Source organism: Bartonella sp. F02 (genome assembly GCF_026929975.1).
Taxonomy (GTDB): domain Bacteria; phylum Pseudomonadota; class Alphaproteobacteria; order Rhizobiales; family Rhizobiaceae; genus Bartonella.
Window position 1 is genome coordinate 1 of sequence record NZ_JANHOK010000002.1, and the last position, 115343, is coordinate 115343.

General features: G+C 36.0%; 103 protein-coding genes, 5 tRNA genes and 1 pseudogene (1 of these 109 running past the window's edge). 73 read left to right on the forward strand and 36 right to left on the reverse strand.

The window, feature by feature from the left end:
- The first annotated feature begins 15 nt into the window (after nt 1-15).
- From rpsJ to alaS, 31 genes are all read left to right on the forward strand, one after another.
- Nucleotides 16-324, forward strand: coding sequence for a 30S ribosomal protein S10 (gene rpsJ / locus NPY00_RS01415; RefSeq protein WP_269020256.1), 309 nt, complete (start codon nt 16-18; stop codon nt 322-324).
- 27 nt (nt 325-351) lie between these two features.
- Nucleotides 352-1092: a 50S ribosomal protein L3 gene (rplC, locus tag NPY00_RS01420; protein ID WP_269020257.1), complete on the forward strand. Its 741-nt coding sequence runs from the start codon at nt 352-354 to the stop codon at nt 1090-1092.
- Complete coding sequence (rplD, locus tag NPY00_RS01425) at nt 1092-1712, forward strand: 50S ribosomal protein L4 (protein ID WP_269020258.1); 621 nt, start codon at nt 1092-1094, stop codon at nt 1710-1712. Before rplC ends, rplD begins: the two co-directional genes overlap by 1 nt.
- Nucleotides 1709-2002, forward strand: a complete 294-nt coding sequence (locus tag NPY00_RS01430; RefSeq protein WP_269020259.1) for a 50S ribosomal protein L23 — start codon at nt 1709-1711, stop codon at nt 2000-2002. Before rplD ends, NPY00_RS01430 begins: the two co-directional genes overlap by 4 nt.
- Before the next feature lie 20 nt (nt 2003-2022).
- The gene (gene rplB / locus NPY00_RS01435; protein ID WP_269020260.1) at nt 2023-2856 is read left to right on the forward strand and encodes a 50S ribosomal protein L2; all 834 of its coding nucleotides are present in this window, start codon (nt 2023-2025) and stop codon (nt 2854-2856) included.
- Nucleotides 2857-2871: 15 nt separating this feature from the next.
- Complete coding sequence (gene rpsS / locus NPY00_RS01440) at nt 2872-3150, forward strand: 30S ribosomal protein S19 (RefSeq protein WP_269020261.1); 279 nt, start codon at nt 2872-2874, stop codon at nt 3148-3150.
- A 5-nt stretch (nt 3151-3155) separates the two neighbouring features.
- On the forward strand, nt 3156-3545 hold the full coding sequence (rplV, locus tag NPY00_RS01445; protein WP_269020262.1) for a 50S ribosomal protein L22: 390 nt from the start codon (nt 3156-3158) through the stop codon (nt 3543-3545).
- Nucleotides 3545-4255: a 30S ribosomal protein S3 gene (rpsC, locus tag NPY00_RS01450; RefSeq protein ID WP_269020263.1), complete on the forward strand. Its 711-nt coding sequence runs from the start codon at nt 3545-3547 to the stop codon at nt 4253-4255. Before rplV ends, rpsC begins: the two co-directional genes overlap by 1 nt.
- Before the next feature lie 35 nt (nt 4256-4290).
- A complete protein-coding gene (gene rplP / locus NPY00_RS01455) occupies nt 4291-4704 on the forward strand; it encodes a 50S ribosomal protein L16 (protein ID WP_269020264.1) in 414 nt (137 codons plus the stop codon).
- Nucleotides 4705-4717: 13 nt separating this feature from the next.
- On the forward strand, nt 4718-4918 hold the full coding sequence (gene rpmC, locus NPY00_RS01460) for a 50S ribosomal protein L29 (RefSeq protein ID WP_269020265.1): 201 nt from the start codon (nt 4718-4720) through the stop codon (nt 4916-4918).
- A gap of 11 nt (nt 4919-4929) precedes the next feature.
- Nucleotides 4930-5169, forward strand: coding sequence for a 30S ribosomal protein S17 (gene rpsQ, locus NPY00_RS01465; RefSeq protein WP_269020266.1), 240 nt, complete (start codon nt 4930-4932; stop codon nt 5167-5169).
- A gap of 140 nt (nt 5170-5309) precedes the next feature.
- Nucleotides 5310-5678 carry a 50S ribosomal protein L14 gene (rplN, locus tag NPY00_RS01470; RefSeq protein WP_269020267.1) on the forward strand — a complete coding sequence of 123 codons (369 nt, stop codon included), beginning with the start codon at nt 5310-5312 and terminating at the stop codon, nt 5676-5678.
- A 12-nt stretch (nt 5679-5690) separates the two neighbouring features.
- A complete protein-coding gene (rplX, locus tag NPY00_RS01475) occupies nt 5691-6005 on the forward strand; it encodes a 50S ribosomal protein L24 (protein ID WP_269020268.1) in 315 nt (104 codons plus the stop codon).
- Complete coding sequence (gene rplE / locus NPY00_RS01480) at nt 5998-6555, forward strand: 50S ribosomal protein L5 (protein ID WP_269020269.1); 558 nt, start codon at nt 5998-6000, stop codon at nt 6553-6555. Before rplX ends, rplE begins: the two co-directional genes overlap by 8 nt.
- Nucleotides 6556-6578: 23 nt before the next feature.
- Nucleotides 6579-6884 (forward strand): 30S ribosomal protein S14, encoded by a 306-nt coding sequence (rpsN, locus tag NPY00_RS01485; protein ID WP_269020270.1) that lies wholly within the window; start codon nt 6579-6581, stop codon nt 6882-6884.
- Nucleotides 6885-6898: 14 nt separating this feature from the next.
- Nucleotides 6899-7297: a 30S ribosomal protein S8 gene (gene rpsH, locus NPY00_RS01490; RefSeq protein ID WP_269020271.1), complete on the forward strand. Its 399-nt coding sequence runs from the start codon at nt 6899-6901 to the stop codon at nt 7295-7297.
- 42 nt (nt 7298-7339) lie between these two features.
- Nucleotides 7340-7873 carry a 50S ribosomal protein L6 gene (gene rplF / locus NPY00_RS01495; RefSeq protein ID WP_269020272.1) on the forward strand — a complete coding sequence of 178 codons (534 nt, stop codon included), beginning with the start codon at nt 7340-7342 and terminating at the stop codon, nt 7871-7873.
- A 12-nt stretch (nt 7874-7885) separates the two neighbouring features.
- Nucleotides 7886-8248: a 50S ribosomal protein L18 gene (gene rplR / locus NPY00_RS01500; protein ID WP_269020273.1), complete on the forward strand. Its 363-nt coding sequence runs from the start codon at nt 7886-7888 to the stop codon at nt 8246-8248.
- A gap of 103 nt (nt 8249-8351) precedes the next feature.
- Entirely contained in the window at nt 8352-8900 is a 549-nt protein-coding gene (gene rpsE, locus NPY00_RS01505; RefSeq protein ID WP_269020274.1) for a 30S ribosomal protein S5, read from the forward strand.
- A gap of 31 nt (nt 8901-8931) precedes the next feature.
- A complete protein-coding gene (gene rpmD, locus NPY00_RS01510) occupies nt 8932-9141 on the forward strand; it encodes a 50S ribosomal protein L30 (protein ID WP_269020275.1) in 210 nt (69 codons plus the stop codon).
- A 19-nt stretch (nt 9142-9160) separates the two neighbouring features.
- Nucleotides 9161-9625, forward strand: a complete 465-nt coding sequence (gene rplO / locus NPY00_RS01515) for a 50S ribosomal protein L15 (RefSeq protein ID WP_269020276.1) — start codon at nt 9161-9163, stop codon at nt 9623-9625.
- Nucleotides 9626-9794: 169 nt separating this feature from the next.
- Nucleotides 9795-11141: a preprotein translocase subunit SecY gene (gene secY, locus NPY00_RS01520; protein ID WP_269020277.1), complete on the forward strand. Its 1347-nt coding sequence runs from the start codon at nt 9795-9797 to the stop codon at nt 11139-11141.
- The gene (locus NPY00_RS01525; protein WP_269020278.1) at nt 11138-11716 is read left to right on the forward strand and encodes an adenylate kinase; all 579 of its coding nucleotides are present in this window, start codon (nt 11138-11140) and stop codon (nt 11714-11716) included. Before secY ends, NPY00_RS01525 begins: the two co-directional genes overlap by 4 nt.
- 179 nt (nt 11717-11895) lie before the next feature.
- Nucleotides 11896-12264 (forward strand): 30S ribosomal protein S13, encoded by a 369-nt coding sequence (gene rpsM / locus NPY00_RS01530; protein ID WP_269020279.1) that lies wholly within the window; start codon nt 11896-11898, stop codon nt 12262-12264.
- 135 nt (nt 12265-12399) lie between these two features.
- Nucleotides 12400-12789 (forward strand): 30S ribosomal protein S11, encoded by a 390-nt coding sequence (gene rpsK, locus NPY00_RS01535; RefSeq protein WP_269020280.1) that lies wholly within the window; start codon nt 12400-12402, stop codon nt 12787-12789.
- A 95-nt stretch (nt 12790-12884) separates the two neighbouring features.
- Nucleotides 12885-13898 carry a DNA-directed RNA polymerase subunit alpha gene (locus NPY00_RS01540; protein ID WP_269020281.1) on the forward strand — a complete coding sequence of 338 codons (1014 nt, stop codon included), beginning with the start codon at nt 12885-12887 and terminating at the stop codon, nt 13896-13898.
- A gap of 23 nt (nt 13899-13921) precedes the next feature.
- Nucleotides 13922-14350 (forward strand): 50S ribosomal protein L17, encoded by a 429-nt coding sequence (rplQ, locus tag NPY00_RS01545; protein ID WP_269020282.1) that lies wholly within the window; start codon nt 13922-13924, stop codon nt 14348-14350.
- 278 nt (nt 14351-14628) lie between these two features.
- Nucleotides 14629-16005 (forward strand): DegQ family serine endoprotease, encoded by a 1377-nt coding sequence (locus NPY00_RS01550; RefSeq protein ID WP_269020533.1) that lies wholly within the window; start codon nt 14629-14631, stop codon nt 16003-16005.
- Nucleotides 16006-16012: 7 nt separating this feature from the next.
- Complete coding sequence (locus NPY00_RS01555) at nt 16013-17326, forward strand: replication-associated recombination protein A (RefSeq protein WP_269020283.1); 1314 nt, start codon at nt 16013-16015, stop codon at nt 17324-17326.
- Nucleotides 17327-17750: 424 nt separating this feature from the next.
- Nucleotides 17751-18794, forward strand: coding sequence for a recombinase RecA (gene recA / locus NPY00_RS01560; protein WP_269020284.1), 1044 nt, complete (start codon nt 17751-17753; stop codon nt 18792-18794).
- Between the two features lie 201 nt (nt 18795-18995).
- A complete protein-coding gene (alaS, locus tag NPY00_RS01565; RefSeq protein WP_269020534.1) occupies nt 18996-21659 on the forward strand; it encodes an alanine--tRNA ligase in 2664 nt (887 codons plus the stop codon).
- Nucleotides 21660-21754: 95 nt separating this feature from the next.
- Here alaS and NPY00_RS01570 read toward each other — a convergent pair whose 3' ends face one another.
- Nucleotides 21755-23545: a glucan ABC transporter ATP-binding protein/ permease gene (locus NPY00_RS01570; protein ID WP_269020285.1), complete on the reverse strand. Its 1791-nt coding sequence runs from the start codon at nt 23543-23545 to the stop codon at nt 21755-21757.
- Between the two features lie 223 nt (nt 23546-23768).
- Between NPY00_RS01570 and NPY00_RS01575 the strand changes: the two genes are divergently transcribed.
- Both NPY00_RS01575 and NPY00_RS01580 read left to right on the forward strand, forming a co-directional pair.
- Entirely contained in the window at nt 23769-24752 is a 984-nt protein-coding gene (locus NPY00_RS01575; RefSeq protein ID WP_269020286.1) for an RluA family pseudouridine synthase, read from the forward strand.
- 185 nt (nt 24753-24937) lie between these two features.
- The gene (locus tag NPY00_RS01580; protein WP_269020287.1) at nt 24938-25723 is read left to right on the forward strand and encodes an ATP12 family chaperone protein; all 786 of its coding nucleotides are present in this window, start codon (nt 24938-24940) and stop codon (nt 25721-25723) included.
- A gap of 13 nt (nt 25724-25736) precedes the next feature.
- Here the strand turns inward: NPY00_RS01580 and NPY00_RS01585 are convergent, their stop codons facing one another.
- The 4 genes from NPY00_RS01585 to uvrA form a co-directional block, all read right to left on the reverse strand.
- Nucleotides 25737-26288 carry a hypothetical protein gene (locus NPY00_RS01585; RefSeq protein ID WP_269020288.1) on the reverse strand — a complete coding sequence of 184 codons (552 nt, stop codon included), beginning with the start codon at nt 26286-26288 and terminating at the stop codon, nt 25737-25739.
- Nucleotides 26289-26421: 133 nt separating this feature from the next.
- A complete protein-coding gene (gene glnA, locus NPY00_RS01590) occupies nt 26422-27831 on the reverse strand; it encodes a type I glutamate--ammonia ligase (protein WP_269020289.1) in 1410 nt (469 codons plus the stop codon).
- A gap of 54 nt (nt 27832-27885) precedes the next feature.
- Nucleotides 27886-28224 carry a P-II family nitrogen regulator gene (locus tag NPY00_RS01595; RefSeq protein ID WP_269020290.1) on the reverse strand — a complete coding sequence of 113 codons (339 nt, stop codon included), beginning with the start codon at nt 28222-28224 and terminating at the stop codon, nt 27886-27888.
- Between the two features lie 288 nt (nt 28225-28512).
- Complete coding sequence (gene uvrA / locus NPY00_RS01600; protein WP_269020291.1) at nt 28513-31425, reverse strand: excinuclease ABC subunit UvrA; 2913 nt, start codon at nt 31423-31425, stop codon at nt 28513-28515.
- A 186-nt stretch (nt 31426-31611) separates the two neighbouring features.
- Here uvrA and ssb point away from each other — a divergent pair, with 186 nt between their 5' ends.
- From ssb to NPY00_RS01635, 7 genes are all read left to right on the forward strand, one after another.
- Nucleotides 31612-32130, forward strand: a complete 519-nt coding sequence (gene ssb, locus NPY00_RS01605; RefSeq protein ID WP_269020292.1) for a single-stranded DNA-binding protein — start codon at nt 31612-31614, stop codon at nt 32128-32130.
- Between the two features lie 367 nt (nt 32131-32497).
- Nucleotides 32498-35263 carry a DNA gyrase subunit A gene (gyrA, locus tag NPY00_RS01610; RefSeq protein ID WP_269020293.1) on the forward strand — a complete coding sequence of 922 codons (2766 nt, stop codon included), beginning with the start codon at nt 32498-32500 and terminating at the stop codon, nt 35261-35263.
- Nucleotides 35264-35287: 24 nt separating this feature from the next.
- Complete coding sequence (coaD, locus tag NPY00_RS01615) at nt 35288-35806, forward strand: pantetheine-phosphate adenylyltransferase (RefSeq protein WP_269020294.1); 519 nt, start codon at nt 35288-35290, stop codon at nt 35804-35806.
- Nucleotides 35796-36371, forward strand: a complete 576-nt coding sequence (locus NPY00_RS01620) for a peptidylprolyl isomerase (protein WP_269020295.1) — start codon at nt 35796-35798, stop codon at nt 36369-36371. The genes coaD and NPY00_RS01620 overlap by 11 nt, the downstream gene beginning before the upstream one ends.
- A 20-nt stretch (nt 36372-36391) precedes the next feature.
- Nucleotides 36392-36904: a peptidylprolyl isomerase gene (locus NPY00_RS01625; RefSeq protein ID WP_269020296.1), complete on the forward strand. Its 513-nt coding sequence runs from the start codon at nt 36392-36394 to the stop codon at nt 36902-36904.
- A 780-nt stretch (nt 36905-37684) separates the two neighbouring features.
- Entirely contained in the window at nt 37685-38818 is a 1134-nt protein-coding gene (gene tgt, locus NPY00_RS01630) for a tRNA guanosine(34) transglycosylase Tgt (RefSeq protein WP_269020297.1), read from the forward strand.
- Between the two features lie 830 nt (nt 38819-39648).
- The gene (locus NPY00_RS01635; protein ID WP_269020298.1) at nt 39649-40860 is read left to right on the forward strand and encodes an MFS transporter; all 1212 of its coding nucleotides are present in this window, start codon (nt 39649-39651) and stop codon (nt 40858-40860) included.
- 162 nt (nt 40861-41022) lie between these two features.
- On the opposite strand, the gene NPY00_RS01640 is transcribed toward NPY00_RS01635, so the two are convergent.
- The 3 genes from NPY00_RS01640 to NPY00_RS01650 form a co-directional block, all read right to left on the reverse strand.
- A complete protein-coding gene (locus NPY00_RS01640) occupies nt 41023-42465 on the reverse strand; it encodes an MFS transporter (protein ID WP_269020299.1) in 1443 nt (480 codons plus the stop codon).
- Nucleotides 42466-42576: 111 nt separating this feature from the next.
- Nucleotides 42577-43791, reverse strand: a complete 1215-nt coding sequence (locus tag NPY00_RS01645) for an NADP-dependent isocitrate dehydrogenase (protein ID WP_269020300.1) — start codon at nt 43789-43791, stop codon at nt 42577-42579.
- A 675-nt stretch (nt 43792-44466) separates the two neighbouring features.
- A tRNA-Glu gene (locus tag NPY00_RS01650) sits at nt 44467-44541 on the reverse strand.
- 246 nt (nt 44542-44787) lie between these two features.
- On the opposite strand from NPY00_RS01650, the gene NPY00_RS01655 reads away from it, so the two are divergent.
- From NPY00_RS01655 to glpX, 3 genes are all read left to right on the forward strand, one after another.
- Nucleotides 44788-45132, forward strand: a complete 345-nt coding sequence (locus NPY00_RS01655; RefSeq protein ID WP_269020301.1) for a hypothetical protein — start codon at nt 44788-44790, stop codon at nt 45130-45132.
- Between the two features lie 542 nt (nt 45133-45674).
- Nucleotides 45675-46991, forward strand: a complete 1317-nt coding sequence (locus NPY00_RS01660) for a homoserine dehydrogenase (RefSeq protein WP_269020302.1) — start codon at nt 45675-45677, stop codon at nt 46989-46991.
- Between the two features lie 142 nt (nt 46992-47133).
- Complete coding sequence (gene glpX / locus NPY00_RS01665) at nt 47134-48123, forward strand: class II fructose-bisphosphatase (RefSeq protein ID WP_269020303.1); 990 nt, start codon at nt 47134-47136, stop codon at nt 48121-48123.
- Between the two features lie 93 nt (nt 48124-48216).
- Here the strand turns inward: glpX and NPY00_RS01670 are convergent, their stop codons facing one another.
- Nucleotides 48217-49323: a branched-chain amino acid aminotransferase gene (locus NPY00_RS01670; protein WP_269020304.1), complete on the reverse strand. Its 1107-nt coding sequence runs from the start codon at nt 49321-49323 to the stop codon at nt 48217-48219.
- A gap of 297 nt (nt 49324-49620) precedes the next feature.
- On the opposite strand from NPY00_RS01670, the gene NPY00_RS01675 reads away from it, so the two are divergent.
- Nucleotides 49621-50022, forward strand: coding sequence for a hypothetical protein (locus tag NPY00_RS01675; RefSeq protein ID WP_269020305.1), 402 nt, complete (start codon nt 49621-49623; stop codon nt 50020-50022).
- Nucleotides 50023-50072: 50 nt separating this feature from the next.
- On the opposite strand, the gene NPY00_RS01680 is transcribed toward NPY00_RS01675, so the two are convergent.
- The 3 genes from NPY00_RS01680 to NPY00_RS01690 form a co-directional block, all read right to left on the reverse strand.
- Nucleotides 50073-52568, reverse strand: a complete 2496-nt coding sequence (locus NPY00_RS01680) for an SPOR domain-containing protein (RefSeq protein ID WP_269020306.1) — start codon at nt 52566-52568, stop codon at nt 50073-50075.
- A gap of 87 nt (nt 52569-52655) precedes the next feature.
- The gene (argS, locus tag NPY00_RS01685; protein WP_269020307.1) at nt 52656-54413 is read right to left on the reverse strand and encodes an arginine--tRNA ligase; all 1758 of its coding nucleotides are present in this window, start codon (nt 54411-54413) and stop codon (nt 52656-52658) included.
- Between the two features lie 29 nt (nt 54414-54442).
- Nucleotides 54443-55651 (reverse strand): deoxyguanosinetriphosphate triphosphohydrolase, encoded by a 1209-nt coding sequence (locus tag NPY00_RS01690; protein WP_269020308.1) that lies wholly within the window; start codon nt 55649-55651, stop codon nt 54443-54445.
- Nucleotides 55652-55758: 107 nt separating this feature from the next.
- On the opposite strand from NPY00_RS01690, the gene NPY00_RS01695 reads away from it, so the two are divergent.
- The 6 genes and pseudogenes from NPY00_RS01695 (at nt 55759) to NPY00_RS01720 (ending at nt 62481) form a co-directional block, all read left to right on the forward strand.
- Entirely contained in the window at nt 55759-56082 is a 324-nt protein-coding gene (locus NPY00_RS01695; protein ID WP_269020309.1) for a HesB/IscA family protein, read from the forward strand.
- Between the two features lie 10 nt (nt 56083-56092).
- Nucleotides 56093-57084: pseudogene (locus NPY00_RS01700) on the forward strand (carboxypeptidase regulatory-like domain-containing protein).
- A gap of 56 nt (nt 57085-57140) precedes the next feature.
- Complete coding sequence (locus NPY00_RS01705) at nt 57141-57926, forward strand: cytochrome c biogenesis CcdA family protein (RefSeq protein ID WP_269020310.1); 786 nt, start codon at nt 57141-57143, stop codon at nt 57924-57926.
- A 9-nt stretch (nt 57927-57935) separates the two neighbouring features.
- Nucleotides 57936-59285: a bifunctional UDP-N-acetylglucosamine diphosphorylase/glucosamine-1-phosphate N-acetyltransferase GlmU gene (gene glmU / locus NPY00_RS01710; protein ID WP_269020311.1), complete on the forward strand. Its 1350-nt coding sequence runs from the start codon at nt 57936-57938 to the stop codon at nt 59283-59285.
- A 167-nt stretch (nt 59286-59452) separates the two neighbouring features.
- Nucleotides 59453-61276 carry a glutamine--fructose-6-phosphate transaminase (isomerizing) gene (gene glmS, locus NPY00_RS01715; protein WP_269020312.1) on the forward strand — a complete coding sequence of 608 codons (1824 nt, stop codon included), beginning with the start codon at nt 59453-59455 and terminating at the stop codon, nt 61274-61276.
- 296 nt (nt 61277-61572) lie between these two features.
- On the forward strand, nt 61573-62481 hold the full coding sequence (locus NPY00_RS01720; RefSeq protein WP_269020313.1) for a hypothetical protein: 909 nt from the start codon (nt 61573-61575) through the stop codon (nt 62479-62481).
- A 170-nt stretch (nt 62482-62651) separates the two neighbouring features.
- Here the strand turns inward: NPY00_RS01720 and recG are convergent, their stop codons facing one another.
- The gene (recG, locus tag NPY00_RS01725; RefSeq protein WP_269020314.1) at nt 62652-64760 is read right to left on the reverse strand and encodes an ATP-dependent DNA helicase RecG; all 2109 of its coding nucleotides are present in this window, start codon (nt 64758-64760) and stop codon (nt 62652-62654) included.
- Nucleotides 64761-65097: 337 nt separating this feature from the next.
- On the opposite strand from recG, the gene dnaE reads away from it, so the two are divergent.
- Nucleotides 65098-68586: a DNA polymerase III subunit alpha gene (gene dnaE, locus NPY00_RS01730; RefSeq protein WP_442864020.1), complete on the forward strand. Its 3489-nt coding sequence runs from the start codon at nt 65098-65100 to the stop codon at nt 68584-68586.
- A gap of 96 nt (nt 68587-68682) precedes the next feature.
- Here dnaE and NPY00_RS01735 read toward each other — a convergent pair whose 3' ends face one another.
- Together NPY00_RS01735 and NPY00_RS01740 are read right to left on the reverse strand one after the other, a co-directional pair.
- Nucleotides 68683-69948, reverse strand: a complete 1266-nt coding sequence (locus tag NPY00_RS01735) for an FAD-binding protein (protein ID WP_269020316.1) — start codon at nt 69946-69948, stop codon at nt 68683-68685.
- A gap of 21 nt (nt 69949-69969) precedes the next feature.
- Entirely contained in the window at nt 69970-70218 is a 249-nt protein-coding gene (locus NPY00_RS01740; protein WP_269020317.1) for a zinc-finger domain-containing protein, read from the reverse strand.
- A 185-nt stretch (nt 70219-70403) separates the two neighbouring features.
- Here NPY00_RS01740 and NPY00_RS01745 point away from each other — a divergent pair, with 185 nt between their 5' ends.
- Nucleotides 70404-72593, forward strand: coding sequence for an RNA degradosome polyphosphate kinase (locus NPY00_RS01745; RefSeq protein WP_269020318.1), 2190 nt, complete (start codon nt 70404-70406; stop codon nt 72591-72593).
- Nucleotides 72590-74101: an exopolyphosphatase gene (ppx, locus tag NPY00_RS01750; RefSeq protein ID WP_269020319.1), complete on the forward strand. Its 1512-nt coding sequence runs from the start codon at nt 72590-72592 to the stop codon at nt 74099-74101. Before NPY00_RS01745 ends, ppx begins: the two co-directional genes overlap by 4 nt.
- A 79-nt stretch (nt 74102-74180) precedes the next feature.
- On the opposite strand, the gene rnd is transcribed toward ppx, so the two are convergent.
- Nucleotides 74181-75338 carry a ribonuclease D gene (gene rnd, locus NPY00_RS01755; RefSeq protein ID WP_269020535.1) on the reverse strand — a complete coding sequence of 386 codons (1158 nt, stop codon included), beginning with the start codon at nt 75336-75338 and terminating at the stop codon, nt 74181-74183.
- Nucleotides 75339-75505: 167 nt separating this feature from the next.
- On the opposite strand from rnd, the gene aspS reads away from it, so the two are divergent.
- Together aspS and parC are read left to right on the forward strand one after the other, a co-directional pair.
- Entirely contained in the window at nt 75506-77296 is a 1791-nt protein-coding gene (aspS, locus tag NPY00_RS01760; protein WP_269020320.1) for an aspartate--tRNA ligase, read from the forward strand.
- Nucleotides 77297-77713: 417 nt separating this feature from the next.
- Nucleotides 77714-79963 (forward strand): DNA topoisomerase IV subunit A, encoded by a 2250-nt coding sequence (gene parC, locus NPY00_RS01765; protein WP_269020321.1) that lies wholly within the window; start codon nt 77714-77716, stop codon nt 79961-79963.
- Nucleotides 79964-80065: 102 nt separating this feature from the next.
- On the opposite strand, the gene NPY00_RS01770 is transcribed toward parC, so the two are convergent.
- The 10 genes from NPY00_RS01770 to rpe all read right to left on the reverse strand — a co-directional run bounded on the left by NPY00_RS01770 (nt 80066) and on the right by rpe (nt 89029).
- Nucleotides 80066-81313 carry a multidrug effflux MFS transporter gene (locus NPY00_RS01770; RefSeq protein ID WP_269020322.1) on the reverse strand — a complete coding sequence of 416 codons (1248 nt, stop codon included), beginning with the start codon at nt 81311-81313 and terminating at the stop codon, nt 80066-80068.
- A gap of 69 nt (nt 81314-81382) precedes the next feature.
- Nucleotides 81383-81715 (reverse strand): Grx4 family monothiol glutaredoxin, encoded by a 333-nt coding sequence (gene grxD / locus NPY00_RS01775; protein ID WP_269020323.1) that lies wholly within the window; start codon nt 81713-81715, stop codon nt 81383-81385.
- Between the two features lie 106 nt (nt 81716-81821).
- A complete protein-coding gene (locus NPY00_RS01780) occupies nt 81822-82052 on the reverse strand; it encodes a BolA family transcriptional regulator (protein WP_269020324.1) in 231 nt (76 codons plus the stop codon).
- A 19-nt stretch (nt 82053-82071) separates the two neighbouring features.
- Entirely contained in the window at nt 82072-84282 is a 2211-nt protein-coding gene (gene purL, locus NPY00_RS01785; protein WP_269020325.1) for a phosphoribosylformylglycinamidine synthase subunit PurL, read from the reverse strand.
- Nucleotides 84283-84495: 213 nt separating this feature from the next.
- Entirely contained in the window at nt 84496-85164 is a 669-nt protein-coding gene (purQ, locus tag NPY00_RS01790; RefSeq protein ID WP_269020326.1) for a phosphoribosylformylglycinamidine synthase subunit PurQ, read from the reverse strand.
- Nucleotides 85165-85176: 12 nt separating this feature from the next.
- A complete protein-coding gene (purS, locus tag NPY00_RS01795) occupies nt 85177-85416 on the reverse strand; it encodes a phosphoribosylformylglycinamidine synthase subunit PurS (RefSeq protein WP_269020327.1) in 240 nt (79 codons plus the stop codon).
- A gap of 78 nt (nt 85417-85494) precedes the next feature.
- A complete protein-coding gene (gene purC, locus NPY00_RS01800) occupies nt 85495-86259 on the reverse strand; it encodes a phosphoribosylaminoimidazolesuccinocarboxamide synthase (protein WP_269020328.1) in 765 nt (254 codons plus the stop codon).
- Between the two features lie 169 nt (nt 86260-86428).
- Nucleotides 86429-86977 carry an RBBP9/YdeN family alpha/beta hydrolase gene (locus NPY00_RS01805; protein WP_269020329.1) on the reverse strand — a complete coding sequence of 183 codons (549 nt, stop codon included), beginning with the start codon at nt 86975-86977 and terminating at the stop codon, nt 86429-86431.
- Between the two features lie 66 nt (nt 86978-87043).
- Nucleotides 87044-88345: an adenylosuccinate lyase gene (purB, locus tag NPY00_RS01810; RefSeq protein WP_269020330.1), complete on the reverse strand. Its 1302-nt coding sequence runs from the start codon at nt 88343-88345 to the stop codon at nt 87044-87046.
- A 12-nt stretch (nt 88346-88357) separates the two neighbouring features.
- On the reverse strand, nt 88358-89029 hold the full coding sequence (gene rpe / locus NPY00_RS01815) for a ribulose-phosphate 3-epimerase (protein WP_269020331.1): 672 nt from the start codon (nt 89027-89029) through the stop codon (nt 88358-88360).
- 191 nt (nt 89030-89220) lie between these two features.
- On the opposite strand from rpe, the gene NPY00_RS01820 reads away from it, so the two are divergent.
- Together NPY00_RS01820 and dksA are read left to right on the forward strand one after the other, a co-directional pair.
- On the forward strand, nt 89221-89754 hold the full coding sequence (locus NPY00_RS01820; RefSeq protein WP_269020536.1) for a flavin reductase: 534 nt from the start codon (nt 89221-89223) through the stop codon (nt 89752-89754).
- 627 nt (nt 89755-90381) lie between these two features.
- Nucleotides 90382-90798 carry an RNA polymerase-binding protein DksA gene (dksA, locus tag NPY00_RS01825; protein WP_269020332.1) on the forward strand — a complete coding sequence of 139 codons (417 nt, stop codon included), beginning with the start codon at nt 90382-90384 and terminating at the stop codon, nt 90796-90798.
- Nucleotides 90799-90812: 14 nt separating this feature from the next.
- On the opposite strand, the gene NPY00_RS01830 is transcribed toward dksA, so the two are convergent.
- Nucleotides 90813-91298, reverse strand: a complete 486-nt coding sequence (locus tag NPY00_RS01830; protein WP_329957991.1) for a hypothetical protein — start codon at nt 91296-91298, stop codon at nt 90813-90815.
- 268 nt (nt 91299-91566) lie between these two features.
- Here NPY00_RS01830 and NPY00_RS01835 point away from each other — a divergent pair, with 268 nt between their 5' ends.
- Nucleotides 91567-94110 (forward strand): ATP-binding protein, encoded by a 2544-nt coding sequence (locus NPY00_RS01835; RefSeq protein WP_269020334.1) that lies wholly within the window; start codon nt 91567-91569, stop codon nt 94108-94110.
- Between the two features lie 156 nt (nt 94111-94266).
- Here NPY00_RS01835 and purN read toward each other — a convergent pair whose 3' ends face one another.
- Entirely contained in the window at nt 94267-94878 is a 612-nt protein-coding gene (gene purN / locus NPY00_RS01840; protein ID WP_269020335.1) for a phosphoribosylglycinamide formyltransferase, read from the reverse strand.
- Nucleotides 94875-95960 (reverse strand): phosphoribosylformylglycinamidine cyclo-ligase, encoded by a 1086-nt coding sequence (purM, locus tag NPY00_RS01845; RefSeq protein WP_269020336.1) that lies wholly within the window; start codon nt 95958-95960, stop codon nt 94875-94877. The genes purN and purM overlap by 4 nt, the downstream gene beginning before the upstream one ends.
- 252 nt (nt 95961-96212) lie before the next feature.
- Here purM and NPY00_RS01850 point away from each other — a divergent pair, with 252 nt between their 5' ends.
- The 6 genes from NPY00_RS01850 (at nt 96213) to NPY00_RS01875 (ending at nt 100106) form a co-directional block, all read left to right on the forward strand.
- The gene (locus tag NPY00_RS01850) at nt 96213-97367 is read left to right on the forward strand and encodes an AI-2E family transporter (protein WP_269020337.1); all 1155 of its coding nucleotides are present in this window, start codon (nt 96213-96215) and stop codon (nt 97365-97367) included.
- Nucleotides 97364-98053 carry a DnaA regulatory inactivator HdaA gene (hdaA, locus tag NPY00_RS01855; protein WP_269020338.1) on the forward strand — a complete coding sequence of 230 codons (690 nt, stop codon included), beginning with the start codon at nt 97364-97366 and terminating at the stop codon, nt 98051-98053. Before NPY00_RS01850 ends, hdaA begins: the two co-directional genes overlap by 4 nt.
- A gap of 184 nt (nt 98054-98237) precedes the next feature.
- A tRNA-Pro gene (locus NPY00_RS01860) sits at nt 98238-98314 on the forward strand.
- A 90-nt stretch (nt 98315-98404) separates the two neighbouring features.
- Nucleotides 98405-98710, forward strand: a complete 306-nt coding sequence (locus NPY00_RS01865; protein WP_269020339.1) for an ETC complex I subunit — start codon at nt 98405-98407, stop codon at nt 98708-98710.
- A gap of 10 nt (nt 98711-98720) precedes the next feature.
- Nucleotides 98721-98797, forward strand: a tRNA-Arg gene (locus NPY00_RS01870).
- Nucleotides 98798-99740: 943 nt separating this feature from the next.
- Nucleotides 99741-100106, forward strand: coding sequence for a response regulator (locus tag NPY00_RS01875; protein WP_269020340.1), 366 nt, complete (start codon nt 99741-99743; stop codon nt 100104-100106).
- A gap of 138 nt (nt 100107-100244) precedes the next feature.
- Here NPY00_RS01875 and rpsI read toward each other — a convergent pair whose 3' ends face one another.
- Together rpsI and rplM are read right to left on the reverse strand one after the other, a co-directional pair.
- Complete coding sequence (gene rpsI, locus NPY00_RS01880; RefSeq protein WP_269020341.1) at nt 100245-100730, reverse strand: 30S ribosomal protein S9; 486 nt, start codon at nt 100728-100730, stop codon at nt 100245-100247.
- Nucleotides 100731-100732: 2 nt separating this feature from the next.
- Nucleotides 100733-101197, reverse strand: a complete 465-nt coding sequence (gene rplM, locus NPY00_RS01885; RefSeq protein WP_269020342.1) for a 50S ribosomal protein L13 — start codon at nt 101195-101197, stop codon at nt 100733-100735.
- A 295-nt stretch (nt 101198-101492) separates the two neighbouring features.
- Between rplM and recJ the strand changes: the two genes are divergently transcribed.
- On the forward strand, nt 101493-103277 hold the full coding sequence (gene recJ / locus NPY00_RS01890) for a single-stranded-DNA-specific exonuclease RecJ (protein WP_269020343.1): 1785 nt from the start codon (nt 101493-101495) through the stop codon (nt 103275-103277).
- A gap of 26 nt (nt 103278-103303) precedes the next feature.
- Here the strand turns inward: recJ and parE are convergent, their stop codons facing one another.
- The 5 genes from parE to NPY00_RS01915 form a co-directional block, all read right to left on the reverse strand.
- A complete protein-coding gene (gene parE / locus NPY00_RS01895) occupies nt 103304-105382 on the reverse strand; it encodes a DNA topoisomerase IV subunit B (protein ID WP_269020344.1) in 2079 nt (692 codons plus the stop codon).
- Between the two features lie 91 nt (nt 105383-105473).
- Complete coding sequence (gene lipB / locus NPY00_RS01900; protein WP_269020345.1) at nt 105474-106211, reverse strand: lipoyl(octanoyl) transferase LipB; 738 nt, start codon at nt 106209-106211, stop codon at nt 105474-105476.
- A 420-nt stretch (nt 106212-106631) separates the two neighbouring features.
- Entirely contained in the window at nt 106632-107480 is an 849-nt protein-coding gene (locus NPY00_RS01905) for a TPM domain-containing protein (RefSeq protein ID WP_269020346.1), read from the reverse strand.
- Complete coding sequence (locus NPY00_RS01910) at nt 107481-108125, reverse strand: LemA family protein (RefSeq protein WP_269020347.1); 645 nt, start codon at nt 108123-108125, stop codon at nt 107481-107483. It abuts the gene before it with no gap.
- 368 nt (nt 108126-108493) lie between these two features.
- A tRNA-Val gene (locus NPY00_RS01915) sits at nt 108494-108569 on the reverse strand.
- A 181-nt stretch (nt 108570-108750) separates the two neighbouring features.
- On the opposite strand from NPY00_RS01915, the gene NPY00_RS01920 reads away from it, so the two are divergent.
- From NPY00_RS01920 to nuoG, 8 genes are all read left to right on the forward strand, one after another.
- Nucleotides 108751-108827 (forward strand) — tRNA-Asp (locus tag NPY00_RS01920).
- A 313-nt stretch (nt 108828-109140) separates the two neighbouring features.
- On the forward strand, nt 109141-109506 hold the full coding sequence (locus NPY00_RS01925; RefSeq protein ID WP_269020348.1) for an NADH-quinone oxidoreductase subunit A: 366 nt from the start codon (nt 109141-109143) through the stop codon (nt 109504-109506).
- The gene (locus NPY00_RS01930) at nt 109497-110078 is read left to right on the forward strand and encodes a NuoB/complex I 20 kDa subunit family protein (RefSeq protein ID WP_269020349.1); all 582 of its coding nucleotides are present in this window, start codon (nt 109497-109499) and stop codon (nt 110076-110078) included. The genes NPY00_RS01925 and NPY00_RS01930 overlap by 10 nt, the downstream gene beginning before the upstream one ends.
- Before the next feature lie 10 nt (nt 110079-110088).
- Nucleotides 110089-110700 (forward strand): NADH-quinone oxidoreductase subunit C, encoded by a 612-nt coding sequence (locus NPY00_RS01935; protein WP_269020350.1) that lies wholly within the window; start codon nt 110089-110091, stop codon nt 110698-110700.
- A gap of 185 nt (nt 110701-110885) precedes the next feature.
- The gene (locus NPY00_RS01940) at nt 110886-112076 is read left to right on the forward strand and encodes an NADH-quinone oxidoreductase subunit D (RefSeq protein WP_269020351.1); all 1191 of its coding nucleotides are present in this window, start codon (nt 110886-110888) and stop codon (nt 112074-112076) included.
- Nucleotides 112076-112738 carry an NADH-quinone oxidoreductase subunit NuoE gene (nuoE, locus tag NPY00_RS01945; RefSeq protein ID WP_269020352.1) on the forward strand — a complete coding sequence of 221 codons (663 nt, stop codon included), beginning with the start codon at nt 112076-112078 and terminating at the stop codon, nt 112736-112738. The genes NPY00_RS01940 and nuoE overlap by 1 nt, the downstream gene beginning before the upstream one ends.
- A 159-nt stretch (nt 112739-112897) precedes the next feature.
- Entirely contained in the window at nt 112898-114205 is a 1308-nt protein-coding gene (gene nuoF, locus NPY00_RS01950) for an NADH-quinone oxidoreductase subunit NuoF (RefSeq protein ID WP_269020353.1), read from the forward strand.
- A 61-nt stretch (nt 114206-114266) separates the two neighbouring features.
- On the forward strand, nt 114267-115343 hold the 5' portion of the coding sequence (gene nuoG, locus NPY00_RS01955; RefSeq protein WP_269020538.1) for an NADH-quinone oxidoreductase subunit NuoG. The gene runs 993 nt beyond the window's last position; 1077 of the gene's 2070 nt are visible here — the first part of the coding sequence; its start codon is at nt 114267-114269; the stop codon falls past the right edge of the window.

The window sequence follows — 115343 nt, forward strand, 5'->3', positions numbered from 1 at the left end:
AAGGAAATAAAGAGCATGAACGGTCAGAATATCCGCATTCGTTTAAAGGCGTTTGATCATCGAATTCTTGATGCGTCGACACGTGAAATTGTGTCAACGGCTAAGCGCACCGGTGCTAATGTCTGTGGTCCAATTCCACTCCCAACACGGATTGAAAAATTTACGGTTAATCGTGGGCCGCATATTGATAAAAAGAGTCGTGAGCAGTTTGAAATGCGTACACATAAGCGTCTTCTTGATATTGTTGATCCAACTCCGCAAACGGTGGATGCGCTTATGAAGCTCGATCTTTCTGCTGGTGTGGATGTTGAAATCAAGCTCTGAGGTTTGAAGACGGAAGGAACAGACCCGATGCGTTCAGGTGTAATAGCACAGAAATTGGGCATGACCCGTGTTTATAATGATGCTGGTGAGCATGTGCCGGTAACAGTACTCCGTTTGGAGAACTGTCAAGTCGTAGCTCAACGTACAGTTGAAAAGAATGGTTATACCGCTGTTCAATTAGGTGTTGGTTTTGCGAAAGTTAAGAATATTTCACGAGCTCTTCGTGGACATTTTGCTAAAGCTGAGGTTGAACCAAAGGCTAAAGTAGTGGAATTCCGTGTTAGCTCTGATAATATGCTTGATGTTGGTACTGAAATCACGGTAGAACATTTTGTTCCAGGCCAAAGGGTTGATGTAACGGGCACGAGTATTGGTAAGGGATTTGCTGGTGTTATGAAGCGTCATAATTTTGGTGGACATCGAGCGTCACATGGTAATTCAATTACACATCGTGCTCATGGTTCAACAGGGCAATGCCAAGATCCTGGGAAGGTCTTTAAAGGCAAAAAAATGGCCGGACATATGGGGCAAGTGCGTGTAACAACGCAGAATATTGAAGTCATTTCTACGGATATTGATCGTGGTTTGATTTTAGTGCGGGGCTCTGTTTCAGGCTCTAAAGGTGCTTGGATTCTTGTACGAGATGCAGTAAAAAAACCTCTTCCTGATAATGCGCCAAAACCTGCTGGTGTTCGTCAACCTATAAAAATAAAGACGGAAGAATCTGTATCTATGATGGAGGCCTCTGGGTCTGAAGGAGCCGAATAATGGATCTTGTAGTTAAAACTCTTGATGGTAATGAAACTGGTAAGTTAAAGGTTTCTGAAGAGATTTTTGGGCTTATCCCGCGTGAGGATATTTTGCAGCGTGTTGTCCGTTGGCAGCTTGCTCGTCGTCAACAGGGAACGCATCAGTCACAGGGACGTTCTGATGTGTCTCGGACAGGAGCAAAAATGTTTAAACAAAAGGGGACGGGGCGCGCTCGACATTCATCCGCTCGAGTTTCGCAGTTTCGAGGCGGTGCTAAAGCACATGGTCCAGTGAAGCGTAGTCATATGCATAATCTTCCTAAGAAAATTCGCGGGCTTGGATTGCGTTTTGCTTTGTCTACAAAATTTAAAACAAATAATTTAATAGTGGTTGATGAGCTTAATATTCAAGACGTAAAAACTAAGATGCTTGCTGCAAATTTTTCTAAGCTTGGTGTAGAAAATGCTTTATTTGTTGGTGGGAAAGAAATTAATGTAAACTTTTATCGTGCAGCATCTAATGTTCCTAATGTTGATGTTTTACCTGTTCAGGGTATTAATGTTTATGATATTTTGCGTCGTAATAAACTTGTTTTATCAAAAGCAGCTGTTGAAATTATTGAGGAGCGTTTCAAATGATGGATCTTCGTCACTATGACATAATTGTTGCTCCGGTTGTTACTGAAAAATCAACTATGCTTTCTGAATATAATAAAGTTGTTTTTAATGTTGCACTAAAAGCAACGAAGCTTGAAATTAAATCTGCAGTTGAAGCGCTTTTTAGTGTGAAGGTTAAGGCAATTAATACAGTAGTTCGTAAAGGTAAGGTAAAGCGTTTTAAAGGTATTGTAGGTCGACAGAGTGATATTAAAAAAGCAATAGTAACATTGGATAAAGGTTACTCTATCGATATTTCAACAGGTCTTTAAGAAGCTCGGAGATAAAAATAATGGCACTTAAGCATTTTAATCCGATTACATCTGGGCAGCGTCAACTTGTCATTGTGGATCGTTCTGGTCTTTATAAAGGTAAGTCTGTAAAGACATTGAGTGAAGGTTTGCCATCGAAGGGTGGGCGTAATAATTGTGGTCGAATTACCGCTCGTTTCCAAGGTGGTGGTCATAAGCGAAATTATAGGCTTGTTGACTTTAGACGCTTTAAGCGTGATATGTCTGCAAAAGTTGAACGTCTGGAATATGATCCTAATCGTACTGCTTTTATTGCGTTGATTCGTTATGAAGATGGACAATTAAGTTATATTCTTGCACCGCAGCGTCTTAGTGTTGGAGATTCTGTAATTGCTGGTTCCAATGTTGATGTTAAGCCGGGTAATGCGATGCCTCTTTGCAATATGCCAGTAGGTACGATTATTCATAATGTTGAAATGAAGCCTGGAAAAGGTGGACAAATCGCTCGTTCGGCAGGGACTTATGCGCAGTTAGTTGGAAGAGATCAGGGAATGGCTATTCTTCGTCTTAATTCTGGTGAACAACGTTTGGTTCCTGGAGGATGTTTTGCAACTATTGGTGCTGTCTCAAATCCTGATCATGGAAATATTAGTGATGGTAAAGCTGGACGTTCGCGTTGGCGTGGTAAACGGCCGCATGTTCGCGGTGTTGCTATGAATCCAGTTGATCATCCACATGGTGGTGGTGAAGGGCGGACGTCGGGTGGTCGACATCCAGTTTCTCCGTGGGGTAAACCTACAAAGGGTAAGCGTACTCGCTCTAATAAAGCAACTGATAATTTTATTATGCGTTCGCGTCATCAACGTAAGAAGTAAGAGAGGTAGTCTGAAATGGCTCGTTCGGTTTGGAAAGGTCCGTTTGTTGACGGCTATCTTCTGGGAAAAGCAGAAAAAGTGCGTGCAAGTGGGCGTAATGAGGTTATTAAGATATGGAGTCGCCGTTCTACTATTTTGCCACAATTTGTTGGTTTAACTTTTGGTGTATATAACGGTAACAAACATATCCCTGTTTCTGTTTCTGAGGAAATGGTTGGTCATAAATTTGGTGAATTTGCTCCTACAAGGACTTATTATGGGCATGGTGCTGACAAAAAGGCGAAAAGGAAATAGAAAAAATGGGTAAGGCTAAAGTTCTGCGCCAGTTAAAGGATAATGAGGCGAGAGCTGTTGCTCGGATGATTCGTGTTAGTCCGCAAAAGCTTAATTTGGTTGCTGAAATGATTCGTGGTAAGAAAGTTAATATAGCATTAGCTGATTTGACATTTTCGCGTAAACGTATTGCTGGGGTAGTTAAAAAGACTCTTGAATCAGCAATTGCAAATGCAGAAAATAACCATGATCTTGATATTGATTCGTTAATTGTTTCAGAGGCTTATGTTGGTAAGGCAGCGGTTATGAAACGTTTTCATGTTCGTGGTCGTGGTCGTGCTAGTCGAATTGAGCGACCGTTTTCAAATCTTACTATTATTGTTCGTGAAGATACTGAAAAGAGGGAGGCTGCGTAATGGGCCAGAAGATCAATCCAATAGGCCTTCGTCTTGGCGTAAATCGAACTTGGGATTCACGTTGGTATGCTGACGTTGGTGAGTATGGACGCCTTCTTCATGAAGATTTAAAGATTCGTTTGTACATGCTTGAAGAATTGAAGCAGGCAGCTATTTCTAAAGTTGTTATTGAACGACCTCATAAAAAATGTCGTGTAACGATTTATTCAGCTCGTCCTGGTCTTATTATTGGAAAAAAAGGGACTGATATTGAGAAGCTTCGTAAAAAACTTTCAGAGATGACGAATGCTGAAACATCATTGAATATTGTTGAAATTCGTAAGCCTGAAATTGATGCTACGATTATTGCTCAATCGATTTCTCAACAACTTGAACGCCGTGTTGCTTTTCGTCGTGCAATGAAACGTGCAGTTCAGTCAGCTATGCGTCTTGGAGCCGAAGGTATTCGTATCAATTGTTCTGGTCGTCTTGGTGGAGCTGAGATTGCTCGTATGGAGTGGTATCGAGAAGGTCGTGTTCCACTTCATACTTTGCGTGCTGATGTTGATTATGGTACAGCAGAAGCTAAGACTGCTTATGGCATTTGTGGTGTTAAGGTTTGGGTTTTTAAAGGTGAAATTCTTGAGCATGATCCGATGGCATCAGAACGTCGTGCTATAGAGGGTGACCATTCGGGTTCTTTGTCGAATCGTCGCCGTGAAAATGCTTAATTTTTGTGATTGAGTTAAGTTTGGAGTAAAGAGCAATGTTGCAGCCAAAGCGCACAAAATTCCGTAAGCAGTTTAAAGGTCGTATTCATGGTGCTTCTAAGGGCGGTATAAGTTTGAATTTTGGTGCTTATGGTTTAAAGGCCGTTGAACCAGAACGTGTTACTGCGCGCCAAATTGAAGCAGCACGTCGTGCTATTACACGTTATATGAGACGTTCTGGTCGTGTATGGATTCGTATTTTCCCAGACCTTCCGGTTACATCTAAACCGACTGAGGTTCGTATGGGTAAGGGAAAGGGAAGTGTTGATTATTGGGCTGTGCGTGTTGCTCCGGGGCGTATTATGTTTGAGCTTGATGGAGTTTCTGAGGATGTAGCACGTGAAGCGCTTAGATTGGGTGCTGCAAAATTGCCTATTAAGACGCGTTTTGTGCAACGTATTGCTGAGTAAAAGAGGTTAAGCGATGAAAGCCAAAGAGTTACGGGCGCAGACGCTCGACCAAGTAAAAGATGATTTGATTAAGTTGAAGAAAGAGCAGTTTAATCTGCGATTTCAAAAGGTGACAGGTCAATTGGAGAAAACTGCACATATTAGACGGGTTCGTCGTGATATTGCGCGCGTTAAAACTGTTCTTCATTTAATGACGAATGAAAAAAAGATTTAAGGAAGTGATAGATGCCTAAACGCATTTTGCAAGGTGTTGTCGTTAGCGACAAAAGTAGTAAAACTGTGGTTGTTAAGGTGGAGCGTCGTTATTCTCATCCACTTCTTAAAAAAACAGTTCGACAGTCTAAAAAATACAAGGCGCATGACGAGAACGATCAATTTAAAATAGGAGATCGGGTTTTTATTCAGGAATATAAACCAATTTCAAAAGATAAACGTTGGATTGTTGTTAAAAACAGTATAACGTGATTAATAGGGCTTATTGTTTTAGAATTTAGTAGTGAGCTTCATTAGTGAATTTGGGAACAGTAGATTTGTTGTTATTTGGCAAGAAGTTTCGAGTGTGCATAGGTGCAATCGGGCGTAGGTATTAGAGAAGGTTGCTAATCATGATTCAGATGCAAACGAACCTCGACGTTGCTGATAATTCTGGTGCTCGTCGCGTCATGTGCATCAAGGTTTTAGGCGGTTCGAAGCGGAAATATGCTTCAGTCGGTGATATAATTGTGGTTTCGGTGAAGGATGCTATTCCTCGTGGCCGTGTTAAAAAAGGTGATGTAATGAAAGCTGTGGTGGTTCGTACTGCCAAAGATATTCGCCGTGCAGATGGTAGTATGATTCGTTTTGATCGAAATGCTGCTGTATTGGTGGATAATAAAAAGGAGCCTATTGGTACTCGTATTTTTGGACCAGTCCCTCGAGAGCTTCGTGGTAGGAATCATATGAAAATCATTTCACTTGCACCTGAAGTGTTATAAGGAACAGATATTGTGCAAAAAATTCGAAAAGGCGACAAGGTTGTGGTTTTATCCGGTAAGGATAAAGGATGTAGTGGTGAAGTTATTAAGGTGAATCCAAAAAAGAATAATGCTTTTGTGCGTGGTGCTAATATGATTAAGCGTCATCAGCGTCAGACGCAGAAGCAGGAAGCTGGGATTATTTCTAAAGAAGCACCAATCCATTTATCTAATTTAGCGATTGCTGATCCTAAGGATGGTAAACCTACGCGTGTGGGCTTTCGTGTGAATGCAGATGGTAGCAAGGTTCGTTTTGCTAAGCGTTCGGGAGTATTAATTGATGGCTGAAAAAAATCAAAAGCCTCGCATGAAAGTGCATTATCTTGAGGTGGTTCGTAGAGCGCTTCGAGAAAAGTTTGATTATAAAAACGATATGCAAATTCCGCGTGTAGATAAAGTTGTAATTAATATGGGAGTTGGTGAAGCAACAGCTGATTCTAAAAAAATACTGATTGCCGCTGAAGATTTGGCGTTGATATCAGGACAAAAAGCTGTAGTTACTCGAGCGCGCAATTCTATTGCGACTTTTAAGGTTCGTGAAGGGATGCCTCTTGGAGTCAAAGTTACATTGCGTAGAGATCGTATGTTTGAGTTTTTAGATCGTCTTATTACAATTGCGCTTCCGCGTGTTCGTGATTTTCGAGGTTTAAATCCGAAAAGTTTTGATGGTCGCGGTAATTTTGCCATGGGTATTAAAGAACATATTGTTTTCCCAGAAATAAATTATGATAAAGTTGATCGTGTTTGGGGTATGGATATCATAGTTTGTACTACGGCGAATACAGATGAGGAGGCGCGTGAATTGTTGCGTGCTTTTAATTTTCCATTCCGTTCGTAGCGGCGAGGCAGTGAGGTAAGATTATGGCGAAAGTGAGTGCCGTTGAGAAAAATAGACGTCGTGAGATGCTGGTGAAGCGTTATGCTTCACGTCGAGCGCGTCTAAAGTCTATAGTGATGGATCAGAAAGTTTCTCTTGAGGAACGTTTTAAAGCGAGTATTCAATTAGCAGAATTACCACGTAATTCTGCCAAGGTTCGTGTTCGTAATCGTTGTGAAGTGTCAGGCCGTCCGAGGGCGTATTATCGTAAATTGAGAATGTCACGGATTGCATTGCGTGAGCTTGGTTCTTTAGGGCATATTCCTGGTATTGTTAAATCCAGTTGGTAATAGGAAGTTGTGAGATGTCTATATCAGATCCTCTTGGTGATATGTTAACGCGTATTCGTAATGCACTTCACCGTAAAAAAAATAGTGTGATTACACCTTCTTCTAGGCTTCGTATGCGAGTTCTTGATGTTCTGAAATCAGAAGGTTATATTCGCGGATATAGTGAAATTGATTCTGGCGATGGAAAATCTTCAATTGAGATTCAGTTGAAGTATTTTGATAATTCAGCTGTTATTCGTGGTATTTCACGTATTTCGAAACCTGGTCGTCGTGTGTATGTTTCTGCTAAATCTATTCCTGATGTAGCAAATGGTCTCGGTATCTCAGTTTTGTCTACCTCTAAAGGGGTTATGGCGGATCATGAAGCTCGTGAACAAAATGTTGGTGGAGAGATTCTCTGCCGTATTTTCTAATCAATTGTACGATAAAAACAGAAAGATAACAGGTTTAATATAATGTCTCGTATTGGAAAAAAAAGCATTTCTGTTCCTTCTGGAGTTACTGCTGTTGTTGAAGGTCAACTGGTTAAAGCAAAGGGTCCAAAAGGCGAGTTGAGCTATCTCGTTAATGATGAAATTTTGATCAATCTTGAAGATAATCTTATTTCTGTTACTCCGCGTGATCAGTCAAAAGATGCACGTTCTAAATGGGGAATGTCGCGTTCAATGATTGAAAATATTTTTTGTGGTGTTAAAGACGGTTTTGAAAAAAAACTTGAGATTAGCGGTGTTGGTTATCGTGCTGCAATGCAAGGAAAAAATGTTCAATTATCTCTTGGTTTTTCTCATGATGTTATTTATCAGGTGCCGTCTGGTGTTACTGTAACGGTTCCTAAGCCTACAGAAATTGTTGTTTCTGGCATTGACAAGCAGCAGGTTGGACAAGTTGCTGCAGAAATTCGTAGATATCGTAGTCCTGAACCTTATAAGGGCAAGGGTGTTAAATACGTAGATGAGCTTATTTTCCGTAAAGAAGGTAAGAAAAAGTAAGGGTTTTGCGTTATGGTTTCATCTAAGGATTCTGTACGGCGTCGTGCAAAGCGTGTTCGTCGTAAAATTAAATTACTTTCTAATAATCGTCCGCGACTTAGTGTGTATCGTTCGAATCAAAATATTTATGCTCAAATTATTGATGATTTGCGTGGTTGTACGCTTGTTTCTGCTTGTACACTTGAAAGTGATTTAAAGAAAAAATTAAAAAATGGTTCTGATAAAGTAGCAGCTTCTGCTGTTGGTAAATTAGTTGCTGAACGTGCTAAAGATGTTGGGGTTATCGAGGTTGTCTTTGATCGTGGGGCATATGTTTATCATGGTAGAGTAAAGGCTTTAGCTGAGGCTGCTCGCGAAGCTGGTTTGAATTTTTAATTTGAATTAAAAAAAGAGAAAGATTAAGGTATTTCGTGTTGGCCTTTTTTTGTAAAGGGCCTGCTAGGTTGACGTGCTACCGGAAAATAAGAAGGAATGAGGAATGGCACAAAAAGAACGCAATGATCGTGAAGAGCGCGATAATGAATTTGTAGATAAACTTGTTCATATTAATCGTGTTGCGAAAGTAGTTAAGGGTGGTCGGCGTTTTGGCTTTGCCGCTCTTGTCGTTGTTGGAGATCAAAAGGGGCGTGTTGGTTTTGGTCATGGTAAAGCGCGTGAGGTTCCTGAAGCTATTCGTAAAGCTACGGAATCTGCGAAACGAGAGATGATTTATGTTCCTCTCCGATCTGGGCGTACATTGCATCATGATGTTGAAGGTCGTCATGGTGCTGGCTGTGTTTTGTTGCGTTCTGCTTCAGCTGGAACTGGTATTATTGCAGGTGGTCCAATGCGTGCTATCTTTGAAACTCTTGGTGTGCAAGATGTTGTTGCGAAATCATTAGGATCATCAAATCCTTATAATATGGTGCGTGCGACTTTTGACGCGCTGAGACGTCAAATTCATCCTAAAGATATTGCGGCACAGCGTGGTATTAAATATTCAACTTTACAAACGCGTCGTCAGCATTTGGTTGATTTGGAAAAGTAATTCCATATGCTATCGAGATAGGAATTTAATTATGATTCAAAAAAAATCTCAAATTAGTGGTAAGACTATAACAATAGAGCAGATTGGAAGTCCAATTAAAAGCTCTCAAGTTCAACGTGCGACGTTGAAGGGGCTTGGGTTAAATAAAATACATCGTCGCCGCACTTTGAAGGATACGCTTTGTGTTCGGGGTATGGTTGCTAAAATTCAACATATTGTTCGGATTGTAGATGAAGGTTGATGATTGCAGGAGTATAAAAATGAAACTCAATGAGTTGCACGATAACAGAGGTGCAATGAAATGTCGTAAACGAGTTGGTCGCGGTATTGGTTCTGGTATTGGGAAAACCGGTGGTCGTGGTGTTAAAGGACAGAAGTCTCGTTCTGGTGTTTCGCTTAATGGTTTTGAAGGTGGGCAGATGCCTATTTATCGTCGTTTGCCAAAGCGTGGGTTTAAGAATTCTTTTACTAAAGTTTATAATGAAGTTTCCTTAAATCGTATTCAGTTAGCAATTGATGCTGGTAAGCTGGATGTTAAAAAAACGGTTGATGCTATTTTATTGAAAGACGCGGGTATTATTCGTCGTGTGAAGGATGGTGTTCGTCTTCTGTCTGATGGAGAGTTGAAATGTAAGGTTATGTTCAATGTCTCTGGTGTTTCTAAGAGGGCTCGTGTTAAAATTGAAGAGGCTGGTGGTCGTGTTAATCTCCTAGAGTCTGTTTAATGAGTCTATTCAATTTAAGTTAGATTTCGTTTTGAGAAAGGGTATTTTTCTTCAGAATTGAGATTTGCAGAGGATAGTCTAAATTTATATACATACTTATGTATGAAATATGAGTTATAAGTGTATTGTTTGTAATTAACAGATTAGATTATCAAAATGGAGAGATTTTATGGCATCAGCGGCGGAGCAGCTTGCTTCCAATATAAATTTTGGTACCTTTTCACGAGCTACTGAGTTAAAAAAGCGTATTTGGTTCACTTTATCTGCGCTTCTTGTATATCGTGTTGGTACTTATATCTCCTTGCCTGGTATTAATATTGATGCTTTGCGGCAAACGTTTGAACATCATGCATCTGGTGTTTTAGGTTTGTTTAATATGTTTGCAGGGGGCGCTGTTGGTCGCATGGCGATTTTTGCATTGGGGATTATGCCATATATATCAGCATCAATTATTGTGCAGTTGTTAACTTCATCTATTCCTTCATTAGAATCTCTTAAGAAGGAGGGAGAATTAGGTCGTAAGATTATCAATCAGTATACGCGCTATACAACGGTTGTTTTAGCGATTTTACAAGCTTTTGGTATCGCGGTCGCTCTTGAAACTAATATAGGCTCAACTCTTCAAATTGTTGCTGAGCCGGGTATGATGTTTCGTCTTTCCTGTGTCATTACTCTTGTTGGGGGAACAATGTTTTTGATGTGGCTTGGTGAGCAAATCACATCACGTGGCATTGGTAATGGAGTTTCTCTTATTATTTTTGTTGGTATTATAGCTAATCTTCCTTCTACATTTGCTCAACTTTTGACTGCTCATAGTCAAGCTGATTTGTCAACGTTTGTATTAATAGCGCTTTTTTTTATTGTTATTTTCGTTATTGGTGTTATTGTTTTTGTGGAACGTGCGCAACGGAGAATTCTTATTCAGTATCCAAAGCGTCAAGTTGGTAATCAAATGTTTCAAGGTGATATGTCCCACCTTCCTTTGAAGTTAAATACTGCTGGAGTTATTCCACCAATTTTTGCTTCGTCTCTATTATTATTGCCTGCAACTATTAATAATTTTTCTAATGAAATGCCGCAATGGCTTCAAGCTGTTTCTTATTCTCTTAGTCATGGGCAACCACTTTATATGTTTGTTTATGCCGCTTTAATGGCGTTCTTTTGCTTTTTTTATACGGCCATTATGTTTAATCCGAGTGATACAGCAGATCAATTGAAAAAACACGCAGGTTTTGTTCCAGGGATTCGTCCCGGTGAACGTACAGCTGAGTATATTGATTATGTTTTGACACGTATTACTGTTGTAGGAGCAATTTATATTATTCTAATTTGTTTATTACCTGAATTTATGATATCTGCACTGCATATTCCTTTTTACCTTGGGGGGACTTCTTTGCTTATTGTTGTTACTGTTACACTTGATACCGTTACTCAAATTCAAGGACATCTTGTTACACATCAATATGAAGGATTGATTAAAAAATCAAAACTTCGTGGAGGCAAAAGAAGGAGATGAGAGTTGTTTTTTTAGGGCCTCCTGGAGCAGGTAAAGGAACGCAGGCGCAATTTTTTTCTCAGAAATATAATGTTCCTCAATTATCAACGGGTGAAATTTTACGTGAAGTTATTAGAAGAGAAACCGAAGTTGGTAAAAAAGCTAAAGCTATGATAGAGTCTGGGCTTTTGGTTTCTGATGATATTGTAAATCAAATTGTACTTGATCGCCTCGGTGAAGATGATTGTATGCGTGGCTTTATACTAGATGGCTATCCACGTACTGTGGATCAGGCGAGAGTGTTGCAAAAAATTTTACAATCAAAAAATATGCAACTTGATGTTGTTATCGAGTTTGTCGTTGATAAAGATGTATTGATTGAAAGAATAAAAAATAGAGTTCAAAAAGCGGCTTCTTTAGGGGAAAGGATTCGTTCAGATGACGATCCCGATGTTTTTTCTAAACGATTGATTGAATATAATAAGAAAACAGTTCCTTTATCGAAGTTTTATTTAGAACAAGGATTATTGAGAACAGTTGATGGTATGGCTGACGTTGCAGAAGTTTCCAATACTATTGAAAAAATTTTTAAATAAGAATTTTTATTAAAAAACAAATGAAAAGAGTTGACTTTTTTAATGAAATCTATCAAAAGTTTTATTGATTTATTTCGATAATTCAATAAGTTCAAATCTTGTTTTAGATAAAACCGTTTTTAAAGGCGTTTTAAGTATTTTATAAGTGATTATTATTAATATAGTTAAGGAGAGTAGGCGTGGCTCGTATTGCTGGCGTCAATATCCCTGCAAGTAAGCGTGTAGTTGTTGCGCTTCAGTATATACATGGGATTGGACCAAAGAGTGCTCAAGAAATTATCGAAAAAGTTGGGATTCCTTCATCACGGCGTGTGCATGATCTTTCTGATTCAGAGGTTTTGCAAATTCGTGAAGTGATAGATCGTGATTATCAAGTCGAAGGAGATCTTCGTCGTGATGTTGCAATGAATATTAAGCGTTTGATGGATCTTGGTTGTTATCGTGGATTGCGGCATCGTCGTTCTTTGCCTGTCCGTGGGCAGCGTACGCATACAAATGGACGTACACGTAAAGGACCAGCTAAAGCGATTGCTGGTAAGAAGAAGTAATAATAATCTGTTATTTTTATAGTGTAATTTTATTTGTTTTTTTTTATTGGTTTTTTATTGGTTTTTTCTGATAAGAAACTTCAAAGGTGGAGCTGCTGAGATTACGGCAGTGGAGAGATCGTTGAAAGGGATGCTATGGCTAAGGAAAGCGTGCGAGTTCGTCGTCGTGAGCGTAAAAATATTTCATCGGGTGTGGTGCATATTAATTCAACTTTTAATAATACAATGATTACTATCACTGATGCTCAGGGTAATGCAATTGCATGGTCATCTGCTGGTGCACAAGGGTTTAAAGGTTCCCGTAAATCTACGCCCTTTGCTGCTCAAGTTGCAGCGGAAGATTGTGCAAAGAAGGCACAAGAGCATGGTATGCGCTCATTAGAAGTTGAAGTTTGTGGCCCTGGAGCTGGTCGTGAATCCGCTTTGCGTGCGTTGCAATCTGTTGGTTTTGTGATTACTTCTATTCGTGATGTGACGCCGATTCCTCATAATGGATGTCGTCCGCGAAAAAGACGGCGTGTTTGATTAGGGGTTTTGTCGTTATCGGGGAGTGATACTCTGATGTTCACATTGGTCGTTGCGAATGAATGGTAGCGGAGCTAAAGAACAGGAATAAAAATATGATCCAGAAAAACTGGCAGGAACTAATTAAACCCGGTAAGGTTGATTTTTATACTCATAATTCTCCAAATGTTTTAAGTGTAGTTGTAGAGCCTCTTGAGCGTGGTTTCGGTTTGACATTAGGGAATGCGCTTCGTCGTGTGCTGTTGTCATCACTTCGTGGTGCTGCGGTTACTGCTGTGCAAATTGATGGAGTTTTACATGAATTTTCGTCAATTCCCGGTGTTCGCGAGGATGTTACAGATATTATTTTAAATATCAAAGAAATCGCTGTTCGTATGACGGAAGAAGGTTCTAAACGTGTTGTTATTTATAAAGAGGGACCTGGTGTCGTTAAAGCTGGAGATATAACGACTGTAGGAGATATGGAAGTCCTTAATCCTGAACATGTTATCTGTACACTTGATGAGGGTGCAGAAATTCGTATGGAGTTTATTGTTAATACAGGTAAAGGATACGTGCCGTCTGACCGGAATTGTGTTGATGGTGCGCCGATAGGTCTTATCCCAGTCGATAGTCTTTACTCTCCAGTGCGTAAAGTTTCTTATAAGGTAGAAAATACACGTGAAGGACAGGTTTTAGATTATGATAAATTAACATTAACGATTGAAACTAATGGAGCAGTTAACGGTGAGGATGCTGTTGCTTTTGCGGCGCGTATTCTTCAAGATCAGTTGTCAGTATTTGTTAATTTTGAAGAACCTCAGAAAGAGTCTATTGAAGAATCTGCTTCAGAACTTGCTTTTAATCCTGCACTTCTTAAAAAAGTGGATGAATTGGAGCTTTCAGTTCGTTCAGCTAATTGTCTTAAGAATGACAATATTGTTTATATTGGTGACCTTATTCAAAAGACAGAGGCTGATATGCTTCGGACACCGAATTTTGGGCGGAAGTCTTTGAATGAAATTAAAGAAGTTCTTGCGTGTATGGGGCTTCATCTTGGTATGGAAATTCCTGCATGGCCGCCTGAAAATATTGATGATCTTGCTAAACGCTATGAAGATCAGTATTGAGTTAAGATTTAAGGAGAGTTCTTATGCGCCATAATAAATCGGGTCGCAAGCTGAACCGGACCGCGAGCCATCGTAAAGCAATGTTTGCAAACATGGCAGCTTCGTTAATAGAGCATGAACAGATTGTTACAACACTTCCAAAAGCGAAAGAGATTCGTCCTATCGTAGAGAAGTTGGTTACACTCGGTAAACGTGAAAGTTTACATGCGCGCCGGCAAGCTATTTCAGTTATTCGTGATGCAAAAAAAGTAGCTAAATTATTTGATACGCTTGCACCGCGTTATGCAACACGTAATGGTGGCTATTTGCGTATTATGAAAGCAGGTTTTCGAACAGGTGATAATGCTCCTATGGCTGTTGTGGAATTTGTTGATCGTGATGTTAATGCAAAAGGCGCTGTAGATCGTGAGCGTATGGAGAAGACATTAAGTGAAAAGGAAGTTTCTGCATAAGATTTTCTTTTCTGTATTGGTATTTAGAGCCGCCTTTTAAGGCGGTTTTTTATTAATATTTCAGTTTTAATTATTTATAAATGAAAACAAGGACAGATGAAGCATTCATTGAGTTATTTGATTTTGATAATATTTTATATTTAAGTAAACTGTTTTTAATTTAAATTATACATATTAATGAAAATCATTAGCTTTGGAGAAGTGGAGAAATTTTTCTCTTATTGTAAAATAAGTGTTTTATTATTTACGAAGGAATTTACAATGAAGCGTTTTGTTTTATTCGGTTTTTTTTTGCGATCATAACAAAGATATCTTTGTGTTATGCAGATTCTAGAATTCCTCAGACACAATCAGAAATTGCTTTTTCATTTGCTCCTCTAGTTAAGAAAACTGTTCCATCTGTTGTAAATATTTATGCTGATCGAAAAGTCAGAGCGCATTCGCCTTTTGAAGATGATCCTTTTTTTGAGTTATTTTTTGGGCGTTATCAGAATAATCAACCTTTGCGTAAACAATCTTCATTAGGATCGGGAGTGATTGTTGATATGCGTGGTTTGATTGTTACAAATTACCATGTCATTAAAGATGCTGATGAAATTAAAGTAGCACTTTCCGATGGGAGAGAATTTGCAAGTACAGTTATGTTAAAAGATGAAGCAACAGATATTGCTATACTTGAAATTGATTCAAACGATGCAAAATTTCCTGTTCTTCCTTTGGGAAACTCTGATACGGTTGAAGTTGGAGATCTTGTTCTTGCAATTGGTAATCCTTTTGGGGTTGGTCAAACAGTTACAAGTGGTATTGTTTCAGCGCAAGCGCGCACACGAGTTGGTATTTCTGATTTTGACTTTTTTATTCAAACAGATGCTGCGATTAATCCAGGGAATTCTGGTGGAGCTTTGATTGATATGAAAGGTCAATTAATTGGAATTAATACAGCTATTTATTCGCGTTCGGGTGGTTCTGTTGGAATTGGCTTTGCAATCCCTGCAAATCTTATTAAGGTTATGCTTGATACAGTTAAACGTGGTGGAAAATTTTTTGTGCCGCCTTACATTGGTGCATCGTTTCAAAATGTTACACCTGATATTGCAAGCGGTTTAGGTTTAGAACGTTCTTATGGTGCTCTTGTTCTTGAGATTGTTAAAGATAGTCCTGCCGCGAAAGCTGGTTTGAAGGTAGGTGATGTTATTTTAAGTGTACAAGGTATGTTGATTGATAATCCAGATAGTCTTGGATATCGCTTGATGACAACTGGCATTGGAAACAGCTTGGTTTTAGAATATTTACGAAATGGAAAAACCTTTAAAACAGAAATAACTGTATCATCGATACCGGAATCTGCGTTTTTGAAATCTGAAAAAATTGTTGATGAAAGTCCTTTATCTGGTGCTGAAGTATTGGATTTAACACCACAAAATAGTCAACGATTTCGTCTACCTATAACAGCAAAAGGGGTTGTTATTACTCATGTTGATAAGATGAGCAATGCTGCCAGAATATTTCATTTAGGAGATATTTTGCGCTCTGTTAACGGTTATACCATTCAAACTGTCCATCAATTGAAAAATATTCTTATGAAATCGCATCCGCGTATTTGGCAATTGGAATATGAACGTAATGGTATGTATATTCGTCAATTTGTTCGCTGAGGTTTTTTTGAATAAAGATTTTTTTACTTCATCCTTGGATTATCGTGTTAATCAAAATCGACCTCTTGCAGAGAGAATGCGTCCTCGTTCTCTTCATGAAGTGACAGGGCAAGACCATTTGGTTGGAATGGACGGTATGCTTTCGCGTATGGTAGCAACTGGTTCATTCAGCTCGATGATTTTCTGGGGTCCTCCTGGAACAGGAAAAACAACGGTCGCACGTTTACTAGCGCGTGAAGTGAATTTTGATTTTGAGCAAGTCTCAGCTATTTTTACTGGGGTTTCAGAGCTAAAAAAAATTTTTGAGATTGCACGAACGCGTTTTATGTCTGGACATCAAACACTTTTATTTGTCGATGAAATTCATCGTTTTAATCGCGCTCAGCAGGATAGTTTTCTTCCTTTTATGGAAGATGGTACTATAATTCTCATTGGAGCAACAACAGAAAATCCTTCGTTTGAACTGAATGCAGCTCTTCTTTCGCGTGCACGTGTTTTTACATTTCATTCACATGATTGTGAAAGTTTAAGCGCACTTTTAAAACGCGCTGAGGCTATGGAAGAAAAAAAACTTCCTTTGGATGAATCTGCCAGAGACTTTTTAATCAATATGTCTGATGGTGATGCGCGTATGGTATTAACCTTGGCGGAAGAAGTTTGGCGTGTTGCGGAACCTAAAAAAATATTTGATATTGAGGCCTTACAAAAAATTGTTCAACGTAGAGCTCCACTTTATGATAAAAGACAAGATGGTCACTATAATCTTATTTCTGCGTTACATAAATCTGTTCGTGGATCTGATCCTGATGCTGCTCTTTATTATCTTGCGCGTATGCTTGATGCGGGTGAAGATCCTTTATATATTGGGCGTCGATTAGTTCGTATGGCTGTAGAAGATATTGGCTTGGCGGATCCGCAGGCTTTGGTTGTTTGTAATGCTGCAAAGGATGCTTATGATTATTTGGGATCTCCTGAAGGAGAGCTAGCTTTAGCACAAGCATGTATTTATCTTGCAACAGCACCAAAATCGAATGCATCTTACCTTGCGTATAAAGAAGCGATGCAATCTGCACGTAAAAATGGTTCTTTACCTCCTCCTAAGCATATCCTTAATGCTCCAACAAAATTTATGAAAGAAGAAGGATATCGATATGGCTATCGCTATGACCACGATGAACCAGATGCGTTCTCAGGTCAGGAATATTTTCCTGAAAAACTTGGTCATCAAGTTTATTATAAGCCAAAGGAGTATGGTTTTGAGCGTGAAATTGCGAAACGTCTTGAATGGTGGGAAAAGTTACGACAAAAACGCAAAAAATAAATTTTCTTTGAGTGAGTATTATTTATTTTAAAAGTATTAGATTAAAAATTATAACCGATTTTTGTTTGGTTATATTGCCGTGATTATTAAAAATTGAAACTATTCTTTGAATAGATGCATTGAATTTTAGTTTTTTACAAAGATTCATGTCGATTAAATTTGGCTTATAAAAAATTTGGTAAAAAGTATATTTTTCAGAAAGAAAAATATCAAAAAGAATAATGTATGAAGCTTTTTTGTATGAATGTGTTTTTTAAGTATATAAAGAAAATACAACTTTCTAGAAAAATTGATTGAATTTTGTTGATTTTGTTTGAAAATAGGAATGAAATAGTCTGTGAAAATCTAAACTTGAGACTTTAATTCAGTTTAGAGGAAAGTGTACACTTAAGATAAATTATCGTGACTCGCTAAGGATATAGATGTGGATAAAACAAAAGCTCTAGATGCTGCTCTCTCACAGATTGAACGTTCTTTTGGTAAAGGCTCAATTATGCGTCTTGGGCAAAAGGAGCAGGTTGTTGAAATTGAAACTGTTTCAACTGGATCATTGTCTTTAGATATTGCTTTGGGCATTGGTGGATTGCCAAAAGGACGTATCGTTGAAATTTATGGACCAGAAAGCTCTGGAAAAACAACACTAGCTCTTCATTCTATTGCAGAAGCACAAAAAAATGGTGGAGTTTGTGCTTTTATTGATGCAGAACACGCTCTCGATCCTGTTTATGCGCGTAAGCTTGGTGTTGATTTGGGAAATCTGTTCGTTTCTCAACCAGATACTGGAGAGCAAGCTTTAGAAATTACAGAGACATTGGTTCGTTCTGGCGCTGTTGATGTGCTTGTCGTTGATTCTGTAGCAGCTTTGACACCTCGTGCAGAAATTGATGGTGAAATGGGTGATGCTTTACCCGGATTACAAGCTCGGTTGATGAGTAAAGCTTTGCGGAAATTAACAGCATCGATTTTTCGCTCGAACTGTATGGTTATTTTTATCAATCAAATTCGAATGAAAATTGGTGTTATGTTTGGTTCTCCCGAAACAACAACAGGGGGTAATGCTTTAAAGTTTTATGCGTCTGTTCGTTTGGATATTCGTCGTACTGGAGCAATTAAAGATAGAGATTTAGTTATTGGTAATCAAACACGTGTTAAAGTCGTAAAAAATAAATTAGCACCTCCATTTAAGCAGGTTGATTTTGATATTATTTACGGCGAAGGCATTTCAAAATTAGGTGAGCTCATTGATTTAGGTGTTAAAGTTGGTATTGTCGAGAAGTCAGGAGCGTGGTTTTCTTATAATTCTCAACGTTTAGGACAAGGGCGTGAGAATGCAAAGCAGTTTTTACGTGAGAATACGGAAATAGCTACAGAAATTGAGACGGCTTTACGTCAAAATGCTGGATTGCTTGCCGTTGAGTTACTAGAGAATGCGGGAGAAGGAAATACAGAGAGTGATGAAGAGCTCTGAGAAAGTATTTTTTCATGAAATTTATCTATTCAATCATTTTCTGTCTTTGTTTGCTAGAGTTTTAAAATACAAAATTTTAATGCTTTTTTTTTCTGAAAAAAAATCTCTATTGTGATTAAATGACTCTAAAAAGTGCAAAAAGAGTATTTAATTGGGGTAGGTACTTTTTGTGGTTCTGTGCTGTATTCTGCGAGTGTCAATATGAATAGCGTTAAGAAAATCCGGTCAACTTTTTTGGATTACTTTCATCGTAATGGGCATGAAATTCTTCCTTCTAGTTCACTTGTTCCACGCAATGATCCCACATTAATGTTTACCAATGCAGGGATGGTACAGTTCAAAAATATTTTTACTGGACTTGAGCAGAGTTCTTATAAGCGTGCAACAACCGCACAAAAGTGTGTTCGTGCTGGTGGCAAACATAATGATTTGGATAATGTTGGTTACACAGCGCGCCATCACACTTTTTTTGAAATGCTTGGTAATTTTTCTTTTAGCAATTATTTCAAAGAAGAAGCAATTTTTTTTGCATGGGATCTTTTAACAAAAGAGTTTTGTCTTTCAAAGGATAAATTGTTGGTTACAGTTTATCATAATGATGATGTGGCGGCTGAATTATGGCGTAAAATTTCAGGTCTTTCAGATCAAAAAATTATTCGTATTGCAACAAATGATAATTTTTGGGCAATGGGAGATACAGGGCCATGCGGTCCTTCTTCAGAGATTTTTTATGACCATGGTAAAAAGATATGGGGAGGACCTCCTGGAAGTCCTGATGAACATGGTGATCGCTTTATTGAAATTTGGAATCTTGTTTTTATGCAGTATGAGCAGATAAGCAAAGAGAACCTCATCGAATTACCTCATCCTTCTATAGATACTGGTATGGGGCTAGAGCGTATTGCTGCTGTTTTACAAGGCGTTCACGATAATTACGATATTGATCTTTTTTGTGCATTAATTCGCGCATCTCAAGAAATCACAGGTGTTGAGGCTAAAGGCGATTTTGCTATAAGTCATCGTGTTATTGCAGATCATTTACGTTCATCAGCATTTTTGATTGCTGATGGCGTTTTACCTTCCAATGAAGGTCGTGGATATGTTTTGCGTCGTATTATGCGTCGTGCGATGCGTCATGTTCATTTTCTTGGTTATAAAGAGTTATTAATGTGGCGTCTTGTTCCTGCTTTGATCCATGAAATGGGGCAGGCTTATCCAGAATTAATCCGTGCTGAATCTTTAATTTCAGAAGTCTTAAAATTAGAAGAAATGCGTTTTCGTAAAACCATGGAACGAGGTCTTAATTTGTTGAATGAATCGAGTATTCATCTTCAAGAGGGAGATCATTTTGATGGCGAAATTGCTTTTAAATTGTATGACACATATGGTTTTCCACTTGATTTAACACAAGATGCTCTGCGGCGTCGTGGAATATCTGTTGATATTGATGCTTTTGAACAGGCAATGGAGCGTCAGAAGGCGGAAGCGCGTGCACATTGGTCTGGTTCTGGTGAAACCGTAACAGAAAAAATCTGGTTTTCTATTCGTGATCAAGTAGGAGCTACAGAATTTCTTGGTTATGAAACAGAAAGTGCTGAAGGTATTATTTCAGCTCTTGTGTGTGATGGAGAAATTGTTGATCATATCTCTTCAGGGCAAAAAGCGATAATTGTTGTTAATCAAACGCCTTTTTATGCTGAATCTGGAGGGCAGATTGGTGATAGTGGTATAATTTCTGGTGAGAATTTTATTTTTGAGGTTTATGACACTCAGAACAAAGGTGATGGTCTTTTTATCCATATTGGTAAAGTAAAAAAAGGGCAGAGCAAAATAGGAAATGGTGTAGAACTAAAGGTTGATTCTATTCGTCGTAAAAAAATACGCGCTAACCATTCTGCTACTCACCTTTTGCATAAAGCTTTGCGTCAAGTTTTAGGAGATCATGTTGCGCAGAAAGGTTCATTTGTATCACCTGATCGGTTACGTTTCGATTTTTCTCATCCAAAACCGATTTCTCCGGAAGAGTTAAAAAAAATAGAAAATTTAGCAAATGATATTGTTTTGCAAAATAGTGAAGTGATAACGCGTCTTATGGCGGTGGATGATGCAATTTCTGACGGAGCAACAGCACTGTTTGGTGAAAAATATAGTGATGAAGTTCGCGTTGTTTCTATGGGAAAAGATTCTGGAGAAATAGAATTAAAAAATTATTGGTCCAGTGAGCTTTGTGGAGGAACACATGTTCAAAGAACAGGTGATATAGGCCTTATTCATATTCTTTCTGAAAGTTCTGTTGCTGCGGGGGTGCGTCGTATCGAGGCTTTGACGGGAACTACTGCTCGTCTTTATCTTGATAGTCAAGAACAACAACTCCATGATATCGCTGCTCTTTTAAAAGTTTCTCCTGATAATGTAGAAGAACGTATTCGTGTTTTGCTTGATAATCATCGTAAGCTTGAAAAAGAATTGAATGATACACGGATGAAAATTGCTTTTAATGGTGGATCTGTAAAGAGCAAAGAAGAAGATATTGAAACAATTAATGGTGTTTCTTTTATAGGGCGTGTTGTGAAAGATATTTCGCCACGAGATCTTAAGGCGTTAGTGGATGCTGGAAAAAAGAAGATTGGATCAGGAATTGTTGCTTTTGTTGGAGTTTCAGAAGAAGGAAAAGGAAGCGTTGTTGTTGGCGTTACTGATGATTTGCATGATACATTCAATGCGATTGATTTGGTGCGGATCGCTTCAATTGTTCTTGGAGGTCAGGGCGGTGGTGGGCGCTCGGGTATGGCACAAGCTGGTGGTCCACAAGGTGACAAAGCTGATGAAGCTATTACAGCATTAAAAACTTTTATTGCAGGATAATTTGTACTTCATATTGTTTCTATTTTAGATGTTTATGAAAATGTTATTTTGTAATTAACACTTTAATAATTAAAAAATATTGGCAAGAGTGAAGCTTATGATGCAATAGTTTTTCGTAGGGGAATTACGCATTCGTTTTCTTCTTCTTTTTTTATTTGGAGATTGTTTTCTAGGTTTCCAGTTTTAAGTAGTCTGTAAAAACGCCCTCTTTTATTGATTAACTCTTGAAAATTACCTTTTTCAATTAAACGTCCTTGATCTAAGAAAAGGATAAGATCTGCGTTGCGAATTGTTGAAAGACGATGTGCTATAATAAAAGTTGTTCGAGTTTTGCTTATGCAATCGATGGCATCTTGAACACGGACTTCTGTTTCAACGTCAAGTGCGCTTGTTGCTTCATCCAAAATAAGAATGGGAGCATCTTTTAAAACAGCTCGTGCGATCGCTAATCGTTGTCTTTCTCCACCTGATAATTTTGTTCCTCGTTCCCCAACAAGTGTATTATAACAAAGGCTTTTTTTCAAAATAAAATCATGTGCAGAAGCAGCTTTTGCAGCTTTATAGAGTTCTTCATCTGTTGCATTTGCTCTGCCTACAGAAATATTATCACGTATACTACGGTTGAAAAGACCGGCATCTTGGAACACGGTTGCTAAAGATTTACGTAAAGATTCACAATTAACAGAATGTATATTTGTTCCATCAATGCTAATGTATCCGAGAGTAGGGTCATATACGCGTTGCAACAAATTAATTAATGTTGTTTTTCCAGCGCCTGTTGGTCCAACAATCGCCACTGTTTGCCCCGTTTTTACTTTAAATGAAATGTCGAAGACACCCTGAGAGGAATTGGGGAATTTATAGGTTACGTTATGGAATTGGATTTCACCTTTAACATTTTTGAGGGAGGGGAGATTATCAAGTTTATTACTATGAAAGGTTGAATCTTCCATTGCAAAAAAATCTTGTAATTTTGCTTGTGAAGTTATAGCTGAATTAATGAAACCACTAATTTGATCAAGACGGCTAATCATGAGTTGAGCAAAACCGACAAATGCAACAACTTCACCGATATGCGATTGACCTTTTGTAACAAAAAAGGCACCAAGGATGAGAACGCATACTATTGAAAGAGTAGAAGCCATTCGATTGAGCCCACTAGCAAGAGCCCACCAATTTAAAACTGGGTTTTGTGCTTTCAAAAGATCGCTTGTATGTTGATGAAGAGCTAAGGTTTCTTCTGTTATCCGGTTATAACTTTGTACAATGGAAACATTAGAAATTGAATCGCTAACATGTTCAAAAAGATTGTGGTGATAACGTTCTACAGCGGCTTGTCCATCTTTTGTTTTTTGCATCACCAAACGTGCAATCAATATATAGGTTATGGCAAGAACAGCTAAGACAACAGAAAGGCGCCAGTTCATATTAAAAGCGATAGGAATAAGAGCGAATAATGCAACAAATGTTGAAAGATGTTGGCGCATAAAATCAAGCCATATGCTTGACATAGAGTCTATCGCCCGTAAAAGTGTATGGAGAGCATTTGAAGTTCCACGTTGTTGATGCCAAATTAATGGCATAGCAATGATGCGTTCGAAAGATTCCGTTAAAACAGTTAAGCGGCATCTATGGACTAAACGGTCAGCGCTGCGCGCAACAAGGACATAAGCAATAATATTAAAAATTCCAAAACATACCCAAGTAACAAGAGTTAAGATGATATCTGATTTGTTGGCAATTGCATCAATGACGTGTCCAAATAAAATAGGTTCTGCAATTGTAATAATGGCCAATATAACATTAGCCATACAGATTAAAAGAGATGTATTTCTTTCTTTGTTTAAATAAGAAAGAACACGAACGTAAGTTTTAAATAAAGACACGGACGATTTCTCCAACAATTATCGCAATTCAAGATTGTTAATTCTTTGTGGTTGCCTTTGAATTAATGAAATTTATACGATATGAAAATGCAACTTTTGATACGAACTGTAATGCTGTGTGATAAAGTTAAGTCTACAGGATATATTTTTGATGTTATTTATGAAGAAAAGATCAGATGAAAAAACCGATAGATAAAGAAAATTATATGGTAAGAGAATTATCATGGCAGGTATAGAAATAAAAAAAGTTGATCCAGATGAAAATGGTATGCGTTTAGATCGCTGGTTCAAAGTGCATTATCCAGAACTGAGTTTTGGATATTTGCAAAAATTGTTGCGTTCTGGACAGATACGGATCGATGGTGGGCGTGTTAAAACGGATACGCGCCTTGTTATAGGACAATCTATCCGTGTTCCTCCTTTATTTGTCGATAGTAAAGAAAGTTTTCCTGTAACAGATAAAATTATGAATGACAAAGATGATGGAGCTATTTTAAAAAAAATGCTTCTTTATGAAGATAAAAAAGTTTTTGTTTTCAATAAACCTGCAGGTTTAGCTGTACAAGGTGGTTCTGGATTGACGCGTCACGTTGATAGTATGCTTGAAGCATGGCGCAATAAAAAAGGTGAAAAACCTCGACTTGTTCACCGGCTTGATCGCGAAACATCTGGTGTTCTTGTTGTTGCTCGATCACGAGGAGCTGCACAGGCTTTGACAGCTTCTTTTAGAGCACGAGAAACAAAAAAGATTTATTGGGCGCTGGTTCGAGGTGTTCCTAGAAAGAAACAAGATAAAATTTCAACATACATCATTAAAGAAACGACGACACAAGGTGATAAAATGTGCGTTTGTGAACATGGGGATCCAGATTCGAGTCATGCTGTTTCTTATTATCGTGTTTTAGAAACACGAGGACGTGTTCTCTCGTGGCTTGAAATGGAGCCTTATACGGGAAGAACACATCAATTACGTGTACATGCCGCACATATAAATCATCCAATTATTGGAGATTCAAAATATTTTTTTTCTGATAGTAATTGGACTTTGCCGGGAGGAATCCAAAATCGTCTTCATCTTCATGCACGCCGGATTTGTATTCCTCATCCTTCGGGAGGAGTATTAGATATTACTGCACCGTTACCACCTCATATGGTACAAAGTTTTAATCTTTTGGCTTTTGATGAAACTGATGGAGATATAGAGTAGGTGCATGGACAAAAAGGACAGTGTGCACATCATTAAAAATACTTTGTTTTCTAAAGAATTGTTTTTGATAGACAGAAAATAGAGATAATTTTATGATTATGAGATGTTTGTTCCTCGACCAGTTGGTATGAATTTTATTTTTATAAAATTTTATAACTTATTGAAAGTATTGTGAGTAAAGAAATATGCGCGAGATTTTATATAATTTTGACCAGCCTTCTAATCAAGAGTCTCCTATTCACGACAAGAGTCAAGATTTTTTACGTCAATCTTTACCTAAACGATTTTATCAAGAAGTAAGTGTTTTGTTAAAAGAAAATGGATTTTCCATATTATTGGATGGAAATCCAGTAAAAACACCTGCAAAACGCCATCTGTGTGTTCCTACAGAAGCACTTGCTGAACGAGTCGCACAGGAATTTGATATTCAGAAAAAAGTCATTGATCCAGCAAAAATGCCCATAACACGTCTTGTTAATACTGTTGTTGATGGTGTTGTTGATGATATGCAAGTTATTTTTGAAGATTTATTGCGCTTTGCTGCTTGTGATATGGTTTTTTATCGTGCTCAAACACCAAAAGAATTGGTACAGAGACAATGCGAACAGTGGGATTTTTTACTTGATTGGGCAGAAGAAAAGATTGGTGCACGTTTTAATTTAGCAGAAGGGCTTGTGCATATTGAACAACCACGAGAGGCCATTCAAGCAGTTAGCACTTATTTACGCAAAGTGGAATCTCCTTATGTGCTTGCGGCTCTTCATAGCATGACGACTTTAACGGGTTCTGCTCTCATTGCTTTTTCTGTTGCAGAAAAGAAAATTGATGTAGATAAAGCTTGGGCTATTGCACATTTAGATGAAGATTGGGCGATGGAGCAGTGGGGTGTTGATGAGGAAGTTATAACGCGCCGAACTTATAAGAAAGCTGAATTCGATGCAGCCTCGATGATGATTGTTACTTGTTTATAAATAAAATTTTCTTCTACTTATGCATAAGTATCATGTGAGAAGATGTTGCTTCTACTTTTTTAGATTTAAGAAACGCTTCATTGATTAGATGTAACGTTGTTTCATTATTGTTACGAATAAAATACCAATGGTGATTTTCAAAAAGAGCAATGATTTCGGTTTTAATAGAGTGTTTTTTTTCATCATTTGTTCTAATTGTAAATTCTAGAGGGATAAGAAAATAGGGAATGCCATTATCAAACTTTCCTGCACGTTTCTGTGTTTGATCAATTTTTATATCTTCAATTTTTTTATAATTTTTAGCTATTTGTTCTATTTGATTTTTGATGATTTTTTGAAATTGTAATTTGCTCAGATTTTTTTTCTCAGCTAAGGCATCGATAATTTGGGGAGGAATTGCTTTTAATATGGCATTTGCGTCAGCTTCTTGAAGTGCTTTACTGTAAGCAAAAGTTTCTTTTTCTAAAACTTTAAATTCTTCATCGGTAATTGTATTGGCTTGGACATTTGATACAAGAAAAATAAAACAGATAAGAGTAGATAAGAGTAGATGAATTTTGCACATTGGAGCTCTTGATAATTGACTTGAATAAATTAAACTATATTTACAAAATATTATTATTTTCTAAAGCAAATAACACACATTAAAAATGGAGATTTACTCTCCATTTTTAAATTAAATAGGACAATTTATTTTTTTAAACAGAATAATACATATCAAATTCTACAGGATGTGGTGTCATTTCATAACGTAGAACTTCTTGCATTTTCAGTTGGATGAAAGAATTAATCTGATCATCATCAAAGACATCACCGGCTTTAAGAAACGCGCGATCTTTATCAAGAGATTCAAGTGCTTCACGCAAACTTTCTGAAACTGTTGGAATTTCTTTAAGTTCTTTTGAAGGAAGGTCGTAAAGATCTTTATCCATAGGTTGTCCAGGGTGGATTTTATTTTTAATGCCGTCAAGACCTGCCATTAAAATTGCTGCAAATGCTAAATACGGATTAGCTGTTGGATCAGGAAAACGAATTTCTACACGTTTTGAATTTGGTGAATAACTAAATGGAATGCGGCAAGCTGCAGAGCGATTGCGTGCGGAATATGTTAAAAGAACAGGAGCCTCATAACCAGGAACTAAACGTTTATAAGAATTTGTGGAAGGGTTTGTGAATGCATTGATTGCTTTTGCATGTTTAATGACACCACCGATAAAAAATAGGCAAGTTTCTGATAGCCCGGCATATTCATTGCCTGCAAAGATTGGTTGGCCATCTTTCCAAAGCGATATATGGACATGCATTCCTGAACCATTATCTCCAAAGATTGGTTTTGGCATAAAAGTTGCTGTTTTTCCGTAATTGTTCGCGATTTGATGCACAACATATTTGAAAATTTGCATTTTATCCGCTTCGCGAACTAACGTATCAAATCGAATACCGAGTTCATGTTGAGCTGCTGCAACTTCATGATGATGTTTTTCAACGCGTACCCCCATATCTGTTAATGCCGTTAGCATTTCAGAACGCATGTCTTGACAAGAATCAATAGGAGGAACGGGCAAGTAACCTCCTTTCATACGTGGACGGTGACCAAGATTTCCCATTTCATATTCGGTATCATCATTTGATGGGAGTTCACTTGAATCGAGTTTAAAACCTGTATTGTAGGGATCTGTTTTATAACGGACATCATCAAAGATAAAAAACTCTGCTTCTGGGCCTACATTAATTGTATCGGCAATGTTCAAAGATTTTACATAAGCTTCAGCTCTTTTTGCAATAGAACGCGGATCTTTTCTATAAAATTCTCCAGAAACAGGATCAATGATATCACAAAATATGATTAAAGTAGATTGAGCAAAAAATGGATCAATATGAGCTGTTTGAGAATCTGGCATCAGTACCATGTCAGATTCATGAATCGTTGTCCATCCAGCGATTGAAGAACCATCAAACATGACGCCGTCAGAAAATGTATTTTCACTAATTTCGGCTACATCCATTGTGACATGATGTAACTTCCCTCGTGGATCTGTAAAACGTAAATCAACAAAGCGTATATCATTGTCTGTAATTTGTTTAAGAATATCTGATACGGTTGTCATATTCAATTTCCTTATTGGAATGAGATAAATGTAAAAGGGAAAATTTGTAAATATTTAAAGAGCATCAATTCCCGTTTCTCCAGTACGGATACGGATAGCATTATCAATGGGAGAAATGAATATTTTTCCATCTCCAATGTGTTTTGTATGAGCTGCTTTGCGTATTGCCTCAACGGCTTGTTCTAAAATTTCATCGGCAACAACAATTTCAATTTTGACTTTGGGAAGAAGATCAACAACGTATTGGGCTCCACGGTAAAGTTCTGTATGTCCTTTTTGACGGCCAAAACCTTTTGCTTCTGTTACGGTGAGACCTTGTAGACCAATTTCTTGAAGAGCTTCTTTCACTTCATCAAGTTTGAAAGGTTTTATAATGGCTTCAATTTTTTTCATTTTAAAATTGTCTCCAATGTTATTTTGCTTTTTTAAGCTGTTCTGTGTCCTATTCGCAATACATATTTACAAGTATGAGATGTGCTGACAAAATTTTGTGCACGGAGTGGATAAATGTAACGTGACAGTGTATGTTTTTGTTAAAGAGAGTTCATGGAGATAGAAAATAAAATCATTTTTGTATCATACAAAAAGGTTATATATTTTGCAAAGGATAAAAATAATACAGTTACAAGTGTCATTTTATTTTTACATACACACTATGTGTTGAGTCATTTTATGCTTTACTTAAGTTTGTGAATGATGCAAAGGTCGACGCTGTAAAAGTTCTTTGAGAAATTTTCCTGTATAAGAATTGGGGACGTTAATAATATCTTCTGGGCGACCAATGGCAACAATTTCACCACCTCCATCTCCTCCTTCTGGTCCTAGATCAATGATCCAATCAGCTGTTTTAATGACTTCAAGATTGTGTTCAATAACAACAACAGTATTTCCTTGATCAACAAGTTTATGAAGCACTTCAAGAAGTTTAGAAATATCATGAAAATGTAAACCGGTTGTTGGTTCGTCTAAAATATAAAGAGTCCGCCCTGTTGTCTTTCGGGAAAGTTCTTTTGCGAGTTTTACGCGTTGAGCTTCTCCGCCAGAAAGTGTTGTTGCTCTTTGTCCGACTTGAATATAGCCGAGACCAACAGAAACGAGAGTTTTCATTTTATGATGAATAGCAGGGACAGCTTGAAAAAAATCTTCTGCTTGTTCAACAGTCATATCGAGAACATCAGCAATAGATTTTCCTTTAAATTTAACTTCTAGAGTTTCTCGATTATAACGTTTTCCTTGGCACACATCACAAGTAACGTAAACATCTGGTAAAAAGTGCATTTCAATTTTGATAACACCATCACCTTGACACGCTTCGCAACGTCCGCCTTTTACATTAAAAGAAAAACGTCCTGCTTTATATCCACGTGCTTTTGACTCTGGAAGTTCGGCAAACCAATCGCGTATTGAAGTAAAAGCGCCAGTATAGGTTGCTGGGTTAGAGCGTGGAGTGCGTCCAATGGGTGATTGATTAATATCAATGACCTTGTCTATAAATTCTAATCCTTCAATTTTATCATAACTTGCTGGTTTTTGATACCCTCCCATAAGATGTTGAGATGCAGCTTTAAAAAGAGTTTCAATAAGGAATGTTGATTTTCCTCCACCTGAAATTCCAGTGATACAAGTGAACGTTTCAAGAGGAATATCAGCGTTGATATTTTTAAGATTATTGCCTCGAGCACCAATTACTTTAAGAACTTTAGATTTTGAGATTGGGCGCCGCTGAGCAGGAGTCATAACTTTCTTTTTCCCTGAAAGATATTGCCCTGTGAGTGAGGATGGATTATCTATGATTTCTTGTGGTGTACCTTGAGCTATGACTTCTCCACCGTGAATTCCTGCTGCGGGACCAATGTCAACAATGTGGTCAGCAGTGAGAATAGCATCTTCATCATGTTCAACGACAATAACTGTGTTTCCGAGATCGCGTAGATGGCGTAATGTTTCTAAGAGACGTTCATTGTCTCGTTGATGTAACCCAATAGAGGGTTCATCTAAAACATAAAGGACACCTGTAAGACCGGAGCCAATTTGAGATGCTAGCCGAATACGTTGACTCTCTCCTCCTGAAAGTGTTCCAGAGTTTCTGGATAAAGTCAGATATTCAAGTCCAACATGTTTTAAAAATGTTAGACGGTCGCGAATTTCTTTTAAAATGCGCGTTGCAATATTCTGCTGTTTTTCAGTTAGATATTGGTCAACATTTGCGAACCAATCCTCTGCTTTTGAAATAGAAAGTTCTGATACTTGTCCAATATGCATTCCATGAATTTGAACAGCCAATGCTTCTGGTTTTAAGCGATATCCTTTGCAGGCTGGGCATGGAGAAGATGACATGTAGCGTTCAATTTCTTCACGGGATCGTATGGAATCGTTTTCTTTCCACTGGCGTTCCATATTTGGGATAATACCTTCAAAAGGTTGAGTTATTGTATGAGAGTGTTCACCATTTTTGGCAATCAGCGAAATTTCTTTTGTTTTTGTTCCATATAAAATGGAATTTTTTGCTTCATTTGAAAGCTCGCACCATTTGTCAGTGAGATTAAATCCATAAGCTTTTCCTAAGGCTTCTAAAATTTGATCATAGTAAGATGATGATTTTAACCAAGGAATAATTGCCCCTGATTTTAAAGTGAGATTTTCATTGGGAATAATTTTTAAGGGATCAATAGTCACTTTGGTTCCAAGTCCATCGCAAACAGGACAAGCACCAAAAGGGTTATTAAATGAAAAGAGACGTGGTTCAATTTCAGGAATAGAGAATCCGGATACAGGACAAGCAAATTTTTCTGAAAAAACGATTCGTTTGTGAGTTTCATTTTTTGATTTATTGGCAGATTCTCCTAATGTATCTTGTTGTATTAAAGGTTGATCTGTCATTTCAGCAATTGCAATTCCATCTGCTAATTGTAAACAAGTTTCTAAACTGTCAGCTAGGCGAGAGGTTATGTCATTTCGTACAACGATACGATCAACAACTATGTCTATATCATGTTTATAGTTTTTATTAAGAGAGGGAGTATCGGAAATTTCATAGAATTTTCCATCAATTTTGACACGTTGAAATCCTTTTTTTAACAGTTCTGCGAGTTCTTTTTTATATTCACCTTTTCGTCCTCTTACTAAAGGTGCCATAATAAAAATTCGTGTACCTTCTGGTAAAGCCATAATTTGATCAACCATTTGGCTAATAGTTTGGTTTTCAATAGGTAAACCTGTAACGGGTGAATAAGGAGTCCCCACACGAGAGAAAAGAAGACGCATGTAATCATGAATTTCAGTAACAGTGCCGACGGTTGAGCGTGGGTTGTGGCTTGTTGTTTTTTGTTCGATGGAGATAGCAGGAGAAAGACCATCTATTTGATCAACGTCTGGTTTTTTCATGAGTTCTAGAAATTGGCGTGCATAAGCAGAAAGGCTTTCTACATAACGACGTTGACCTTCAGCATAAATTGTATCAAAAGCTAAAGATGATTTGCCAGAACCAGAAAGCCCCGTTATAACAACCAATTTGTTACGTGGAAGATTCAGATTGATATTTTTGAGATTATGTTCACGTGCGCCGCGAATGGCAATGTATTTCTGATGAGGCATATTGAATCCTTGGCGTATATGATAAATTAGATACTAAATATGAGATAAAGTTATTTTTTTGCAATTACAATGGATTCAATTGTTCTAGTATGGTGATAAAATGCGAATTCTGTGAAAGAAAGAATAAAAAGAACAACTTTTCTATTTTTTGTAATTTTTATAGTTTAGAATTTTGGAGTTTCTGCAATGGCTGGTAGCCTTAATAAAGTTATGTTGATTGGTAATCTTGGAGCGGATCCTGAAATCAGGCGCTTGAATTCTGGAGATCAAGTAGCAAATTTGCGTATTGCTACTTCAGAAAGTTGGCGTGATCGTAATACGAATGAACGTAAAGAGCGCACAGAGTGGCATAGTATTGTTATTTTTAACGAAAATCTTATTAAAGTTGTAGAGCAATACTTAAAAAAAGGAAGCAAAATTTACATTGAAGGTCAGTTACAAACTCGTAAGTGGCAAGATCAAAATGGTAATGACCGCTATACTACAGAAGTTGTTTTACAGAAATATCGTGGTGAATTACAGATGCTTGATAGCCGTGGAGGAGGAATGGGAGAACAAATGCAGAGTGTCAATCAGTCAGGCGGTGGTTATAGTGGAGGTAATTTTAGTAATGGCGGTTCTGATCAAAGAGATGTTTTGGGACAAACTAATACTCAATCAGAGGGGGGATTTTCTAGAGAATTAGATGACGATATTCCTTTTTAATCTAATTTATTAACTGTGATTGTTATTTGTTTGAGTTTTTTTTGGAAAAAGCAATGATTTCTGGTCTAACGATGATTTTTTTAAGATTGATACTCCGTGAAATATGTCAATAAAATGCGAAAGTGTGCTAGTCATTGTGAGAGTAGAATTAAAAGTGTTTTTTATAATTGTGTAGATAATAGTTTAAGTTTTTTAGTTTAATAGTGAGCAAATTCTGTTTGTTTTAGTTGTAGATTATAATGAAAAATAAATAACATGTTGAGAATTATTGTTAAATTCTTACCTTATTCATGAGGTAAAATTAGCGTTTTTACATGTTTTTCGTTATAAAAGCTTAAAATGATTCTTTTTTGAAAGCATTGAAACTGTGACTGATTTTACTCCACTACCAGAACATGATGCGCCAAACGGTATTGAACCCATCAATATTGTTGAAGAAATGCAGCGCTCTTATCTCGATTATGCGATGAGTGTCATTGTATCGCGTGCGCTCCCTGATGTGCGTGATGGTCTTAAACCTGTTCACCGACGTATTCTTTATGCGATGAATGAGATGGGGCTTGCCTTTAATAAGCCTTATCGTAAATCAGCGGGTGTTGTTGGTGAAGTTATGGGGAAATTTCATCCTCATGGGGATGCTTCAATTTATGATGCATTAGTCCGTATGGCTCAGGATTTTTCTTTGCGTGATCCGCTCATTGATGGGCAAGGAAATTTTGGTTCTGTTGATGGTGATCCGCCTGCGGCAATGCGTTATACAGAATGTCGCTTAGAAAAGATTTCAGAAGATCTTTTAAGCGATATTGATAAAGACACTGTTGATTTCCAAGATAATTACGATGGCCGTGAGCGTGAGCCTGTGGTTTTGCCTGCGCGTTTCCCTAATCTTTTGGTCAATGGATCGGGTGGAATTGCTGTCGGGATGGCGACCAATATTCCTCCTCATAATCTTGGTGAAGTTATTGATGGCTGTATTGCATTAATTGATAATCCTCACATAACACTTGATGAAATAATTGATATTATTCCTGGCCCAGATTTCCCTACAGGAGGTATTATTCTTGGTCGTTCAGGTATTCGTTCGGCTTATGAAACAGGGCGCGGTTCGATTATTATGCGCGCAAAGGTTGATGTCGAAGAAGTTCGCAATAATAAACAAGCAATTGTTGTAAGCGAAATACCTTATCAGGTTAATAAAGCAACAATGATTGAGAAAATAGCTGAATTGGTACGTGATAAACGCATTGAAGGAATTTCTGATTTACGAGATGAATCTGATCGCGATGGGTATCGAGTTGTTATTGAGCTTAAGAGAGAAGCAATTGCTGATATTGTTTTAAATCAACTCTATCGTTATACGCCACTACAGGCTTCTTTTGGATGCAATATGGTTGCACTGAATGGAGGAAAACCTGAGCAGATGACGTTATTGGATATATTGCGTTCATTTGTTTCTTTCCGCGAAGAAATTGTAAGTCGGCGCACAAAATATCTGTTGCGTAAAGCGCGTGAGCGTGCACATGTTTTGGTTGGTCTTGCGATTGCAGTTGCTAATATTGATGAAGTTATTGCCTTAATTCGTAAGGCACCAGATCCACAGACTGCACGTATGCAATTAATGGAGCGGCGTTGGTTAGCTGCAGATGTTGCCTCTTTGATCAAGCTTATTGATGATCCGCGTCATGTGATTCATGAAGATAATACTTATCGTTTATCTGAAGAACAGGCACGAGCTATTTTAGACTTGCGTTTGCAAAGATTAACGGCGCTTGGACGAGATGAAATTGCAGATGAATTAAATAAAATAGGCGTAGATATTACTGAATATCTTCAGATTCTGGGATCGCGTTCGCGAATTATGGAAATTATTAAAGGTGAATTGAGTATCCTTCGCGAGTCATTTGCAACACCTCGACGTACTGTCTTTGGTGTGGGTAGTGTAGATATGGATAATGAAGACTTAATCGCACCAGAAGATATGGTGGTGACGGTTAGTCATGGAGGTTATATAAAGCGCGTTCCTTTGAGTACATATCGTGCTCAGCGTCGCGGTGGTAAAGGACGTTCAGGGATGTCCACAAAAGATGAGGATTTTGTAACTCGTTTGTTTGTGGTTAACACGCATACACCTGTTCTTTTCTTTTCATCACGTGGAATTGTGTATAAAGAAAAGGTTTGGCGTCTTCCTGTTGGAACGCCGCAATCACGTGGGCGTGCTTTAATTAATATTTTGCCTTTGCAACAAGGTGAGCGCATCACAACTATTATGCCTTTGCCAGAAGATGAGACGAGTTGGAGCGAATTAGATGTCATTTTTGCAACGACGCGTGGAACAGTGCGTCGTAATAAATTATCGGATTTCGTTCAAGTCAATCGTAATGGTAAAATTGCTATGAAGTTTGATGAAGAAGACGATGAAATCCTTTCTGTTGAGACCTGTACAGAACATCACGATGTTGTTCTTACAACGGCTAATGGACAATGTATTCGTTTTCCTGTCGCTGATGTTCGTGTGTTTGTCGGTCGTAATTCTATAGGCGTTCGCGGTATTAATATAGCTGATGGTGATAAAGTTATTTCAATGACTGTTTTGGAGCATGTTGAAGCAACTTCAGCTGAGCGTTCTGCTTACATGAAGCGTGTGATAAGTGAGCGACGAGCAACTGATGCTGATGCTGAAGATATTTCAATTACTGATGAAGGAGAAGAGGGGTCTGAAACGGAGTTGACAGATGAGCGTTATGCAGAACTGAGTGCACGTGAGCAAATGCTTTTAACTGTTAGTGAATTTGGCTATGGAAAACGATCTTCTTCTTATGAATTTCGTATTTCTGGACGTGGTGGAAAGGGGATTCGTGCAACCGATCTATCTAAAACGGTTGAGATTGGCAAATTAGTTGCAGCTTTTCCAGTAGAGCCACAAGATCAAATTATGTTAGTTTCAGATGGAGGTCAGCTTATTCGTGTTCCCGTTGGTGGTATTCGTATAGCTGGTCGTTCAACCAAAGGAGTAACAATCTTCAATACGGCAAAAGGTGAAAAAGTTGTATCCGTTGAGCGCATTTCTGAACCTGAAGATGATGATAATAATGAAAAAAATGCTGATACAATTGATGTTGATGAAGCAAACTAACTCTGCAAATATCGGAGTGAAATAGTGACAATTGCTCTTTATGCAGGTTCTTTTGATCCTATTACCAACGGTCATCTTGATGTTTTGAGAGGCAGTTTGGTTTTAGCCAATAAAGTTGTAATGGCTATTGGTATACAGACTGGGAAACAGCCATTATTTAGTTTTGAAGAACGGGTTGATTTAATTACACAGGTAGGAAAAGATTTATTAAATGTGAGTTCTGACCGATTGCAGGTTATTGCATTTGATAATCTTTTGATTGATAAAGCGCGTGAAATCGGAGCTTCATTTCTTATCCGCGGTTTGCGTGATGGCACGGATCTTGATTATGAAATGCAAATGGCGGGAATGAATGGGATTATGGCACCTGAGTTGCAAACTGTTTTTTTGCCAGCAAGTGTTTCTGGTCGTGCGATTACTTCCACGTTAGTGCGTCAAATTGCATCTATGGGAGGAAATGTGTTGCCTTTTGTCCCTCGGAATGTTGCAGAGGCCTTACACTTAAAATTTAAATTTTCAAGAGAGAATGATTGTGCATCTTAGAATTTTTGCTTTTGTAACATGTATTCTTTGTTTCTTTTCTTTTAATGTGATGGCAAATAATCATAACATTTTTGTTTTATCTCTTGAAAACGGTGATGTCATTATTCGTTTACGCCCTGATCTTGCACCGCAACATGTTACTCGAATCAAAAAGTTAACAGAAGAAGGGGCTTATAATAACGTTGTTTTTCATCGCGTTATTCCGGGGTTTATGGCGCAGACTGGTGATGTGAAGTTTGGAAAAAAGGGTAGTGTTGATTTTGATCTTAGACGCGTTGGTACAGGGAGGTCAAACTATCCTGACTTACCGGCAGAATTTTCAAAACAACCATTTAGACGTGGTACTGTTGGAATGGCACGTGCTCAAGATTTTAATTCAGCAAATTCGCAATTTTTCATTTGTTATGATGATGCTTCTTTTTTAAATGGTCAATATACTGTTGTTGGGGAAGTTATAAAAGGAATGGATGTTGTAGATAAAATTAAAGCAGGCACTATAGACAATAATGGATCTGTAACAAATCCTGATGTTATCAATGCTGCCACTTTACAAAGTGATGAATAATACACCAAAGGAGTAATTGCATGGCTGAAATTAAAGATCCAGAAAATACTTTAATTCTTGAAACAACAAAAGGAAAAGTGCTCATTGAACTTTTTGCTGATTTAGCACCTAGTCATGTTGCTCGTATTAAAGAGCTCGTTAATGAAGGTGCTTATGATAATGTCGTCTTCCATCGTGTTATTGATAATTTTATGGCTCAAACAGGTGATGTAAAATTTGGAAAAAAAGACGGTGAGAAATTTGATACATCTCGTGTAGGGATGGGAGGGTCAGATAAACCAGATTTAAAAGCAGAATTTTCTAATCTTCCTCATAAACGTGGTACAGTTTCTATGGCTCGTAGCCAAAATCCAAATTCTGCTAACTCTCAATTTTTCATTTGTCTTGCCGATGCTCCTTGGCTTGATCGCCAGTATTCTATATGGGGTCAAGTTATTGAGGGTATGGAAAATATTGATAAAATTAAGAAAGGTGAGCCTGTTGTTGATCCTGATACCATTATCAAAGCTACGATTGCTTCATCTGTAAAATGATGTAGAAGTATAATCTTATAGCTATTTTTGAGGCATGCAATTATTTATGTAGATTGTATATCTTTGAAATATATAGATTTATTTAAAAAGCAATTGGCTATATTGAGACTTTTTTTGCCATGGCAAAGTATTTGGTCTTGAGGGCGTATTGTTCAAACTTAAATATTATAAAATTTTTACATTTACAATTTTTCAAAGTTTTGTTGAGAAAATATCCTAATTTTGTAACTTCGAATTATTTCGGCACAATAATAAATTTTTTTGTTGTGCTGAATAGTTTCCATTAATTTAAAAATATATCTTTTTTAGCTTGTGTTATATTACCAACTACGAATGATTTTAGAATAGAAAATATATTTTTATGGCACTTTGTTTTCATGAGATACGGGGTGTAATTTTTTATTTACAAATATGAAAATATGCATGATGCATAAAATGCATATTAATATCCAAAACGCTTGATAGATTGATGATGGTAAATGATGCATAATTTTAAGGTTGATGTCGTAACAAGAATTCTATTTTTGTATAGGATTTTGTAAAAAATAAAGACGTTTTTGGATTATCTCTAGTATTATCAATATTATTATCATATCAGGCGATTGTTTTACTATCTTGGTTTCTTGATAAAAATTTTGTTGATTTTATTCTATTTTTTTATGTTTATTCAAGAATCCAAAAAATTAAAAATACGTTTTGTTTGTGATGTTGCAATCAAAATAGAAGTGTTTTTATTTTTGTAAGCGGTAACGAATTTATGAAATTTAGAAAACAAAAATAATGATAAAAAAATTTTGTTATAGAAAAATTGCTCAAGATGGATATGCCCGGAAAGGTGAAATTATTACGGGGCGTGGGTGTATTCGTACACCTGCCTTTATGCCAGTTGGAACAGCAGGAACTGTTAAGGCCATGTATATGGATCAGCTACGTGCTCTTGGTGCTGATATCATTTTAGGAAATACTTATCATTTAATGCTCCGTCCAGGGGCTGAGCGTGTTGCGCGTTTAGGAGGATTACATGAGTTTTCTCGTTGGCATGGACCTATTTTAACAGATTCTGGAGGATTTCAGGTTATGTCTCTGGCAGGAATCCGTAAAATTACAGAGCAAGGTGTTATTTTTCGCTCTTATGTTAATGGCGCGTATTATGAAATGAGTCCGGAGCGTTCTATTGAAATTCAGAGTCTTCTTAACTCTGATATTCAAATGCAATTGGATCAGTGTATTGCTTTACCCGCAAGTGAGAGAGAAATAGAAGCCGCTATGGAGCTTTCATTACGTTGGGCGCAGCGTTGTAAAACAGCTTTTGGTGATCAGCCAGACAAAGCTATGTTTGGTATTGTGCAAGGTGGAGATAATACGAAGTTGCGAGAATATTCTGCCCAAGCATTAAAAGAAATGGATCTGAAGGGTTATGCTATTGGAGGGCTTGCAGTTGGAGAACCTCAAAGTGTGATGACGGCTATATTAGATATTACTTGTCCAATTTTACCAGAAGATAAACCGCGTTATCTTATGGGGGTTGGAACGCCTGATGATATTTTAAAAAGTGTAGCTCGAGGCATTGATATGTTTGATTGTGTTATGCCAACTCGTGCTGGGCGTCATGGTTTAGCCTTTACGCGTTTTGGAAAAATCAATTTGCGCAATGCACGTTATGCAGAGGATAAACGCCCTCTTGATCCATTGTCATCTTGTCCTGCTGCTTATGATTATAGTCGTGCTTATTTACATCATTTAATTAAATCTGGTGAATCTTTAGGTGGTATGCTGTTAACATGGAATAATCTCTCTTATTATCAACAGCTTATGCAAGGTATTCGCAATGCTATTGAAGAAGGATGTTATGCAGACTTTTGCTCTGAAACGAGAGATTTGTGGTTGCAGGGTGATAAAGCATTTCCCAACTAACAAATTTATTGTTTTTTTGTAATACTGTTAAACGTATTCTTGGATAGAAAATTATAAGTATTACAAATTATTGAGATTGTTTTTTTAAAAAGCATAAGTTGCGTTGTTTTTAAAAATAAATACTCAATACTCTTGATAGATATCAGTTGTCTTCAGTAAAAATGTTTACTCCGGTACGCACTACCTGATCCGGAGAGAAACATTTTCGTTCTGATTGTTTAGACTAATAATGTTAATGAGTTGTTAGTGTTTCTTTAAAAAAAGGTTAAAAATTCATTTTTGTGAAGTATTTTATATTTTTTGTAAAAGATAATAAAAATAAAAGTGTATGTGATGACTGTATTTTTACAGTAAAGCTGATCTTGAAAGATAAAATTTCTAATGTGATTTACTGACTTTATGGAGATAGTTCGCAGATCATATATTTTTACTGTGTGTGTTAAATAATCATGCAATTATAGGTGAAAATAGTAATAAAAATTGTAGGTGTTTACATAAAATGTTTTATATTTGTAGTTCATGAGCAAATAATAGTTGAAGTGATATTTTGCAGCAATATATTGCTCTGTTTTTTTGATAGTTGGTATTTGTGCTGAGATGTTTTTTTACTGTTAATTGAAAAAAATAACAAAAAATGTTGATGTAAATTATTGATGTATAACAAATATTTTTTGTTGTTCATTCCTGAATTGGTAAAAATCGTAGACATTGAATTTTATGCGAGATATTTGGGAAATAGTGTTAGAAAATATGAGAGATTGATATAAGAATATGATGAATTTGTTTGTATATATTATCAATAGTCGAAATTCATATGTGACTATAGAGCAATGGCAAAAATAGAAATCTCTCGTGAGCACAATTCTCTAGCACTTGTTGAAACTAACCTTAAAATACGGAATTTAGGGATACTATCTCTTGCCATTGGGAGTTTTGCTATTGGAACAGCTGAATTTGTTGCAATGGGTATACAGCCAGAAATGGCGCAGAGTTCATGTGTGAGTATCCCCGTAGCAGGTCAATACATTTTTTCTTACGCATTGGGTGTTGTGATTGGAGCGCCTGTTTTAGCTATTGCAACAGCTAGACTATCTCGTAAAGTTGTTTTGATTGGATTGATGTTTTTTTATGCTTTAGCAAATATTTTGACTGCTTTTTTTTCTGATTTTAGTTTCTTAGTAACATTGCGGTTTATGAGTGGTCTTCCACATGGCATTTATTTTGGAATCGCAAGTATGGTTGCATCTTCAATGGTAAAGATGAATGAACGTGCAAAAGCTGTTGGTAGTGTTATGCTTGGTTTTACAGTTGCGACACTTGTTGGAGCGCCAGGTGCGACTTGGGTTGGTCAACTCATTGGTTGGAGAATTGCTTTTATCTTTGTGGGTATTATTGCTTTACTATGTTGTTTGCTTATTTGGATTTTTTTACCTTCTATTTTTAGTATTCCGCAAACTAGTCCTCTGCGTGAATTAAGTGCTTTGACGAATAAGCAAGTGTGGTTTCTTTTAGCAATGGTTTCAATTGGTGCATCGGGATTATTTTCCGTTCTTACTTATATTAAATCAACACTTCTTTATGTTTCTGGTATTTCGCTTGATTGGGTGCCATTGATTCTGCCTGTAATTGGGCTTGGCATGGTGATTGGAAATTTTTTAGGTCCTAAACTTGCAATTAAAGTTGGTTCTTCTATTTTAATATTTTGGGCTATGCTTTGGAGTGCATTTGTTTTTTTTATATTTTTCTTTTTGTCACAAGCTCCATTAACAGCAACATTGGGGTGTTTTCTTATTGGAACTTCTTTTGCCGCGATGCCTTCTATCCAGACAAAAATTATGGATGTTTCTATGCACGCGCAAACTTTAGCAGGAGCATTGATGCAATCTGCTTTTAATGTTGCAAATGCTCTCGGAGCAGAATCTGGCGCGTGGATTTTAAAATTAGGCTATAGTTATGAATATACTGCTATTCTTGGCGGTCTTGTGACTTTATGTGGATTATTGATTTATTGCTTTTCATGGTATGTAGAAAAGCGTGATTAGTATTGCTCTTAATTATGTAAATGCTTTTTCAGAGAAAGTTTGTTTTGATAATTATTGGTTCTCATCGTTTTTCAAGTATCTTATAAAAAACAATTTTTTTATGAGGTCGTTGTTTTGATAGCTTCTTGTGTTGAGTATTGAAGGCTATTTAGTAAAGCTATTTTATTCTATGAATGTACTGGTAGTAGGTTGCCCAGTTGGATTTTTTGACATTTTGTGAGAAACACGCAAAGAAAAAGGAATACCAAGGCAACATAAGAGAAAAATAAGTACAATTAAAAGAACTTTTGCAGCATAGATCATTCCTGTTATTCCTCCAGGATTGAAGAGGCCAGAAAGATTAGTGATTATTCCTGTTAATGTTGCGATTAAGGCTGTTGAGAATAACTGTACAGAAGTTAAAGATTCACTTGCACGTAATGCATCTTTGTTGCTCGCACATTTTAATATTCGCGTTAAAAGATGAGGCCACACTATACCAGAGCTAATTCCGATAAAAAATAAAGTTAGACAAATGATAAAAGTATATCCAAGTGAAGAATCTACTGTTGGAATAACCCATAAAAGAATACCTACACCTAAAATATTTAATAGAGGAGAACATATAACAAAAATACGAATTTTTTTTGCAGATGCACCAGCACTTGATAAGGATCCGCATGTCCAACCAAAGCTTGTTAACGCTGTCATATAACCAGCAATAAGCGGATCTTTTTTATGAAGTTCTTGAAGGAAGAGTGGGAAGTATAGTTCTATAGTGTATCCAACAGCACTTATGATAAGGATTAAGGAATAGAGGAAGAAAAATTCAGAGGAAAAAGAGAAAGTTTTATGAGGCAACATAGGGTAAAGTGTGGATGATTCAATCTTTGCTAAAATAAAAAGAAGAAAAATCCCAATTCCTAAACCACATAATTGGGCGTATGTAGAATTCATAGCACTCCCAGTGGAAATGGTAAAAATGAGTAAAGTAAGTATGAGAAGCTGCAAAAAAGGAAGTGGAGGTGTTGAAATCTCAGATTTATTTTCTTTTGGTAAAACTTTAAGAGTTATAAATAAGAAAATTACAGCTAAAAAGCCAACTATCCCAAAAGATACTCTCCACGCATTGTATTGTACAGCAATTCCACCGATAGCTGGTCCTAACAATGTTGATATTCCCCACATTCCAGAGATAATACTTAATGCATGTGACCATAAGGGTGGAGTAAAAATAATACGAACTATAGAATAGGATAAAGATAACAAAGAACCGCTACCAAAACCTTGAATAAAACGTCCTATTAGAAAAACTAGCATATTGGGAGCGATACTGCACATAAAGGTGCCAGATATAAAGGTAAGTGACGCGATAGCATAAGCTTTACGCGGCCCCATTGTTCCTAACATTTTTGTTGCAAGTATAGTACCAATGAGTGAGGCGATGATAAAAATAGATGCCACCCAAGAATAATATTGCTCGCCATTCAGATCGTTTATAAGGGTAGGTAGGATAGTAATAATAATATAAACATTAATGGCATGTAAAGCCACACCACCTGCAAATGCTAAAGAACGAATACCGTTCGTACCAGATAAAAGCGCAGACCAGCTTTGTTTTTTCACTATTTTTATATTTACTAAAAGGTTGAACTTTTTCCATTTATAAGGAACTTGCTTGCGTTTGCCAAGAGAAGGCTAATCTTTTCTTGGCAAAGTTTTTTAAATTTAAATGTTTTAGTTAATAATCGTTTTCTTTAAGTTTTCATCAATTTTATCAAGAAAACCTGTAGTAGAAAGCCATTTTTGTTCTGGTCCAATGAGGAGAGCAAGGTCTTTAGTCATGAAACCCTGTTCAACAGTTTGAACACAAACTTCTTCTAATGTATTTGTGAAGTTTTTTAATTTTTCATTATTATCGAGCTTAGCACGATGCGCTAAACCACGGGTCCATGCGAAAATAGAAGCAATAGAATTTGTTGATGTTTCTTCCCCTTTTTGATGTTGGCGATAGTGGCGTGTTACTGTACCATGCGCAGCTTCTGCTTCTACAGTTTTTCCGTCTGGTGTCATAAGAACAGAAGTCATTAAGCCAAGAGAACCAAAACCTTGTGCAACGATATCTGATTGAACATCACCATCATAGTTTTTACATGCCCAGATGTAGCCACCTGACCATTTAAGTGAAGAAGCAACCATGTCGTCTATCAAACGGTGTTCATAATATAATTTACGACTTTCAAATTCAACTTTAAATTCTGTATCGAATATTTCTTGGAAAATATCTTTAAAACGTCCATCATATGCTTTCAAAATGGTATTTTTTGTTGAAAGATAAACAGGAACGTTTCTTTGTAAGCCATAATTGAAAGATGCACGAGCAAAATCACGGATTGATTCATCAAGATTGTACATAGCCATAGCAACCCCTGAACTGGGGGCGTCAAAGACATCATGTTCAATAACTTGACCATCATCACCAACAAATTTTATACTTAATTTTCCTTTGCCTGGAAATTTAAAGTCTGTTGCTTTGTATTGATCGCCAAAAGCGTGACGTCCGACAATAATTGGTTGTGTCCAACCAGGAACAAGGCGAGGAACATTTCTGCAGATAATAGGTTCACGGAAAATGACGCCTCCTAAAATATTACGGATTGTGCCATTTGGTGATTTCCACATTTTTTTTAAGTTAAATTCTTTAACGCGTGCTTCATCAGGAGTAATGGTTGCGCATTTAACACCCACTCCATATTTTTTAATAGCATTGGCAGAATCAATAGTTACTTGGTCATTTGTTGCATCTCGATTTTCGATAGAAAGATCATAGTATTTAAGATCAATGTCCAGATAAGGATGAATCAGTTTATCTTTAATATATTGCCAGATAATACGTGTCATTTCATCGCCGTCGATTTCTACAACAGGATTTGTTACTTTGATTTTTGCCATTGGAAGTCCTTTTTTATTTAAATAATGTTATTTCTATAGCATTTTTGATTTTGCGACGAAAAGTGAAAAGAAAAAAAATAGATTGATGTTAAAATTTATAAAAAGGGTAACTTAATTTAATGTAAATAGCTATTGCGTAAATTTTCTATTTTAAAAAAAGATGATAAAATTGTGATCAATATTATTTTGTGCTGTTTTATTTGTTCTACAAAAGATATCGGAGATAGGAATGCTTCGATATTTTAAAATTGTTAGAATCCGTAAGATGGCTATTCACTTGCATGTATTGAGAACAATAAAACGAGAAGTAAAAACTGCACTAAAATGTATATTCTCTTTTAGTTTTCAATATTTGGTTTAATTTTTGCATTTTCCATTAAACAAAGGCAGTCAAAAAAACTAAACTGTTTATCTCGTTGCAATATTATCCGTAAAAATAAGTTTTATAGCATACGTATTTGCTAATATCATTCTTTGTATAAGAGTATAGTTTTTCATTCAATAGGTCGAATCGCAAAACCCATTATTAAGTGTATTTTTCTTAGAAAAAAAGAAAACACATTAATCGGAAGATTCTTTTTGTGAATTTAGGAATAAAAGTAAAAAACTATTTTATGTATTTCTGATTTAAAAAGATGATTAAAATCAATCTCTTAAGTTCATCATGAAATGAAGTGGTACGCCCAAGGGGAATCGAACCCCTGTTTCCGCCGTGAAAGGGCGATGTCCTAACCGCTAGACGATGGGCGCAAACCATTGATGAGGCTTATAGAGAGGATCTTTTTACTTCGCAAGTCTTTTAGAAGATTTTTTTTAAAAAAAATGCATTTTAATTAAATTATTTTTGAATTCGTTAATATAACATAGAATTATTAGAGAGAGTCTAAGGTAAGAAAATATATAAACAATGGTAAAAATTGATAAGAAACTTTGATATTTGTGTAGCAATAATTGAAGCAGGATTTCAAATTTTTCTGTTATGGAGAAGAAATAAAGATGATAAAAACGGCAATTTTCGTGTGCCGAATATTTTTGAGTGTTCCTCTATTATTCATTACAGGTTGTGTACATGATGCAAATGTTTCTCCATTTGAACAAAAAATTTTGCTAAAAGAAGATGTTATGCCACGTTTTTCAATCAAACCAAAAGCTGCAACAGAACATTTTACTGAAATACAACGACAAATACTTATTGATCAGTTAACGCATGATGCGAATCGTATCAGAGCTACTTTAAAAGAAGAATCTACAAATTCATTGAGTCTAATGAAAATTAAAGAAGATGCATACCGTGAAACTAAATCTATACTCCGTAAAATTGAGATGAATAACAACCAATAATTTTTTTTCATTGCTGATATTCTATATTTTTCATTTAAATTTTATAAAAATTTTTATTTTTGTTAGAAGTAATATCATTAGTTAACTTAATGTATATATGCATTTGATTTTTATAGATAATTTATGTTTTATTATTTTGGAATTGTGATACATAGAATTATTGTATTTATATAGATTGTTGATTTTTTTGATGCGAAGAAGAAAACTTGTCTTTGACAATTGTTGAATAGGTTTTAGTATGTAAAATCTTCTTTTATGCTTGATGATTCAAATAAACTTTAGGTCTCTGCATTTCTAATGGTAATGGCTTTTATAGTGCAGTTTTTTGCAGGATATTAAGCCGTGGTGCGGTATTAAGGAAAAACCGATTATATTATTAATTCTTTAAATGTTTTAAGTAATATTATTTATATTGGCTTCTTATCGTCATTATTCTCAAAAATATAATTTTATTCTTTAAAGTTTGTGATTAAAAACGAACGTTATTTTGTAGTAAGGTGTACACCATTTACAATGAAAATAAGAGGTAGACAGTTTCAATAATGGTAGAAGCGTTAAGGGTTGGTATTGGGGGACTTGGTACGGTTGGTACTTCAGTTGTTCAGATTTTACACGAAAAATCACATACTCTTATTTGTCAATGTGGACGACCAATTAAAGTCGTTGCTGTTAGTGCACGTGATAAAAATCGCGATCGCGGAATTGATTTGAGTGATGTTAAATGGTTTGATTCGCCTGTGGAAATGGCTGCATCTGATGAGATCGATGTTTTTGTTGAGTTAATTGGTGGTGAATTAGATATTGTACATACATCCGTTAAAGCAGCATTAGAAGCAGGGCATCACGTTGTTACAGCGAATAAAGCTCTTCTTGCTCGACATGGTGTAACACTTGCTGCGCACGCGGAAAATAAAGGTGTTTTTCTTAATTTTGAAGCGGCTGTTGCTGGTGGAATTCCTATCATAAAAATGATGAGAGAATCGCTTTCTGGAAATCATGTATCAAGAATTTTTGGAATTTTAAATGGTACTTGCAATTATATATTAACACGCATGTTTACTGAAGGGCTTTCATTTAATGATTGTTTAGCAGAGGCACAAAAGCGCGGTTATGCTGAAGCTGATCCAATCTTTGATATTGGAGGATATGATACGGCTCATAAATTAGCTTTATTGACGAGTTTGGCTTTTGGTACTGAAACTTCATTAAATGATGTCTATATTGAGGGAATTGACAATATTTCTCAAATTGACATTCGTGCAGCTGATGAGCTAGGTTATCGCATTAAACTATTAGGCGTTGCTTTAAAAACCGATACAGGAATTGAACAGCGCGTTCATCCTACAATGGTTCCGACATCATCAGTCATTGCACAAATTCATGGTGTGACGAATGCTATTTCTATTAAAAGTGATTTATTAGGAGATTTATTGTTATCTGGTCCTGGAGCTGGTGGAGCAGCAACAGCATCAGCGGTTATTGGTGATTTGGTTGATATAGCAAGAGCTCGTTCTAGTTTTCAGTATGAACCTATTTTTGGAAAGCCAGCATTAGCTTTGGTTCCGTATAAAAAAGCCTGTGTTGTTAATTCTGCAGGGGGGTATTTTATTCGTTTGAGTGTGTATGATCGTGCTGGCGTTTTCGCAACGGTTGCAAAACATATGGCTGATAATGAAATTTCATTAGAATCAATTGTGCAAAGATCTTTTGTAGAAGATCAAATTGTAGGAACCAAAACAATTATTTTAATTACGCATGAAACGACAGAAGTGAAGGTAAAACAGGCACTTGCAGGAATTGCTGAAGAATCGCTTCTTGTTGCAAAATCTCAATTTATCCGCATTGAACGCACGGTATAAAATGATCTTTATAATAATAAAAAGTTCTTTAATTGTTTTTTCTCTTGTGAAAAGCTTTTATCTTTGCAAAAAGCTTTATTATGAATATTGGACCACAAAGGCCAATATTTTATGCTAATACTTATTCAATAGGATCTTTTACATGTCTCAATCTACCCAGAAGACTTTAAATGGACTTGATCGTATTCTAACGCTTGAGCTGGTTCGTGTAACTGAACGTGCGGCTGTTGCTGCTGCACATTGGCGAGGACGTGGAGATGAAAAAGCAGCAGATCAGGCGGCTGTGGATGCAATGCGTCAAGAACTTAATCGATTACCTATAGATGGTACGGTTGTTATTGGTGAAGGAGAACGTGATGAAGCTCCTATGTTGTACATTGGAGAAAAAGTAGGATTGAAAAGTGGATTAGCCGTTGATATTGCTCTTGATCCACTAGAGGGAACCACGATTTGCGCTAAAAATCTTGCTAATTCTCTTGCAGTTGTTGCTATTGCTCAAAAGGGAAATTTACTTTACGCGCCTGATGTGTATATGAAAAAAATTGCAATTGGCCCTGGTTATCCGAAGGGAGTAGTTGATATAGATGCTCATCCTGCAGATAATATTCATGCTCTTGCAAAAGCTAAAGGAGTCTCTGTTAACCAAATTACCGCATGTATTATGGATCGACCTCGGCATGAAAAATTGATCAATGAGGTACGTGCAACTGGTGCGTCAATTCGTTTGATTAATGATGGTGATGTCGCTGCCGTTATTCATACAACAAATCCAAGTGAAACAGGGATTGATATTTATATGGGAATTGGTGGTGCACCAGAAGGTGTATTAGCTGCAGCAGCTTTGCGTTGTATTGGAGGACAAATGCAAGGACGTTTACAACTGGATACAGAAGAAAAAATTACACGTGCTGCTAAAATGGGGATTAATGATCCTAATAAGGCTTATACCATGGAAGAGATGGCAAAAGGAGATGTGTTATTTGCGGCAACAGGTGTTACCGATGGTAATATGCTTTCTGGTGTGAAGTTTACTCATGATTATATTCAGACAGAAAGTATTGTAATGCGTTCATATACTGGTACGATCCGTAATATCAAAGCACAGCATAGAGATCAGTCAAAATTTGATTAAGATTTGTCTTTTATCTATTATTTAAAAAATAAAGGAGCGTTATTTGATAAAAACGCTCCTTTATATTCCTAAGAGGAATTTTTTATTAATTCTTTATGACAATTGAACAGAGTGTACCCAACCATTTTTATCTTCTACATTTCCTTTTTGTATATCAATCAATTGAGTACGAAGTTGTTCTGTAATTTTTCCTGTTGTCTCATCTCCAATGACAAATTCTCCTTCTTTATGCTTGAATCTGCCGATTGCTGTGATAGCAGCACCAGTTCCGCAAGCAAAAACTTCTTTAAGTTGGCCACTTTTGGCATCTTCTTTGAGAGATTCAAAAGAATAAGGACGCTCTTCTACTGTTAAATTCATTTGTTTTGCTAATGTTAAAATTGAACGACGTGTTATTCCTGGAAGAATGGTCCCATTAAGCGCAGGTGTAACAAGCGTATTATTTGCCATAATAAAGCAGACATTCATACCACCAAGCTCTTCAATCCATTTATGTTCAACCATATCAAGAAAGAGTACTTGGCTACAATTGTTTTGAATTGCATTATTTTGTGCAAGCAAGCTTGCTGCATAGTTTCCTCCACATTTAGCAGCTCCTGTTCCACCTGGACCAGCACGACTATAGTCTGTGTCAATCCACACGCTTATAGCTCTTTCTTCTCCCTTAAAATATGATTCAACCGGAGATGCTATAATACAGAAAAGATATTCTCGAGAAGGATGAACTTTTAAAAAGCTTTCATTCCCAAACATAAATGGACGTATATAGAGGCTAGCATTTGGACTATCAGAAACCCATTTATGATCAATTTTGACCAATTGATTGATAGCATCTAAAAAGATTTCTTGTGGTAATTCGGGCATAGCCAATCGTTTTGCTGATTCTATAAAGCGTTGTGCATTGGCATCAGGACGAAAAAGTAAAATACGCCCATCTTTGGCACGATACGCTTTTAAGCCTTCAAAAATCTCTTGCGCATAATGCAAAACAGTACTTGCTGGGTTAATTTCTAAAGATTTATATGCAGAAATAAGTGCATTATGCCAACCTTTATCTTCTGTCCATTGAATAATACCCATATGATCTGTAAAAAACTGTCCAAAACCAGGATTTTTCAGAATTTCTTCACGCTTTTCATCTGATAAAGATGATGGATTCTTTTCTACTTTAAAAGGCAGGGGAGTTGTAAGAGATTTCATAAGGACAACTTTCTAGAATAGTGTTTTATTTTTATAAATTTTATATTGGAAAGATAAAGAACTGCTTTCAATTTAAATTTACGATTAGCAATTCTTTTATGTCAATATTTTATTATAAAATTTAAGTTGAATACTCTTGACAGCCCTTTGCAAAGGTATTTTAGCATTTTAATTTTGTGGAGTGTTTGGGAACCTTCATAGATGTGTATCGTTTTCTGACGTAAGTCCCTAAATAATTTGAAATTTGTACAATTATTTAGGTAATGAGAAGTAAAAAAGTAAAGAAAAGGATATCCTATGATTGAAAAGAAATACTCAATACCTGAATCTCATACAGTCTTAAAAAAAAGAGATCGAGAAAGACGCAATTCTATAACTCGGGGTCTTATTATTGTTATTTTGGCATTAGCTGTTATTTGGTTTCTTTTTGGTTTTTTAGGATCTTTTTTTGAAACATCACAAAAACACACGGTTAACTATGAAACTCCAAAATCAAATCAAATGATAACAGATTGGGAAAAGAATTCAAAAACAATACCTGTAACACCTCACGAAAGTGTAACATCCTCACCATCTTACAAACAAAATTTTTCTGATCAGAAAAATCTATTTGAGATGCAGAAAGAAGATATGCAAATCAATGAACACATGAAACCGAACACAAACCCAACACCTGAAATTATTCAATCAGTTAATTGATAAAAAAATGAATAATTTTTATAGTAATTTTTAAGATTAATTATGTTGATTTAACGTGTAACGAAACAATTTCCTCCATAACTTTTTATCTCTTGACAGAGGTTTATAGCTTCATTGCGGTTATGAGTTTCAATACGCACACGATAATAGGTTCCTTTTCCTGATATAAAGGCAGGTTGAATATTTAAAGAACGAACACCAATGAGGAAATCAAATTTAGACTGGATATTTTTCAAAGAAGTTTCAGCAAGTATATGCGTTGGTTGAGATGCTACTTGTACATAATAAATTTCTGAATTTTGTTGTGTTGTTTGCGTTCCTAGATTCTGGGGAGAACTAGAGTGTATATGTGTTTTCGAATTTAATCGATAAGGTGAAGGAATTGGTACTACTAAATGTTGCATCTTCTCTTTAATATCACTGATAGAAGAATTTTCTGAGATAATTCTATCAATATCAGTTGTCGGTTCATTTTCAGTTGATGATGAAGAAATTGAAGTTTGATTTTGAATTTGATCAACAAGCATCTTATCATTTTCTTCAAAACGACCTTCAGATTTTTGATTTCTGTTATGAGCTGGAATGAGCATTGTTGTGCCATCTGGTTTTACGATAACAGTTTGAACTTCTCTTGTTGGGATAGTATGATCAAGAGCTGCCGTTACTGCGTCTTCAATATCAGATTCATCAGACGATAAGGACAAAATGTTTTCAGTTTCTTGATCATGTAATTCTGTTAAATCTTCAGGTGTTTCAAAATTATCAATAAGGAACTGTTGCGTGTTTTTTTCTTTTTCATTATTTTCAGACATTCGTTTATAGATATCTAAATTATCAACAATATTGTTTTCCGGTTCATCTTTTTCCGGTTTAATTCTGAAAGGTGTAGTATCAGCATGAATAATGGGGAGCTCTCCATTTTTGTGCGATGACGTGAAAAAGCGAGAATAACCCAAAAAAACAATTGCTAGTATCGCAAAAAGGATAATACCTCTCATAGAAGTTTTTCTTACAAAAAAACTTTTAGGAGCAGAAGGAGGTAGCGGATTGGTGAGGGTTTCATTTTCAGATTGATAGTGCGCATTCTCATTAAACAAAGAATCATAATATCCATCATTATGGGTAGAAGAAGCGTTGACGCTGTATTCTTGGGTATTTTTATGCAAATTTTCTTCTGAATTTTTCTCTGCTTGATGAGCCGTTTCATCAAAATATTCGTTGTTTTGCTTATGTGTAGAATTTCTTGCTGAAAGATATCCTACATTGAAAACATCTGAAAATTCTTTTTTTAAGCTATCATCAGGCATACCATATTGAGGCTCTTCATAAGGCACTTCTGAAGTTAAAACTGGTTCAGTTTTCTCTACAATTTCTTCAGCAAATTTATAAGTATCAACCTCTGGAAGAAAATTTTCATCGTGAAGATTGTTATGTGCAGTAAAACCTTCTGTTTGTCTATCATTAAAGGATTGTGATGAATCCTGCGTATAATTCAAATGATTTTGATTATATTGATCTTCATTATTTTGCTGAGGGATATAATGAGTATCGGTTTGAGCATGTTGAACTTGAATACTATTATCTTTTAGATTTTTTGTAGTATCGGTTGGTTGCTTTAAGGATTCTTGTGCATCCAATTGTGAATAATGAGCAAAAGATTCTTCTTTAGAGAGATCATTAAAATCGAACAGATTATCGATTTGTGATGAATTTAAATGAGAAGTAAAGGAGTCTATTGGTTCATTTTGTGTGATATCGTTCTCGTTTGAAGAGAGTGAAAAATAAGAATCTATATCCATGGAAGATTTTAGTGTATTGGTATAATAATCTTCTCTTGAATTTTGTTGACCAATAGATGTTGTATTTTGAGTGTTGACAGATGGATTGAAGATATTTTGTTTGCTGTCATCATTTGATTGTGTATTTAAAGTACTGTATTGCTGTATATCTTTTTGTAAAAAAGAGTCAGTTTGTTCATGCTGTGATTCGGTAAGAATAGCATTATTTTGCACAGTCTCTTCATTTAAAAAGTCATTTCTTGATTTTATATTAAAGTGATCTTTCTCTAAAAAAGGATCAATGTTCTTTTGGTCTATTTTTTCTTGTTGTGGATGATTTTTCTGAATAGGTAATGGAGAGAGAGCATCTAAAATTTTCTCTTCATTGTGATTAATAGAAGAAGAATATGTTGTCTCAGATAAAAAATTATTTTGCTTGGAGTGATTAAGAACAGAAGTCGTTGCAACATCCATTAACACTGGATCACTAATGGTCGATTGTAAGTTCCATTGTTGACTGTTATCACCAAATGGTAATTCACGGTTGGAATCATTTTCAAAATCAGATTCAAGAAAAGATAAATCAAAATCATCCTGGAATGGAGTATCAGAAGTCTGAGATAAGCCATCAGAGTTTGAAGAAGAGGATGAAGTTGGACTTTCATTTTTTTTATTTGAATCAAAAACTCGCGTTAATTCTTCCAAAGGATCATGATGATCATGATCTTGTTGTGTCTTGTATGGATTTTTGCGATCGTTATCGCTCATAATTTTTCTCACGTGAATTTATATTTAAGTGCAACAGGTTTTTCATTTTTAAATAGAATATTTATTCTATGTATTTGCAGAACTTTTTCAACGCATTTCTGTTGGTGTTTTCACACCTATAATTGTAAGTCCTGATGATAAAATATTAATGACAGCTTGAATCAACCCCAATCTGGCTAACGATAATTCTTTATCATCAAGTTTAATAAAGCGTAAATCAGGATTATCATTACCTTTATTCCAATGTCCATGGAAATGGGATGCTAGATCGTAAAGATAAAATGCTAACCGGTGAGGTTCTTTGTGAATGACGGCTTGTTCGATGACACGTGGATATTCAGCAAGCTTTCGGATTAATGCAATTTCATTTTCATCTGTTAATTGGTTTAGGCATGCAATCATTATATCGTTTGAAGGATTTTCTATCAGAAGATTTTCTTGAGCCTGCCGAAAAACTGAATGACAACGTGCAGCTGCATATTGTACATAAAAAATAGGATTGTCTTTTGATTGTTCTGTTACTTTGACAAAGTCAAAATCAAGAGGTGATTCACATTTACGATAAAGCATCATGAAACGCACAGGATCACAGCCAACTTCTTCTACGACATCGCGAAGTGTGATAAATGATCCAGCTCTTTTAGACATACGCACAGGATGTCCATTACGAAAAAGCTTGACTAATTGACATAAAAAGACAGTTAGTTGCGCTTTATTATCGGTAATTGCTTTTGCCATCGCTTCTAACCGTTTTACATAGCCAGAATGATCAAGACCTAAAATGTAAATCATCTCATCAAAATGACGATTGAATTTATCACGAAAATAAGCAACATCTGCAGCAAAATAAGTATAAGAACCATCGGATTTAATTAAAACACGGTCTTGATCATCTCCCACACTGGTTGAGCGAAATAAGGTCTGCTCATTGGGTTCCCAATCTTCTACGTCTGTTCCTTTAGGCGGTGGAAGAGTTCCTTTATAGATATATCCTTTTAAAGTGAGATCATTAATTGTACTACGAATAGCCTGCGCATCATTTTCGTAAAGCGTTTTTTCGGAGAAAAAAACATCGTGATAAATATTAAGAGAGGCTAAATCTTCACGGATCATAGCCATCATTGCATCAATGGCACGTTTTTTCACTATAGATAAAGCTTCAGTTTTATCCATAGTCAGTAATTTATCATCAAACTCTTGAGCAAGTGACTGTCCTAATGGGATTAGATATTCACCAGGATAAAGTCCTTCTGGAATTTCATCGACTGTTTGTCCAAGTGCTTCACGATAACGCAACAGCACAGAACGAGCAAGTACTTCAATTTGTCCACCAGCGTCGTTGATATAATATTCTTTTGTAATATCATATCCAACAAATTGGAGTAAGTTAGCGAGAACATCTCCGATAACGGCACCACGACAGTGACCGACATGCATTGGGCCCGTTGGATTGGCAGATACATATTCAACATTAATTCGCTTCCCTTGTCCTATTGGGATGCGACCATAGGCTGTTCCTTTTTCAATCATTGATTTTAATACAGTGTGCCAAAATGATTTTGTAAGCTTAATATTGATAAACCCCGGACCAGCAATGTTAATCCATTCGATGGAGTGATCATTTTTTAGCAGTGCTGCAATTTTTTCTGCGAGTACGCGTGGACTAAGTCCAACGGATTTTGCTAATATCATAGCAGCATTTGTAGACAAATCACCATGTGAAGAATCTCGTGGAGGTTCAACAGTGATTTTTGATAAATCTAAATCTTTCTCATTTTTTCCTTTGATATCAGATGATTCTAATATTTTTTTTATTTTTTTTTCAAAATTTTTAAATACATTCATATTCAAATTCCAAATTTATTTAAAATGAGTCAGATGAAATTACTGCTATGCTTGAATAATCGAGAATATTCATTTAACGCGTAATTATCCGTCATACCTGATAAAAAGTCTGCAATGAGTCGCGCTCGCTCTTGGTCTGTTAAGCAAGCGACTTGAGTAGACCAGTTCTTAGGCATTTTGTTAGGATCTTCATAATAACAGCCAAATAATTGTTGTACAATGCGCTTTACTTTATCTCGATGTTTATGAACTTGATCATGATAATAAAGATTTTCAAATAAGAACTTTTTTAATTCTTTTTCTTGTTCAGTCATTGTTGGAGAAAAAGTAATAATGGTTTGTTCTGCTTGATGGACATCATTAACATTGGTTGGTTTAATCAATGCTAAATTTTTTTGTGCTTGTTCAATAACATCTTTAACCATAACTGTTATTTGTTTACGAACCAATGCATAACCACGCCGAGTTGAGTCAATTTGTGGGTGTTCTTGGTCTATATTTTCTAATAATGAAGCAGTTAATGAAACTTTTTTGAGTTGATCGATTGTTAAAAAATGTGAACGTAGACCATCATCAATATCATGAGCGTTATAAGCAATGTCATCTGCAATAGCAGCGCATTGTGCTTCTAATCCAGAAAAACAATCAAGTTCAAGATTGTGTTGTTTATTGTATTGTAGAATATCGATAGGGATTTTTTTATTGTTAGAACGAGGACCAATAAGAGGACCATTATGCTTTACAAGTCCTTCAAGTGTTTCCCAAGTTAGATTTAGTCCATCAAAATCTGGGTAACGTTGTTCGAGTTTTGTAACAATACGTAATGCTTGTGCATTATGATCAAAGCCTCCATAAGGAGCCATTGATTCATTAAGGGCATCTTCACCCGCATGACCAAAAGGTGTGTGTCCAAAGTCGTGAGCAAGTGCAATAGTTTCAGCAAGATCTTCATCAAGGTAGAGTGCACGGGCTAATGTACGTGCAATTTGGGAAACTTCTATCGAATGTGTTAGACGCGTACGATAATGGTCATTTTCATCTTCATCAACAATAAACACTTGTGTTTTATGTTTAAGACGCCGAAATGCATTGGAGTGAATAATACGATCTCGATCTCGCTGAAAGGGTGTACGTATTGCTTCTTCTGGTTCGTAAAATAACCTGCCTCGGCTCGTTTTAGGGTTTGTGCTGTACGCTGCCCGAAATTGGTAAGAGTTATTGATATTGTTTATATCCATTGTAAGCTATGTATTCTCACCTTAAATTAGAATCAATCCATTATTAATAAATTTTTATCTGTTTTGGATACTCTTTCTTGATCATTCAATGCAAGGATATATGAAAAATGAGTGTAAATATTTCAGATTGTGCTGCAAAACGGATTGCACAGATACTTTTAAATGAACCCGGTAAGATAGCGTTACGTATTTCTGTTGAAGGAGGCGGATGTTCAGGTTTTTCTTATAAATATGATTTAGTTTCTGAAAGTGGAGAAGATGATTTCATCATTAAAAAAGAAGGGGCAATGGTTTTAATTGACTCGGTATCTCTTCCTTTTATGATGGGCGCTGAAATTGATTTTGTGGATGATCTTATAGGGCAATCTTTTCAAATTCATAACCCTAATATTACTTCATCTTGTGGGTGTGGTATTAGTTTTTCGATTTAAAATAGTAATATTGTTTCTTGAAAAGACTATTTTGTTAGTTAAAATACAAAGATGAGTCTCTCTACAAACACACTGCGCAGAATTTTTCAATTATTAATACCGTTTCTTTTTTTTGTATGGGGCGATTATGCTTCTTCTGAGGAAAGAAGAATTCTAAGTTATCAACAAAAAGAATTAAAAGATTCCGTTGTCAATTCTCCAAGTTTTGAAAAAGAAACCTCGCACTCTCAAACACAACTCATAGTGCATGCTCGATTAGCAAATAGCAATGAAAATATCCTGAAAGGACTAATATGGCGAGTTTATGCTCCCGTTTTAGGGGTTGATAATAAATTGCCTTTGCTTACAACGTTCGAAGGTGGTAGTGCACAATTTAATTTGGAAGCAGGAAGTTATATCGTTCACGTTTCTTTTGGTCATGCGAGTGCAATGCAACATGTGATTCTAGATAGTGGACAACATCTTGTTAAAAACTTTACCTTGAACGCTGGTGGTGTTATTTTAGATAGTACATTAGTGAATGGTACAATTAATAAAAAAGAGTTGTCTTTTACTATATATGAAGATGAAAAGGAAAATGATGATATTGGTATCATCTTATCAAATGTTAAACCTCAATCAATTGTGCGTTTAAAAGAGGGGAATTACCATGTTGTTTCTCACTATGGTTCAATAAATGCTACTGTTCGTTCGGATATTCAAGTAAATGCGGGTAAAATTACAGAAGTAACTCTTCAACATCAGGCGGCTCAAATTATTTTGAAGTTGGTACGTCAAGAAAGAGGGGAGGCGTTAGCGGATACAAGCTGGTCTATCACGGATAATTCTGGGGATATTATTTATGAAACAGTCGGTGCTTATGTTTCGCTTGTTCTTGTTGAAGGTGATTACATTGCAATCGCTAAAAATAAAGATCAAATTTATCAAAAATCTTTTTCGGTAATCTCTGGTCGTGATGAAGATGTAAATGTGATAGCAAATCCACAAAATATACTTCGATGAATTGAATAGTTATTTGTGAATGTAAGCTATAAATGGAAAATAAATAGAGAGTTTTTATGGTAGAGTTGTCAACATTGAGTGTATTTTTTGCAGGTGCTTTGTCTTTTTTATCGCCATGTGTTTTACCTTTGGTTCCTCCTTATTTATGTTATATGGCAGGTGTTAGTGTTGATGATTTTCGTTTGGAAAAACAAAATAACAAAACCTCTATACGTTTAGCGCTTTTATCTTCTGTTTTTGCTTTTGTGCTTGGTTTTACGACTGTTTTTGTCGCAATGGGAGCCAGTGCGAGCACAATAGGTCGATTTTTGAGTTATTATCGTGATTGGTTAGCTTTTGCTGCTGGAGTTGTCATTATCATTTTTGGTTTAAATTTTTTGGGTGTTTTTAGAATTAGTTTTTTGTTTCGTGAAGTAAGATTTCAAACGAGCACAAAACCTTCTGGACCTTTAGGAGCTTATGTTATTGGTTTGGCGTTTGCTTTTGGATGGACACCGTGTATTGGTCCTATTTTGGGGCCTATTATAACGCTTGCTGGAACAAAAGAAACGGTGGTTGAAGGAGGGGTGCTATTAGGGATCTACGCGTTGGGTCTTGCTGTACCTTTTATATTGGCAGCTTTGTTTTCAGGTAGTTTTATGAAATTTCTGGGAGCTTTTCGTATTCATATGGGAAAAGTTGAAAAAATAATCGGTGTCCTTTTGGTTATTACAGGTGTTTTGTTTTTGACAGGCTCTATGCAAAATTTTTCATTTTGGCTTTTAGAAAATTATCCTGCTTTAGGAAATATTGAAGCCGTTCGTTGGCAAGATATTAAGAATTTATTTGGATTTTCTCATTAGTTTCATTTTATGATCAGAAACTGTCTTTCTATTGTACTTGCAGCAGGTGAAGGGACGCGAATGAAATCGTCTCTTCCTAAAGTTTTGCATAAAATAGCTGGATTTCCACTTATCTGCCATGTCATTCGTCAAATAAAATTAGCAGGCTGTTCACAACTGGCAGTAATTGTAGGTGCTGGAGCTCAAGATGTCACCAAAGTTGTTCAGTCCTCTGTAGAAGATGTGATGATTTTTGAACAGAAAGAGCGTTTAGGGACAGCTCATTCTGTTTTATCAGCTCGATCTGCTTTACAAAATGGTGTAGACGATGTTCTTATTGTTTTGGGAGACACTCCTTTAATTGAATCAGATTCATTGATGCGGATTCGTTCACAGTTATCTGAAGGAGCAGATGTTGTAGTGGGTTGCTTTTTTGCTCCTGACCCAACCGGCTATGGTCGAATTATCAAAAAAAATGGTAAATTTGTCGCTATTGTAGAAGAAAAAGATGCAAGCGATGAAGAGAAAGAAATTTCTTTGTGTAATAGTGGAATAATGGCTATTAATGGGAAATATGCACTTTCTCTTTTAGAGAAGATTGATAATAACAATACAAAACAAGAATATTATTTAACAGATATTGTTTCTATTGCTTCACATGAAGGGTTAGATATTCGTACTGTTGAAGTGCCTTTTGAAAATGCTGTAGGCGTTAATAACTGTCTTGATCTGTGTAATGCTGATGCTTTGTGGCAAAAGCGTAAAGCGCGAGATTTAATGCTTTCTGGAGTTACGATATTAAAGCCAGAAAGCGTTTATTTTTCTTATGATACAGAAATTGAACCTGGTGTTGTGATTGAACCAAATGTTTATTTTGGAACAGGTGTCAAAGTACAAGCTGGCGCAGTAATCCACGCATTTAGTTATGTGGAAGGAGCGGTAATTGGCAGAAATGCACAGATAGGACCCTATGCACGTTTGCGTCATGGGACAGAATTAGCACAATCAGTTAAGATTGGGAATTTTTGTGAAATTAAACAAGCAAAAATAGGAGACGCTACTAAAATTAATCATTTGAGTTATATTGGTGATGCAGAAATTGGTATGCATGCCAATGTTGGAGCGGGAACAATTACTTGTAATTATGATGGTGTCAGTAAATACAAAACTATTATTGGTGATAATGCATTTATTGGTTCTAATTCCGCACTTATTGCGCCATTGATTATAGAAAAAGGTTCTTACATTGCTTCGGGAAGCGTGATTACTGAAAATATTCCTACAGATAGTATAGCTTTTGGACGTGCTCGACAGGTTATAAAAGAAGGCGCTGCAACAAAATTGCGTGCACGTTTATTATTAAAAAAAGAGAATAAGTAATTATTTTTATTCTATTTTATTGTTATCTAAAATTCTATAAAAATTCGTTCTTCATCATCACCATCACAAAATAGTTGTATAGATTTTTTTACAATTTTGAGCAAAAGAAGCCAGAAAAGAATATTATAAAATTATGATAAATCTGAGATGTAAATTGGAGTTTTTTAATGTGTGGAATCATTGGAATTATTGGAAATAAACCTGTTGCATCTCATTTGATGGATGGCTTGAAGCGTCTTGAATATAGAGGCTATGATTCATCAGGCTTAGCAACAATACATAATGGTCATCTTCATCGTATTCGTGCTGAAGGCAAGCTTATTAATTTGGAAAAAAAATTAAAATCAATGCCTTTAGAAGGTTGTTTGGGGATTGGTCATACGCGTTGGGCAACGCATGGAGTCGCAGTAGAGCGGAATGCTCATCCTCATATGACTGAGCGGCTTGCGGTCGTTCATAATGGTATTATTGAAAATTTTGTAGAATTGCGCAAAGAACTTATTGAAGATGGTTGTATCTTTGAAACAGAAACAGATACGGAAGTTATTGCTCATTTAATTACGCGTGCGTTAAAAAACGGTCTTTCTCCACAAGAAGCAACGAGAACCAGCTGGCAAAGATTGCAAGGTACTTTTGCTATGGCTCTTATCTTTGAAGGTGAAGATAATCTTATGATTGCTGTTCGTTCTGGTTCGCCATTAGCAATTGGTTACGGAGATGGTGAATTTTTCGTAGGATCAGATGCAATTGCTTTAGCTTCTTTAACAGACCGTATAAGCTACTTGGAACATGGAGATTGGGCTGTTCTTACACGTGAAGCAGTGACAATTTATAATGCGGATAATCAAGCAGTAAAACGTCCTATTACAACCTTATTTGAAGATGCTTTTTTGGTTTCTAAAGGACATCATCGCCATTTTATGCGTAAAGAAATTTTTGAACAACCTGATGTTATTTCTCATAATTTGCAGCATTATCTTGATCTTGGGACTTGCGCAGTGCGTTCATTTGAAAATTTTGTTGATTGGAAAAAGATTAACCGATTACTCTTTGCAAGTTGTGGAACCGCTTATTATTCAACTTTAGTTGCACGTTATTGGTTTGAAAATTTTGCTGCCTTAAGTGTTGATAATGATGTAGCTTCTGAATTTCGTTATCGGGAGCCCCCTATTGCAGATGATGTATTGCCAGTATTTGTTTCTCAATCTGGTGAAACTGCGGATACATTGGCGTCTTTGCGATATTGTCGAGATCGCGGTGTGAAAACAGCAACAATTGTGAATGTTGCACAATCAACAATGGCAAGAGAAGCTGATTTTGTTTTGCCAACATTAGCAGGACCAGAAATCGGGGTTGCTTCAACTAAAGCTTTTATTTGTCAATTATCAACACTTGCATCAATGGCACTTAGTGCAGCTAAACAACGCGGATATCTTTCAAAAAAAGTAGAACAACAGCTTGTTCATCAATTGGCAGAAGTTCCACGAATTTTAAACGAAGTTTTAAAATTAGATCATCAGATTGAACGAATATGTCGTGATTTAACACATGTAAAAGGTGTTCTTTATCTTGGGCGTGGCACTTCTTATCCAATTGCTTTGGAGGGAGCGCTGAAATTGAAAGAATTATCTTATATTCATGCGGAAGGTTATGCAGCAGGAGAATTGAAGCATGGGCCAATTGCTCTTGTTGATGAAACAATACCGGTTATTGTTGTTGCGCCATATGATAAATGGTTTGAAAAAACTTTTTCTAATATGCAGGAAGTAGCAGCGCGTAATGGTCGTGTTATTTTGATAACGGATAAAAGAGGAGCGGCGGAAGCTAATCTTAATTCATTGTCGACTATTATTTTGCCAGATGTTTCAGAATTTATAGCACCAATTATTTATGCTGTGCCTATTCAATTAATTGCATATCATACAGCTGTTTTATTGGGAACAGATGTCGATCAACCACGCAATTTAGCAAAATCAGTTACTGTAGAATAATAATTGTTTTTTCTCTTAATATTTTTATCAAATAATTATTTATTGTTCTGAGTTATTATTAATTTTGGTTTAAATGTTTATGATATGAAAACTGAAAAATAAGGTAGAATTTTTGTAAAACGTTTTATGATGTAATGAATGATATTCTGTCAGATAAGTTCTTCCTACGATACAAGGCATTTTGTATGAGAACATAAAGCTGGCATCTTATTTCAATTTAAAGATTTTTATAGTGAGTATTTTATTGATATTTTGTATTTTATATTATATCATTTTGTATTTAACTGGTGATAACTATGAATGATAAAATACCTACGTCAGTAATTCTGTCTTTAGCAAAAAAAATGCCTGAATGCGAAACGCATAAGAGTATTAATGAAATTTTTTTCGGTGCTGGGGTTCCTGGTAACCCTTATGAGTTTAAGTTTTATAATAAAGCGGAAAAGGTACTGGAATTTTTAACGAGGGCGAATAATTTTTGTAAACATCCATGGGAAATATTAGAAAAAATTGTTGAATTTTATAAGAAAATCCCTGAACAAAAATGCGGAGATTCTTCTGAAAAGGATAGTTTGTCGGATTCGGACAAATTTCTTTTAGAACAATCTCAAAAAAGACAAGAGCTAAAATTAGCATTAGAAGGTGTTTTGCAAACATTAAGCGCGAGTTCTGGAGAGTTTTTATCGATTCAAGAATTAAAAAATGCAATTTATCAAAAAGATGTTGAATCTGTTAAATATGAATTTGAAAAAGCGTTGAAAAATTTAGAATCTAAGCCATTAGAAGCTATTTTGGCAGCGTGTAATATTCTTGAGTCAATTTGTAAAGTTTGCATAGAAATAGAAAAACTTAAAGCTCCATTAAGTCAAGATTTGTACAGTTTATGGGAAGTTGTTTCCGAATATTTAGATATTAAGTCAACAGAAGATCATTCTGTTGTACAGGATCATGTTTCTGCACAGGATGTTATACAAACTCCTGCTTCTGTAAAACAAAATGATGATCCTCATAAAATTGGTCAGGGTATAAAGAGAGTTGTAGAAGGAATTGCTGCTTTGTGTTCTTATGCTCGTTTAGCATCTGGGCAAGGCATGGGACTGTATATACCAGAATTAGAACATGCAAAATTCATCGTTAGCTCTGCTTATAGTTTAGCTTTGTTTATTTTTCATCTGTGGGATAAAAAAACAAATACACAAACATGATGGATAGAAGGTTAAGCGGAACTTCGAAATAAAACTTGGTTTAAGATGCTTATAATTTCAATGTAATAACTCATTGCTTTTTTATAAAGAGAGTAAGAAAGAGTTGAAATTACAGAGTGGTTTGTACATTTGAAAGAAGGAGATGTCTTCTTAAAAACCATTTTATAAGTTTAGCCTGCGCGTAAAAGCTGAATGGCGTCATCTCGTCCAAAAAGATGAAGGAGCAAGCGTAAAGCTTGCCCTCTTTCTGAATCGAGAGTTGCGTCATTTTGTAAAAATAAACGTGCATCTGTTCTTGCTATGGATAAAAGATCACTATGGGCTACAAGATTTGCTATATGAAATTCAGGCATACCGGATTGTTTTGTTCCAAGAAGCTCACCACCACCCCGCAAACGTAAATCTTCTTCGGCGATTCTAAATCCGTCTTCTGTATTGCGTATAATATTGAGGCGTTCTTCTGCTGTTTTTGTGAGTGGATTTTTATAGAGCAGAATACAAGATGATTTTTTTTCTCCTCGTCCAACTCGTCCACGCAATTGATGGAGTTGTGATAGGCCAAAGTGTTCCGCGTGCTCAATGATGATAATAGAAGCATCAGGAATATCTATTCCTACTTCGATAACTGTGGTTGCAATCAAAATGCGTATATTTCCACATTTAAATGATGTCATCGCAGCGTCTTTTTCATCAGCAGACATTTTTCCGTGTATCATGCCAACACAAGAGCCAAATCTTTCCTGCAATATAGCAAAACGGCTTTCAATTGAAGTAAGTTCACGACTGGTGGATTCTTCCACTAAGGGACAAATCCAATAAATTTTTTCACCTTTTTCTATAATTGTTGCAATTCGTTCTATAAGTTCATTAATTCGATCTAGGGGAATTGTTACTGTCGTAATTGGTTGTCGTCCCTTTGGTTTTTCTGTAATTTGTGATACATCCATATCACCGTAAGTTGTTAATACCAGTGTCCGCGGAATAGGAGTTGCGGTCATCATAAGCATATCAGGTTTATTACCTTTGGTCGCTAGAGAAAGACGCTGATTTACACCAAAGCGATGCTGTTCATCAATAATAGCTAAAGCAAGATTATTATAGTTAACTCCTTCTTGTATTAAAGCATGTGTTCCAATGATGATAGATGTTTGACCAGATAGGATATTGCTTAGAATATTGGCACGCAATTTTCCTTTTTCTCGTCCTGTTAAAAGAGTTGTTTGCAAACCAATTTTTTCGGCAAGAGGAGCAATCGTGGCAAAATGCTGTCGTGCTAAAACTTCTGTTGGTGCCATTAAAGCGGATTGTCCTGAATTTTCAGCTATTTGAGCTATTGCCATCAGTGCTACGACAGTTTTTCCTGCTCCTACATCTCCTTGAAGGAGTCTTAACATAGGCTCAGATGATGCTAGATCATTTTCAATATCTTTTATAGCTTTTATTTGTTCATTTGTGAGTTGAAACGGCAAAGCTTTAAGAAGTTTTTCAGTATAGTGTCCTGTTGGAGGACGTGAAATCCCTGAAAGAGATTTCGTTTTTAAACGCACAAGACCAAGAGCTAATTGATTTGCAAGAAGTTCATCATAAGCAAGACGTTTGCGTGCCGTACTTTTTAAATCTAAGTCGTTTGGATCTATGGGCGTATGGATACGATGCAAAGAAACAGAAAAAGAAGAAAATTTTTGCTGCTCCTTTATACTTTGTTCTATCCATTCTGGTAAGAGTGGAATATAATCAAGAGCGTTTTTTATTGTTCGTCTTAATGTTTTTGTTGATAGTCCAGCAGTAGAAGAATAAACAGGTTCTATTAATGGTATCTGATTGAGTTGTTCATTCGCAATGATATGATCAGGGTGAACCATTGAAAGTTTTCCGTTAAAACGTTCAACTTTTCCTGATACAATTACTTTTTTTCCTATTGGGAGTTGTTTTTCTAACCAAGAACGCTGAGCATGAAAAAAGACTAAAGTGATTGTTCCTGTGTTATCATAACCAATAACCCGATAAGGTAATCTATTGCGACTGGAAGGAGGAGGCTGGTGCTGATCTATAATAATTTCAAGAGTAACAATGGTTCCTTCTTGTGCACAAGAAATATTGGGGCATTTTCTACGATCTATAACGGAATGCGGCATTAATAAAAGAAGGTCGATAATCGTAGGGGATCGTTGTGTAGGATTAACGTTTAAAACCCTAGCTAATAGATCACATGTTTTTGAGTTAATTCTCGAAAGGGTATGGATAGGAGAGAAAAGAGGGTCAATAAGGCTTGGACGCATAAAAAATCAACCTGCTCTTTGTTTTTCTGACTGTTCACAAGAGTTTACAGAAGCCCATTTATTTGGCGTATGAGAGAAAATTATATTATTTATTTTAATCCTTAAATAAAAAAGTAAACATTTGAATAATAAATTCATCAAAATTGTGACAGAAAATATGATGTAGATCAATAATTTATTTGGTGAAGGGCGCTATTTGTTATTTTTATAAGCCTGCTTATTGTGGTTATAGATATTTGTTTTAATTATAGATTAACTTGAGAAACTAATATTTTTTTGTAGTAAGATATATAATCAGCGCAGTTTAGCATGTATTAGATGATGGGAAATTATGAAAGTGTCAGAAACAAAAAGTAAAACACTGGAAAGAAAAAATTCCCTTCCTCGTTTTATTCATTTGAGAGTACATTCAGCTTATTCACTTCTTGAAGGAGCTTTAAAAATAAAGCAAATTATTCAGCATGCACTTTCAGATCATGCACCAGCGATTGCTATTACGGATACGAATAATTTATTTGGTGCTTTAGAGTTTTCACAAAGTTGTTTTGCTCATGGTATTCAACCGATTATTGGTTGCCAGCTTGCAGTTGATTTTTGTGATACACATCATCATTCGCATCTAGTTAAAAAGCAATATCCTTGTAATGTTTCCTCTATTGTTCTGTTTGCTGCAAGCGAAATAGGCTATGCTCATTTAGTTCATCTTGTTAGTCGTGCTTATCTTGATAAAAAAGATGTTGATCCTCCTCATATTAAAGTTGATTGGCTTCTGTCGCAAAATGAAGGAATTATTGCTTTAACGGGAGGACGAGGAGGTCCTATTAATTCTGCTTTGGAGGAGGATAAGCAAGAGCAAGCTGTTGAACGTTTAACGTATTTGAAAAAAATTTTTGGTGATCGTCTTTATGTTGAATTACAACGACATGGTGCGTACAATCGAAAAATAGAAGAAATGCTTGTTGAATTGGCTTATGCTCACGAAATTCCTCTTGTTGCGACCAATGAGGCTTTTTTCAGAGATAAAAACGGATATGAAGCCCATGATGCACTCATGGCGGTTGCAGAAGGACAAATTGTTTCTAATCCAGATCGTAAACGTGTAACGCAAGATCATTATTTAAAGTCGCAAGACGAAATGATTTCATTGTTTTCAGATCTTCCTGAAGCTTTGGAAAATAGTGTTGAGATTGCATTACGCTGCCATGCTTTTACGCCAACACGAGAGCCAATTTTGCCTCGCTTTATAGAACAGTCTTCAGATTCGAGTTCTGTTTTAGAAGCAGAGAATAGAGAATTGTTAAATCAGGCTAAATCAGGTTTAAAAATGCGTCTTGAAACGATTGGTATAGCTGAAGGCTATACGATTGCAGACTATGAACAGCGGCTTGATTATGAAATTTCAGTTATTACACGTATGCAGTTTTCTGGCTACTTTCTTATCGTTTCTGACTTTATTAAATGGGCAAAGGCTCACGATATTCCCGTTGGTCCAGGGCGTGGATCTGGTGCTGGTTCACTTGTTGCTTATGCATTGACTATTACTGATGTTGATCCATTGCGTTTTTCTCTTTTATTTGAACGCTTTTTGAATCCCGACCGTATTTCTATGCCGGATTTTGATATCGATTTTTGTCAAGAAAGACGCGAAGAAGTTATTCGTTATGTACAAGAAAAATATGGTCGTGATCAAGTTGCTCAAATTATTACCTTTGGTAAATTACAAGCACGTGCTGTATTGCGTGATGTTGGGCGTGTTCTAGAAATTCCTTATCGTCAAGTTGATTATTTGACAAAATTGGTTCCTTCTACACCTGGTAGTAATATTGAATTAGAACAAGCGATTCAGGATGAACCAAAATTTAAAGAAGAAAAGAAAAAAGATCCTCTTATTGGACGTATGTTGGATATAGCACTTCAATTGGAAGGGCTGTACCGTCACGCATCAACACATGCTGCAGGAATTGTTATTGGGGATCGTCCACTATCAGACCTTGTTCCTATGTACCGAGATCCACGTTCTGATATGCCCGTTACCCAGTTTAATATGAAGTGTGTTGAACAAGCTGGATTAGTAAAATTTGATTTTCTTGGTTTAAAGACACTTACGGTTTTAAAAATGGCCGTGGATTTTGTGGCACGAAAAAGCATAAAAATAGATTTATCCCGTATTCCTCTTAATGATGAGGAAACTTATGCTATGATGGCGCGTGGTGAGACAGTTGGTGTATTTCAGGTTGAAAGTGCTGGTATGCGTAAGGCGCTTATTGGGATGAAGCCAGACTGTATTGAAGATATTATTGCGTTGGTAGCGCTTTATCGTCCTGGTCCGATGGAGAATATTCCGACCTATAATGCACGTAAGCATGGAGAAGAAGAAATTTCTTCTATTCATCCTAAAATAGATCATTTAATTAGGGAAACACAAGGCGTTATTGTTTATCAAGAACAAGTCATGCAAATTGCTCAAGTTCTTTCTGGTTATTCTCTTGGAGAAGCAGATTTGTTGCGTCGTGCAATGGGAAAAAAGATTCACTCAGAAATGCAAAAACAGCGCGCGCGTTTTGTAAATGGAGCTGTTGATGGTGGAATTGATAAAGAGCAAGCCGATATTATTTTTGATCTTTTAGCAAAATTTGCAGATTATGGTTTTAATAAATCACATGCTGCCGCTTATGCTCTTGTTTCATATCAAACAGCTTACATGAAAACCCATCATCCCATTGAATTTCTGGCTGCTTCTATGACATATGATATGACAAATACAGATAAGTTGAATGATTTTAGGCGTGAAGCTTTAAGGCTAGGAATTGAAGTTATTGCGCCTTCTGTACAAACATCATATCGCCTTTTTGAAGTTGGTGAAAATTGTATTTACTATTCTCTTTCTGCCATTAAAGGAGTAGGCGATGCAGCTGTTGACCATATTGTCGCTTGTCGTGAGAATGGAGTTTTTAGAGATTTGGAGGACTTTTGTGAGCGGATTGATCCCCATATTGTTAATAAGCGTGCGATGGAAAGTTTAATTTACGCGGGAGCTCTTGATTGTTTTAACGTTTCTCGTGAAGTTTTATTAGCGAGTCTTGAAATTTTTAATGCACGTGCTACTCGCATTCTTGATAACAAATCTAGTGGGCAAACTGATATCTTTAAGATGGCGAATGGGCTGAAAGAACCTTTGCATCTATCGCAGGCAGATCCTTGGTCTCCAGCTGATAAACTTTATCGTGAATTTCAGGTCATTGGTTTTTATTTTTCTGCTCATCCTTTAGATGAGTATCAAGCTGTTCTTGCTAAAAAACGTGTGCAGACTTGGGATCACTTTTCTAATGCTGTAAAAGCAGGTGCAACAGCTGCACGGCTTTCTGGAACTGTTGTTGCAAAACAAATTCGTAAAACAAAATCTGGTAAGAAAATGGGAATTATTCAGTTTTCTGATAGAAGCGGACAATATGAGGCGGTTCTATTTTCTGAAGGGCTTTCTCTTTATGGAGATATGCTAGAGCCAGGAAAATCTTTTATCGTGGAGGTGAGTGCAGAAAATCGTTCTGAAGGGATTAGTTTGCGTATTGAAGCGGTTAAGTCTTTGGAAGATGAATCATTATATGATCATAAAATGATGCGTCTTTTTATAAAAACGGTTGATATACTTTCACAAATTGAACAAAATTTAAAATCCAGCGGGAATGGAGAAGTCGCGATTGTTTTCCTCCAAGAAGATGGGTTACGAGAAGTTGAAATTGCACTTCCCAATCGGTACAAAGTTAATTCACGTATAGCAAGTGCTATGAAAACACTTCATGGTGTTGTTGCTGTAGAATTAAATTAAATCAATTTAAATCGATAGATTTGCAATTCTCTGGTTTGAAGTTGCATTTTTGTATTTATATTGAATGATTTAAAATAGATTAAGATTTTAAAAGATTTATTTTAGATTTTTTGATAATAGCATTTTTGTTACATCTATAGCATCATAAGTATAAAGCCAATCAAGGCCTGCAATGATATTTTCTGATGTGCGCATTTTCATGATGAGATTACGAGCAACTGCTATGGGACCAGTAGCATGGTAAGTGAATCGATTAAAATTTCCACGTTTTTTTACGGCAGTAATGCGAGGTTTACGTATTTTTTCATAAAATGAAGTCGCTTCAATTAATGAAAGATTATTAAGTGACAGTACCTCCGCTAATGTAGCCGCATCTTCTATTGCCATTGCAGCGCCTTGAGCTGCAAAAGGGAGAGCCGCATGTGCGCAATCACCAACAAATACTTGCTTTTCTAAGCCCCTAAAGCGATTATATTTCATTTCAAATAGTGGCCAATAACTCCATTCATCAAGAGAGTCAAAAATTTCAAAAATATGAGAATTCCAGTTTTTAAAATAAGATTTGAGTTTTGCTTTTTCTCCTTTTTTCATCCATTCTTTTCCTGGATTTTTTCCATGGGTGATTGCAACAAAATTAAAAATCTTTTCAGGTTGAATAGGGTAAGCAACAAGATGACTTTTGGGGCCCATCCAAGCAATAACTGTATTTTTATTTTGCAATGTAGAGCGAAAATTTTGAGGAAGATTTTCAAATGTGGTTGTTGCACGCCACGCAGTAAAGCCACTAAAATCAGCTTTTTCATAAAAAGGAGGAAATTCTCGTAATTTTGACCAAACACCATCACATCCAATAAGAAGGGAAGTTGAGTAAAATTGGTGTTGTTGTATTTCTGTCAATTTGTCTGTTTTTATTGTTTCTATACTAATATTGTTATTTTCTATTTGATGAGATGAAATAATAGCTTCACCCATTTTGTGTGTGATGAGAGGGTTTTCAATAACAGCATTATATAAAATTTTTTGTAAGTTTGCCCTATGAATTGTAATATACGGCTTTTCCCAGCGATTTTTAGATAAATCAATGAGATCAATATGTAAATGTGTTTTTAAAGATACGCCATCCCTTAATTCAAGAAAATGTGGCTTCACACCTTCTTCTGTTAATTTATCAAGAATTCCCCAACGTGCTAAAATACATGTTGCATTTGGAGTAAGTTGAATACCGGATCCTATATTATCGAGTTGTTGACGTTTCTCGATAATAGTGCTGGCAATACCTTTATGAGCAAGTGCTAAAGCAGAGCTGAGCCCTGCAATTCCTCCTCCAATAATGATCGGTGATTTATTTTTTGACCACTTCATCCTGTGAAAATAAGAAATAGGCTATAAGGTATTATCCGCATTATATAAACATCCATCTGGATTTGTTTTGCGGTGTGGTAATGAGTGGTTATAACGATAAAGCGTTGAACAATAAGGGCAAATTTTTTCATCAGCAGCCCCCATATCTATGAAAATGTGAGGATGATCGAAGGGCTGCGTTGCTCCTATACACATAAATTCTTTTACACCGATTTCGATTGTTTTATATCCGTGGTTATTTTGGAAATAAAGAATGTGGTGATCAGCCATATGGGCAAACTCCAAGCAAATTATTTGAATAAGGTATGATGTCAATCAATATCTTATCTTAATTGGTTTGTAATGCAATTGACTATAGTATAAGATGCTATTCAAGACAATTTGCAAATTTAAAAATGATTTTAAATTATTTTGACTATAGATAAGCAGGGACAAAGGCAAATTAACTTAAATATATGAAACAAGCCGTGACAGATAAAATTTCTGTGTATGATATAACAATGAAAGATTCAACGCGATTTGTGAATCGGGAATTTTCGTGGTTGGAATTTAATAATCGTGTATTGATGGAAGCTGCTAATCCAAAGCATCCTCTTTTAGAGCGATTACAATTTCTGTCAATTTCAGCAAAAAATCTTGATGAATTTTTTATGGTTCGTGTTGCTGGGCTTGTTGCTCAAATTCGTGCTGAGATTACAGAACGTAGTGCAGATGGACACACACCACAAGAACAGCTCGAGTTAGTGCTTGCTAAGATTTCACATTTGCAGATTCAGCAACAGAAAGAATTATGTGTTTTGCGTGATGAGTTGAAACAACATAATATTGAAATTATTGATTCTGATAAACTTTCATTGGTGGAAAGATTATGGCTTGAGAAATACTTTTTTGATGCGATTTTTCCTTCTTTAACATTTTTACCAGTTGATCCTTCTTCATCTTTTCCATTTGTTCCCAATTTAACTCTTTTTATGGCGTTCCAATTATTTGAATCTATTCATCAATCTTCTATGACTGTTTTAGTCCGTATACCAGCCAATTTGAAGCGTTTTGTCTTGCTTCCTCAAAATGGAGATGTTTTTCGTTTTATTGCTTTTGAGGACATTATTAATCTTTTTTCTTGTCGCTTGTTTCCTAGTTATCAAGTCGAAGGATTTGGTACATTTAGAGTGATCCGTGATAGCGATATTGAAGTGGAAGAAGAGGCTGAAGACCTCGTTCGTTTTTTTGAAAATGCATTAAAAAGGCGTCGTCGTGGACAGGTTATTCGAATAGAATTTGATGCAAAAATGCCTAAAAAGTTGCGTCAATTTATCACAAGTAAACTTGCGGCACCTTATCATTGTGTCAGTGTGCTAGATGGATTGTTGGCACTGAATATGATATCAGAAATTACGTCTATTACGCGCGATGATTTAAAGTTTGTTCCCTATACTCCTCGTTTATCTGGATATGTTCGTGCGTATGATGATGATTGTTTTGCAGCTATTCGTGAAAAAGATATTATTATTCATCATCCTTATGAGTCATTTGGTGTTGTTGTACAATTTTTACGTCAAGCTGCCGATGATCCCAATGTTGTTGAAATTAAGCAAACACTTTACCGAACATCAAATGATAGTCCAATTGTTGCTGCTTTAATTGATGCGGCTAAACGCGGTAAGTCTGTAACTGCTTTGGTGGAGCTTAAAGCACGTTTTGATGAAGAGGCGAATATTCGTTGGGCTCGTGATCTTGAGCGCGCTGGTGTTCAGGTCGTTTTTGGTTTTATTGAACTTAAGACGCATGCTAAAATGTCGCTTGTAGTAAGGCAAGAAGAAAATCGTCTGCGTTTTTATGTTCATCTTGGAACTGGAAATTATCATCCTATAACAGCTAAAATTTATACGGATCTTTCTTTTTTTAGTGCAAATGATGATATCGGTCGTGATGTTGCATTATTGTTTAATTATATTACTAAATATGCGCGACCAAATGAGCCAATGAAAATTGCTTTTTCGCCATTAACATTGCGGAGTCGTATTCTTCAGCATATCGAGGGTGAGATTAATAATGCTCAACAAGGTTTATTTGCGGCTATTTGGATGAAAGTAAATTCATTAGTTGATCCTGAAATTATTGATGCTCTGTATTGTGCTAGTCAAGCGGGTGTGCAAATTGATTTAATTGTGCGTGGAATATGTTGTTTGCGGCCTGGTATTCCAAAAATTTCACAAAATATTCGTGTTAAATCAATTGTAGGGCGTTTTCTTGAGCATAGCCGTATTTTTTGTTTTGGAAATGGTGGAGATTTGCCCAATGAAAATGCCATTGTTTATTTTGGATCAGCCGATATGATGCCTCGTAATCTTGATCACCGTGTTGAAGTGTTAATTCCAGCTTTGAATAAAACAGTTCATCATAAAGTTCTTTCGCAGATTATGTTGGCTAATATTCTTGATAACCAACAAAGCTTTGATATATTGAGCGATGGAACATCAAAACGTGTGATATTGCAAAGAGGTGAGATCCCGTTTAATGCGCAGGAGTATTTTATGATGGATGTGGGGCTTTCAGAATGGGAGCAATCTTTCTTATCTTCTGCTTCGCATTTGATTAAATTGCGTCGCCAGCGGGTAAAATACATAAAGACTGAAACTGAATGACGTATACAAGTGCTCAGGGTCGATTGAAAGGGCGTAAGCCAGTTGCTGTTATCGATATTGGTTCGAATTCTATTCGGCTTGTTGTTTATGAAGGTCTTGTTCGTTCGCCAACAGTTTTATTTAATGAAAAAATTCTTTGTGGTCTTGGTCAAGGTGTTGCAAAAACTGGATTTTTAGAAGAAAAATCAATTAAAAGAGCATTGCAAACATTGAAGCGATTTCGTGCACTCTGTCAACAAATTGGCGTCAATGAAATTTATACTTTAGCAACAGCAGCAGCGCGAGAAGCGAAAAATGGGCAGGTTTTTATTCAAAATGCTGAGCACATTTTGCAAAATAAAATATATATTCTTTCGGGAAATGAAGAAGCTCTTTATTCAGCCTATGGAGTAATCTCTACCTTTTATCAACCAAAAGGTGTTGTTGGTGATCTTGGTGGTGGAAGTCTTGAACTTATTAATATTGATAATTCTGATGTGGGGAAAGGAATAACACTTCCGTTAGGAGGGTTACGGCTGCAGTATATGTCGAACAATAATATTGTTACTGCAGAAAAAATTGTACGTGAAACACTTTGTAAAGTTTCTCATCTCTCTGAAGTTGGAGCGCCTTATTTTTATGCAGTTGGGGGAACTTGGCGTAATTTAGCTAAGTTTCATATGATGGCAACAAACTACGGTTTACCTGTTGTGCATGGCTATGAAGTTGATGCACATGAAATGAAAGATTTTCTGCATCTTGTTGTGAGTGATGATATTAATACGATAAAAGGAATTTCAACGATTTCAAAAAACCGTCGTCAACTTCTGGCTTATGGAGCTGTTGTTCTTATTGAACTTATACAATATATGGGGTTTAAAAAAATAGTTTTTTCTGGAGCTGGAGTTCGTGAAGGTTTTGTGTATTCCAAACTATCGCAACAAGTGCGTGCATCAGATCCTTTAATTGCAGCATGTGCGGAAATGGCTATTTTACGGGCACGTTCACCAAAGCAAGCAGAAGAGCTCATTAATTTTACTACAAATGCATTTGAGGCTTTTGAAATTTCAGAAATTGAAAATGAATATCGTTATCGTAAAGCTGCGTGTCTTCTTGCTGATATTGGCTGGCGTATACATCCAGATTATCGAGGGAATGAAGCTGCTAATCAAATAGCATTGGGGTCTTATCCAGGAATTTCTCATGAAGGGCGCATTTATGCTGCATTGTCAGTTTTTTTTCGCAATGCAGGTTTATTTTCTGATAAAGAGCTTCCAACTCTTTTCAAATTAGCAACCGTTGATATTATGGAAAAAGCGCGCATTCTTGGTGGCATTATGCGGATAGCAAGTCTCTTCAGTACTTCTATTGAAGGCGTTTTACCTAATTTATTGTGGGAGAAGAAAAAAGATTGTATTACATTACATATTCCAGTGCGCTATGCGGATTTAATTGGTGAGCGACCTCTTGGGCGATTAAAGCAATTATCAAAAATAATAAAGTTACCTGTGATCTTTGAAATATCTTAAGTTTTTTTATTATTTTATTCTAAAAATATTTTAATTTATTTGATGGATGTGTACTGCTCTTGGAAAAACTCTCTATCGATTAGAGGTATTTGATTTTTATTTTTTCATTGTTAAAATAAAGTCCTATTTGACCTTTAAGTAATTGTTCAGCTTTTTTACCAAATATTTCATAACGCCACCCATTCATAGCGGGTATATTGTGTGTTCCAGTGCCGTTGGCAATTTTTTCTAGATCACTAGAAGTTGCAATAATTTTGGGAGCAATGCTATTCTCATTAGCAACAAGCTTTAATAGAACTTTAAGAAGATCAATTGCTGCAGTTGTTTTAGCTTTGATAACATTATGCTTAGGCAGTGTAGGCAAGTTATCTGAATCAACTTTTAAGCCTTCATGGATAGCTTTGAGAAGTGTTTGCATGGTTGATGATGAACGATTCCAATTTTTGTTGAAACCCCGCAACCGTTGCAAAGTTGATTCATCTTTTGGTTGTTGTATTGCAATTTCTATGAGACATTCATCTTTTAGGATATGACGACGCGGAATATTATGCTCTTTTGCTTCGCGCTCACGCCAAGCTGCTATTTTTTGTAATACAGCAAGCTCACGAGGTTTTTTGACTTTTCCTTTTACTTTTGTCCATGCTTCATCTTCTGGTATGTCATAGGTTTTTGGTGTTAAAAGTGATGCTATTTCGTCATTTATCCAGTGAAGGCGTTTATTTTTTTCTAATTGTGTTTTCAATGAAAGGTATACGTCTCTTAAATATGTAACGTCGGCAAGTGCATAGAGGAGTTGTTTTTCGGAAAGAGGGCGACAACTCCAGTCTGTAAAGCGAGAAGATTTATCAAGATGGTGTCCAGTACAATGTTGTACAATTTGATCATAAGAAATAGAATCACCAAAACCACAAATTGATCCCGCTACTTGTGTGTCAAATAAAGGGTAAGGAATAACTCCTCCAAGATGATAAATAATTTCAATGTCTTGCCGAGCCGCATGAAAAACTTTAACAATTTTATCATCTTTCATTAGGTCAAAAAATGGCTGTAAGTTAATATCGGGTGATATAGGATCAATAAGCACGGTAGCATTTGGTGATGCAAGCTGAATCAAGCACAATTGAGGCCAAAAAGTTGTTTCGCGGATAAACTCGGTATCTACTGTTACAAAATCAGAATTACGTAAAGTTGTAATAGCTTTTTCGAGATCAGTTGTTTGTGTAATAAGTTTCATTATCTTAGTATAACAAAAATCTCAGTATAACAAAGTCGATTTAATTTGTCTTTGATATTGTTTTTTTAATCTTTGTAGTCATATCTTGACAAATTATGATTAAAAAGCGTTTGTAATACGTATAAAACAATTATAACAAGAAAAAACAATTATAACCAAAGGCAAAAACTATGCACCGTTATCGCAGTCATAATTGCGCCGCTCTTCGTAAAAGCGACGTAGGAATTCAGGTTCGTCTTTCAGGGTGGGTTCATCGTGTTCGCGATCATGGTGGGATTCTTTTTGTTGATTTGCGCGATCATTTTGGAATCACACAAATTGTTGTTGATCCTGCTTCGCCGGCTTTTAAAATCATTGATAAAGTTCGTGCTGAATGGGTTATTCGTGTGGATGGAGAAGTGCGTGCACGTTCTGAGGATGTTATTAATGCCTCTCTTCCAACGGGTGAGATTGAAATTTTTGCTCAAGAAGTTGAAATCCTTTCAAAATCTGATGAACTTCCTTTACCTGTTTTTGGAGAACCTGATTATCCAGAGGATATGCGTTTGAAATATCGTTTTCTTGATTTACGTCGGGAAACTATGCACAAAAATATCATGCGCCGTACGGAAATTATTTCTTCGATGAGACGACATATGCAGGAAAATGGTTTCACAGAATTCACGACACCACTTTTAACAGCATCATCACCAGAAGGAGCACGAGATTTTTTAGTTCCAAGTCGTATTCATCAGGGTAAGTTTTATGCACTTCCTCAGGCGCCTCAGCAATATAAGCAATTATTAATGATGTCTGGTTTTGATCGCTATTTTCAAATAGCTCCTTGTTTTAGAGATGAAGATCCACGCGCAGATCGTCTTCCAGGTGAATTTTATCAGTTAGATATTGAAATGAGTTTCGTTGAACAAGAAGATGTTCTAGCAACGATGGAACCTATTATGCGTTCTGTTTTTGAAGAGTTCGCAGATGGAAAATCTGTGACTCAGAAATTTCCTCGTATTTCGTATGATGAAGCGATTCGGAAATATGGTTCAGATAAACCTGATCTACGGAATCCAATTATTATGGAAGACGTCTCACAACATTTTCGTGATTCTGGTTTTAAAGTTTTTGCTCAAATTCTTGCTGATGATCAAAATTCACAAGTGTGGGCTATTCCTGCTAAAACGGGTGGGAGTCGGGCTTTTTGCGATCGAATGAATATATGGGCACAAAGTGAAGGACAGCCAGGACTTGGTTATATTTTTTGGCGTAAGGAAAATGAAACCTTTGAAGGAGCAGGTCCTATCGCTAAAAATATTGGTGAACAAAAAACAGAAGCTATTCGTGTTCAACTTGGACTTGGAAGTGGTGATGCTTGCTTTTTTGTTGCTGGAAATCCAAAAAAAATTGCAGCTTTTGCTGGTGCTGCTCGTACACGAGCAGGAGAAGAACTAGGCCTTATTGATACTGAATGTTTTTCATTGGCATGGATTGTTAATTTTCCATTTTTTGAATGGAATGAAGATGAGAAAAAACTTGATTTCGCACATAATCCTTTTTCCATGCCTCAGGGGGGACAAGATGCTGTTGATAATCAAGATCCTCTTACTCTTAAGGCTTTCCAATATGATCTTGTGTGCAATGGTTATGAAATTGCATCAGGAGGAATCCGTAATCATTCTCCAGAAATGATGCTTAAAGTTTTTGATCTTGTTGGTCTTTCTAAAGACGTCGTAGAAGAACGTTTTGGAGGACTTTATCGTGCATTTCATTATGGTGCTCCTCCACATGGCGGTATGGCAGCAGGTATTGATCGCATTATTATGATTTTACAAGGTGTAAAAAATTTACGTGAAATTTCTTTATTCCCGATGAATCAGCAAGCGTTCGATCTTTTGATGAGTGCTCCATCTGATGTTTCTGCTACACAGTTACATGATCTAGGAATTCGAATTGTTCCGCCTGTTAAAAATACTTGATAAAGAGTTGTTGTTATGCTTCTGGAGATGAGAAATTAGCAGAGGGGAGATTTGTTTGTCGTTTAAATATGATAAGGCCGTGTTGTTGCTGATTATAGGTTTTTAGATCTTGCAAGAAATATCGGTTTTTGTCGCATTTATTCTACAAAAGTTTTCTATCTGTTTTTTATTCCAGTTCTTTCAAGATTGTTTTTCAAAAAGATTTTTATATTAACAATAGTTTTTCTGTTTCTTTGCTGAAATTAATAGGAAAGTACTTATTTATTTGAAAAACAGAGAACATTGTCTATGCATGTTTTTGTAATAATATTTTTTCGATGTAATGTGATTTTAGTAAAATAATCTGTAAATGAAAAATATACTAAAAGTTTTTTCATCGAATAATAGTTTTTATTTTGTAATTTCTATCTTAGTGCTATGTCTGATAAAATAAATTTGCTTTCCGATAAAGAACATATCCATCCAATAGAGTTGCGTTCTGCTTTACAAGAGCGCTATTTGTCTTATGCGCTTTCTACCATTACACATCGTGCACTGCCTGATGTGCGTGATGGATTGAAGCCTGTGCATAGACGTATTCTTCATGCAATGCGTTTACTCAGACTTAATCCTGGGCAACCTTATGCTAAATGCGCGCGCATTGTTGGTGATGTAATGGGAAAATTTCATCCTCATGGTGATGCTTCTATTTATGATGCATTAGTGCGTTTAGCTCAGAATTTTGCTGTTCGTTACCCCTTGATTGATGGACAAGGTAACTTTGGTAATATTGATGGAGATAATGCTGCTGCAATGCGTTATACGGAAGCACGTATGACTGAAGTGGCAGCGTTATTGCTTGAAGGAATCAATGAAAACGCTATTGATTTTCGTTTGACTTATAATGAAGAAGATGAAGAGCCTATTGTTTTACCTGGAGCTTTTCCTAATCTTTTAGCTAATGGTTCTTCAGGTATTGCTGTTGGGATGGCTACATCAATTCCACCACATAATGTTTCTGAATTATGTGACGCAGCATTGCATTTAATTGCTAATCCTGATGCAAATGATGAAGATTTAAATCAATTTGTGCTTGGACCTGATTTCCCAACGGGTGGCATTTTAATTGAATCTAAAAAAAGCATTCAAGAATCTTATCGAACAGGACGTGGTTTTTTTCGACTACGTTCGCGTTGGCATCAAGAAACAGGGAATCGTGGTTCTTATGTCATTGTTGTCACTGAAATTCCATATCAAGTTCAAAAGTCGCGATTGATTGAAAAAACAGCGGAATTATTGCTTTCACGACGTTTACCAATGCTTGAAGATATTCACGATGAGTCAGCAGAAGATATTCGTATTGTGCTTGTTCCTAAAAACCGTACGATTGATCCTGATCTTTTGATGGAGTCGCTTTTTAAATTAACTGATTTTGAAGTAAGATTTCCTCTTAATCTTAATGTATTGACTTTAGGAAAAATTCCTAATGTTCTTTCTTTGCGTGAAAGTTTACAACAGTGGCTGAATCATCGCCAAGAAGTACTTGTTCGGTGTTCGAATTATCGATTGAATGAAATTGATCGTCGATTAGAAATTTTACATGGTTATCTTACTGCATATTTAAATCTTGATGAAGTCATCCAAATTATTCGTGAAGAAGATGAGCCAAAAAAAGAGTTAATTGTACGTTTTCAATTAACGGAAATTCAAGCTGAAGCTATTCTTAATATGCGTTTGCGTTCTTTACGAAAACTTGAACATCTTGAAATTCGTAAGGAATTTGAAGCTCTAAAAAATGAAAAAGAGCAATTACAAAGTCTTTTAGATTCCCACACAGAACAGTGGAAAGCAATTTCAAAGGAAATAATAAAAGTTCGTCAAACTTTTGGTTCTGAAACATTTTTGGGCAAAAGACGAACGACGTTTGAAGAAGCTCCAAGACATAATGTTGATGAAATTCATCAAGCAATGATTGAAAAAGAACCAGTGACTATTGTTATTTCTGAAAAAGGTTGGGTTCGTGCATTGAAGGGACATTTGAGTGATTATAAAACACTTTCTTTTAAAGAAGATGATTGCTTAAAAATAGCTTTTTCAGCATTCACGACCGATAAAATTATCGTGATCAGTACGGGCGGAAAATTTTTTACAATTAATGCAAATACGTTACCTGGAGGACGGGGGCATGGTGATCCAATTCGTATTTTAGTTGATATGGAAGATGAGCACGATATTTTGACAGCATTTGTTTGTAACGTACAGGAAAAATTGCTTTTGGTTTCGTCGTCTGGAAATGGTTTTATTGTTTCAGAATCTGATGTGATTGCCAACACACGCAAAGGAAAGCAAGTTATGAATGTGAAGTCTCCTGATCAGATGAAACTGTGCATTCCAGTTAATGGTGATCACGTTGCAGTGGTGGGAGAAAATCGTAAAATGCTTATTTTCCCCATTGAGCAAATGCCAGAAATGAATCGAGGTAAAGGAGTTCGTTTGCAACGTTACAAAAGTGGTAGTGTTGTTGATGTAAAAACTTTTAATTTATCAGAAGGTTTAAGCTGGCAAGATGCTGCTGAACGAAGTTTTAATCGTCAAGCAAATGAACTTATTGAATGGATGGGAACGCGTGCTGGGGTAGGGCGTTTAGTTCCAAAGGGTTTTCCAAAATCAGGAAAATTTACCAATTAACGTCAATAGAGCCATATTTTTAGACAATAAAATCTAAAAATATCTTCAACAGTAATACTGTTAAAGATATTTTCGGTCTTTTTTATGTTTTATGACTTATATTTATTGAATATTATATTGCTGGAAAAGGCGTCCACGTTCAGCCCATAAAACAAGAAATATAGCAGCGATACTAAGAAGGAAAAATCCTACCGAATTGGGAGTTACCGTTTCATTGAATTGTTGAGCAATAATAAAACTAAGACCTGTTCCAACAGAGGTTTGAAGAAAACCGGATACAGAAGATGCCGTTCCAGCAATTTCTCCTGCAGATTCAAGAGCAAGTGCATTGAAATTAGGCATCATACCACCGCACGTAAACATCAAGATGCAATATAATGACATATAAAGAGGGAAAGGAATAATACCATCGGTTAAAATTGAACTTACAAACATAGTACACGAAGCAGCAAAAAAGAAGAAAAGCATGCTATGCGCTATGCGCCGCATTCCGAGACGTCCAACAAATCGAGAGTTTAAAAATGATGCTATAGCTTGAAATGCAGCACCAATCGCAAAAAAGACAGGGAACCAAAAGCCTAAATTATAAATCCCTTCATATATTTGTTGTGATGTATTAATAGTGATAAAAATAAAGCTTAAAAGAATAGAAGCAGCAAGCGTATAACACAGGATAGTACGATTGGTCATAACAAATGAAAAGCTATATTTTACAGAAGAAAAGGAAAGAGAGCGTGGTGTATGCAGAGTTTCAGGTAAACGAAATTGAATCCAAATCATTAATCCAAAACCAACAAGAGCCATAAATATAAAAATAAGTTGCCAGTTCCCAAGAAGTAAAATCATTTGTCCTGTTGCAGGCCCGAGCATTGCTGCAATGAGAAAAACCATCACAACTATAGACATAACTTCTGCCATTTTTCGTCCACTATAAAGGTCTCTTACAATGGAAATTGTAAGCACGCGTATAGCAGCCCCTCCAATTCCTTGTAAGATACGTAAAATAAGTAAGACAGAAAAGCTTGATATGAATGCACTAGCAATTGCTGTAAATGAATAAAGTGCAAGACCAATCAGAACAAGTTTACGACGTCCATAACGGTCACTGATAGGACCAAAAAATATTTGCGATATACCATAACTGATAAGGTAGGAAGAAATAATATAATGTTGAGTATTTTCATCAGTAATATGAAAATTTGCTAAAATATCAGGCATAGCTGGCAACATAATATCAATGGCTATAGAATTGATTGCCATGAGTGCTGCAATAACAATAACAAATTCTTTATACCCAATTTTTTCTTTGATGGTATCTATATGCTTTTGAGTATCAACAGAGTATGACATACGCATCCTTGAAATAAAAGTTTTGGCTGAGCAATATTTTATAATTTGTTCAATAAAACGAGAAACAAATTAAGATATATTAAAGGCGATATTTTTTTCCATAAGCAACTTCTGTAATTCGTTACTTTGAAACATTTCTTTAATAATATCACACCCCCCAATAAACTCACCTTTAATGTAGAGCTGTGGAATTGTTGGCCAATTTGAGTAATCTTTTATCCCTTGACGCAATTCATCAGAAGTTAAAATATTAATACCTTTATATTGTAACTTTAAATATTCGAGAATTTGAACAACTTGTCCTGAAAATCCGCATTGCGGAGAATTGGGCGTTCCCTTCATGAATAAAACGATATCATTTGTTTTAATTTCGTTATCAATAAATTCGTGAACAGTAGCCATTTGTATTCCTTCAACGTTGCAGACTTCCTTAAGTATGCATTTACACAAGGTATTACTTTTAATCGTATTGATAGAGTGAATGCAAGAGAAAATTTTGATTATATTTTTAAGGCACACTTGTTTGGAGTGCTAGTGCGTGAAGAAGATTTCCCATATTTCCTTTAAGAGCATCATAAACCATTTTATGTTGTTGAACACGGCTTTTTCCTCGAAAGCTTTCTGAAATAACTTCAGCAGCATAATGTTCACCATCTCCAGCAAGATCGCGAATAATCACTGTTGAATCAGGAATGCTTTCACGAATAAGAGTTTCAATTTCATGAGCACTCATTGCCATGACTTTTTCCTTTATCTGTTTATTTTTCACTCATAAATTCTGGAAACCAGTTTTCATAAGCTTGTGTGAGTTTGGATACTGAAAGTGTTAAGACATTTTTTATATCAAGCGTATCACCTTCAACAATACCAAGTTCTGTAAGAAAAATTTCTTTTTCTTGTGCAAGTGTTTTAAGTTTATTAAGTGCATCAGGTTTAACAGCTAAAAGATAACGTCCTTGATCTTCACCAAAAAGTTCAACATGATGAGGTAAGCTGTTGCTTAATTCTATTTTGACTCCTTTTTTTGCTTTAATGACCATTTCTGCAAGAGCAATAGCTAATCCTCCATCGGAAAGATCATGAGCTGCATGAACAAAGTTGCGATTAATAACGTTTCGTATAAACAGACCATGTTTTTTTTCAAGTTGTAAATCAACACAAGGTGGTGCACCTGCATCAATATTTAAAATATTACGGGCATAAATTGATTGTCCCAAATGTGAACCACAAGAACCAATGAGAACAATAATATCATCATTTTGCATACCACCGATTGTGGCTAATTTTGACCAATCATCAATGATCCCGACACCAGCGATTGTGGGGGTTGGAGGAATTGCCTGTCCATTGGTTTCATTATAAAGAGAAACATTTCCTGATACGATGGGGAAATCGAGAGCTCTGCACGCTTCACCAATCCCTTTTATAGCAAAAACAAGCTGTCCCATGATTTCAGGTTTTTCAGGATTGCCAAAATTAAGATTATCTGTGGCAGCAAGTGGTGTCGCTCCTGTTGTACTGATATTGCGCCAACATTCTGCAACAGCTTGTTTCCCTCCTTCATAAGGATCAGCTTCGCAATAACGAGGTGTGACATCAGAAGAAAAAGCAAGAGCTCGTTTGTCATTATTGCTGACGCGGATAACACCTGCGTCACCTCCTGGGCGAACAAGACTATTTCCTTGAATGAGTGTATCATATTGTTCATAAACCCATCTGCGTGAACTTTGATTAGCGGAGTTAAGCAACGTAAGAAGCGCATCATCAAGATTATGAACTTGTTTAAATTGTTCTACTGGAAGAGTTGTTTTTTTCGAAGGCTCTACCCAAGGACGATCATAAACAGGAGCTTCATCACCAAGTTCTTTGATTGGAAGGTTAGCGACTTCCTTGCCTTGATGCAGGACACGGAAGCGTAAATCATCTGTTGTTTTTCCAATAATAGAAAAATGCAGTCCCCATTTATTAAAAATCGCAGCAGCTTGCGTCTCCATTTCTGGTTTAAGAACCATAAGCATACGTTCTTGGCTTTCAGAAAGCATCATTTCATAGGCTGTCATATTTTCTTCACGGACAGGAACTTTATCAAGATCAAGTTCTATTCCTAAATCTCCTTTTGCTCCCATTTCAACCGCAGAAGATGTTAACCCAGCGGCTCCCATATCTTGAATTGCAATAACAGCTTTTAAAGCCATTAACTCTAAACACGCTTCGAGAAGACATTTTTCAGTAAAGGGATCCCCAACTTGAACTGTTGGACGTTTTTCATCAACAGAGTCATCAAATTCAGCGGAAGCCATAGTTGCTCCCCCAACACCATCACGTCCTGTTTTAGCACCAAGATAAACAACCGGTAATCCTACTCCTTGTGCTTTGGAATAAAAAATAGAATCTATTTCTGTAATACCGGCTGCAAAAGCATTAACAAGAATATTTCCGTTATAGCGTTCATCAAAGTCAACTTCTCCACCAACAGTTGGAACACCAAAAGCATTACCATAACCACCGATTCCAGCAACAACTCCAGAAACAAGGTGACGTGTTCGAGGATGATCAGGAGATCCAAATCGCAATGCATTCATTGCTGCAACAGGACGAGCCCCCATTGTAAAAACATCACGGAGAATTCCCCCAACACCCGTTGCTGCACCTTGATAAGGTTCAATATAAGAAGGGTGATTATGGCTTTCCATTTTAAAAACAACACATTGATTGTTTCCGATATCAACGACACCGGCATTCTCTCCAGGACCTTGAATGACACAAGCTCCCTTTGTAGGTAAAGTTTTGAGCCATTTTTTGGATGATTTATAAGAACAATGCTCATTCCACATTGCTGAAAAAATTCCAAGTTCAGTAAATGTTGGTTCTCTACCGATTAATTTTAGAATACGTTGATATTCATCAGTTTTTAAACCGTGATGTTCAATTAATTCTGGTGTGATAGCAATGTCATTGCGAGGATTCATGAGTGTTTCACTCCGTCAAATTAATCAAAGTTGAGCATTTGCGCAGCCTGTAATTCAATGCGCTAACATTATTTGTGATTTCATTTTTTGATGATGAAGCTATTAATGAACTGTAAAGTGATTTTTTTCTGACAGCGCTTATTATTCGTGTCATCAATTGTTTTATCCAAGCGATTATTGTTAAATAATCTAAAAAATATTTTCCTATGGTCATTAATTTACTAACTCTAAAGCACTTTGAAAAAGTAAACGGCCATCAGTTCCGCCATGTGCTGTCTCAATGAAATTTTCAGGGTGAGGCATTAAACCAAGAACATTGCCAGTTTTATTAACAATCCCAGCAATATCATTAATCGAACCGTTAGGATTTGTATTGTCCGCATAACGGAAAACAATTTGTTTATTATCTTCCAATTGTTTTAATGTATCTGGATCTGCATAATAGTTTCCATCGTGGTGAGCAACAGGACAGCGAATAATTTGTCCTTCATGATAGCATCGAGAAAATTTTGTTTTGGAATTGATGATTTCAAGTTTTATTTCCTTACAAACAAATTTTAATGAAGCATTACGCATTAACGCGCCTGGTAATAATCCCGCTTCTAGTAAAATTTGAAATCCATTGCATACGCCCATTATCATGACGCCTTTTTGCGCTTTTTCACGAACCGCTTGTAAAACTGGCATTCGTGCACCAATAGCACCACATCTTAAATAATCACCATAAGAAAAACCGCCAGGAATAACAATCATATCCACATTTGGAATTTCTGTTTCAGTTTGCCAAATTTTTAATGGCTCAACTCCTGTTACATGGTGTAATGCTGCAATCATATCTCGATCGCGATTTAACCCAGGTAATTGAATGATTGCAGTTTTCATGAAATAGTCCGTTTAAAGAATTTCTATAAAGTAATTTTCGATAACAGTATTTGCAAGCAATTGCTCGCACATTTGTTTTAATTCCTCTTTTGCAGCTTCAGTTGGTATGTCATTGAGAACAATATCGAAAACTTTTCCTTGACGAATAGACTGAACTTCTTTGAAATCTAAACTATTTAAAGCACCAGCAATTGCTTCTCCTTGAGGGTCAAGAACGCTATTTTTCAAAGTGACTGTGACGCGTGCTTTCATATTTTATTTCCTGTTTTAAAAATCAATTTCTGTCTAGGGAGCAAAAACTCTATCAAGATAGTGTTGCATCACCTTATTTTATTTGACTAAAACTGGGCCACTTGGTCTTGGTGGTTCATTTTCATTCATAATTCCCAGACGTCTTGCTACATCCTGATAAGCATCAATTAATCCACCCATATCACGACGAAAACGGTCTTTATCCATTTTCTCCAGTGTTTGCATATCCCATAAACGAGCAGAATCAGGTGAAATTTCATCAGCAAGCACAATACGCATTGTTTCACCTTCCCATAAACGACCAAATTCCATTTTAAAATCAATTAATTGAATTCCAACACCTGCAAAAAGCCCAGAAAGAAAATCATTAATACGAATTGAAAGTTGCATAATATCTTCTACTTCTTGCGGAACAGCCCATCCAAAAGCAGTGATATGTTCTTCAGTAACCATTGGATCATTCAGAGAATCATTTTTATAATAAAATTCAATGATTGATTGTGAAAGAGGTGTTCCTTCTTCTAACCCTAAACGCTGTGAAAGGGAACCAGCCGCAACATTACGAACGACAACTTCTAAAGGAATAATATCAACAGCTTTGATAAGCTGCTCGCGCATATTTATCCGTTTGATAAAGTGTGTAGGGATACCTAAACGACTAAGGTGGCAAAAGATATGTTCCGAAATACGATTATTAAGGACGCCTTTACCATCAATAATTTCATGTTTTTTTGCATTAAATGCAGTTGCATCATCTTTAAAAAATTGAATATAGGTTCCTGGCTCAGGTCCTTCATATAAAATTTTAGCCTTACCTTCATAAACACGGTGGCGACGGTTCATCATGATTCTCTATTTGTTGAAAGGTTTCTATAAGGGTGAAAGAGAATACTATACTAATTAGTAGGAATTCTCAATCATTGCTCAAGATATATTAGCATTTTTGTTATTGGGAGTATAAAAAAGAAGCATTTAAAAGGAATAGCATAAAGAAGGTAATCCATATTTAGCGTCAAAGTTTTGCAAGAAAGTGAGAAAAAACCATAAGTCCTTCAGGCCAAGGGCCGTGTCCTGATTCTACATTCAGATGTCCTGACTGTCCAGCATCGACAAAGAGAGATCCCCAGTCATTTGCAAGTTTTTCTGCAACTGAAAATTGGCAAAATTCATCATTACGGCTTGCTACAACCACTGAAGGAAAAGGGAGCTTTTCACGATGATATGGACCAAATGTCATTAAATGTTTGGGGCGTATTTTTTCATTATTCACGTCTGGTGGAGCAACAAAGAAAGCGCCGCAAACTTTTTCTGAACTGTGTGCAATCGCACGGATGGCTGTTGGAACTCCCAATGAATGAGCAACCATAACAACAGGCTTAGTAGCTTGAGAAATAGCGCTTTCAACCTCATTAACCCATTCTTCGCAGATAGGTTTTGACCAATGGTTTTGTTTAACGCGGCGCGCTGTAGATAACTTTTGTTCCCAACGTGTTTGCCAATGATCTGAGCCAGATCCTTTATAGCCAGGGATAATGAGAATATCAAGTTGATTAGCTTTCATGAACTTTTTCTTTTATTCCATAGATTTAAAATAACGGGGGCTTATTTTTTCATGAAATTGTTGTCATTACCCAAAAACACGTTTAAAAATTGTATCAATATGTTTGGTATGATAAGCAAGATCAAATTTTTCGCGCAGTTCTTCTTCACTGAGTGCTTTTGCAACATCTTGATCATTGAGTAGCTCTTCTAAAAAGTCTTTTCCTTGCTCCCAGACTCTCATTGCATTTCGTTGTACAATTCGATAAGCATTTTCTCGACTGATACCAGCTTGTGTTAGCGCTAAAAGTACTCGTTGTGAATGAACGAGACCACGAAATTTATTAAGATTTTTTTGCATGTTTTCTGGATAAACAATTAAGTTTTTAATAACAGATGTTAGCCTAACAAGAGCAAAGTCAAGGGTAATCGTTGCGTCAGGGCCGATATACCGTTCAACAGATGAATGTGAAATATCACGTTCATGCCAAAGCGCAACATTTTCCATGGCCGGCATTGCAAATGCGCGAACCATGCGTGCTAATCCAGTTAAATTTTCTGTTAGAACAGGATTTCGTTTATGGGGCATTGCAGATGAACCTTTTTGTCCTGGCGAAAAGTATTCTTCAGCTTCCAAGACTTCTGTTCGTTGCAGGTGACGTATTTCTATCGCTAATCTTTCAATAGATGAAGCGATAACACCAAGCGTTACAAAGAACATAGCATGGCGATCTCGTGGTATAACTTGAGTAGAAACAGGTTCAGCATGCATACCTAAAGCTTTTGCGACATGTTCTTCAACCCGAGGATCGATATTTGCAAAAGTGCCGACAGCTCCTGAAATGGCACAGGTAGAAATTTCTTTACGTGCTGCTACGAGACGTTCACGGCAACGAGAAAATTCAGCATATGCAAGAGCAAATTTGACGCCAAAGGTTATAGGTTCTGCGTGGATACCATGACTACGTCCAATAGTAATTGTATCTTTGTGCTCGAAAGCACGAGTTTTTAATGCTTCAAGAAGCTGATCGATATCTTTGAGTAGAATATCACTGGCACGCATGAGTTGAACATTGAATGTTGTATCTAGGATATCTGATGAGGTCATTCCTTGATGAATAAAACGCGCTTCTGGTCCAATAAGTTCAGCTAAATGGGTAAGAAAAGCGATAACATCATGTTTTGTAATCTCTTCAATTTCATTAATACGGTTTACATCAAATTCAGCTGTTTTACCTTTTTCCCAAATGACTTTTGTAACTTCTGGTGGAATGACACCAATCTGAGCAAGTGCATCACAGGCATGTGCTTCAATTTCAAACCAAATACGATATTTAGTTTCTGGAGACCAGACGGCGACCATTTCAGGGCGAGAATAACGTGTAATCATTTTTTTTCCTTGTTATGAAAGTTTTGCTGCTTGTCTTAGTGCGTGAATACGTGTTTTATAAAGGCTTGCATTTCCATTTTTATAAATTGCAGAACCTGCAACAAATACATTTGCTCCAGCTTTTGAAGTTATTCCAATGGTATCAACGGTGATGCCGCCATCGACTTCAAGATGAATAGGACGGTGGGCAATCATCTTTTTTACTCGTTCAATTTTATTTTTCATTTCTGGAATAAAACTTTGTCCACCGAAACCAGGGTTAACAGTCATGATAAGAATAAGATCTAACTGATCAAGTAAATACTCAAGCACATGTTCTGGTGTGCTTGGATTGATGGAAATACCAGCTTTTTTCCCCATTGCTTTAATTGTTTGCAGTGAACGATGGATATGGGGACTTGCTTCTGCATGAACGGTTATAATATCTGAACCAGCTTGTGCAAAAGCTTCAAGATAAGGATCTACGGGTGCTATCATGAGATGAACATCAAAAGTTGCTTTTGTAAGCGGACGTAATGCTTTAATAGTATCTGGACCAAAGGTAATGTTCGGAACAAAGTGACCATCCATAATATCGAGATGGATCCAGTCAGCACCAGCATCGATAACATCTAGCATTTCTTGTCCAAGTTTGGAAAAATCAGAAGCCAAAAGGGAAGGCGAAATAATATGGGAATAAGGCATTCAAATCTCCTTGAGAGGCTTCTTTTAAACACGCAATTATATAATTTTCCTGTTATTAGCACGTAATAGTATCTGTTAAAACATACATTTTCATTATTCATTATGGTATGATGTATGAGAAAAGATATATACAGTCTATCAATTCATCAAAATATCTTTAGAAATTTTAAAAGCTATGCTAAATGAAATATATGTCAAATCACACATCCCATTTACAACCTATTCTTCAAGAAATTGATCCCGTTTCTCCGCAAGAATATCGAGACGCTATGAGTCATTTTGCAGGAGCTGTGCATATTGTGACGACAAATGGCAGTGGAGGAAAGCGTGGAGTGACAGTTTCAGCATGCTGTTCTTTATCAGATGATCCTCCAACGCTTCTTGTTTGTTTAATGCGTCATAATTTTGAAAATAAGCTATTTATGGAAAATGGAAATTTTTGCGTTAATAGTTTAGCAGGAAAGCATCAATCATTAGCGGATATTTTTTCTGGTCGTTATGGTCTTGCTCAAACAGAGCGCTTCGATAAAGCTCAATGGTCTGTTTTACAAACAGGCGCGCCCAGCTTATCAGATTCTTTAGCTTCACTTGATTGTCATTTAGTTCGTTGCTATGAACATGCAACTCATTATATTTTAATTGGTGAAGTTGTTGCAATAAATCGTAATCAAGAAAAAGATGCTTTGATGTATTTAAATCGTAATTATCATACTCTGTCTTTATGAATATTTGCATTTTGTATAAACATTGATAATTTTGAATTTTGTTCAATTTTCAATTTGATAACCTAAATAAGAAATTTGCATCAAATTTTTACAGAAATTTTTCTTCGGTTGCTTGCTGCTTTTAGTTAAAATGCTACAGGTGTATTATTGTATTTCACTTTGTTGAAAATAGCATAAAGTCTAGTCTTTTATATTACAGCTATACTAGGTTAGCGTGAAGATATAAATGATTTATGAAATGTTTTTCTTAACTTTTTGAAAACATAATTATATCTGCTTTTGAAGTGTAATAAAGATGAAATTAAAGTGTTTTCATTAAAAAAAACAATTTGATTTTTTCTGAAGTGATAATAAAAAACTATAGCGGGAATATTTTTTATTTTGAAAAATATTTTATCTAAAAACAAAAAAATTAAGAATATGATAAATTTTTTAATTTCTTTATGAAAAGATTTTCCTAAAAAAAGTCTTTGGTAAAGATACCAATATGTCAGAAAAAATAGACTGAAAATTCGAATAGCCAATTAAATATATTCGTATTTTGTTATAAAAATAAATTTTATACTTGTTTTGATTAATGGTGCACAATATATAGACCGCACATACCATATGCGGAGGTTTTATGGCATGAGTAAAGAGGTTGGTGATCAATATCGTCCGAGTGAAGATGAGCCTTTTATGAATGAACGTCAAAAGGCATATTTTCGTGCTAAGCTAATTTCTTGGAAAAATGATATATTAAAAGAGGCGCGCGAAACTTTAGAAAATTTACAAGAAGAAAATATTAGTCAACCTGATTTGACTGACAGAGCATCTTGTGAAACTGATCGTACTATTGAATTGCGTGCTCGTGATCGTCAGAGAAAACTCATCTCAAAAATAGATGCAGCTTTGGAGCGTATTGATAACGGAACTTACGGATTTTGTGAGGAAACTGGGGAGCCCATCAGTATACGACGTCTTGAAGCTAGGCCGATTGCAGTGTTGTCTTTGGAGGCACAGGAACGTCATGAGCGGCGAGAAAGAGTCTATCGTGAAAGCTAAAAATATTCAAATTTTTAGTCATTGAGTGTTTTATTTTTTTGATCTGGGATAAAGAGAGATGGTTCTTGCCGTCCTTCAATTGTAGCTGTAATTTCTGAATCTTCTAGATTTTGGTTTGCACAAGCAGAGGTTCTGTTTTCTGCGAATTCTTTTACATTGATAAAAGGAGTTGATTCCTCTGTGTTACTGGGGGAAGTATTGGTTTTTGTTATTGTTTCTTGTGTATCTCCTGAGGGTTTGCAATCGCTTTTTTGAGTGATGGGCTTTCCGATAATATTGGACTCTATTATAAGATCTTTTTGTCCGCCAACAAGAATTAAATGTTCTACATTATCACGACGGATCAAAACAAGATAACGTGTGCGATCAATGGCAATTGTATCACATACCGTTAAACGGAGTGAACGTTTTTCATTGTTATTATTCAATTCTTTTTTTTGAAAACGGCGTAAAAACATAATAACTACAGTAATTGCTAGAATAGCTATTATTAGAAACATAAAATTTGTTATTATGTTTTCCGTGGGGATACCCATTTGTTTTGATAGCCAGATATTCATATTACTTTTCCTGTACAATTGTGGAATTATTATTTTAAATTAATAAAAGTTTGGAAGTACACCTTAAGAAGTCTGTTTAAATCATTAAATATGCTTTTAAAACATTAACTGATTTTTATTAAGTAAATATATCAGCTCCCTATTTCATAAGAGAGATTATAAAGATAATTTATGATGAAGAAAACAGCTATGATCGAGGTAGATAAAAATGAATAAAAATTTTAAAGATATTGAAAAATCATTATCTGCTTCTATCCACTGTGGTACTTTGTTTTGGAGTAGTGTTTTTGTCATACTTTTTTTGTTTATGATAGGTTTTTTGGATATTTTTTATCCGCAAAGCTACTTCTATCAGGCTACTTTAGTATCAATTTTCGTTTTAGCAATCATAGGTGTGATTGCAATTTTGTTAATAGGGCTTGGTGCTTTAAGATACGAAACAATACAGTTGCATAAGAAATTGGATTTTAGTTTTTTTAATGAAGTAGATGATGCAATTGTGATATCTGATATATCTGGTTTTGTGTATTATTCTAATAAAAATTATCAAAAAATTTATACGTATAGACCTGAAGCCTCTTGTTATACAGTTCTTTCTGATCTTCCAGATGTTGATAAACTTTTATATCGTTTGAAAATCGCAGCATTTAATAATCATGCAGCTCAAGAAGAATTTAGGGTAGATCAGTCAATTTTTATTCACTCTACAGAAAAAAAATCCGTTTGGTACAATATTTCTATTCAGCCGATAACAAAGCGGAAAAAAAAGCTTTTATTATGGCGTATTTCTGATATTTCGCATTTGAAGATATGTCATGAATCTTTTTATTTGAATCTTCAAGAAGCTATTCATCATTTAGACCAAGCTCCTGTTGGATTTTTATCAATTAATGCAAAAGGAAATATTCTCTATTCGAATGCAGTTTTTGCTGAATGGTTTTCAATTGATTTAGCAAATTTTACAACTGAACAATACAGTTTTGATCAATTATTTTCTGATGTCGGAAATAATAAAACATGGAATGAGATTTGTCTTGAATATGACAAATATCAAAGTTCAAACTGTTTTATGCCTTATATATTTTCTTTATGTTTTGTTTCAGAGATTGAAGACCGACAAATATTTAATTGTTTTATGTATGCGTCTTCTCTTATAGAAAATGACATTGTTTATCGTATGGTTCTTTTGCCACAACAGGTGCAAAAGAGCGAAAACAACGATCAATCAAAATTACTAAATGTATTGCTAGAATATTTTGACTCTAGTCCTTTTGCTATAGCGGTGATGAACTCAAAAGGGCAATTTATCCATCTTAATAGCTCTTTTTCGTTATTGACAGGATGTTCTGATAAAACAAAAAATCTTGACGATCTTATATCTCATCATGATCATGCGCAATTAGAGCGGATATTTTATAAAATTAGAACAAATAAAAATTATTTAACTCCGATAGAAACAATTTTGGAAAGTAATAAAGAATGTCATTTGCGTCTTTATTTTGCGCCTATAACGCAATATGATGATAATGTATCACAAGATTTTGTTATTTTATCTGTTATGGAAATAACAGAGCAAAAAACATTTGAAGATAAAATGGTGCAAAGCCAAAAAATGCAAGCTGTGGGTCAGCTTGCAGGTGGTATTGCTCACGATTTTAATAATGTTTTAACAGCAATTTTAATGTCGTGTGATATTCTTTTAAATACGCACCGTAGTTTTGATCCAGCACATGCTGATCTAATGAATATCAAAAATAATGCTAATCGTGCGGCCGCACTTGTTCAGCAACTATTGGCTTTTTCTCGAAAACAAACGCTTCGACCTGAGAAAGTTGATTTTACGGAACTTTTATCAGATATCCGAAATCTTATTTTACCTCTTTTAGGAAATAATATTCAGTTAAAAATTATTCATGGAAGAGATTTGTGGAATGTTGAAGTTGATCAAGCTTCCTTTCAGCGTGTTATTATGAATTTAGTTATCAATGCACGTGATGCTATGTCTGATGGAGGTGTAATAACAATTACAACAAATAATATTACAAAACAACAAAGTGCAGAATTTAATTATTCTGGTTTTGTTATTGGTGAATATATGCAATTAACTATTTCAGATACAGGAACTGGGATACCTGCTAAGATACAAGAAAAAATGTTTGAGCCATTCTTTACTACAAAAGAAGTTGGAAAAGGAACAGGGCTTGGTTTATCGATGGTGTACGGTATTATTAAACAGTCTGGAGGTTATATTTATTGTGATAGCCAAGAAGGGAAAGGAACAGCATTTCATATTTTCTTACCACGTTATGTTTCTGATAATAGTAATGAGATTTCTCAAAAAATTGAAAAAACAAATGAATTGGAAAAAAATACAGATTTAACAGGTTCTGCGACTATTTTAATTGTTGAAGATGAAGATGCTGTTAGAATGGGTGGGGTGAGAGCACTTCAAATGAGGGGGTATAATGTTTTAGAAGCTGTAAGTGGTGTAGAAGCACTTGCTGTACTTGAAGAAAAGGAAGGAGCTATTGATCTTATTGTATCTGACGTGGTTATGCCAGAAATGGATGGACCAACTTTTCTCAGAGAAGCGCGCAAAAAATATCCTGATATTAAATTTATTTTTGTTTCTGGGTATGCAAAAGATGCTTTTACCAAAAATCTTCCTGAAGATTCTGTTTTCGGGTTTTTATCAAAACCATTTACTCTCAAACAGTTAGCTTTAACAGTTAAAGAAATGCTAGAACAATAATATATTTTTAACTGTTTAGATAAACTATAATGATTTTTTTCAAAAATCATTATAGTGATCTATGAGTAAAATTGATTATATAAAAAATAGCTTTATCTTCATAATCAATAAAAAATGAATGACTTTTTAAAGAAATATTTTATATATGTTATTGATTTAAAAAGATAAAAGCTGTTGCTGAAAATCAGTTATTTTATTATTCTTGTTTATGAATGTCTTTACAGCTTCAGGGTAAAGTTTATGTTCAGCTTTAAGAACGCGTTGCGCTAAACTATCAGCAGTATCGTTTGAACATACTGGAACAGCGGCTTGAGCAATAATTTTACCTGCATCCATTTCTTCTGTCACAATATGAACGGTACAGCCAGTAATTTTAACACCTGCTTGTAAAACTCTTTCATGGGGATTTAAACCTTTAAATGAAGGTAAAAGAGAAGGGTGAATGTTTAGAATTCGTCCTTCATAAAAATTTATAAAATATGCAGAAATAAGACGCATATAACCTGCAAGACAGATAAGATCCGGCTGATATTGTTCTAAAATTGTAAGGATAGCTTTTTCGTGTGTTTCTCTTGTTGGATAATTTTTTCGATCCACAATATGAATGGATAGACCATTATCACGTGCTTTTTGGATGCCTGCAGCATGCGAGTTGTCACAAATAACTGCAGCAATTTCAGCAGGATACTCAGCTTGTTGACTCGCTTTAGCGAGAGAGACCATATTGCTTCCATTGCCAGAAATAAAAACAATAATTTGCTTTTTCATAAGTTAAGTGTACCTTTATAGATAATTTTTTTACCTTGATTTTTTATTAAAGTACCAAGGAGAATAGCTGTTTCCCCTTGAGTTTCGAGTTCCTTTAGGATGGTTTCAGCTGAATTTTGCGCGACAATAACAATCATGCCAATACCACAGTTGAATGTTCGTAACATTTCTGTTGTTGTTACTCCACCTTGTTTAGCAATCCATGAAAATACTGGTGGAATGTTAATAGCAGAAAGATTAATTTCAGCGCAAAGAGAAGAGGGAAGTACACGTGGAATATTCTCAGAAAACCCACCTCCCGTTATGTGAGCTAGAGCTTTGATTCCTATGTCGTTTCTTATAATTGGTAAGAGTGATTTTACATAAATTTTAGTTGGTATCAAAAGCGATTCGCCAAGATTTATTTGAGGATTAAAAGGAGCGGGTTGATCCCACTTAAGATTGTTTTGTTCAACAATTCGTCTAACAAGAGAAAAACCGTTAGAATGAATTCCAGAGGAATGAAGACCTAAAATAATATCTCCTTCCACAAGATTTGGGGAGGGCAATAATGTGCTACGTTCAGCTGCACCTACTGCAAAGCCTGCTAAGTCATAATCTCCTTCAGCGTACATTCCAGGCATTTCTGCCGTTTCTCCACCTATAAGAGCTGCCCCTGCTTGCTGGCATCCTTTTGCAATTCCAGAAATAATTGAAACACCTTGTTCAGCATCAAGTTTTCCAGTTGCAAAATAATCGAGGAAAAATAGTGGTTCAGCTCCTTGTACAATTAAATCATTGACACACATGGCTACAAGATCAATGCCAATGCTATTATGGATACCAACTTCAATAGCGATTTTTAATTTTGTACCAACACCATCATTGGAGGCTACAAGAATGGGATCAGTATATCCGGCAGCTTTTAAATCAAATAAACCGCCAAATCCTCCAATTTCGGTGTTTGCTCCTATTCGTTTTGTTGAACGAATATAAGGTTTAATTTTTTCTACCATAGCATTGCCCATATCAATATCAACGCCGGCTTCTGCATAGGTAAGGCTATTATTAGATTTATTATTTACTGAATGTTGATTGCTCATTGGAGCCTTCCTTATGGAAAATCAGATGTTGATATGATGTTGATATTATGCATGCCACGACAGAGCTATCTCTGCAAGAGGTATTAATATTGAACACCCAAGAAATAAATGATTGTTTGCTTGACCCAAATGAAAGAAACTGCATAATTCTTTATAGAGATTTTTTGAAATCTTTATAAATTTGAAATCTTTATGAAGAAGATATTTAAGTTGTTAATATGAATAAGATATTAGATAGTTACAACACGACCAATGAAAAAGAAAATTAGTGAGAATAAAATTCAAGATTATTATATAGGTTATACACAAGTTCCATTATCAAACAGTATAAAAAAACAGATCTTTTTTTGGTTGGGAACATTATTTTTTTTCCTTTCCTTTATGTATATTTTTGGATCAGTTTTACTTCCTTTTATAGTGGGAATTGTCTTAGCCTATTTTTTAAATCCAATTGTTCAACTTCTTGAAAAGATTGGTATTCGTCGTGTTTTTGGTACAGTGCTGATTACTGTATTTATTATTGTTGTTTTTGTAACGTCTTTAATTCTTTTGATTCCCATTATTAGTTGGCAAATACAACAATTTGTCAGTAATGGTTTGCCGATTTATATTAATCGCATTCAAACTTTTTTAGTTGAGTATGATTTTAATTGGGTAAGGCGTTATTTTGGTAGTGATCCGGGTGAATTCCAAGCTAATATTAAAGCACTTTTAGGGCAAAGTTCTGATTTTATCGCCTCTCTTTTAAATTCACTTTTAAAATCAGGGAAGTCTATAGTGAGCATTGTGAGTCTCTTTACTGTAGCGCCTGTGGTAGCATTTTATATGTTGTTAGATTGGCCGCGTATGGTTGAAGCTGTTGATTCGTGGATACCGCGTGATCATGTTGAGACTGTTCGTGATATTTTTTATAAAATGGATCGAGCTGTTGCTGGTTTTATTCGTGGGCAAGGAACAGTTTGTTTAATACTCGGGGCGTATTATGCTATTGCTTTAACTATTCTTGAACTCAATTTTGGTCTTTTGATTGGTTTATTTGTAGGGCTCATTAGTTTTATCCCGTACATCGGCACAATGAGTGGTTTTGTTTTATCTGTTGGTGTTGCATGGGTTCAATTTTATCCCAATGAGTGGATTTGGATTGTTGTTGTTATAATTGTTTTTCTCATTGGTCAGTTTGTTGAAGGTTATATTCTTCAACCAAAACTTGTTGGTTCATCAGTTGGTCTTCATCCAGTATGGTTGATGTTTTCATTGTTTGCTTTTGGTTCTTTGTTTGGTTTTACGGGTATGCTTGTTGCTGTTCCTGCTGCTGCTGCCGTTGGTGTTTTGGTTCGTTTTGCTCTTCACACTTATCTTAGTTCTCGAATGTATTCGCAAAATGAGGATTTGGAGCCGCTAGAATGAATGAGTGTCAAACACAGTTGCCTCTAGATTTTTCTTATGAACCAGTTTTTACATTCGATGATTTAGTCGTTACAGATAGTAATCGGATGGCTTTTCAATTGATTAATCATTGGCCAAATTGGGTTTTTCCTGTTGCTGTCTTGGTTGGAAATAGAGGGTCTGGAAAGACGCATTTTTCTAGTGTATGGGCACAAAAAGCCAATGCTTTAAGCATTCACAATGATGAAATTGATCAAGCAATTTCTTTAGTATCTTCAGGAAAATCGTTCTTAATTGAAGATATTGATGCGCGTGAAATTAGCGAAACAGGACTTTTTCATTTAATTAATAGTATTAAACAAGCGAATCTGGATAAGATTCAAGCGACCTTATTGATTACTGCACGTAAATTACCATCAGCATGGAATTTAAAATTAAATGATTTAAAAAGTCGTCTTAATTCGGTTACATTAGTTACGATTGAACAACCTGATGATACTTTATTAACAGCTATCGCTTTTAAAATTTTTTCTGATCGGCAAATTGTTGTTCAGCCAGATGTTATCCATTATCTTGTGAGTCGCTGTGAGAGATCTTTATTTTCATTAAGACGTGTTATTGATTCCATTGATCGTTTAGCTTTACAAAAAAAAAGAAAAATAACCCGCGCTGTTGTTGGAGAAGTTCTTAATATGCATACTTGGTAAAAGAATGAGGCAATCGAAGAATTGTTTTTTGAATTTTATTATAGAAAATCATGTAACTTGAAAAAAAAGTATATAGAGAAGTCTTCAATCTATAAGAAAATATAATAAAATTTAAAAAAAAGTGTGTTTAGCTCTTGCACTTCTGTTGTGAAAATTTTAGGGAAGGTATGTCGAATAAAAATGACGGAGCGTAGCGCAGCCTGGTAGCGCACCTGATTTGGGATCAGGGGGTCGTAGGTTCGAATCCTATCGCTCCGACCATTTTTATTTTGATCGGGATAATGAAGCTGTTAGATAATATGTATTCAGAAGGTGTTGTTTATATGTTTCATCATCTAAAGGAAGAAAACCATGGTTGCACGTATCTATAGTCCAGCAAAAACTGCAATGCAGTCAGGGAAAGCGAATACTGGTTTTTGGATTCTTCAATATGAACCAGAACAAGCGAAAATGCTTGAACCTCTTATGGGGTACACCGCAACATCTGATATCAATAGTCAGGTAAAAATTCGCTTTAAAATGAAGGAAGAGGCAATTGCTTTTGCCGTAAAAAATTCTATTCCTTATCGTGTAGAAAAATCATGTAAAATTTCGCGACGAGCTATTTCATATTCTGATAATTTTCGTTGTGATCGTCAGCAGTCTTGGACACATTAAATGATCGATTGGTCCCGTAGCTCAGTTGGATAGAGCAACGGCCTTCTAAGCCGTGGGTCACAGGTTCGAATCCTGTCGGGATCACCAATTATCAATAGAATCAATGAGATGATCACAGTTCGCCAGGGTGTGAAAGTGACGTTTCATTTCATGAAATGATCATGTTTATTATATTTTTGATTATCCTTGATTTTGTGTGCTTTTATGGACGCACCCAGTAATATTTTCACTCAGTTGAAAAAGTAGATTATAAAAGAGCTAAAAAATTCCTATTATTCGTAACCACTTTAAATTATTAGTTTTGTCATTTGTAATTCTTGATATTTTTATTAAAAAGAGTGTTTCGTATATAATGGTTGTGTGTGTAAGTAGATAAATTTTTGAATATCAGAGTCAGAAAGAGATAAAATAGCGATTGTTAATTTAAAGTTTTAAGATGAATGAAATGACAGAAAATAAGATGGAAATAATCACTAAAGCGAGAGTTCTTGCTGAATGCGAAAAAAAACCACGTAGGTGGTATGTTCGTGAGTGCATGGAAATTCAAAAAGAAAAACTGATTGCAAACTTCTGTTCTCTAACCTTGAAAAAATGCTAATAAAATCAAATTATTATTTTGTATAAAATTAGAAATCAAAACTTGTCGGGATCATCATCAAGTTTGTAGAATCAAGTATGCAGAATTTTTTATACTTTTTGATTCTTTTTATTTATCTTTTCAAATTATACATTAAATATTTAAAATATCCTTTGAAGCAATTTTTTTAAAAATCACGAGGATAATTTTTTATTTTATTAGATGATTTTATGATGAGAACTATCGAAGATATTGATAGAAAAGTCATCTATTAATTAAAAACTTATAGTGGTAATGTTAATTCCAAAAGTATTTTTAGTTTTTATTCTTGTTCAGTTTGAAAAGATATTTTTATCGCAAGCACTACGAATTCTTTATAGTTTATAATTTTTTTATTATTTTATTTTAGCTAAGCGATAATGTACCTTAATTTATAAAGGGTGGAGTTATTTAATGCTAAAAAAAGTAATGATCGTGGAAGACAATGAACTTAATATGAAATTATTCCGTGATCTTGTAGAAGCAAGTGGTTATGAAACCGTTGAAACTCGGAATGGCCTTGCTGCATTAAATTTAGCACGCTCATCAAAACCTTCTCTTATTCTTATGGATATTCAATTACCTGAAGTTTCAGGCATTGATATTATTAAGCAGTTAAAAAAAGATGAAGAACTTAAATCCATTCCTGTTGTTGCAGTAACTGCTTTTGCTATGAAAGGAGATGAAGAGCGGATTCGTGCAAGTGGATGTGAAGAATATATGTCGAAACCTATTTCCGTTCCTCATTTTATTACGATGGTAAAGAATTTTTTGGACTGAAGTTTTTAATTTTTTTGATATCGAAATAAAAATTTTAAAAATATTAGGAATATTATTTTAAAAAAACTTTTGTGTTGTCTTTTGATACAAAAAACCCCGCTACAAGCGAGGTTATCTGTGTCATATAAAAGCAAAAAATTATCGTTTTGAGAATTGGAAAGAACGACGTGCTTTTGCTCTACCGTGTTTTTTACGTTCAACAACACGACTATCACGCGTAAGAAATCCATTTTTCTTTAAAATGGGGCGAAGCTCTGGTTCGTAATAGGTTAATGCTTTTGAAATTCCGTGACGTACAGCACCTGCTTGACCAGAAAGGCCTCCACCTGAAACGGTTGCAACAATATCAAATTGAGTATCTCTTTTTGCTATAACAATAGGTTGACGCAAAATCATTCTAAGAACAGGACGAGCAAAATACTTATCAAATTCTTTATTGTTGATAATAATTTTTCCAGAACCTGGTTTGACCCATACACGAGCAACAGCATCTTTACGTTTTCCTGTTGCGTAGGCACGTCCTTGAGAATCAAGCTTCTGCACGTGAACAGGAGCGACATTTTTATTAATTTCTACGTCGTTTGTTGCAGCATTTAATTGAGAAAGAGAATTCATTTCAGCCATAATTAAGCGATCCTTTTATTTTTGCGGTTCAGAGCACCAACATCAAGAATTTCGGGCTGTTGTGCTGCATGCGGATGTTGATCACCAGCATAAACACGGAGATTCTTCATTTGACGGCGACCAAGTGGGCCACGGGGGATCATACGCTCTACGGCTTTTTCAACAACTCGTTCAGGAAAACGACCTTCAAGAATCTGACGAGCCGTACGTTCTTTTATTCCACCAATATAACCAGTGTGCCAATAATATTTTTTATTGGTATATTTTTTACCAGTAAGAGCTATTTTTCCTGCGTTAATCACAATGACATTATCACCATCGTCAACGTGTGGAGTGAAAGTAGCTTTGTGTTTCCCACGTAAGCGGTTTGCAACGAGTGTAGCAAGACGACCTAAAACTAGGTTTTCTGCATCAATAATAACCCATTTCTTCACCACTTCAGTTGGCTTTTGCGAAAAAGTTGCCATAGAAGCTAATCCTTTGTTGAATCCCTCTATAAATTGAGGGCATTTTTTGTTGCTTAATGTTGTGAAATATTACCACAACGAAACACACTCTATCGTATGTTGTTTTTTTGATATAATGTCTTACCATCTGCGTCAAGAAAAAATAAAAACCAGTACTCTGTATAGAAGGGACATTATAATATTTTTATTAAACAAATTGAATGAATATTTTGGAACTAAGTAATCTTTTGTAATAAGCATGTTTCGTTGTAAATATTGATTGTACCTTAACTCCTTTTATTATACAGAAATAACAATGCAGCATCTTCGTTATTTTCTCGATGTTGAATCTTCTGCTTGCGGTCAGGCATGGCTTGATGCTCTTGATGTACCAAGAGCAAATAATGCTCGCGCTATTTCTCAAAAATTTGGTTTACCGGATCAGTTAGCCCGTGTCCTTTCGGCAAGAAATGTTGATGAATCTGAAGCAATTACTTTTATCAATCCAACATTGCGCACGTTAATGCCTAATCCAAAAAGCTTCAGAGATATGGAATGTGCAGCAGAACGTTTGGTGCAAGCGATTATAAAGCAAGAGAAAATTGCTATTTTTGGTGATTATGATGTTGATGGTGCATGTTCATCAGCTCTTCTTGCACGCTTTATGTGTTGTTTTGGCCTAGACGTAAAAATTTATATTCCTGATCGCATTGTTGAAGGTTATGGTCCAAATGAGCAAGCAATGAAGAATCTTGTGCAAGAAGGAGCTAGCTTAATTATTACTGTTGATTGTGGTGCAAACAGTCCAGATGCTGTGAAAGCTGCTCGGCTTGCGGGAGCTGACGTTGTGGTTCTCGATCATCATCAAATGGCGGATATTCATTCTGAAGCCGTTGCTCTTGTTAACCCTAATCGCCCAGATGATTTTTCTGAACAAGGACACCTATGCGCTGCAGGTGTTGTATTTGTTACATTAGCGTGGGTTAATCACTTATTACGGGAAAAGAAATGGGGAAAGAAACTCCCAGATCTTATGGGAATGCTTGATCTTGTTGCGTTGGCGACTATATGCGACATTGTTCCTTTACAGGGGGTTAATCGTGCTTTTGTGATTAAAGGGCTTCAAGTTGCACGTTCTATGAATAATCCTGGAATAGAAGCTTTAACAAGAGTCTCTCGTATTGGTGAACCTCTTAATACTTTTCATCTAGGTTTTTTACTGGGTCCTAGAATTAATGCTGGGGGGCGTATTGGAGATCAGGCTCTAGGGGCGCGTTTACTTTGCTGTGATGATAGAGATGAAGCTGAAAAAATGGCAAAACAATTGGATCAGCTTAATCAAGAACGCCAAGAAATGGAGAGTATTCAATTAGCTCAAGCAGAGGCTTATATTGATAATTTGTGTCAAAATTCAGAAATACCATCGTCACTTGTCATTGCTCATCAAGAGTGGCATCCAGGCATTGTTGGTCTTCTTGCATCTCGTTTAAAAGAACGTTTTTTTTGTCCGGTTTTTGCAATTGCTTTAAAAAAAGATGGAAGTGGTACGGGATCAGGGCGTTCAATTAACGGTATAGATATTGGTATGATTGTTCGTGAAGCGGTTACATTAGGTCTGCTAGAAAAGGGTGGGGGACATACTATGGCAGCTGGATTGACAATCCAGTGGGAAAAAATTGAAATTTTTCGAGATTGGTTAGAAAAAAAAGTCTCGTCAATGGTTTCAGATTTACGTATTAAAAGATCTCTTTATATTGATGGTTGTCTTTCTGCTTCTGGTGCCAATAAAGATCTTTTTGATATGATTGAAAAAGCGGGGCCTTTTGGTTCAGGCAATACGAAACCAGTTTTTGTTTTTCCATCTCATCGATTGATCAATTTATGTGAATTTGGAAAAGGACATCTTCGTCTTTCTTTTTCTAATATTGAAGGTAAAAAATTACAAGGAATAGCTTTTCGTGCAGCAGAAACACCGCTCGGGCATTTTCTTTCTAACAATATTGGTAAAACAATACATTTGGCAGGGAATCTTAACCTGAATCACTGGAAAGGAAACACTTGTTTGCAGTTACACGTTATTGATGCAGCTGCAGTAACTTGATTATTTGGTCAATAATTTTTTGAAAATTATATATCTAAATTATGCGAAAAAGTAGCATTTTCTTGTATAAATCGAAACCGTGCCTCTGGTTTTGTTCCCATTAAATTTTCCACTGTTTTTTTCGTTTCTTGTATTTCAAGGGAGTCGATAGAAACACGTAAGAGTGTTCGTTTTTGAGGATTCATGGTTGTTTCTTTCAATTGTTCAGCACGCATTTCTCCCAATCCTTTAAACCGTCCAATTTCGATTTTAGCTTTTCCAGTAAATTCTGTTTTGAGTAATTCATCTTTATGGGCATCATCTCGTGCATAAGCTATCTTTCCTCCTTGCGATATTCTGTAAAGAGGAGGCACAGCGAGATATAAATGTCCATGACGGATAAGATCAGGCATTTCCTGAAAGAAAAAAGTAATTAAAAGTGATGCAATATGAGCACCGTCAACATCTGCATCTGTCATAATAATAATACGCTCATATCTGAGATCTGCTTCACGATATTTTGAACGTGTTCCACATCCAAGAGCAAGAATAAGATCATTAATTGTTTGACTTGAGCTCATTTTTTCACGTGCAGCACTGGCTACATTTAAAATTTTTCCACGAAGAGGCAAAATGGCTTGATTTGCTCTGTTACGTGCTTGTTTGGCAGAACCACCAGCGGAATCTCCTTCAACGATAAATAGTTCAGCACCTTCAGCAGTATTTTGACTACAGTCTGCTAATTTACCTGGCAAACGTAATTTTCGCACAGCTGTTTTTCGATTTATTTCTCTATCTTTGCGTCGTTTAACACGTTCTTCAGCGCGTTCAATAACCCATTCAAGAAGTTTTTTTGCTTCTTGTGGAGAATTAGCAAGCCAATGATCAAAAGGATCACGGATTGCATTTTCGACAATACGTTGTGCCTCAATTGTTGCTAATCTATCTTTTGTTTGACCAACAAATTCTGGCTCTCTGATGAAAACTGAAAGTATTGCAACTGTTGAAATCATTACGTCATCGGATGTAATAATAGCTGCACGTTTATTTCCTACTAATTCAGCATAAGATTTCAAACCACGCAGAAGAGCTTGTCTTAATCCTAATTCATGCGTTCCACCTTCTCCAGTAGGAATCGTATTACAATAAGATTTTACATTAGCGTCACCGCCGTGCCAAGCGACAGCCCATTCAACCGAACCATGAGCACCGTGTTGTTGTGTTTTTCCAGAAAAAATCTCAGTTGTTACACGGTATTCCTGTTCCAAGGATGATAATAAATAATCTTTAAGCCCATCAGGAAAATAAAAAACATCTTTTTCAGGAATATTTTTGATATTCTTAAGGATTAAAGGATCACAATTCCAACGAATTTTTACTCCACCAAAAAGATAGGCTTTTGAGCGTGCCATTGTATAAATTTTTTCTGGTTCAAAAGCTATTTCCTCACCAAAAATTTCACGATCAGGATGGAAGCGAATTCGTGTTCCGCGTCGGTTGTAAACATCACCTAATTCCTCTAAACTAGATTGAGGAATACCGCGTGAAAAACGTTGGCGATAAAGTTTTCTTTCTCGTGCTACTTCAACTTCCATGTTATCAGAAAGTGCATTAACAACAGAAACACCTACACCGTGCAATCCACCAGAAGTTTGATAAGCTTTTCCATCAAATTTTGCACCTGAGTGGAGTTGTGTCATAATGACTTCAAGAGTAGATTTATCTGGCATTTGGGGATGATTTTCGACAGGAATGCCTCGTCCATTATCTGTAACTGTTAAATAACCGTCTGCATCCAAAGATACGTCAATTAAATCAGCATAGCCGGCGACAGCTTCATCCATTGCATTGTCAATGATTTCGGCAAATAAATGGTGAAGTGCTTTACTGTCAGTTCCACCGATATACATTCCAGGCCGTAAACGTACAGGCTCTAAACCTTCAAGAACTCGAATAGATAAGGCATTATAATCCTCTTCTTTTGTATTGTTTTTTTCGACAGATACAGGAGCGACTGAAGAGATTACTTTTGGTTTTTCTAGATTTTTTTGAGCTTGTACGTTCATTTCTGTTTGGGATTGAGCATTATTCAAAATGCTAAAAAGATCTTTATGATTATTGCTCATAGTGTTTCATTATCTATCTAAGTTTAAATTTTCTTAAATAAATTTTTAATCCTAAAAAATATGCCTGCTTTTTATTTAAACATTAATGTATTTAAGAAACATTTACTGTTGGACCAAAAATTTGTTCGAATGCTTTTTTCATAGCAATATCAACATCATGTATTGTAACGGGTAAGCCCAAATCAAGCAAGCTAGTTACACCATGATTAGCAATCCCGCAAGGAACAATACCTGAGTAGTGAGATAAATCAGGATCAACGTTGATAGCAATTCCATGAAAACTGATCCATTTTCGCACACGGATACCAATTGCTGCAATTTTATCTTCAGCGGGGTTTCCATTTGCTGTTGGTGGTCGATCGGGGCGTACAATCCAAACACCAACACGGTCTTCGCGACGTTCTCCTTTAATGTTAAATTGTGCAAGTGTTAGTATAATCCATTCTTCTAATGCACTGATAAAAGCACGTATATCTTGTTTACGATGCTTTAGATTAAGCATAACATAGGCAATACGCTGTCCTGGACCATGGTATGTAAATTCACCACCACGTCCTGCTTCGTAAATAGGAAATAAATTAGGTGTCAATAAATCTTCTTTTTTAGCACTTGTTCCGGCTGTATAAAGAGGTGGATGTTCAAGAAGCCAAACTTGTTCACGTGCAGTTTCTGCAGAAATATTTTCTACTCGCTCTTGCATGTAGCGAAGCGCTTCTGGATATTCGATCAAGTTATCACTTATTTTCCATTCAATTGGTGAAGTTTGACAAGTCGTTTTAAAGTGATGCGATAATTGATCGCGATTTATATGTTTCAATTCGAATGTCATTACTAATATTTACGTTTGAGTTCTCTGTATTTCTTATATTTCAATTAGTCATAGAATAGGATATTGGTTTATTGATTAAAGTCAAAATAGAAAATGAGAGATATCAGCATTTTTCTACTTATTTTGTTAGAAATATGAAAGAGACGCTCTTATTTATTGATTGTATAATATAATAAAAGTTGAGTAGTTGAAAAGCTTTTGAATTAATATTTTGTATTACTAATTTCTATCATTATATTGTTTTTTCTAGTTTTTTATGAACAACATTGAAATTTAATATTTTAAGACAACTCAGAAAAATCAAATAAAGTTAGATTAAAGGTTGTAAAAACTGATGTGTTCTAGTGAAGAATAACTCAATAAATACTTAAGTAATAAATTATTTTTATTAGAGTATAAGTTTTTTCATTAAAAGGTGTTTTACCATCTTCCTGATGCACCACCACCGCCTGATGATCCTCCACCTCCTTTAAATCTTCGATCGCTTGGAAATTGATTGAATTTTCTACCATAGCGTCTACTCGTAGAATTTAAACCGATGAACCAGAGGGTGAAAGTGATCCCTAGCCATCGGTATTTTCGAGGACTTATTTTTTCACCAAAAAACATTGCTAAAATAGGTAAACCAATCATTATAAAAAAGATTAAAAATATAACTGCATCCGCAATCATTTTTTCTTTTTCAGTTTGTTTACGTTGTATTTCAATATTTTTTGCTTGTGCTTTGATTCGAAAAGAAAATTCGGAATCATTTTTTGTAATTATGTTAGTAATTATATTAATTGCTTCAATGATTCCTTTTTGATAATTTTTTTCGCGAAAATGAGGCAAAAGATAATTATTAATAATAATTGAGGAAATTGCGTCTGTTAATTCTCCTTCCAAACCATAGCCTACTTCAATACGCACTGCATGTTCGTTTGGTGCGACAATAAGAAGGACACCATTATTGATTTGTTTTTGACCCAACGCCCATTTTCGGAAAAGAAAATTGCTATAAGTTTCAATATCCATTCCCGAAAGAGTTGGAATTGTAACAACGACAATTTGATCTCCTGATTTTTCTTCTATTTCAGTTAGTTTTTCTGTTAGGTCTCTTATCGTTGCATGATCCAGTAAATGAGCCGTATCATTGATGTGACCAGTCAAAAGAGGAAATTGAGATTGTGAATAAGCAACATCATGCAATGTAATCATCCACAGAAGACCCATAAGAGCTAACAAATGTGGAAAAATATTACGCCGAATAGGGTGTCGAACAGATGTCATTTAATTAAAGTTAACTTTTGGTGTTTGTTGATTGTTGCTATCAATAACAAATGTTTGCATAGGTTTAGCGTCACGAAACCATAATTTTGCCCAAATCATTGTTGGCATTGTTTTAAGTGTAGTGTTATATGTTCGTACAGCTTCAATATAATCACGACGAGCAACAGCAATACGATTTTCAGTTCCTTCTAATTGTGATTGAAGAGCAAGAAAGTTCTGATTTGCTTTAAGGTCTGGGTAATTTTCAACAACAGCCATAAGACGTGAAAGTGCGCTCGATAAACTTTCTTGATTATTCAGATATTGTTGCATAATTTGCGGGTTGTTTAACATATTGGCGTTAATAACTGTCTGTGTTGCTTTTGCGCGTGCTTCAATAACATCTGTCAGTACAGTTTTTTCATGAGAAGCATAAGCCTTAACGGTTTCTACAAGATTGGGAATAAGATCTGTTCTGCGTTGGTATTGATTTAATACTTCACTCCATGCAGCATGTGCTTTTTCTTCCTGTGTTGGTATCGCATTAAATCCGCAACCACTTAAGAATGATATTAAAAATATTATGAAGATGGCGGTCAAAAACCGTTTTGAAAATATAGTCATAGAAAAAATAGATGAAATTGGTGCAGTTAATGCATTTGACATAAGAATATCTCCAAAGCTGTTTATTATGCAATATAGAACGTATTTATATATGAAAAGTATTTTGAATTTTGCAAACAAACAGTTTGATAATCTATCAGTTCATTTGTTTTTATAAATTTTTAATATTTATCTTTATTGATTAATTTATTTCTTTAGAAGAAATTTAATTCAGATATAGTATAATGTTATATTACTTATTTCCAATAAGTGATTATATCTGAGAAGGTTTTAAAACTATAAAATTATATAGGATCAATAGAGAATTTTAATAAACCTAAGTGAACGAAGAACAATCCATCTCTTCGCTTTAATATTTATATTTCATTAAAATTAAAAATTGAAATGTTGCATGTAAGATTAAAGAAACATGGTGGGCGATGAGAGACTCGAACTCCCGACATCCTCGGTGTAAACGAGGCGCTCTACCAGCTGAGCTAATCGCCCGATGCAATCGTCTATAATTAATCGGATGAGCACTCTTTAAGGAATTTTTTTTAAAAACACAAGGATAAAGATGTAAAAAGATGTTATTTATTTGATTTTTTAAAAAAATGCGTAAGTGTACTTGACATGAGCGCATGAACCCCTTACACGACCTTATTATATCATGACTTCGAAAAGATGCGCGGGTGTAGCTCAGTTGGTTAGAGTGCTGGCCTGTCACGCCGGAGGTCGCGGGTTCGAGCCCCGTCACTCGCGCCATTTCGATTTTCTCATTGTTTTCAAATGTTTTGTCCATATAAATTCGTGATAATTACAGTGTTGGCTGTAATTTTTTGATTTAATTTTTTCCTTTCAGAATTTATGGTTTGTGAGAGTAGGGGGGTTGCGTCTTTCTTTGCTCTGCGGTACTTATTTAAAGTGATATCACCTTTGTGATATCTTTTGAATTTTTACAAAATAATTAACAGTAAATAAGTAGAATGAATAGAATAACCATTACAATTTATATTTTGATCTAGACAATATTGGATGATTACGTTAATTCAGACACTTCATTAAGGCGGAAAAAGTAATGGCACACTTGTTGAATTCTTATTTACCAGTGTTAATTTTTATTGTTGTTTCAGCAATTATTTCTGGTGTCCTTTTAATTATACCTTATATTGTAGCTTATCGCGCTCCTGATCCTGAAAAATTATCAGCTTATGAATGTGGATTTAATTCGTTTGATGATGCGCGTATGAAATTTGATATTCGGTTTTATCTTGTCGCAATTTTGTTTATTATTTTTGACCTTGAAGTTGCTTTTCTTTTTCCTTGGGCTGTTTCATTTGGTGCGATAGGTGTGTTTGGTTTTTGGTCGATGATTGTATTTTTGGCAATTTTGACGATTGGATTTATTTATGAATGGAAGAAGGGGGCTCTTGAATGGGATTGATTTATAATAACTCAACAGTTGTTGCTCCTAAGTCAAAAGGACTTATTGATCCGAATACTGGTGAATTAATAGGTTCTAATGATGATTTTTTTCGTGATATTAATGCTGAATTGGATGATAAGGGTTTTTTAGTAACTTCTGTAGATTCTTTGGTGACTTGGGCTCGTACGGGGTCATTAATGTGGATGAGTTTTGGTTTGGCGTGTTGTGCTGTTGAAATGATGCAGTGTTCAATGCCTCATTATGATAACGAACGCTTTGGATATGCTCCTCGCGCTTCACCTCGTCAGTCAGATGTGATGGTGGTCGCTGGTACTCTAACCAATAAAATGGCGCCTGCTTTACGTAAAGTGTATGATCAAATGCCCGAGCCACGCTATGTGATTTCTATGGGATCGTGTGCAAACGGTGGTGGATATTATCATTATTCTTATTCTGTTGTGCGTGGTTGCGATCGTATTGTGCCAGTGGATATTTATGTTCCAGGATGTCCTCCTACAGCAGAGGCATTGTTATACGGTATATTGTTGTTACAGAAAAAAATTCGTCGTACTGGATCTATAGAGAGATAAGGGCTTTGAAATGATAAATGAATCATTGGTCGAGCTTAATACCTACTTGAAAGATACATTGAAAGATAAATTGGAAGAGAGTGTCATTGCATTTGGCGAATTGACAATTGTATCGCGTCTTAATGACATTATTGATGTTTTGCTATTTGTTCGTGATGATTCTCGTTGTCAATTTATTAATATTATAGATATTAGTGGAGTTGATTATCCTTCTCGCGATAAACGTTTTGATGTTTCTTATCAATTGTTATCTCCTCGTCAGAATTTGCGTTTGCGTGTTAAGGTTCGTACTGACGAAACTATTCCAGTTGCTTCTGCTTGTTCGGTTTATCCTGGAGCGGAGTGGTATGAGCGTGAAGTCTATGACATGTATGGTATCTTATTTTCAGGCCATCCAGATTTAAGACGCATCTTAACTGATTATGGGTTTGAGGGGCATCCTTTGCGTAAAGATTTTCCTGTAACAGGATTCGTTGAATGTCGTTATGATAATGAGGAGAAACGGGTTATTTATGAGCCTGTTGTTCTTAGGCAAGAAATGCGTAATTTTGATTTTCTTTCTCCTTGGGAAGGAGGAGAGTATGTTTTGCCATGCAATGACAAAACGAATGGTAAAAAATAACATTAGAGCTGATGGTATTAACGTGATATTAAAGTAATAAGATGGTTGATATAATTGAATGCTTTTGGCTTAACGAGCACAATCAATATGTGGATACAATTTTTGTATAGAGCTGTTGGTTTTGGTGAAAAGCTTTATTAATGTTCAATCAGGGGTATATCTAAAAAGAATCAAGGGGTTTGATTGTGGCTGAGGTCAATGTCCGAAACTTTAATATTAATTTTGGTCCGCAGCATCCCGCGGCACATGGCGTTTTGCGTATGGTTTTGGAGTTAGATGGTGAAGTTGTTGAGCGTGTAGATCCGCATATTGGATTATTGCATCGTGGTACCGAAAAATTAATGGAAACAAAAACATATCTTCAGGCAGGTCCTTATTTGGATCGTTTGGATTATGTTGCTCCTATGAATCAAGAGCATGCTTTTGTGCTTGCGATTGAAAAACTATTGGGTGTTGAGGTTCCGAAACGAGGGCAATTAATTCGTGTTTTATTTTCTGAAATTGGGCGTATTCTTAATCACTTACTTAATGTAACAACGCAGGCAATGGATGTTGGTGCTTTGACGCCTCCACTTTGGGGTTTTGAGCAGCGCGAAAAATTGATGATTTTTTATGAACGTGCATGCGGCGCGCGCCTTCATGCAAATTATTTTCGTCCCGGTGGTGTCCATCAGGATTTGCCTGAATCTTTAATTGAAGATATTGGTAATTTTATTGATCCATTTCTTGTTGCACTTAATAACCTTGATCAACTTATAACTCCAAATCGAATTTTTAAACAGCGTAATGTTGATATTGGTGTAGTGAGTATTGATGATGCTTGGGCGCGCGGTTTTTCTGGAGTGATGATCCGAGGAGCAGGTGTTCCTTGGGATTTGCGTAAAAGCCAACCTTATGAATGTTATGAAGAAATGGAATTTGATATTCCAGTAGGTAAAAATAGCGATTGTTATGATCGTTATCTTATTCGTATGGAAGAAATGCGTCAATCAGCAAAAATTATGCGTCAGTGTGTTAATCGTTTACTTAGTACTGAAAAAAACGGGCCTGTTTCAAGTTTAGATCGTAAAATTGTACCACCAAAGCGTAGCGAAATGAAAAGTTCGATGGAAGCGCTGATTCATCATTTTAAGCTCTATACAGAGGGTTTTCGTACACCTCCTGGTGAAGTTTACGTTGCTGTGGAAGCTCCAAAGGGTGAATTTGGTGTTTATCTTATTTCTGATGGTACCAATAAACCTTATCGTGTTAAATTACGCGCTCCTGGATTCGCTCATCTTCAAGCTATGGATTTTTTAACACGAGGTCATATGCTGGCAGATGCAACAGCCATTTTGGGTTCTATTGATGTTGTTTTTGGGGAGATTGATCGCTAATGTCTGTACGTCGCCTTGCAGATGATATCCATCAACCAGCAGAGTTTTCTTTTACAAAAGAAAATCAGGTATGGGTACAAAATACCATAAAAAAATATCCTGCGGGGCGTGAACAATCCGCTGTGATTCCTTTATTGATGCGTGCTCAAGAGCAAGAAGGTTGGGTGACACGCGCTGCAATTGAGCACGTGGCTCAAGTGCTTTCTATGGCGTATATTCGTGTTTTAGAGATTGCAACTTTTTATACTCAATTTCAGTTGAATCCTGTTGGAACAAAAGCACATATTCAAGTGTGTGGAACTACCCCTTGTATGTTACGCGGTTCCGATGAGTTGATTAAAGTTTGCCAGAAAAAAATTCACCATGATCCTTGTGTTCCTAATCAAGATGGAACCTTGTCTTGGGAAGAAGTGGAATGTCTTGGTGCATGTGTTAATGCTCCTATGGTTATGATTTTTAAAGATACTTATGAAGATCTCACGGCTGAGCGTCTTGAAGAAATTATTGATACATTTGCGGCTGGTAAAGGATCTGATATTATTGTTGGGCCGCAAAATGGTCGTAAGTCATCGGAGCCTATTGGTTATTTAACTTCTTTTATTGAAGAGGATAAAGAAAAAAAATCATTTCAATCTTTAAAAAAGAAAAAGAGTAGTGAATAAATTGAAATAGAGTCAGTATTGTTTTTTGTTGATAATTTTTTTATTTACTCTGCATTTTGAGTAATTATTAACTGAAAATAGAAATCTTGAAAAAATGTTTGGGGATTGAATTGAAGAAAATGCTAAAAATGCTGTCTGTAATAAATAAAAGGGGCGGATATGCTAGCTGATGAAGATCGCATTTTCACTAATATTTATGGTTTGCAAGATAAATCGCTGAAGGCCGCAATGTTGCGTGGTCATTGGGATGAAACTAAAACGATTATAGAAAAGGGTCGTGACTGGATTATCAATGAAGTGAAGGCATCGGGGTTGCGTGGTCGCGGAGGTGCTGGTTTTTCTACTGGTCTGAAATGGTCCTTTATGCCTAAACAAAATGATGGTCGACCGCATTATTTGGTCGTTAATGCTGATGAATCAGAACCGGGAACGTGTAAAGATCGTGATATCTTACGGCATGATCCACATACTTTGATTGAAGGATGTGTTATTGCAACTTTTGCGATGGGAGCAAATGTCGCTTTTATTTATGTTCGTGGTGAATATATTCGCGAGCGCGAAGCGCTTCAAGCTGCTATTGATGAATGTTATAATGCTGGTTTCCTTGGTAAAAAAACAAAACATGGGCATGCTTGTGATATTATCGTACATCATGGTGCAGGTGCTTATATTTGTGGTGAAGAAACGGCACTTCTTGAAAGTCTTGAAGGGAAAAAAGGGCAGCCTCGGCTTAAACCGCCGTTTCCTGCAAATATGGGAATTTATGGTTGTCCAACAACGGTGAACAATGTGGAGTCGATAGCGGTTGTTCCAACGATTTTGCGCCGAGGGGCTTCATGGTTTTCGTCAATTGGACGTGAGAATAATGTTGGAACAAAGTTGTTTATGGTTTCTGGTCACGTTAATACACCGTGCACATTTGAAGAAGCTATGGGGGTTTCTTTTCGGGAATTAATTGAAAAGCATGCAGGAGGTATTCGTGGTGGATGGGATAATCTTTTAGCGGTCATTCCAGGTGGTGTTTCTTGCCCTGTTGTTCGTGGAGAAGATATGGCTGATGCGATCATGGATTTTGATGGTATGCGTGATGTTGGGTCTTCTTTTGGGACTGGTGGTATGATTGTTATGGATAAATCAACGGATATCATTAAGGCAATTTGGCGTATAGCAGCTTTTTTTAAACATGAAAGCTGCGGACAATGCACACCATGTCGCGAGGGTACGGGGTGGATGATGCGTCTTTTAAAGCGTATGATTGAAGGGAAAGCACAAAAACGCGAAATTGATCTTTTGTTTGAGATTTCTAAACAGGTTGAAGGGCATACTATTTGTGCTCTTGGTGATGCTGCAGCATGGCCTGTTCAGGGATTGATTCGTAATTTTCGTTCGGAGATTGAGCGAAGGATTGATGACTATACGCGCAATGCAGTTCAAAGCAAACATATTGCTTTAGAGGCTGTGAGATAAAAAATCTAATTTGAAAAATGAATTGTAAATTTGTGTTAATTATCTGCGGACTGGATGAATGATGATAAATATCAAGGTTGATGGTAAAGAAATTGAAGTTCCTGATTATTATACATTACTTCAAGCCGCTGAAGCTGCGGGTGCTGAGGTTCCCCGTTTTTGTTTTCATGAGTCTTTATCAATAGCAGGAAATTGTCGTATGTGTTTGGTTGAGGTTAAGGGTGGTCCTCCAAAGCCTCAAGCTTCTTGTGCAATGGGTGTTCGTGATTTGCGATTAGGGCCAAATGGTGAAATTCCTGAAATATTTACCAATACAGAGATGGTAAAGAAAGCGCGAGAAGGCGTTATGGAATTTCTATTGATCAATCATCCATTAGATTGTCCTGTATGTGATCAGGGTGGGGAGTGCGATCTTCAAGATCAAGCAATGTTTTATGGCCGTGATTGTTCTCGTTACACAGAAGATAAACGAGCAGTAGAAGATAAATATATTGGTCCGCTTGTAAAGACTGTTATGACACGATGTATTCATTGTACACGTTGTGTTCGTTTTACAACAGAAGTTGCAGGAATTTCGGAACTTGGTTTGATTGGTCGTGGTGAGGATGCTGAAATTACGACATATCTTGAAAAAGCGATGACATCTGAATTGCAAGGAAACGTGATTGATCTTTGTCCGGTAGGTGCTTTAACCTCAAAACCTTATGCGTTTCACGCGCGTCCATGGGAATTGATTAAAACGGAATCTATTGATGTTATGGATGGACTTGGGAGTGCTATTCGGATTGATAGCCGTGGTCGCGAAGTGATGCGAATAATGCCGCGTGTTAATGAAGATGTAAATGAAGAATGGATTTCTGATAAGACACGTTTTATTTGGGATGGGTTGCGGACTCAACGACTTGATAAACCATATATTCGCAAGGATGATAGACTTCAACCGGCAAGTTGGTCAGAAGCTTTTGCAAAAATTAAACTGGCGATTTCTGAAACTTCAGCAGAAAAAATTGGCGCAATTGCTGGAGATCTTGCATCTGTTGAAGAAATGTATGCACTCAAAAAATTATTGATGTCTTTAGGATCACAAGTATTTGATTGTCGTCAAAGAGGTTTGGTTTTATCATCTGAGTTAGGGCGT

Coding starts and splice junctions, on each gene's coding strand:
- rpsJ (WP_269020256.1), top strand. CDS start 16: ATGAACGGTCAGAATATCCGCATTCGTTTAAAGGCGTTTGATCATCGA.
- rplC (WP_269020257.1), top strand. CDS start 352: ATGCGTTCAGGTGTAATAGCACAGAAATTGGGCATGACCCGTGTTTAT.
- rplD (WP_269020258.1), top strand. CDS start 1,092: ATGGATCTTGTAGTTAAAACTCTTGATGGTAATGAAACTGGTAAGTTA.
- NPY00_RS01430 (WP_269020259.1), top strand. CDS start 1,709: ATGATGGATCTTCGTCACTATGACATAATTGTTGCTCCGGTTGTTACT.
- rplB (WP_269020260.1), top strand. CDS start 2,023: ATGGCACTTAAGCATTTTAATCCGATTACATCTGGGCAGCGTCAACTT.
- rpsS (WP_269020261.1), top strand. CDS start 2,872: ATGGCTCGTTCGGTTTGGAAAGGTCCGTTTGTTGACGGCTATCTTCTG.
- rplV (WP_269020262.1), top strand. CDS start 3,156: ATGGGTAAGGCTAAAGTTCTGCGCCAGTTAAAGGATAATGAGGCGAGA.
- rpsC (WP_269020263.1), top strand. CDS start 3,545: ATGGGCCAGAAGATCAATCCAATAGGCCTTCGTCTTGGCGTAAATCGA.
- rplP (WP_269020264.1), top strand. CDS start 4,291: ATGTTGCAGCCAAAGCGCACAAAATTCCGTAAGCAGTTTAAAGGTCGT.
- rpmC (WP_269020265.1), top strand. CDS start 4,718: ATGAAAGCCAAAGAGTTACGGGCGCAGACGCTCGACCAAGTAAAAGAT.
- rpsQ (WP_269020266.1), top strand. CDS start 4,930: ATGCCTAAACGCATTTTGCAAGGTGTTGTCGTTAGCGACAAAAGTAGT.
- rplN (WP_269020267.1), top strand. CDS start 5,310: ATGATTCAGATGCAAACGAACCTCGACGTTGCTGATAATTCTGGTGCT.
- rplE (WP_269020269.1), top strand. CDS start 5,998: ATGGCTGAAAAAAATCAAAAGCCTCGCATGAAAGTGCATTATCTTGAG.
- rpsN (WP_269020270.1), top strand. CDS start 6,579: ATGGCGAAAGTGAGTGCCGTTGAGAAAAATAGACGTCGTGAGATGCTG.
- rpsH (WP_269020271.1), top strand. CDS start 6,899: ATGTCTATATCAGATCCTCTTGGTGATATGTTAACGCGTATTCGTAAT.
- rplF (WP_269020272.1), top strand. CDS start 7,340: ATGTCTCGTATTGGAAAAAAAAGCATTTCTGTTCCTTCTGGAGTTACT.
- rplR (WP_269020273.1), top strand. CDS start 7,886: ATGGTTTCATCTAAGGATTCTGTACGGCGTCGTGCAAAGCGTGTTCGT.
- rpsE (WP_269020274.1), top strand. CDS start 8,352: ATGGCACAAAAAGAACGCAATGATCGTGAAGAGCGCGATAATGAATTT.
- rpmD (WP_269020275.1), top strand. CDS start 8,932: ATGATTCAAAAAAAATCTCAAATTAGTGGTAAGACTATAACAATAGAG.
- rplO (WP_269020276.1), top strand. CDS start 9,161: ATGAAACTCAATGAGTTGCACGATAACAGAGGTGCAATGAAATGTCGT.
- secY (WP_269020277.1), top strand. CDS start 9,795: ATGGCATCAGCGGCGGAGCAGCTTGCTTCCAATATAAATTTTGGTACC.
- NPY00_RS01525 (WP_269020278.1), top strand. CDS start 11,138: ATGAGAGTTGTTTTTTTAGGGCCTCCTGGAGCAGGTAAAGGAACGCAG.
- rpsK (WP_269020280.1), top strand. CDS start 12,400: ATGGCTAAGGAAAGCGTGCGAGTTCGTCGTCGTGAGCGTAAAAATATT.
- NPY00_RS01540 (WP_269020281.1), top strand. CDS start 12,885: ATGATCCAGAAAAACTGGCAGGAACTAATTAAACCCGGTAAGGTTGAT.
- rplQ (WP_269020282.1), top strand. CDS start 13,922: ATGCGCCATAATAAATCGGGTCGCAAGCTGAACCGGACCGCGAGCCAT.
- alaS (WP_269020534.1), top strand. CDS start 18,996: ATGAATAGCGTTAAGAAAATCCGGTCAACTTTTTTGGATTACTTTCAT.
- NPY00_RS01575 (WP_269020286.1), top strand. CDS start 23,769: ATGGCAGGTATAGAAATAAAAAAAGTTGATCCAGATGAAAATGGTATG.
- NPY00_RS01580 (WP_269020287.1), top strand. CDS start 24,938: ATGCGCGAGATTTTATATAATTTTGACCAGCCTTCTAATCAAGAGTCT.
- NPY00_RS01585 (WP_269020288.1), bottom strand. CDS start 26,288: ATGTGCAAAATTCATCTACTCTTATCTACTCTTATCTGTTTTATTTTT.
- glnA (WP_269020289.1), bottom strand. CDS start 27,831: ATGACAACCGTATCAGATATTCTTAAACAAATTACAGACAATGATATA.
- NPY00_RS01595 (WP_269020290.1), bottom strand. CDS start 28,224: ATGAAAAAAATTGAAGCCATTATAAAACCTTTCAAACTTGATGAAGTG.
- uvrA (WP_269020291.1), bottom strand. CDS start 31,425: ATGCCTCATCAGAAATACATTGCCATTCGCGGCGCACGTGAACATAAT.
- ssb (WP_269020292.1), top strand. CDS start 31,612: ATGGCTGGTAGCCTTAATAAAGTTATGTTGATTGGTAATCTTGGAGCG.
- NPY00_RS01625 (WP_269020296.1), top strand. CDS start 36,392: ATGGCTGAAATTAAAGATCCAGAAAATACTTTAATTCTTGAAACAACA.
- tgt (WP_269020297.1), top strand. CDS start 37,685: ATGATAAAAAAATTTTGTTATAGAAAAATTGCTCAAGATGGATATGCC.
- NPY00_RS01635 (WP_269020298.1), top strand. CDS start 39,649: ATGGCAAAAATAGAAATCTCTCGTGAGCACAATTCTCTAGCACTTGTT.
- NPY00_RS01645 (WP_269020300.1), bottom strand. CDS start 43,791: ATGGCAAAAATCAAAGTAACAAATCCTGTTGTAGAAATCGACGGCGAT.
- NPY00_RS01655 (WP_269020301.1), top strand. CDS start 44,788: ATGATAAAAACGGCAATTTTCGTGTGCCGAATATTTTTGAGTGTTCCT.
- NPY00_RS01660 (WP_269020302.1), top strand. CDS start 45,675: ATGGTAGAAGCGTTAAGGGTTGGTATTGGGGGACTTGGTACGGTTGGT.
- glpX (WP_269020303.1), top strand. CDS start 47,134: ATGTCTCAATCTACCCAGAAGACTTTAAATGGACTTGATCGTATTCTA.
- NPY00_RS01670 (WP_269020304.1), bottom strand. CDS start 49,323: ATGAAATCTCTTACAACTCCCCTGCCTTTTAAAGTAGAAAAGAATCCA.
- NPY00_RS01675 (WP_269020305.1), top strand. CDS start 49,621: ATGATTGAAAAGAAATACTCAATACCTGAATCTCATACAGTCTTAAAA.
- NPY00_RS01680 (WP_269020306.1), bottom strand. CDS start 52,568: ATGAGCGATAACGATCGCAAAAATCCATACAAGACACAACAAGATCAT.
- argS (WP_269020307.1), bottom strand. CDS start 54,413: ATGAATGTATTTAAAAATTTTGAAAAAAAAATAAAAAAAATATTAGAA.
- NPY00_RS01690 (WP_269020308.1), bottom strand. CDS start 55,651: ATGGATATAAACAATATCAATAACTCTTACCAATTTCGGGCAGCGTAC.
- NPY00_RS01695 (WP_269020309.1), top strand. CDS start 55,759: ATGAGTGTAAATATTTCAGATTGTGCTGCAAAACGGATTGCACAGATA.
- NPY00_RS01705 (WP_269020310.1), top strand. CDS start 57,141: ATGGTAGAGTTGTCAACATTGAGTGTATTTTTTGCAGGTGCTTTGTCT.
- glmU (WP_269020311.1), top strand. CDS start 57,936: ATGATCAGAAACTGTCTTTCTATTGTACTTGCAGCAGGTGAAGGGACG.
- glmS (WP_269020312.1), top strand. CDS start 59,453: ATGTGTGGAATCATTGGAATTATTGGAAATAAACCTGTTGCATCTCAT.
- NPY00_RS01720 (WP_269020313.1), top strand. CDS start 61,573: ATGAATGATAAAATACCTACGTCAGTAATTCTGTCTTTAGCAAAAAAA.
- recG (WP_269020314.1), bottom strand. CDS start 64,760: ATGCGTCCAAGCCTTATTGACCCTCTTTTCTCTCCTATCCATACCCTT.
- NPY00_RS01735 (WP_269020316.1), bottom strand. CDS start 69,948: ATGAAGTGGTCAAAAAATAAATCACCGATCATTATTGGAGGAGGAATT.
- NPY00_RS01740 (WP_269020317.1), bottom strand. CDS start 70,218: ATGGCTGATCACCACATTCTTTATTTCCAAAATAACCACGGATATAAA.
- NPY00_RS01745 (WP_269020318.1), top strand. CDS start 70,404: ATGAAACAAGCCGTGACAGATAAAATTTCTGTGTATGATATAACAATG.
- ppx (WP_269020319.1), top strand. CDS start 72,590: ATGACGTATACAAGTGCTCAGGGTCGATTGAAAGGGCGTAAGCCAGTT.
- aspS (WP_269020320.1), top strand. CDS start 75,506: ATGCACCGTTATCGCAGTCATAATTGCGCCGCTCTTCGTAAAAGCGAC.
- parC (WP_269020321.1), top strand. CDS start 77,714: ATGTCTGATAAAATAAATTTGCTTTCCGATAAAGAACATATCCATCCA.
- NPY00_RS01770 (WP_269020322.1), bottom strand. CDS start 81,313: ATGTCATACTCTGTTGATACTCAAAAGCATATAGATACCATCAAAGAA.
- grxD (WP_269020323.1), bottom strand. CDS start 81,715: ATGGCTACTGTTCACGAATTTATTGATAACGAAATTAAAACAAATGAT.
- NPY00_RS01780 (WP_269020324.1), bottom strand. CDS start 82,052: ATGGCAATGAGTGCTCATGAAATTGAAACTCTTATTCGTGAAAGCATT.
- purL (WP_269020325.1), bottom strand. CDS start 84,282: ATGAATCCTCGCAATGACATTGCTATCACACCAGAATTAATTGAACAT.
- purQ (WP_269020326.1), bottom strand. CDS start 85,164: ATGAAAACTGCAATCATTCAATTACCTGGGTTAAATCGCGATCGAGAT.
- purS (WP_269020327.1), bottom strand. CDS start 85,416: ATGAAAGCACGCGTCACAGTCACTTTGAAAAATAGCGTTCTTGACCCT.
- purC (WP_269020328.1), bottom strand. CDS start 86,259: ATGAACCGTCGCCACCGTGTTTATGAAGGTAAGGCTAAAATTTTATAT.
- NPY00_RS01805 (WP_269020329.1), bottom strand. CDS start 86,977: ATGAAAGCTAATCAACTTGATATTCTCATTATCCCTGGCTATAAAGGA.
- purB (WP_269020330.1), bottom strand. CDS start 88,345: ATGATTACACGTTATTCTCGCCCTGAAATGGTCGCCGTCTGGTCTCCA.
- rpe (WP_269020331.1), bottom strand. CDS start 89,029: ATGCCTTATTCCCATATTATTTCGCCTTCCCTTTTGGCTTCTGATTTT.
- NPY00_RS01820 (WP_269020536.1), top strand. CDS start 89,221: ATGTCAAATCACACATCCCATTTACAACCTATTCTTCAAGAAATTGAT.
- dksA (WP_269020332.1), top strand. CDS start 90,382: ATGAGTAAAGAGGTTGGTGATCAATATCGTCCGAGTGAAGATGAGCCT.
- NPY00_RS01830 (WP_329957991.1), bottom strand. CDS start 91,298: ATGTTTCTAATAATAGCTATTCTAGCAATTACTGTAGTTATTATGTTT.
- NPY00_RS01835 (WP_269020334.1), top strand. CDS start 91,567: ATGAATAAAAATTTTAAAGATATTGAAAAATCATTATCTGCTTCTATC.
- purN (WP_269020335.1), bottom strand. CDS start 94,878: ATGAAAAAGCAAATTATTGTTTTTATTTCTGGCAATGGAAGCAATATG.
- purM (WP_269020336.1), bottom strand. CDS start 95,960: ATGAGCAATCAACATTCAGTAAATAATAAATCTAATAATAGCCTTACC.
- NPY00_RS01850 (WP_269020337.1), top strand. CDS start 96,213: ATGAAAAAGAAAATTAGTGAGAATAAAATTCAAGATTATTATATAGGT.
- hdaA (WP_269020338.1), top strand. CDS start 97,364: ATGAATGAGTGTCAAACACAGTTGCCTCTAGATTTTTCTTATGAACCA.
- NPY00_RS01865 (WP_269020339.1), top strand. CDS start 98,405: ATGGTTGCACGTATCTATAGTCCAGCAAAAACTGCAATGCAGTCAGGG.
- NPY00_RS01875 (WP_269020340.1), top strand. CDS start 99,741: ATGCTAAAAAAAGTAATGATCGTGGAAGACAATGAACTTAATATGAAA.
- rpsI (WP_269020341.1), bottom strand. CDS start 100,730: ATGGCTGAAATGAATTCTCTTTCTCAATTAAATGCTGCAACAAACGAC.
- rplM (WP_269020342.1), bottom strand. CDS start 101,197: ATGGCAACTTTTTCGCAAAAGCCAACTGAAGTGGTGAAGAAATGGGTT.
- recJ (WP_269020343.1), top strand. CDS start 101,493: ATGCAGCATCTTCGTTATTTTCTCGATGTTGAATCTTCTGCTTGCGGT.
- parE (WP_269020344.1), bottom strand. CDS start 105,382: ATGAGCAATAATCATAAAGATCTTTTTAGCATTTTGAATAATGCTCAA.
- lipB (WP_269020345.1), bottom strand. CDS start 106,211: ATGACATTCGAATTGAAACATATAAATCGCGATCAATTATCGCATCAC.
- NPY00_RS01905 (WP_269020346.1), bottom strand. CDS start 107,480: ATGACATCTGTTCGACACCCTATTCGGCGTAATATTTTTCCACATTTG.
- NPY00_RS01910 (WP_269020347.1), bottom strand. CDS start 108,125: ATGTCAAATGCATTAACTGCACCAATTTCATCTATTTTTTCTATGACT.
- NPY00_RS01925 (WP_269020348.1), top strand. CDS start 109,141: ATGGCACACTTGTTGAATTCTTATTTACCAGTGTTAATTTTTATTGTT.
- NPY00_RS01930 (WP_269020349.1), top strand. CDS start 109,497: ATGGGATTGATTTATAATAACTCAACAGTTGTTGCTCCTAAGTCAAAA.
- NPY00_RS01935 (WP_269020350.1), top strand. CDS start 110,089: ATGATAAATGAATCATTGGTCGAGCTTAATACCTACTTGAAAGATACA.
- nuoE (WP_269020352.1), top strand. CDS start 112,076: ATGTCTGTACGTCGCCTTGCAGATGATATCCATCAACCAGCAGAGTTT.
- nuoF (WP_269020353.1), top strand. CDS start 112,898: ATGCTAGCTGATGAAGATCGCATTTTCACTAATATTTATGGTTTGCAA.